This is a genomic window from Nonomuraea sp. bgisy101, from assembly GCF_057708945.1.
Genome location: NZ_JBYITD010000017.1, coordinates 1 through 113179, shown reverse-complemented (window position 1 = coordinate 113179; position 113179 = coordinate 1). Strand labels below are relative to the sequence as shown.

105 protein-coding genes and 2 pseudogenes are annotated in these 113179 nt (G+C 71.1%); 46 read left to right on the top strand and 61 right to left on the bottom strand.

Annotated features, from left to right (window positions below; translation table 11 throughout):
• Positions 1–50: 50 nt before the first annotated feature.
• Entirely contained in the window at positions 51–374 is a 324-nt protein-coding gene (locus tag AC3EO4_RS29805) for a Rossmann-fold NAD(P)-binding domain-containing protein (protein WP_431898725.1), read from the top strand.
• Between the two features lie 190 nt (positions 375–564).
• On the opposite strand, the gene AC3EO4_RS29800 is transcribed toward AC3EO4_RS29805, so the two are convergent.
• Complete coding sequence (locus tag AC3EO4_RS29800) at positions 565–1779, bottom strand: ABC transporter ATP-binding protein (protein ID WP_379574168.1); 1215 nt, start codon at positions 1777–1779, stop codon at positions 565–567.
• Positions 1780–1947: 168 nt separating this feature from the next.
• Here AC3EO4_RS29800 and AC3EO4_RS29795 point away from each other — a divergent pair, with 168 nt between their 5' ends.
• Positions 1948–2991 (top strand): LacI family DNA-binding transcriptional regulator, encoded by a 1044-nt coding sequence (locus AC3EO4_RS29795; RefSeq protein WP_379574167.1) that lies wholly within the window; start codon positions 1948–1950, stop codon positions 2989–2991.
• On the opposite strand, the gene AC3EO4_RS29790 is transcribed toward AC3EO4_RS29795, so the two are convergent.
• Both AC3EO4_RS29790 and AC3EO4_RS29785 read right to left on the bottom strand, forming a co-directional pair.
• Positions 2957–3355 (bottom strand): YchJ family protein, encoded by a 399-nt coding sequence (locus AC3EO4_RS29790; protein ID WP_431898724.1) that lies wholly within the window; start codon positions 3353–3355, stop codon positions 2957–2959. The genes AC3EO4_RS29795 and AC3EO4_RS29790 overlap by 35 nt on opposite strands.
• Positions 3352–3837 (bottom strand): glutathione peroxidase, encoded by a 486-nt coding sequence (locus AC3EO4_RS29785; protein WP_431898723.1) that lies wholly within the window; start codon positions 3835–3837, stop codon positions 3352–3354. Before AC3EO4_RS29785 ends, AC3EO4_RS29790 begins: the two co-directional genes overlap by 4 nt.
• Before the next feature lie 178 nt (positions 3838–4015).
• Between AC3EO4_RS29785 and AC3EO4_RS29780 the strand changes: the two genes are divergently transcribed.
• Both AC3EO4_RS29780 and AC3EO4_RS29775 read left to right on the top strand, forming a co-directional pair.
• The gene (locus AC3EO4_RS29780; protein WP_431898722.1) at positions 4016–4438 is read left to right on the top strand and encodes an aggregation-promoting factor C-terminal-like domain-containing protein; all 423 of its coding nucleotides are present in this window, start codon (positions 4016–4018) and stop codon (positions 4436–4438) included.
• Between the two features lie 302 nt (positions 4439–4740).
• The gene (locus AC3EO4_RS29775; RefSeq protein WP_431898721.1) at positions 4741–5277 is read left to right on the top strand and encodes an aggregation-promoting factor C-terminal-like domain-containing protein; all 537 of its coding nucleotides are present in this window, start codon (positions 4741–4743) and stop codon (positions 5275–5277) included.
• 47 nt (positions 5278–5324) lie between these two features.
• Here the strand turns inward: AC3EO4_RS29775 and AC3EO4_RS29770 are convergent, their stop codons facing one another.
• A complete protein-coding gene (locus AC3EO4_RS29770; protein ID WP_379574162.1) occupies positions 5325–5969 on the bottom strand; it encodes a TetR/AcrR family transcriptional regulator in 645 nt (214 codons plus the stop codon).
• Between the two features lie 81 nt (positions 5970–6050).
• Here AC3EO4_RS29770 and AC3EO4_RS29765 point away from each other — a divergent pair, with 81 nt between their 5' ends.
• Positions 6051–7166, top strand: a complete 1116-nt coding sequence (locus AC3EO4_RS29765; RefSeq protein WP_431898720.1) for a ferritin-like domain-containing protein — start codon at positions 6051–6053, stop codon at positions 7164–7166.
• Positions 7167–7235: 69 nt separating this feature from the next.
• Here the strand turns inward: AC3EO4_RS29765 and AC3EO4_RS29760 are convergent, their stop codons facing one another.
• Together AC3EO4_RS29760 and AC3EO4_RS29755 are read right to left on the bottom strand one after the other, a co-directional pair.
• Positions 7236–8657, bottom strand: coding sequence for a pyridoxal phosphate-dependent decarboxylase family protein (locus AC3EO4_RS29760; RefSeq protein ID WP_431898719.1), 1422 nt, complete (start codon positions 8655–8657; stop codon positions 7236–7238).
• A 21-nt stretch (positions 8658–8678) separates the two neighbouring features.
• Positions 8679–9974 carry a sensor histidine kinase gene (locus AC3EO4_RS29755; RefSeq protein ID WP_431898718.1) on the bottom strand — a complete coding sequence of 432 codons (1296 nt, stop codon included), beginning with the start codon at positions 9972–9974 and terminating at the stop codon, positions 8679–8681.
• A 143-nt stretch (positions 9975–10117) separates the two neighbouring features.
• Here AC3EO4_RS29755 and AC3EO4_RS29750 point away from each other — a divergent pair, with 143 nt between their 5' ends.
• The 5 genes from AC3EO4_RS29750 (at position 10118) to AC3EO4_RS29730 (ending at position 15446) form a co-directional block, all read left to right on the top strand.
• Positions 10118–10807, top strand: coding sequence for a response regulator transcription factor (locus AC3EO4_RS29750; protein ID WP_431898717.1), 690 nt, complete (start codon positions 10118–10120; stop codon positions 10805–10807).
• Between the two features lie 108 nt (positions 10808–10915).
• Positions 10916–11206, top strand: a complete 291-nt coding sequence (locus AC3EO4_RS29745; protein WP_379574157.1) for a hypothetical protein — start codon at positions 10916–10918, stop codon at positions 11204–11206.
• A 173-nt stretch (positions 11207–11379) separates the two neighbouring features.
• Entirely contained in the window at positions 11380–11838 is a 459-nt protein-coding gene (locus tag AC3EO4_RS29740; RefSeq protein WP_379574156.1) for an anthrone oxygenase family protein, read from the top strand.
• A gap of 24 nt (positions 11839–11862) precedes the next feature.
• A complete protein-coding gene (locus AC3EO4_RS29735; protein ID WP_379574155.1) occupies positions 11863–13629 on the top strand; it encodes an ABC transporter ATP-binding protein in 1767 nt (588 codons plus the stop codon).
• The gene (locus tag AC3EO4_RS29730; RefSeq protein WP_379574154.1) at positions 13626–15446 is read left to right on the top strand and encodes an ABC transporter ATP-binding protein; all 1821 of its coding nucleotides are present in this window, start codon (positions 13626–13628) and stop codon (positions 15444–15446) included. Before AC3EO4_RS29735 ends, AC3EO4_RS29730 begins: the two co-directional genes overlap by 4 nt.
• Positions 15447–15509: 63 nt before the next feature.
• Here AC3EO4_RS29730 and AC3EO4_RS29725 read toward each other — a convergent pair whose 3' ends face one another.
• Positions 15510–15821 carry a hypothetical protein gene (locus AC3EO4_RS29725; protein WP_379574153.1) on the bottom strand — a complete coding sequence of 104 codons (312 nt, stop codon included), beginning with the start codon at positions 15819–15821 and terminating at the stop codon, positions 15510–15512.
• Between the two features lie 132 nt (positions 15822–15953).
• Between AC3EO4_RS29725 and AC3EO4_RS29720 the strand changes: the two genes are divergently transcribed.
• Entirely contained in the window at positions 15954–16802 is an 849-nt protein-coding gene (locus tag AC3EO4_RS29720; RefSeq protein WP_379574152.1) for an SCO6745 family protein, read from the top strand.
• Here AC3EO4_RS29720 and AC3EO4_RS29715 read toward each other — a convergent pair.
• Both AC3EO4_RS29715 and AC3EO4_RS29710 read right to left on the bottom strand, forming a co-directional pair.
• The gene (locus AC3EO4_RS29715; RefSeq protein ID WP_379574151.1) at positions 16777–17118 is read right to left on the bottom strand and encodes a DUF202 domain-containing protein; all 342 of its coding nucleotides are present in this window, start codon (positions 17116–17118) and stop codon (positions 16777–16779) included. The genes AC3EO4_RS29720 and AC3EO4_RS29715 overlap by 26 nt on opposite strands.
• Positions 17119–17120: 2 nt before the next feature.
• Positions 17121–17453 carry a YidH family protein gene (locus tag AC3EO4_RS29710; RefSeq protein ID WP_379574150.1) on the bottom strand — a complete coding sequence of 111 codons (333 nt, stop codon included), beginning with the start codon at positions 17451–17453 and terminating at the stop codon, positions 17121–17123.
• A 67-nt stretch (positions 17454–17520) separates the two neighbouring features.
• On the opposite strand from AC3EO4_RS29710, the gene AC3EO4_RS29705 reads away from it, so the two are divergent.
• Positions 17521–18423 carry a DUF3500 domain-containing protein gene (locus AC3EO4_RS29705; RefSeq protein WP_431898716.1) on the top strand — a complete coding sequence of 301 codons (903 nt, stop codon included), beginning with the start codon at positions 17521–17523 and terminating at the stop codon, positions 18421–18423.
• Here the strand turns inward: AC3EO4_RS29705 and AC3EO4_RS29700 are convergent.
• From AC3EO4_RS29700 to AC3EO4_RS29670, 7 genes are read right to left on the bottom strand one after another with little or no spacing between them, the layout of a single operon-like run.
• Positions 18420–18806 (bottom strand): hypothetical protein, encoded by a 387-nt coding sequence (locus tag AC3EO4_RS29700; protein WP_379574148.1) that lies wholly within the window; start codon positions 18804–18806, stop codon positions 18420–18422. The two genes, AC3EO4_RS29705 and AC3EO4_RS29700, sit on opposite strands and share 4 nt — an antisense overlap.
• Positions 18807–18845: 39 nt before the next feature.
• On the bottom strand, positions 18846–20141 hold the full coding sequence (locus AC3EO4_RS29695) for an ABC transporter substrate-binding protein (protein WP_431898715.1): 1296 nt from the start codon (positions 20139–20141) through the stop codon (positions 18846–18848).
• A gap of 13 nt (positions 20142–20154) precedes the next feature.
• A complete protein-coding gene (locus AC3EO4_RS29690) occupies positions 20155–21339 on the bottom strand; it encodes a branched-chain amino acid ABC transporter permease (protein ID WP_431898714.1) in 1185 nt (394 codons plus the stop codon).
• Positions 21336–22223 carry a branched-chain amino acid ABC transporter permease gene (locus AC3EO4_RS29685; protein ID WP_379574145.1) on the bottom strand — a complete coding sequence of 296 codons (888 nt, stop codon included), beginning with the start codon at positions 22221–22223 and terminating at the stop codon, positions 21336–21338. Before AC3EO4_RS29685 ends, AC3EO4_RS29690 begins: the two co-directional genes overlap by 4 nt.
• Entirely contained in the window at positions 22220–24064 is a 1845-nt protein-coding gene (locus AC3EO4_RS29680) for an AMP-dependent synthetase/ligase (protein ID WP_431898713.1), read from the bottom strand. Before AC3EO4_RS29680 ends, AC3EO4_RS29685 begins: the two co-directional genes overlap by 4 nt.
• Complete coding sequence (locus AC3EO4_RS29675; RefSeq protein WP_431898712.1) at positions 24061–24942, bottom strand: ABC transporter ATP-binding protein; 882 nt, start codon at positions 24940–24942, stop codon at positions 24061–24063. The genes AC3EO4_RS29680 and AC3EO4_RS29675 overlap by 4 nt, the downstream gene beginning before the upstream one ends.
• Positions 24939–25715: an ABC transporter ATP-binding protein gene (locus tag AC3EO4_RS29670; protein WP_379574142.1), complete on the bottom strand. Its 777-nt coding sequence runs from the start codon at positions 25713–25715 to the stop codon at positions 24939–24941. Before AC3EO4_RS29670 ends, AC3EO4_RS29675 begins: the two co-directional genes overlap by 4 nt.
• A 112-nt stretch (positions 25716–25827) precedes the next feature.
• On the opposite strand from AC3EO4_RS29670, the gene AC3EO4_RS29665 reads away from it, so the two are divergent.
• Positions 25828–26085: a ubiquitin carboxyl-terminal hydrolase 14 gene (locus tag AC3EO4_RS29665; RefSeq protein WP_431898711.1), complete on the top strand. Its 258-nt coding sequence runs from the start codon at positions 25828–25830 to the stop codon at positions 26083–26085.
• Here the strand turns inward: AC3EO4_RS29665 and AC3EO4_RS29660 are convergent.
• Entirely contained in the window at positions 26082–27650 is a 1569-nt protein-coding gene (locus AC3EO4_RS29660; protein ID WP_431898710.1) for a Na+/H+ antiporter, read from the bottom strand. The genes AC3EO4_RS29665 and AC3EO4_RS29660 overlap by 4 nt on opposite strands.
• Positions 27651–27748: 98 nt before the next feature.
• The gene (locus tag AC3EO4_RS29655; RefSeq protein ID WP_431898709.1) at positions 27749–29038 is read right to left on the bottom strand and encodes a hypothetical protein; all 1290 of its coding nucleotides are present in this window, start codon (positions 29036–29038) and stop codon (positions 27749–27751) included.
• Positions 29039–29362: 324 nt separating this feature from the next.
• On the opposite strand from AC3EO4_RS29655, the gene AC3EO4_RS29650 reads away from it, so the two are divergent.
• Positions 29363–31336 carry an ATP-dependent DNA helicase gene (locus AC3EO4_RS29650; protein WP_379574138.1) on the top strand — a complete coding sequence of 658 codons (1974 nt, stop codon included), beginning with the start codon at positions 29363–29365 and terminating at the stop codon, positions 31334–31336.
• A gap of 31 nt (positions 31337–31367) precedes the next feature.
• On the opposite strand, the gene AC3EO4_RS29645 is transcribed toward AC3EO4_RS29650, so the two are convergent.
• Complete coding sequence (locus AC3EO4_RS29645) at positions 31368–32186, bottom strand: MOSC domain-containing protein (protein WP_431898708.1); 819 nt, start codon at positions 32184–32186, stop codon at positions 31368–31370.
• 105 nt (positions 32187–32291) lie between these two features.
• Here AC3EO4_RS29645 and AC3EO4_RS29640 point away from each other — a divergent pair, with 105 nt between their 5' ends.
• Positions 32292–35888 carry an AAA family ATPase gene (locus AC3EO4_RS29640; RefSeq protein WP_431898707.1) on the top strand — a complete coding sequence of 1199 codons (3597 nt, stop codon included), beginning with the start codon at positions 32292–32294 and terminating at the stop codon, positions 35886–35888.
• A gap of 271 nt (positions 35889–36159) precedes the next feature.
• Here AC3EO4_RS29640 and AC3EO4_RS29635 read toward each other — a convergent pair whose 3' ends face one another.
• The 3 genes from AC3EO4_RS29635 to AC3EO4_RS29625 are packed head-to-tail and all read right to left on the bottom strand — an operon-like array spanning position 36160 to position 38595.
• Positions 36160–36999: an ABC transporter permease gene (locus AC3EO4_RS29635; RefSeq protein ID WP_379574135.1), complete on the bottom strand. Its 840-nt coding sequence runs from the start codon at positions 36997–36999 to the stop codon at positions 36160–36162.
• On the bottom strand, positions 36996–37979 hold the full coding sequence (locus AC3EO4_RS29630; RefSeq protein WP_379574134.1) for an ATP-binding cassette domain-containing protein: 984 nt from the start codon (positions 37977–37979) through the stop codon (positions 36996–36998). The genes AC3EO4_RS29635 and AC3EO4_RS29630 overlap by 4 nt, the downstream gene beginning before the upstream one ends.
• A 40-nt stretch (positions 37980–38019) precedes the next feature.
• Entirely contained in the window at positions 38020–38595 is a 576-nt protein-coding gene (locus tag AC3EO4_RS29625; protein WP_379574133.1) for an NADPH-dependent FMN reductase, read from the bottom strand.
• Positions 38596–38731: 136 nt separating this feature from the next.
• Between AC3EO4_RS29625 and AC3EO4_RS29620 the strand changes: the two genes are divergently transcribed.
• Positions 38732–38878: a hypothetical protein gene (locus tag AC3EO4_RS29620; RefSeq protein WP_379574132.1), complete on the top strand. Its 147-nt coding sequence runs from the start codon at positions 38732–38734 to the stop codon at positions 38876–38878.
• A 225-nt stretch (positions 38879–39103) separates the two neighbouring features.
• Here AC3EO4_RS29620 and AC3EO4_RS29615 read toward each other — a convergent pair whose 3' ends face one another.
• The 7 genes from AC3EO4_RS29615 to AC3EO4_RS29585 all read right to left on the bottom strand — a co-directional run bounded on the left by AC3EO4_RS29615 (position 39104) and on the right by AC3EO4_RS29585 (position 44343).
• Entirely contained in the window at positions 39104–39868 is a 765-nt protein-coding gene (locus AC3EO4_RS29615; protein WP_379574131.1) for an SGNH/GDSL hydrolase family protein, read from the bottom strand.
• Between the two features lie 10 nt (positions 39869–39878).
• Positions 39879–40310, bottom strand: coding sequence for a type II 3-dehydroquinate dehydratase (gene aroQ, locus AC3EO4_RS29610; RefSeq protein WP_379574130.1), 432 nt, complete (start codon positions 40308–40310; stop codon positions 39879–39881).
• Complete coding sequence (gene aroB, locus AC3EO4_RS29605) at positions 40307–41377, bottom strand: 3-dehydroquinate synthase (protein ID WP_379574128.1); 1071 nt, start codon at positions 41375–41377, stop codon at positions 40307–40309. Before aroB ends, aroQ begins: the two co-directional genes overlap by 4 nt.
• The gene (locus tag AC3EO4_RS29600) at positions 41374–41874 is read right to left on the bottom strand and encodes a shikimate kinase (protein ID WP_379574127.1); all 501 of its coding nucleotides are present in this window, start codon (positions 41872–41874) and stop codon (positions 41374–41376) included. The genes aroB and AC3EO4_RS29600 overlap by 4 nt, the downstream gene beginning before the upstream one ends.
• Entirely contained in the window at positions 41871–43052 is a 1182-nt protein-coding gene (gene aroC / locus AC3EO4_RS29595; RefSeq protein ID WP_379574125.1) for a chorismate synthase, read from the bottom strand. The genes AC3EO4_RS29600 and aroC overlap by 4 nt, the downstream gene beginning before the upstream one ends.
• Before the next feature lie 43 nt (positions 43053–43095).
• The gene (locus AC3EO4_RS29590) at positions 43096–43728 is read right to left on the bottom strand and encodes a prepilin peptidase (RefSeq protein WP_379574124.1); all 633 of its coding nucleotides are present in this window, start codon (positions 43726–43728) and stop codon (positions 43096–43098) included.
• Between the two features lie 69 nt (positions 43729–43797).
• Positions 43798–44343 (bottom strand): SseB family protein, encoded by a 546-nt coding sequence (locus AC3EO4_RS29585; protein WP_431898706.1) that lies wholly within the window; start codon positions 44341–44343, stop codon positions 43798–43800.
• A 76-nt stretch (positions 44344–44419) separates the two neighbouring features.
• Here AC3EO4_RS29585 and AC3EO4_RS29580 point away from each other — a divergent pair, with 76 nt between their 5' ends.
• Complete coding sequence (locus tag AC3EO4_RS29580; protein WP_379574122.1) at positions 44420–45283, top strand: NAD(+)/NADH kinase; 864 nt, start codon at positions 44420–44422, stop codon at positions 45281–45283.
• A gap of 3 nt (positions 45284–45286) precedes the next feature.
• A complete protein-coding gene (locus AC3EO4_RS29575; protein WP_379574121.1) occupies positions 45287–45721 on the top strand; it encodes an RpiB/LacA/LacB family sugar-phosphate isomerase in 435 nt (144 codons plus the stop codon).
• A gap of 172 nt (positions 45722–45893) precedes the next feature.
• Here AC3EO4_RS29575 and bar read toward each other — a convergent pair whose 3' ends face one another.
• Both bar and AC3EO4_RS29565 read right to left on the bottom strand, forming a co-directional pair.
• Positions 45894–46985, bottom strand: a complete 1092-nt coding sequence (gene bar, locus AC3EO4_RS29570) for a barbiturase (RefSeq protein WP_379574120.1) — start codon at positions 46983–46985, stop codon at positions 45894–45896.
• Positions 46986–47885: a carbamate kinase gene (locus tag AC3EO4_RS29565; RefSeq protein WP_379574119.1), complete on the bottom strand. Its 900-nt coding sequence runs from the start codon at positions 47883–47885 to the stop codon at positions 46986–46988.
• 100 nt (positions 47886–47985) lie between these two features.
• Here AC3EO4_RS29565 and AC3EO4_RS29560 point away from each other — a divergent pair, with 100 nt between their 5' ends.
• Positions 47986–51126 carry an AfsR/SARP family transcriptional regulator gene (locus tag AC3EO4_RS29560; protein ID WP_431898705.1) on the top strand — a complete coding sequence of 1047 codons (3141 nt, stop codon included), beginning with the start codon at positions 47986–47988 and terminating at the stop codon, positions 51124–51126.
• Here the strand turns inward: AC3EO4_RS29560 and AC3EO4_RS29555 are convergent.
• A complete protein-coding gene (locus tag AC3EO4_RS29555) occupies positions 51090–51569 on the bottom strand; it encodes an SRPBCC family protein (RefSeq protein WP_379574117.1) in 480 nt (159 codons plus the stop codon). The two genes, AC3EO4_RS29560 and AC3EO4_RS29555, sit on opposite strands and share 37 nt — an antisense overlap.
• A gap of 393 nt (positions 51570–51962) precedes the next feature.
• On the opposite strand from AC3EO4_RS29555, the gene AC3EO4_RS29550 reads away from it, so the two are divergent.
• The 3 genes from AC3EO4_RS29550 to AC3EO4_RS29540 are packed head-to-tail and all read left to right on the top strand — an operon-like array spanning position 51963 to position 54564.
• Positions 51963–53207 carry an alpha-hydroxy acid oxidase gene (locus tag AC3EO4_RS29550; RefSeq protein WP_431898704.1) on the top strand — a complete coding sequence of 415 codons (1245 nt, stop codon included), beginning with the start codon at positions 51963–51965 and terminating at the stop codon, positions 53205–53207.
• Between the two features lie 10 nt (positions 53208–53217).
• Positions 53218–53865 (top strand): alpha/beta fold hydrolase, encoded by a 648-nt coding sequence (locus AC3EO4_RS29545; protein WP_431898703.1) that lies wholly within the window; start codon positions 53218–53220, stop codon positions 53863–53865.
• A gap of 36 nt (positions 53866–53901) precedes the next feature.
• Positions 53902–54564, top strand: a complete 663-nt coding sequence (locus tag AC3EO4_RS29540; protein ID WP_431898702.1) for a TMEM175 family protein — start codon at positions 53902–53904, stop codon at positions 54562–54564.
• 127 nt (positions 54565–54691) lie between these two features.
• Here AC3EO4_RS29540 and ahpD read toward each other — a convergent pair whose 3' ends face one another.
• Positions 54692–55228, bottom strand: coding sequence for an alkylhydroperoxidase, AhpD family (gene ahpD / locus AC3EO4_RS29535; protein ID WP_379574113.1), 537 nt, complete (start codon positions 55226–55228; stop codon positions 54692–54694).
• A gap of 64 nt (positions 55229–55292) precedes the next feature.
• A complete protein-coding gene (locus tag AC3EO4_RS29530; protein ID WP_379574112.1) occupies positions 55293–55844 on the bottom strand; it encodes a peroxiredoxin in 552 nt (183 codons plus the stop codon).
• A gap of 116 nt (positions 55845–55960) precedes the next feature.
• Between AC3EO4_RS29530 and AC3EO4_RS29525 the strand changes: the two genes are divergently transcribed.
• Entirely contained in the window at positions 55961–56884 is a 924-nt protein-coding gene (locus AC3EO4_RS29525; protein ID WP_379574111.1) for a LysR substrate-binding domain-containing protein, read from the top strand.
• Positions 56885–56962: 78 nt separating this feature from the next.
• On the opposite strand, the gene AC3EO4_RS29520 is transcribed toward AC3EO4_RS29525, so the two are convergent.
• Positions 56963–57649: an aspartate/glutamate racemase family protein gene (locus AC3EO4_RS29520; protein ID WP_379574110.1), complete on the bottom strand. Its 687-nt coding sequence runs from the start codon at positions 57647–57649 to the stop codon at positions 56963–56965.
• An 18-nt stretch (positions 57650–57667) separates the two neighbouring features.
• The gene (locus tag AC3EO4_RS29515) at positions 57668–58834 is read right to left on the bottom strand and encodes a pyridoxal phosphate-dependent aminotransferase (protein ID WP_379574109.1); all 1167 of its coding nucleotides are present in this window, start codon (positions 58832–58834) and stop codon (positions 57668–57670) included.
• Positions 58835–58860: 26 nt separating this feature from the next.
• Here AC3EO4_RS29515 and AC3EO4_RS29510 point away from each other — a divergent pair, with 26 nt between their 5' ends.
• The 3 genes from AC3EO4_RS29510 to AC3EO4_RS29500 are packed head-to-tail and all read left to right on the top strand — an operon-like array spanning position 58861 to position 62857.
• Complete coding sequence (locus tag AC3EO4_RS29510; protein WP_379574108.1) at positions 58861–60792, top strand: alpha/beta hydrolase; 1932 nt, start codon at positions 58861–58863, stop codon at positions 60790–60792.
• Complete coding sequence (locus AC3EO4_RS29505; protein ID WP_379574107.1) at positions 60789–61634, top strand: DUF418 domain-containing protein; 846 nt, start codon at positions 60789–60791, stop codon at positions 61632–61634. Before AC3EO4_RS29510 ends, AC3EO4_RS29505 begins: the two co-directional genes overlap by 4 nt.
• Positions 61631–62857: a M20 metallopeptidase family protein gene (locus AC3EO4_RS29500; RefSeq protein ID WP_379574106.1), complete on the top strand. Its 1227-nt coding sequence runs from the start codon at positions 61631–61633 to the stop codon at positions 62855–62857. Before AC3EO4_RS29505 ends, AC3EO4_RS29500 begins: the two co-directional genes overlap by 4 nt.
• Here the strand turns inward: AC3EO4_RS29500 and AC3EO4_RS29495 are convergent.
• Positions 62793–64727 carry a hypothetical protein gene (locus tag AC3EO4_RS29495; protein ID WP_431898701.1) on the bottom strand — a complete coding sequence of 645 codons (1935 nt, stop codon included), beginning with the start codon at positions 64725–64727 and terminating at the stop codon, positions 62793–62795. The genes AC3EO4_RS29500 and AC3EO4_RS29495 overlap by 65 nt on opposite strands.
• A 61-nt stretch (positions 64728–64788) precedes the next feature.
• Between AC3EO4_RS29495 and AC3EO4_RS29490 the strand changes: the two genes are divergently transcribed.
• The 8 genes from AC3EO4_RS29490 to AC3EO4_RS29455 all read left to right on the top strand — a co-directional run bounded on the left by AC3EO4_RS29490 (position 64789) and on the right by AC3EO4_RS29455 (position 71443).
• Positions 64789–66423 carry a RyR domain-containing protein gene (locus AC3EO4_RS29490; RefSeq protein ID WP_379574104.1) on the top strand — a complete coding sequence of 545 codons (1635 nt, stop codon included), beginning with the start codon at positions 64789–64791 and terminating at the stop codon, positions 66421–66423.
• On the top strand, positions 66420–66896 hold the full coding sequence (locus AC3EO4_RS29485; RefSeq protein ID WP_379574103.1) for a hypothetical protein: 477 nt from the start codon (positions 66420–66422) through the stop codon (positions 66894–66896). The genes AC3EO4_RS29490 and AC3EO4_RS29485 overlap by 4 nt, the downstream gene beginning before the upstream one ends.
• Before the next feature lie 10 nt (positions 66897–66906).
• Positions 66907–67701 (top strand): carbon-nitrogen hydrolase family protein, encoded by a 795-nt coding sequence (locus AC3EO4_RS29480; protein ID WP_431898700.1) that lies wholly within the window; start codon positions 66907–66909, stop codon positions 67699–67701.
• A gap of 66 nt (positions 67702–67767) precedes the next feature.
• Complete coding sequence (locus AC3EO4_RS29475) at positions 67768–68220, top strand: hypothetical protein (protein WP_379574101.1); 453 nt, start codon at positions 67768–67770, stop codon at positions 68218–68220.
• Positions 68217–68612, top strand: coding sequence for a hypothetical protein (locus tag AC3EO4_RS29470; RefSeq protein WP_431898699.1), 396 nt, complete (start codon positions 68217–68219; stop codon positions 68610–68612). Before AC3EO4_RS29475 ends, AC3EO4_RS29470 begins: the two co-directional genes overlap by 4 nt.
• Before the next feature lie 31 nt (positions 68613–68643).
• Entirely contained in the window at positions 68644–69120 is a 477-nt protein-coding gene (locus tag AC3EO4_RS29465) for a hypothetical protein (protein ID WP_379574099.1), read from the top strand.
• A gap of 14 nt (positions 69121–69134) precedes the next feature.
• Positions 69135–69605: a sigma-70 family RNA polymerase sigma factor gene (locus AC3EO4_RS29460; protein WP_379574098.1), complete on the top strand. Its 471-nt coding sequence runs from the start codon at positions 69135–69137 to the stop codon at positions 69603–69605.
• Positions 69602–71443 carry a hypothetical protein gene (locus tag AC3EO4_RS29455; RefSeq protein ID WP_431898698.1) on the top strand — a complete coding sequence of 614 codons (1842 nt, stop codon included), beginning with the start codon at positions 69602–69604 and terminating at the stop codon, positions 71441–71443. The genes AC3EO4_RS29460 and AC3EO4_RS29455 overlap by 4 nt, the downstream gene beginning before the upstream one ends.
• On the opposite strand, the gene AC3EO4_RS29450 is transcribed toward AC3EO4_RS29455, so the two are convergent.
• Both AC3EO4_RS29450 and AC3EO4_RS29445 read right to left on the bottom strand, forming a co-directional pair.
• Entirely contained in the window at positions 71440–72930 is a 1491-nt protein-coding gene (locus AC3EO4_RS29450; RefSeq protein ID WP_379574096.1) for a carboxyl transferase domain-containing protein, read from the bottom strand. The two genes, AC3EO4_RS29455 and AC3EO4_RS29450, sit on opposite strands and share 4 nt — an antisense overlap.
• A 43-nt stretch (positions 72931–72973) precedes the next feature.
• Positions 72974–74131 (bottom strand): CaiB/BaiF CoA transferase family protein, encoded by a 1158-nt coding sequence (locus tag AC3EO4_RS29445; RefSeq protein ID WP_379574095.1) that lies wholly within the window; start codon positions 74129–74131, stop codon positions 72974–72976.
• Positions 74132–74250: 119 nt separating this feature from the next.
• Here AC3EO4_RS29445 and AC3EO4_RS29440 point away from each other — a divergent pair, with 119 nt between their 5' ends.
• Positions 74251–74766: a uridine kinase family protein gene (locus AC3EO4_RS29440; protein WP_379574094.1), complete on the top strand. Its 516-nt coding sequence runs from the start codon at positions 74251–74253 to the stop codon at positions 74764–74766.
• Here AC3EO4_RS29440 and AC3EO4_RS29435 read toward each other — a convergent pair.
• Complete coding sequence (locus AC3EO4_RS29435; RefSeq protein WP_431898697.1) at positions 74763–75440, bottom strand: histidine phosphatase family protein; 678 nt, start codon at positions 75438–75440, stop codon at positions 74763–74765. The two genes, AC3EO4_RS29440 and AC3EO4_RS29435, sit on opposite strands and share 4 nt — an antisense overlap.
• A gap of 182 nt (positions 75441–75622) precedes the next feature.
• Between AC3EO4_RS29435 and AC3EO4_RS29430 the strand changes: the two genes are divergently transcribed.
• Positions 75623–77596 (top strand): ligand-binding sensor domain-containing protein, encoded by a 1974-nt coding sequence (locus AC3EO4_RS29430; RefSeq protein WP_431898696.1) that lies wholly within the window; start codon positions 75623–75625, stop codon positions 77594–77596.
• Between the two features lie 56 nt (positions 77597–77652).
• Here AC3EO4_RS29430 and AC3EO4_RS29425 read toward each other — a convergent pair whose 3' ends face one another.
• From AC3EO4_RS29425 to AC3EO4_RS29405, 5 genes are read right to left on the bottom strand one after another with little or no spacing between them, the layout of a single operon-like run.
• Positions 77653–79686, bottom strand: a complete 2034-nt coding sequence (locus AC3EO4_RS29425; protein WP_431898695.1) for an outer membrane protein assembly factor BamB family protein — start codon at positions 79684–79686, stop codon at positions 77653–77655.
• A gap of 52 nt (positions 79687–79738) precedes the next feature.
• Positions 79739–80887: a DegT/DnrJ/EryC1/StrS family aminotransferase gene (locus AC3EO4_RS29420; RefSeq protein WP_431898694.1), complete on the bottom strand. Its 1149-nt coding sequence runs from the start codon at positions 80885–80887 to the stop codon at positions 79739–79741.
• Positions 80884–81612, bottom strand: coding sequence for an amidohydrolase family protein (locus AC3EO4_RS29415; protein WP_431898693.1), 729 nt, complete (start codon positions 81610–81612; stop codon positions 80884–80886). Before AC3EO4_RS29415 ends, AC3EO4_RS29420 begins: the two co-directional genes overlap by 4 nt.
• A complete protein-coding gene (locus tag AC3EO4_RS29410; RefSeq protein WP_431898692.1) occupies positions 81609–82274 on the bottom strand; it encodes an amidohydrolase family protein in 666 nt (221 codons plus the stop codon). The genes AC3EO4_RS29415 and AC3EO4_RS29410 overlap by 4 nt, the downstream gene beginning before the upstream one ends.
• A 10-nt stretch (positions 82275–82284) precedes the next feature.
• A complete protein-coding gene (locus AC3EO4_RS29405) occupies positions 82285–84225 on the bottom strand; it encodes a PQQ-binding-like beta-propeller repeat protein (protein WP_431898691.1) in 1941 nt (646 codons plus the stop codon).
• Positions 84226–84474: 249 nt separating this feature from the next.
• On the opposite strand from AC3EO4_RS29405, the gene AC3EO4_RS29400 reads away from it, so the two are divergent.
• Genes AC3EO4_RS29400 through AC3EO4_RS29390 form a run of 3 tightly spaced genes read left to right on the top strand, consistent with a single transcriptional unit; the run spans position 84475 to position 87906 of the window.
• Positions 84475–85197: an amidohydrolase family protein gene (locus AC3EO4_RS29400; protein WP_431898690.1), complete on the top strand. Its 723-nt coding sequence runs from the start codon at positions 84475–84477 to the stop codon at positions 85195–85197.
• Positions 85194–85922 carry an amidohydrolase family protein gene (locus AC3EO4_RS29395; RefSeq protein WP_431898689.1) on the top strand — a complete coding sequence of 243 codons (729 nt, stop codon included), beginning with the start codon at positions 85194–85196 and terminating at the stop codon, positions 85920–85922. The genes AC3EO4_RS29400 and AC3EO4_RS29395 overlap by 4 nt, the downstream gene beginning before the upstream one ends.
• A gap of 43 nt (positions 85923–85965) precedes the next feature.
• Positions 85966–87906, top strand: coding sequence for a PQQ-binding-like beta-propeller repeat protein (locus AC3EO4_RS29390; protein ID WP_431898688.1), 1941 nt, complete (start codon positions 85966–85968; stop codon positions 87904–87906).
• A 316-nt stretch (positions 87907–88222) separates the two neighbouring features.
• On the opposite strand, the gene AC3EO4_RS29385 is transcribed toward AC3EO4_RS29390, so the two are convergent.
• Both AC3EO4_RS29385 and AC3EO4_RS29380 read right to left on the bottom strand, forming a co-directional pair.
• Positions 88223–89461, bottom strand: coding sequence for a dihydrodipicolinate synthase family protein (locus AC3EO4_RS29385; protein ID WP_431898687.1), 1239 nt, complete (start codon positions 89459–89461; stop codon positions 88223–88225).
• Positions 89462–89528: 67 nt separating this feature from the next.
• Positions 89529–90392, bottom strand: coding sequence for a carbohydrate ABC transporter permease (locus AC3EO4_RS29380; RefSeq protein ID WP_431898686.1), 864 nt, complete (start codon positions 90390–90392; stop codon positions 89529–89531).
• 125 nt (positions 90393–90517) lie between these two features.
• Between AC3EO4_RS29380 and AC3EO4_RS29375 the strand changes: the two are divergent.
• Positions 90518–91693, top strand: a pseudogene (locus tag AC3EO4_RS29375) (RNA-guided endonuclease InsQ/TnpB family protein); the annotation flags it as partial.
• Between the two features lie 50 nt (positions 91694–91743).
• Here the strand turns inward: AC3EO4_RS29375 and AC3EO4_RS29370 are convergent.
• The 3 genes from AC3EO4_RS29370 to AC3EO4_RS29360 all read right to left on the bottom strand — a co-directional run bounded on the left by AC3EO4_RS29370 (position 91744) and on the right by AC3EO4_RS29360 (position 95180).
• Positions 91744–92610, bottom strand: a complete 867-nt coding sequence (locus AC3EO4_RS29370) for a carbohydrate ABC transporter permease (protein ID WP_379574080.1) — start codon at positions 92608–92610, stop codon at positions 91744–91746.
• Positions 92611–92667: 57 nt separating this feature from the next.
• Positions 92668–93918, bottom strand: a complete 1251-nt coding sequence (locus tag AC3EO4_RS29365) for an ABC transporter substrate-binding protein (RefSeq protein ID WP_431898685.1) — start codon at positions 93916–93918, stop codon at positions 92668–92670.
• Between the two features lie 86 nt (positions 93919–94004).
• Positions 94005–95180 carry a DegT/DnrJ/EryC1/StrS family aminotransferase gene (locus AC3EO4_RS29360; RefSeq protein ID WP_431898684.1) on the bottom strand — a complete coding sequence of 392 codons (1176 nt, stop codon included), beginning with the start codon at positions 95178–95180 and terminating at the stop codon, positions 94005–94007.
• A gap of 68 nt (positions 95181–95248) precedes the next feature.
• Here AC3EO4_RS29360 and AC3EO4_RS29355 point away from each other — a divergent pair, with 68 nt between their 5' ends.
• The gene (locus AC3EO4_RS29355; RefSeq protein WP_379574077.1) at positions 95249–96454 is read left to right on the top strand and encodes a helix-turn-helix domain-containing protein; all 1206 of its coding nucleotides are present in this window, start codon (positions 95249–95251) and stop codon (positions 96452–96454) included.
• On the opposite strand, the gene AC3EO4_RS29350 is transcribed toward AC3EO4_RS29355, so the two are convergent.
• The 6 genes from AC3EO4_RS29350 to AC3EO4_RS29325 form a co-directional block, all read right to left on the bottom strand.
• A complete protein-coding gene (locus tag AC3EO4_RS29350) occupies positions 96451–97533 on the bottom strand; it encodes a dihydrodipicolinate synthase family protein (protein WP_431898683.1) in 1083 nt (360 codons plus the stop codon). The two genes, AC3EO4_RS29355 and AC3EO4_RS29350, sit on opposite strands and share 4 nt — an antisense overlap.
• A gap of 5 nt (positions 97534–97538) precedes the next feature.
• A complete protein-coding gene (locus tag AC3EO4_RS29345) occupies positions 97539–98546 on the bottom strand; it encodes an NAD-dependent epimerase/dehydratase family protein (RefSeq protein WP_431898682.1) in 1008 nt (335 codons plus the stop codon).
• A 72-nt stretch (positions 98547–98618) separates the two neighbouring features.
• Positions 98619–99509 (bottom strand): Gfo/Idh/MocA family protein, encoded by an 891-nt coding sequence (locus AC3EO4_RS29340; RefSeq protein ID WP_431898681.1) that lies wholly within the window; start codon positions 99507–99509, stop codon positions 98619–98621.
• A 120-nt stretch (positions 99510–99629) separates the two neighbouring features.
• Positions 99630–101432, bottom strand: a complete 1803-nt coding sequence (locus AC3EO4_RS29335; RefSeq protein WP_431898680.1) for a hydantoinase B/oxoprolinase family protein — start codon at positions 101430–101432, stop codon at positions 99630–99632.
• Positions 101429–103444 carry a hydantoinase/oxoprolinase family protein gene (locus AC3EO4_RS29330; protein WP_431898679.1) on the bottom strand — a complete coding sequence of 672 codons (2016 nt, stop codon included), beginning with the start codon at positions 103442–103444 and terminating at the stop codon, positions 101429–101431. Before AC3EO4_RS29330 ends, AC3EO4_RS29335 begins: the two co-directional genes overlap by 4 nt.
• Positions 103445–103800: 356 nt before the next feature.
• Complete coding sequence (locus AC3EO4_RS29325) at positions 103801–104187, bottom strand: hypothetical protein (RefSeq protein ID WP_379574071.1); 387 nt, start codon at positions 104185–104187, stop codon at positions 103801–103803.
• 55 nt (positions 104188–104242) lie between these two features.
• Here AC3EO4_RS29325 and AC3EO4_RS29320 point away from each other — a divergent pair, with 55 nt between their 5' ends.
• On the top strand, positions 104243–104893 hold the full coding sequence (locus AC3EO4_RS29320; protein WP_379574070.1) for a thymidine kinase: 651 nt from the start codon (positions 104243–104245) through the stop codon (positions 104891–104893).
• A 192-nt stretch (positions 104894–105085) separates the two neighbouring features.
• Positions 105086–105388, top strand: a complete 303-nt coding sequence (locus AC3EO4_RS29315; RefSeq protein ID WP_431898678.1) for an NERD domain-containing protein — start codon at positions 105086–105088, stop codon at positions 105386–105388.
• 351 nt (positions 105389–105739) lie between these two features.
• Here the strand turns inward: AC3EO4_RS29315 and AC3EO4_RS29310 are convergent.
• Both AC3EO4_RS29310 and AC3EO4_RS29305 read right to left on the bottom strand, forming a co-directional pair.
• A pseudogene (locus AC3EO4_RS29310) lies at positions 105740–106165 on the bottom strand (helix-turn-helix domain-containing protein); the annotation flags it as partial.
• Between the two features lie 99 nt (positions 106166–106264).
• Positions 106265–106969 (bottom strand): GntR family transcriptional regulator, encoded by a 705-nt coding sequence (locus AC3EO4_RS29305; protein WP_379574069.1) that lies wholly within the window; start codon positions 106967–106969, stop codon positions 106265–106267.
• A gap of 148 nt (positions 106970–107117) precedes the next feature.
• Here AC3EO4_RS29305 and AC3EO4_RS29300 point away from each other — a divergent pair, with 148 nt between their 5' ends.
• Together AC3EO4_RS29300 and AC3EO4_RS29295 are read left to right on the top strand one after the other, a co-directional pair.
• Positions 107118–107651 (top strand): YbhB/YbcL family Raf kinase inhibitor-like protein, encoded by a 534-nt coding sequence (locus AC3EO4_RS29300; protein ID WP_431898677.1) that lies wholly within the window; start codon positions 107118–107120, stop codon positions 107649–107651.
• Between the two features lie 943 nt (positions 107652–108594).
• Complete coding sequence (locus tag AC3EO4_RS29295; RefSeq protein ID WP_379574067.1) at positions 108595–108828, top strand: response regulator transcription factor; 234 nt, start codon at positions 108595–108597, stop codon at positions 108826–108828.
• 140 nt (positions 108829–108968) lie between these two features.
• Here the strand turns inward: AC3EO4_RS29295 and AC3EO4_RS29290 are convergent, their stop codons facing one another.
• The 3 genes from AC3EO4_RS29290 to AC3EO4_RS29280 are packed head-to-tail and all read right to left on the bottom strand — an operon-like array spanning position 108969 to position 112235.
• Entirely contained in the window at positions 108969–110489 is a 1521-nt protein-coding gene (locus AC3EO4_RS29290) for an alpha/beta hydrolase (protein WP_379574066.1), read from the bottom strand.
• Complete coding sequence (locus tag AC3EO4_RS29285) at positions 110486–111277, bottom strand: ABC transporter permease (protein WP_379574065.1); 792 nt, start codon at positions 111275–111277, stop codon at positions 110486–110488. Before AC3EO4_RS29285 ends, AC3EO4_RS29290 begins: the two co-directional genes overlap by 4 nt.
• 31 nt (positions 111278–111308) lie before the next feature.
• Entirely contained in the window at positions 111309–112235 is a 927-nt protein-coding gene (locus AC3EO4_RS29280; RefSeq protein ID WP_379574064.1) for an ABC transporter ATP-binding protein, read from the bottom strand.
• Between the two features lie 252 nt (positions 112236–112487).
• Here AC3EO4_RS29280 and AC3EO4_RS29275 point away from each other — a divergent pair, with 252 nt between their 5' ends.
• Positions 112488–113009 carry an AAA family ATPase gene (locus AC3EO4_RS29275; protein ID WP_379574062.1) on the top strand — a complete coding sequence of 174 codons (522 nt, stop codon included), beginning with the start codon at positions 112488–112490 and terminating at the stop codon, positions 113007–113009.
• Positions 113010–113179 lie beyond the last annotated feature (170 nt).

The window sequence follows — 113179 nt, the reverse complement described above, 5'->3', positions numbered from 1 at the left end:
ACGCCCCTGTCGCGCCGATCGATCCGCAGGACATCGCGACGGTGGCCGCCGTGGCGCTGCTGTCTCCCGGCCACGAGGGGCGCTCGTACGCGATGACCGGGCCCGAACGCACCACGCCCGCCGAGCAGACGCGGGTGCTCGGCGAGCTGCTCGGGCGGGAGCTGGCCTTCGAGGAGATATCCGAGGAGGAGGGCGTCCGGTCGATGATGGGCTTCGGGATCTCCAGACAGGAGGCCGAGCACAGCGTCGGATCGCTGCGCGGCGACGGCTCGAGCCCCTTCGCGACGCCCACGCCCCTGGTCGGGGAGCTCGTCGGGGGCCCGCTCCGCACCTTCCGCCAGTGGGCGGCGGGCCACCTCGACGCCTTCAGATGAGACCCGAGCCGGATGAGCCCCGGGCACGGCCTGCGTGATCGCCGGCCGTGCCCGGGAGTGTGAGGCCGGACGCCGTTCGGCCGACGGGGCTGGGAGCCGGCGGCCGAAGCGAAGCGGACGGGAAGGGGAGAGGAAAACCGATCCCCCCGCCGCGGGAGGGGGTCGCGGCGGGGGGACGAACGGGGCAGGCTTAGCGGTTGGCCTCGTGGCCGATCGCCAGGCCGCTGGTGGTGTCGAAGAAGTGCAGGTTGTGGGTGTCGACGACCAGGTCGATCGACTGGCCGGGACGCACGTGGCTGCGGGCGTTGACGCGGGCGGTCCACAGCGACTTGTCGCCGGACAGCGGCAGCGCGGCCTCCTCGTCGTCACCGGTGTCCTGGGCGGCGACGGTGTCCTTGTGCTCGACCGGCGGGGCGTCGATCAGGAACAGGACGTTGATCTCGGAGCCGAGCTCCTCGGTGACCTCGGCCTTGGCCGCCAGGGTGGCCCAGCCGTTGGCGTGGTTGCCGGCGGCGCTGGCGTCCTCGAAGTCGGAGGGGCGGATGCCGAGGATGAGCGACTTGCCGATGTACTGGTCGAGGCCCGGCTTGTCGCTGAAGGTGGACTCGGGGATCGCCAGCTTGAAGCCGGCGAAGGAGACGGCGGCGCCGTTCCCGTCGCGGACCAGCTCCGCGTTCACGAAGTTCATGGACGGCGAACCCATGAAGCCGGCCACGAAGAGGTTGACCGGCTTGTCGAACAGGTTCTGCGGGGTGTCGACCTGCTGGAGCAGGCCGTCGCGCAGCACGCAGACGCGGTCGCCGAGGGTCATGGCCTCGACCTGGTCGTGCGTGACGTAGACGGTGGTGACGCCGAGGCGCTCGTGCATCTGGTTGAGCGAGGCGCGCATGGAGACGCGGAGCTTGGCGTCCAGGTTCGACAGCGGCTCGTCCATGAGGAAGGCCTGCGGCTCGCGGACGATGGCGCGGCCCATGGCCACACGCTGGCGCTGGCCACCGGACAGGGCGGCGGGCTTGCGCTTGAGGTAGGTCTCGAGGCCGAGCATCTTGGCGGCCTCGTTGACGCGCTTCTGGATCTCCGGCTTGGGCATCTTGCGGAGCTTCAGACCGAAGGCGAGGTTCTCCTCGACGGTCATGTGGGGGTAGAGCGCGTAGTTCTGGAACACCATCGCGATGTCGCGGTCCTTCGGCGGCAGGTGGTTGACCACCTTGTCGCCGATGGAGATCTCGCCGCCGCTGATGTCCTCGAGTCCGGCGATCATCCGCAGCGCGGTCGACTTGCCGCAACCGGAGGGACCGACGAGCACCATGAACTCGCCATCCTTGATCTCAAGGTTGAGCCCGTTCACGGCCTTCACGCCACCGGCGTAGATCTTGTCGACGTTTGACAGAACGATGGATGCCATCACAGTCCTTCGCGCAACGGGCCGGAACCCGGACGTTCGTGGGGGTCGCCACTCACTGTGGATACGTTTTCATGCATCTCACCCGAAAGGGACATCCCTGTCAAGGGACCAGGCGATGTTATCCATTCGAGCTGGAAACCTTACGGAACACATGATGGAATCGTTTCCATGAAGCGCACCACCATCAAGGACGTGGCCGAGGCGGCCGGCGTTGGCGTCGCCACCGTCTCCCGGGTGCTGTCCGGTGGATCGGCCAGCCCCGAGACCCGCGAGAGGGTGCTCGCGGTGGCCGCGCATCTCGACTACCGCCCCAGCGCGCTGGGGCGCAACCTGCGCCAGCAGCGCACGGGCGGCATCGGCCTGCTCGTGCCCGACCTGACCGACACCCTGTACGGCAGGCTCGCCGAAGGCGTGCTCGCCTGCGCCCGCTCGGCGGGCGAGCCCGTCGTGGTCGGCTCGACGGGCGACGACCCCGAGCAGGAGGCCGAGCTCATCGGCATGCTGCTGGAGCAGAGCGTCGACAGGGTGATCGCGGTGCCCTCCGGCGACGCCGAGGTATGGGGCCCCGCCATGAGGGCCGGCATGACGGTCGTGTTCGTCGGCGAGCAGCCGGAGCAGGAGCCCGGCGACGACGACCCCCTCGACGAACTCCTGCTGCTCGACGGGGTCAGGAGCGCGCCCAGGCCCGACAGCGCCATCCCCACCGTGCTGGCCGACGACCGGTCGGGCGTCCGTACGGCGGTGCAGTACCTCAAGGGTCTGGGCCACCGCCGCATCGCCTACCTCGGCGGCCCAGGACATCCGCGCCGCGTGGCCGCCTTCAGGCAGGCGCTGGGCCCGCTGGCCGACGAGGACCTGATCGTGTTCGCGGGCGGCAGCCGCGACTCGGCCTACGCCGCGGCCTCCAGCCTCCTCCAGAGCCACCGCGACGTCACCGCGCTGCTGGCCGGCGGCAACCCGCTGGGCGAGGCGGCGGTGCTCGCCTCGCGCGAACTGGGCCTGCGCATCCCCGGCGACCTGTCGCTGGTGATGTACGACGACGTGCCGTGGGCCGAGCTGTGCTCGCCCCCGCTGACCGTCATCGCCCAGCCCGGCCAGGATCTCGGCTACCGAGCGGCCGAGCTGGTGCTCAGGGCGGGTGCCCGCCGCCCGCGCGGCGTGCTGCTGCCCACCGAGCTCATCGTGCGCGGGAGCTGCGGGCCTCGCCCATGAGGTAGACCCAGGCGCCCTCGTGCCTGGTGAACCTGCTGGTCTCGCGCATCTCCCCCGCCCTGCCCGCCTGGCTGTAGCGGGCGCGGAACTCGACGGTCCCCTCGGCGTCGCCCGCGCCGCCGCCGCTGGTGCTCACGATCGTCAGCTTCTTCCACCGCAGGAAGGGCTCGAAGGTGACCTCGGCAGGCCTGGTCGAGGGATGCCAGCTGCGGAGCAGGTAGGCGGCGTCACCCACGGCGAAGGCGCTGAACCGCGAGCGCATGAGCTGCTCGGCCGTCTCGGCCGCCGCCCGGCCGCTGTGCAGCCGCCCGCAGCACTCCTCGTAGGCCGCGGGCAGCCCGCACGGGCATGACCTTCCGCTCAAAGAAGCTTCTCGATCGCGGTGACGACGGCCGGGTCGGCGGGCTCGACGCCGGGCCTGAACCGGGCCACGACCGTCCCCTCGCGGTCGACGAGGAACTTCTCGAAGTTCCACTGGATGTCGCCGGCCGCGCCGTCGGCGTCGGGCGTGCCCGTCAGCTGATCGTAGAGCGGGTGGCGGGCCTCGCCGTTCACGTCGGTCTTCTCCAGCAGCGGGAAGTCGACGCCGTAAGTGGTGGCGCAGAACTCCTGGATCTCTTCCGCCGAGCCGGGCTCCTGGCCCATGAACTGGTTGCACGGCACGCCCACCACGCTGAAGCCGCGCGGGCCGTACTCCTGCTGGAGCTTGACCAGGCCGGTGTACTGCGGGGTCAGACCGCACCTGGAGGCGACGTTCACGATGAGCAGGGCCCGGTCGCCGGTGAGCTCGGCGAGCGTGGTCGGGGCGTCCGCGAGCGTGCGGACCGGGATGTCACGGAGATTCATGATCCGACCCTACCCCTCCACAAAATGTGACAGAGCCCACTTTTTACCGGCAAAAGACCTGAACAGCCATAGATCGCGATCTTTACCAACGATCTACCTTTTCATGGTCAATTGGCGACAAACGGCTCACCTGCGGCAGGGTGACGCAGTCCCCCGAACCCTTCGAAGGGAAAACCGCATGCCCACGCTTCGAGCCTTGCTCCTGACCACCACGCTCGTGGTGTCGGGAGCGGGAACAGCGACGGCCGCGCACGCGGACAGCAGCACCGCCGGAAACGCCGCCAGTGCCAGAAACGCCGCCAGTGCCAGGAACAAGGCCATCGCCAGGCCCATGGTGAGCGATCGCGGCTGGAGCAGGGCCCACTTCGCCTGCCTCGAGCGGCTGTGGGCCCGTGAGAGCGGCTGGAACCACAGGGCCGGCAACGGCTCGGGAGCCTACGGCATCCCGCAGGCGCTGCCCGGGCACAAGATGGCGAGCGCGGGCCGCGACTGGCGCACGAACCCCAAGACCCAGATCAAATGGGGCCTTTCCTATATCAAGCAGAGATACGGCTCGCCGTGCTCCGCCTGGGCTCACTTCCAGTCGCGCGGCTGGTACTGATCTCCTCATCCGCTGTTCGAATAGTCATGGTCACCTCGCCGCCGGGACGGCTCAAGGCGAGACCGCTCAGCGGCAAAGTCCTCTTCTTCCCCCGCCTGAGATCACTCACCTGTGGCGACATGGCGTATTAGAAACCGCCTAGAGACATCGTCGCGGTGCCTTCCGGGCCGTCCAGGTAGATGGGGCGGGAAAGGACTCGGAAGGCCGCGCGGGACCATCCTCGTCCGAGCCACGGGCGCGGGTCGGCAGGACCCCTGCTTCGCAGGAGCCCGCCCGCACGCGGCCGGACAGCAAGGATCAAGTTGGACAGCAAACGCGCTCTCGCCGTAATGATCGCCTCTGCCGCGTTCACTGGCGGGACATCCACGATCGCCCTGGCTGACACGGAGTCACCCGACAGGGTCCACCAGCGGACCTGGTCGCCAGGGGCGGTGGTCCACCAGCGGACCTGGACGGTGCAGGCCGTTCCTCACGTGATCCACCAGGCCACGTGGGAGACCAAGGCCCAGCCGAAGGTGCGGCCCATGCTGCCGGGCAAGAACACGAACAAGCGGATCGCGCTCGACCTCGTGGTGCAGAGGTCGTGGTCGTTCCGTGAGTTCCAGTGCCTGGACAGCCTCTGGACCAGGGAGAGCAACTGGAACCATCGGGCGCAGAACCCCAGCTCAGGGGCTTACGGCATCCCGCAGGCGCTGCCTGCGGGCAAGATGTCGGGCGCCGGACGCGACTGGCGGGACAATCCCACCACCCAGATCCAGTGGGGCCTGAAGTACATCGAGGGCCGTTACGGCAGGCCGTGCGGCGCCTGGGGCCACTTCAGGGCGCACAACTGGTACTAGGCAGCCGCCGAGGGGAAGTGGCGGCTGTCGTGGGAGGGCATCCGGGCTCAGCCCCGGGTGCCCTTCCTGTCCAGATGGACGGCGATGGCCTGGATGAGCAGTTCGAGACCGAAGTCGAACTCCTCCTCGTGGTCGCACGAGCCGAGCAGGGACGCGAGAGCGCTGACCTGAGGGAACAGCTCAGGGTCCACGTCGCTGACCGGAGGCGCGCCGGGGACGGGCGCGAAGGTCGGCGTGACGCCCACCTCGCGCAGCAGCGAGCCGATGACGTAGGCGATGAACAGGCGCAGCATGCGTACCGCGTCGGCGCCGTCGAAGCCCGCCTGGCGCAGCGTGGTCAGCGCCCGCTCGACGGGGAACAGCCCCGCGTTGGAGTGGAGCTGGCGGCTGACCACCAGCATGGTGGAGCGCGGATAGTGGTGGGCGATCTGCCGGAAGGCCCTGGCCTGCATCCGCACCCTGTCGGTCCAGTGGGCCTCGGGGTCGTCGGTGAACTCGATCTGCGACAGCACCGACTCGGCGACGCCGTCGAGCAGCGAGGCCTTGTTCGGCACGTGGTTGTAGAGCGACATGACGCCGACGCTCAGGTCGGAGGCGATCCTGCGCATGGACACCGCGTCCGCGCCCTCACGCTCGATGAGGTCGATCGCGGCGGCGACGATGCGCGCGCGGGAGAGCGGCTCGCTGGGCATAGCTCATTCTATTGACGCACGTACACCGTACGTGCAACTCTCGGAGGCATACGTACGGTGTACGTCCCCCCTGGAGGCCGCATGTCGACGCACGATCTCTACACGATCCCCGCAGAGCTCTCCACGTGGAACGTGGATATGGCCGGGTCCAGCCGCTTCACATGGGAGTACGACGACGGCAGGGACCGCATGCTCGCCCTGTACCAGAAGGGCAAGGACAAGCAGTGGGACTCCGTGAAGAGGATCGACTGGGGTCTCGAGGTCGATCCATACGACGTGCTCGGCATCCCCGACAACACCATCGCCATCTACGGCACGCCGCTGTGGGAGCGGATGGACGACAAGACCCGCGCGGAGGTCCGCAGGCACGGCGCCGCGTGGCAGTTCTCCCAGTTCCTCCATGGGGAGCAGGGCGCGATGATCTGCTCGGCCCGGATCGTGGAGTCGGTTCCCGACCTCGACTCCAAGTTCTACGCCGCCACCCAGACGATGGACGAGGCCAGGCACGCCGAGACCTACGCGCGGTTCCTGCAGGAGAAGGTGGGCCTGGCCTACCCGATCAACGAGCATCTGAAGTCGCTGCTCGACTCGACGCTGACCGACTCCAGGTGGGACATGCCGTACCTGGGGATGCAGGTGCTGATCGAGGGCCTCGCGCTGGCGGCCTTCGGCGTCATGCGCGACATCACCACCAAGCCTCTGCCCAAGCAGATCCTGGCCTACGTCATGCAGGACGAGGCCAGGCACGTCGCCTTCGGCCGGATGGCGCTGCGCGACTATTACAGGAACCTGTCGGAGAGCGAGCTGCGTGAACGCGAGGACTTCGTCATCGAGGGCTGTTACCTGATGCGCGACCGGCTGCGCGGCAGGGAGACCTGGGAGACGCTCGGCCTGTCGCAGGCCGAGGTCGCCGAGGCCATGGAGGCCGTCGACCAGTCGGAGTATCTGCGGCTGTTCAGGTCGCTGCTGTTCAGCAGGATCGTGCCGTGCGTCAAGGACATCGGCCTGTGGTCTCCGCGCCTGCAGCAGGCGTACGCGGACATGGGCGTGCTCGAGATGGCGGGGCAGTCGCTCGAGGCGCTCATGAAGCAGGACGAGGACATCGCCGACAAGCTCGACGCCGAGCGTTTCGCCGTCGAGGAGGCCGAGCGCCACGCCGAGGTCGCCGAGACCATCGCCATGGGCTCGACCTCCTGACGCCCCACCTTCTGACACTCCACGTGCCGGCCCTCCGCCGTCCGGCTACGGCTACGGCTACGGCTACGGCTACGAGCCAGGGTGGACGCGGGCGATGACCTCCCTCAGCACCTCCACCAGACCGTCGATGTCCTCCTCCGTCGTGCGCCAGTTGACGATCGCGGGGCGGAGGGCGGTCATCCCCCTGTAGGTGGTCGTGCCCGCGTAGTAGCGGCCGTCGGCGATCAACTCCTCGCCGATGCGGCGGTTCAGCTCGTTCAGTTCGCCCTCGGCCACGCCCCGCGGCGCGTACCTGAAGCACACCACGCAGAGCGTCACGGGCGCGAGCAGCTCCAGGTCGGGGGCCTTCTCCACGGCCTCGCCCAGGCGGAGCGCCAGGTCGTGGTGCCGGTCGACGAGCTGCGCGTATCCCTGCCTGCCGTACGCCCGCAGGGTCGCCCAGATGGGGAAGGCCCGCGCTCTGCGGGAGGACTCGGGACCGAGGTTGTTGTAGTTGACGTCGGCGGGCAGGTAGTGGGCGCCCCACGCGCCGAACGACCTGAACATCAGGTCCTGATCGTGGACGAAGGCGAAGCCGCTCTCGTAGGGGACGTTCAGCCACTTGTGGCCGTCGGCGGCGACGGAATGGGCGCGCTCGACGCCCGACACAAGGTGCCGCAGGCGCGGCGAGGCGGCCGCGAACAGCCCGAACGCGCCGTCCACGTGCAGCCACGCGCCGTACCGTTCGGCCAGGTCGGCCAGGTCGGCGATGGGGTCGAAGTCGCCCGCGTTGACCTCCCCCGCGTTCCCGACGATCACGGCGGGGCCGTCGAGCTCGGACAGCGTCCGCTCCATCGCCTCCAGGTCCACCCTGCCTGCGTCGTCGCGCGCGCACACCGTCACGCCGTCGCGGCCGACGCCGAGGATCTGCAGCGCCTTGCGGCTGCTGGGATGGATGTAGCCGCTCGCCACCACCGGCATCCGCGGCAGGCCCGCCAGGCCCTGCGAGGTGATGTCGGCGCCGTGACGCTCACCCCACCACTGCCGCGCGCACGTCAGGCCGGTCAGGTTGGCGAAGGTGGCGCTCGGCGTCAGCACTCCCCCGTACGGCTCGGGCAGCCCGCACAGGTCCTTCAGCCAGTCCAGCGCCACCTTCTCCGCCCTCGCGGCCAGCGGCGAGGTCAGGTGCAGGCCGCTGGCCTGGTCGAGCAGCGAGGTCACCCAGTCGCCCGCCTGCGCCGCAGGGGTGGCGCCGCCGACGATGAAGTGGAAGAAACGCGGGCCTGAGGTCTGGGTGGAGGCCCCGGTGCCCACGGCGAGCAACTCCTCGACGGCGGCCAGCGTGCCCTCGCCCTCCTCGGGGAGGGATCCGTCGAGGAGATCCATCAGATGGTCGGCGGCGTGATCGTGGACGGGCCGGTCGGTCAGCGAGCCGAGGAAGGGGGCCGCCGCGCGGGCGACGAGGTCCAGGGCGGCGGGAGCCGCGTCCCGTTCGAACAGTGGATCACTCATGTCCGGATTGTGCCTGACATGTCAGCTCAGAGGGAGGCGCAGGACCAGCCGGGCGCCCTTGGCGGGGGCGTCGGCCACCCTGAGCGTGCCGCCGTGGGCGGTGGCGATGTCGCGGGCGATGGGAAGGCCGAGGCCGGTCCCGCCGGTGTCGCGCGAGCGGGCGGTGTCGAGCCTGGTGAACCGCCGGAAGACCGCCTCGCGTTGGCCTGCGGGGATGCCGGGACCGTCGTCGACGACCTCGACGACGGCGTCGGAGCCGTCGCGCGCGACCGTGATCCGGACGGCGCTCTCGCCGTACCGGTCGGCGTTGGACAGCAGGTTCGTCAGCAGCCTGTCGAGGCGGAGCCTGTTGCCGCGCACCATGAGGCCCGGCTCGATCGAGGCGGTGAACGGCAGGCGGGACGGGCGCCTGTCGATCTCGTCGGCCACCAGCTTGCCGAGATCGAGGACCTCGTCGGGCGCTCGCACGCCCGCGTCGAGGCGCGCCATGAGCAGCAGGTCCTGGACGATCGCCGACAACCGCTGGGCGTCGCCGAGCGCCTCCCTCAGGGTCTCGCAGTCCTCTCCCTCGGGCCTGCCCTCCAGCCGCACCAGCATCGCGGTCAGCGGCGTGCGCAGCTCGTGGGAGGCGTCGGAGACGAAGCGGCGGTGACGGTCGACCGCGTCCTCCAGGCGGGCCAGAGTGTCGTTGACGGTGACGGCGAGCTGGGCCACCTCGTCACCGGTGTCGGGCACCGGCATGCGGTCGCTCAGGTCGGTGGCGCTGATCTGCTCCAGACCCGACCTGATGCGTTCGACGGGGGCCAGAACCCTGCCGACGCCGATCCACGTGGCCCACGCCATGAGCGCGAGCAGGAGCGCCGCGCCAAGGGAGAGGACCGTGGCCACGAGCGGCACGTGCAGCGCGATCGACTCCCTGACCGCGGCGTAGGCGATGACCGGTCCGTAGGGCGTCGACCTGTTGGTGGTGCCGACGACGATCAGGCAGTCCTCCGTGCCCTTGTCGCACACCCGCGTCTGCACCCTGGAGTCGCCGCGCTCGGGGCGCGCGGCGGTGAGCGGGGGCCTGCCCTTCAGGGCGGCGCTGGCGGCCACCACCTTGTCCTCCGCGTCCACGACCTGCAGGAGCCGTACGCCGTGCTGCGGCGGGATCGGCCCGTGCACCGGCTCGTCGTCGACGAGGAGGGTGACCTGCCTGCTGGCCTGGTCCGCGCGGTCGACCTGCTGGGCGCGAACCCAGCGCGGGAAGGTCAGGCAGAGGGCGAGGACCCCGATGAACAGGATGACGCCGAAGCCGACCACGGTGGCCGCCGTCATGCGCGCTCTGATCGATCGCGGACGCAACCTGCTGAACTCCACCTTTCCACCGTCACCGACGGGACCTCACGTGCGGGTCTCGGCGTGGCATGGACACCGTCGCGCTCGGGTCAAGGCCGCGAAAGCGCGGTTAGCGTGAGGTCGTGGTGCATGTTCTCCTCATCGAGGACGACGCGGCGATCAGGACGGCGCTGACCAGGGCCCTGACCGATCGCGGCCACGCGGTGTCCTCCAGCCCCACCGCCATGGGCGGGCTGAACGAGGTGATGGAGCGCCGTCCCGACGTCGTGGTCCTCGACCTCGGCCTGCCCGACGTGGACGGCTGCGAGATGCTCAGGATGCTGAGGGCGATCAGCGCGACCCCTGTGGTGGTGGCCTCGGCCAGGGACGCCGAGGCGGAGATCGTCAAGGCGCTCAACGCGGGCGCCGACGACTACGTCATCAAACCGTTCGGCGCCGAGCAGCTCGACGCCAGGATCAGGGCGGTGCTGCGCCGAGGGAGCGCGGCGCCGGAGGACGAGGCGGGCATCGAGGTGGGCGGGCTCAGAGTGAATCCGCAGGCGCGCGAGGCGACGCTGGACGGCGTGGCGCTGGAGCTGAGCCCGAGGGAGTTCGACCTGCTGCACTACCTGGCCGTCAGGAGAGGGAAGGTCGTCACCAAGAGGGAGCTGATGGTCGAGGTGTGGCAGCTGCCCTACGGCGGGGCGGACAGGACCGTCGACGTCCACCTGTCGTGGCTGCGCCGCAAGCTGGGGGAGACGGCCGACAGCCCCCGCTACCTGCACACGGTGCGCGGCGTGGGGGTGAAGCTGTCGGCGCCCGAGGTCCCGTGATCCCCGGGCCTTAGGACGGCCTTAACGTCACCATGACACCGCCCCTATGGCCGCCGACTGCATTCTCGGGGATGTCAGCAAGTAACGAGACACCGGGGGAATGTTCCCATGCGTAAGTACATCGCCGCCTCGACCGTGGCCCTGACGATCACCGCCGCCGCCGTGGCGGGAACCGCGCTCGCCGGCGCCGCCAGCGCCGACACCACCGCTGGACGCCATGGGGGCGGCTACGTCGTCACCAGTCCCGGCGGGGCGCCCGTCCGCGCGTGTCCCAGCAAGTCCTGCCCGGCGATCGACTGGATCCCGGCGGGCGGCCTCACCGGTGGCAAGGCCGAGGGCAACTGGTTGAAGATCCACAGTGGCGGCTATGCCTGGTTGGGCAAGCTCAGCCCCATGTGACGATCGGAGCCGCCGCGGGCCCTCCACACGCCTCGCCCGAGGCGCGTGGAGGGCCCGCCGCCGTGCGCGGTGACCTCCGTGAAGAGCCGATGGCACGCCGGTGATACGGCCGGACATGCGGGCGAGCGTCTCAGCGATGGTGACCGGCCCGTCCCCGCCGGTTGAATACGTGCATGCGCCTCATCCTGAGCCTCTCCGCACTCGCCACCGGTCTGGTCGCCGGCACCTACTACGGCTTCTCCATCGCGGTCATGCCGGGGCTCGCCGCCGTCGACGACCGCGCCTTCGTCAGCGTCATGAACCAGATCAACACCGCCATCATCAACCCCGCGTTCCTTGTTCCCTTCCTGGCCGCGGTGGTCCTGCCCATCTGGGCACTGGTCCGTCACCGCCGCGCCAGATCTGTTGTCCCGTGGATCCTGGCGGGATTGGCCCTTTACCTGATCGGTTTTGTGACCACCTCGGCGATCAACGTCCCGCTCAACGACGGCCTCGCCGCGGGGACCGTCACGAGAGAGCAGTTCGAGGGCCCGTGGGTGGCGTGGAACCTCGTCAGAGCCGTCCTGTCGACCGCCGCGACCGCCTGCCTCGTGGGCGCGATGGTCCGGTCTGCGGGCAAAAAAATGGATTGATCCCAAGGTTTAACCTAGAAGGTGATGCCTCCCGATACGAACGTTCCCAGCCGTCCCCTGCTCTCCTCCAACTCCCTGTGGCGTATGCGGTCCTACCTACGCCCCTACGTCGGCAAACTGGTGTTCATCTGGCTGGTGGCCATCCTCGGAATCGCCGCCAGCATCGCCTTCCCCTTGGTGGGCAAGGAAGTGATCGACGCCAAGCAGACCGTCGACCTGCTCCCTCTGGGCCTCCTGGCCGTGGGTGTCGGCGTCGCGGAAGCCCTGATGATCTTCCTCAGGCGATGGGTGCAGACCAAGCCCGTCCTCGGCCTCGAGACCGAGATCCGCGACGACCTCTACAGGCACCTGCAGCGCCTGCCCATGGCCTTCCACAACGAGTGGCAGTCCGGCCAGCTGCTCTCGCGGGCCACGACCGACCTGTCGACCATCCGGCGCTTCCTCGGCTTCGGCATGCTCTTCCTGGTCATGAACGTCATCCAGCTCACCACGGTGACGATCGTGCTGCTGAACATGTACTGGCCGCTCGGCCTGCTCGTGGCGGCCTCCGCCGTACCCATCGTCTGGGTGTCGCTGCGGTTCGAGAAGAGGTACATCAAGATCTCCCGCCAGGTCCAGGACGAGCAGGGCGACCTCGCCACGCTCGTCGAGGAGTCGGCGATCGGGATCCGCACGATCAAGGCGTTCGGCCGCCGGCACCACGTCTTCGACACCTTCGACGACTCCGCGCGGAAGGTGTACGCCACCTCCCTCGACAAGGTGGGGCTCTCGGCCCGCTTCTTCACCTTCCTCGAGGTGATCCCGAACCTCACGCTCGCCCTGGTCCTGCTGCTCGGCGCGCTGGCCGTGGGGTCGGGCTCGCTCTCGCAGGGCTCGCTCGTCGCCTTCACCACGCTGGTGCTGCAGCTGGTCTGGCCGATCGCGAGCCTTGGCTACATCCTGGCGATGGCGCAGGAGTCGATGACCTCCGCCGACCGCGTCATGGAGGTCATGGACACCGTCCCCTCCATCGAGGACGGCACGGAGACGATCGAGCACCCGCGCGGCCACCTGCGGCTGGAAGGCGTGGGCTTCCGCTTCCCCGGCGCCGACCGGCCGGTGCTCCACGACGTCTGGCTCGACGTACGGCCGGGCGAGACGGTGGCCGTCGTGGGCGCGACGGGTTCGGGCAAGACCACGCTGACCGCGCTCGTCCCCCGGCTGATCGACGTGACCTCGGGAAGGGTCACCATCGACGGCCACGACGTGCGCGACCTGAAGCTGAGCACGCTGAGGGAGGTGGTGGCCACCGCGTTCGAGGAGCCCACGCTGTTCTCGATGAGCGTGCGCGAGAACCTCACGCTCGGCCACCGCGACGCCTCCGACGACGACCTGCGCGAGGCGCTCGAGGTGGCGCAGGCGACGTTCGTCCACGACCTGCCGTGGGGCCTCGACACCCGCATCGGCGAGCAGGGCATGTCCCTGTCGGGCGGCCAGCGCCAGCGTCTGGCGCTGGCCAGGGCGGTCCTGTCCAAGCCGAAGATCCTCGTGCTCGACGACACGCTGTCGGCGCTGGACGTGGAGACCGAGGCGCTGGTCGAGGAGGCGCTGCGCCACGTGCTGCGCGACGCGACCGGCATCGTCGTCGCGCACCGCGCCTCCACCGTGCTGCTCGCCGACAAGGTGGCGCTGTTGCGTGACGGCACGATCACCCATGTCGGCAGGCACCAGGACCTGCTGGCCGAGGTGCCCGAGTACCGCGCGCTGCTGGCGCAGGACGCCGACCTGTCCGAGGAAGGAGCCCTGCGATGACGGCCACCACCGACTGGCGCGGCGTCGCCTCGGAGAACAAGGACGACCTGCCGGAGAAGGTCTCGCTGCTGCTGCGGACCCGCTCGCGCGGGCTGCTGACCGATCTGCTGAGGCCGCACCGCAGGGCGATCGCGCTGCTCACCGCGATCATCATCTGCTCCAGCGGCGCGGGGCTGGCCATCCCGTACCTGGTGAAGGTCGGCATCGACTCGGGCATCCCGCCGATGCTGCGCGGGCAGGGCCCCGTCACGCTGCTCACGGTGATCGCGGTCATCCTGGCCGCGGCCGTCACCCAGGCGCTGACCAGGCAGGCGTTCCTGAAGCTGTCGGGCAGGATCGGCCAGGACATCCTGCTGGAGCTGCGGCGCAGGGTCTTCGACCACTTCCAGCGGCTCTCGCTCGCCTTCCACGAGAAGTACACCTCGGGCCGGGTGATCTCGCGACTGACCTCCGACATCGAGGCGATCGCCGAGCTGCTGCAGTCGGGCTTCGACGGCCTGGTCACCGCGGTGCTGACGATGTTCGGGACAGCGGCGCTGCTGCTCATCCTCGACGTGCACCTCGGTCTGGTGGCGCTGGTCCCGCTGCCTGTCCTGCTGCTGTTCACCCGGTGGTTCCGCCGCCAGTCGGCGATCACCTATCGGCGCACCAGGGAGACGGTGGCCCTGGTCATCGTGCACTTCGTGGAGTCGATGACCGGCATCAAGGCCGTCCAGGCCTTCCGCCGCGAGCCCCGCAACCAGGAGATCTTCGGCCAGCTCAACGCCGACTACCGCGACGCCAACGCACGGGCGATGCAGCTGATCGCGATGTTCATGCCGGGCATCAAGCTCATCGGCAACCTCACGATCGCCGGCGTGCTGATCTACGGCGGCTGGCTGGCCTTCCACGACGAGGTCACGGTCGGCGTGCTGGCGGCGTTCCTGCTCTACCTGCGCCAGTTCTACGAGCCGATGCAGGAGATCAGCCAGTTCTACAACACGCTGCAGTCGGCGGGCGCGGCGCTCGAGAAGCTGTCGGGCGTGCTGGAGGAGGAGCCGTCGGTTCCCGAGCCGCCGCGGGGCGCGGAACTGGCGAGGGCGCGGGGTCAGGTCCGCTTCGAGGGCGCGGAGTTCTCCTACGTGCCCGAGATGCCGATCATGCCGCGTCTCGACCTGACCATCCCCGCCGGGCAGAGCGTGGCGCTGGTCGGCGCGACGGGCGCGGGCAAGACCACGCTGGCCAAGCTCATCTCCCGCTTCTACGACCCTACGGCGGGACGGGTGCTGCTCGACGGCGTCGACCTGCGCGACCTGGACGAGACGACGCTGCGCAAGGCCGTGGTGATGGTGACGCAGGAGAACTTCCTGTTCTCCGGCACGGTCACCGAGAACATCCGCTTCGGAAGGCCGGAGGCCTCCATCAAGGAGGTCGTGGACGCGGCCAAGGCCATCGGCGCGCACGAGTTCATCTCGGCGCTGCCCGAGGGTTACGACACCGAGGTCGGCAAGCGCGGCGGCCGGATGTCGGCGGGCCAGCGGCAGCTGGTCGCCTTCGCCCGCGCCTTCCTGGCCGACCCGGCGGTGCTGATCCTCGACGAGGCCACCTCGTCGCTCGACGTGCCGAGCGAGCGGCTGGTCCAGCGGGCGCTGCGCACGATCCTCGCCGACAGGACCGCGCTCATCATCGCGCACCGCCTGTCGACGGTGGAGATCGCCGACAGGGTCCTGGTGATGGAGCGCGGCACGATCGTCGAGGACGGGCCGCCCGAGGCGCTCATCACCGCGGCGGGACGGTTCGCCGGTCTGCACCAGGCCTGGCTGGACAGCCTGGCCTGACCTCCTCCCTCCCGGGCACGTGTCATCGGCCTGCGCCGCTGCCGCGCGCCCGGGACCGGGCGGTCACGTGATCGCCGCGCGCCAGGTGAACTTCAGCGCCGTCTCCTTGGTCACCTCACGAGGGGCGGGCACGGGCGGTTCCTGATCTCTGGCCATGTATCCGGCCGGGAAGGTCGTGATCTGGACCGCCCCGCACTTGGGGCAACTCCTGTCGGAGGTGGGCGGCTGGACGGCCACGCCGGACCGCATCCACACCTCGACCTCGTTGCCATGGCTGTCGGTGAGGTGCCTGACGAGGTACTCCTCCTGCCAGACGTGCCAGCAGCACTGGCACTCGAACGGCCATGTCTCGCGTGCGTCATAGCCCTCGTGCACGTGAATCACCTCCGAGCTGGTCTTCTTCGAGTGTCCGCCTCCCCCTGCCGCCCCCGCAAGCCGTTGACGAGGCGGGAAAGGCCCCGTAGGTTCCCATACCGACCGGTTGGTTCGGAGGCGAGGAGACAGTCGATGGTCGACACCCGCGAGGCAAGACGCGCATGGCGCCGCCTGGAGCCGGTGCACGGCATGATCTACTTCGTGCCGGAGGCACGGGAGCTGTACGCGGCCCTCGGCCTGCGGGGACGCGCGGGCTACTTCGCCTCCCGCGGCGCCGCCTTCGGCGCCGCGTCCGCCGAGGTGGTCATCGCGACGTTCTACAACTTCAACCCCGACCTCGTACGGCGCTCCCTCGCCGCGGCCTGGGAGAAGACGAGCCCCACCGAGGTCCTGGCGGCCAGGCTGGAGGCGGCCGGCACGGCGCTGCGCCGAGGTGGCGTCGACGGGGCCGGCGCGCTGGCCGAGACGCTCGCCCTGGCAAGGAGGGCGGCGGAGGCGGCGGCTGAGCACGTGCACGGCCGCCCGCTGTTCGCCGCCCACGCGGCTCTCCCCTGGCCGGGCGAGCCGCTGCTCGACCTGTTCCACGCGCAGACGCTGCTGCGGGAGTTCAGGGGCGACGGGCACGTGGCGCTGCTGGTCTCGGAGGGGCTGTCGCCGGTCGAGGCCCTGGTCCTGCATGCCGCGTCGAGGGAGGTGCCCGAGATCTTCCTCAAGACGTCGCGGGGCTGGCCCGAGGAGGCGTGGGGCGAGGCGGCGGACGCGCTCAAGGCACGCGGCCTGCTCGCCGACGGCCTGACCGAGGAGGGCGCCAGGCTGCGCGGCCACATCGAGAGCAGGACCGACGAGCTGGCCATGCCCGCCTACGCCGCGCTGGGCGAGGACGGCTGCTCGCGCCTGGCCGAGCTGGCCAGGCCCTTCGGACGCGCCGTGGTGGACGCGGGGCTGCTCCCGCTCTCTAGCCGTGGGCCAGGCTCGTCGTGACGACGAAACAGATCGAGCCGGCCACCACGCAGAGGGTGCCGACCCAGGCCAGCAGCGCGTCGGGCCTGCTGTCGAGCGGATCGCCGTTGTGCAGGGCGCGCTGGACGTGGCGGAAGCGGGAGGCGGTCCGCACGAGCAGGACCCCTCCGCAGAGCGCCGCCAGCGCGAACGCCGCCACGAACACCAGGCCTAGCCCCGCGCGGGCGGCCAGCCCCGCCGCGCCCAGGCCGCCCGTGGACAGGGCGACGGCGGTGCGCACCCACGCCAGGCGGGTGCGCTCGCTCTGCAGCCCGGGGTCCCAGATCTCGGCCGACATGCTCAGGCCATCAGGATGAGGACGAGAGCCACGACGGCGACGGCGGCCACGCCGTAGCCGAAGACGGCCGCCAGGGCGGGCGGCGGCAGCGGCGCCTGGTTGCGCAGCGCGCGCTGGATGTTGCGCCAGCGCGGGTAGGCCATGCCCGCGGCGAGCGCGGCGAGAAGGACCAGGATCAGGGCCATCACGGTGCGCACCCACGGCACGAAGATGTCGTCGGAGACCGCCGCCATCGCCACGCCGCCCGCGCACAGCGCCAGGGACGTGCTCAACCAGGTCAGGAAGGTCCTTTCGTTGGCGAGGGTGAAGCGGGGATCAGGCTCGGTGCCGTTCATGTGACCACGCTAAATCGACCCCATTTCCCCTAGAGAAGCCGGGATAGGAGATCCTGTTGTCATGCTCATGGCGCAGATCGCTACCCGGTTCCTCGACCGCCTGACGCCGGAGCAGCGGCAGGCCGCCGCCTACGAGTTCGGCGACCCGCTGCGGCGGCGCTGGACCTACGTGCCCGCGCCCAGACCAGGAGCCTCGCTGCTCGGGCTGAGCCGCGAGGCGCGCAAGGCGGCGCACCGGTTGCTGGCCACGGCGCTGTCGCGGCACGCGTTCGCCCAGGTGGTGACGATCATGGCGATGGAGGAGGTGCTCGACCTCGACGAGGGAGGGCGCAGGGGCCGCCACAGCGACGACTACCACGTGGCGATCTTCGGCACGCCGGGGACGGAGGCGTGGAGCTGGCGCTTCGAAGGCCACCACGTGTCGGTCACGGCGACGGTCGCGGGCGGGCGGGTCGAGGTGGCGCCGCTGTTCCTCGGCGCCCACCCGGCCGCCGTCCGGTACGGCGAGACGGCCGTGGTCAGGCCGCTACCGCTGGAGGAGGAGATGGCCAGGGCGCTGGTGGCCGACCTGTCCCCCGCGCTGCGCGCCCGGGCGGTGGTCGCGGACGTCGCGCCGCCCGACATCCTCACCGGCACGTCCGCGGTGGCCGCGGAGCTGGAACCGCGCGGCGTGCGGGGCGGCGAGCTGGCCTCCGCCCAGCGCGACCTGCTGGGCGGGCTGCTCGGTGTCTACCTGGACCGGCTGGCCCCCTCCTTGCGGGGCGCGCACGATCCGGCCGCCTTCTCCTTCGCGTGGGCCGGGCCCGTCGCGGCGGGCGCCGGTCACTACTACCGGATCCAGGGCCCTGGGCTGCTCGTCGAGTACGACAACACGCAGGACGCCGCCGATCACGCGCACACCGTGATCAGGAGGCCGGGCGCCGACTTCGGCGCCGGGCTGCTGGCCGCCCATCTGGCGGACGAGGCCTAGCTGCAGGCCTCCTTCAGCTTCGTCAGGTAGGCGGCGGTGTCGTTGCCGACCTTCTGTACGGCGTCGACCGCCTCGTTGGCGCTGTTGACGTCGAGCTTGCTCAGGCTGGCGGCCAGATCGTCGGTGGCCTCCTTCAGCGTGGTGTTGGACGCCTTGTCGGCCACCTCGCCCAGCTTCTTCGAGGCGGCGTCGAGCTCCTTCTCCATCGCGGCGGGGTCGTTGACCAGGCCGCTGATCTTGGCGACGGTCTCCGAGACTATCTTGGGGGCCTCCAGACAGGCCTGAGCCTTGTCGACCGTCGCGTTGATCTCGCTGCAGCCGCTGGCGAAGACGACAACGGCGAAGGCGGCAAGGGGCACGAACCTGCTGGCAACGAGTCGCATGTCCTCGACACTAGCCAACGGCCGCGCCCCTTGCGCTGATCATGACAGTTTGTTGAAGCAGGGGCCGTCCATCGTGTACCCCTGTGCGGTCGGGCCTGTGAAGAAGTCCTTGACGATCGCGACCCCGGTGGGCGCCGACTCGTCCACCTTGTTGATCAGCGTCTGGCGGAAGGTGGCGGTGTTGGCGTCGCCGGAGAAGTTGCCCGCCTCGGCGGGCAGCATGCCCTCGTAGTCGACGGTCGAGAGGGACTTCACCCCGGCCAGCAGGCCCTTACGGCTGACGTCGCCGCTCGCGACCATCTTGTCCAGCGCGGCCTTGAGCGGATAGGACCAGGCCCAGCCCGAGGTGTAGCCGTCGTTCGCCGTCACTCCAGGCAGCGCGTCGCGCATGGCCTTGTGGCCCGGGGTGTCCGATCCGTACGGCTTGCCCGGCGCCGACTGCTCGTACAGCGCCTTCAGCGCGGGCGCGGCGGGCGACTTGAGCAGGGCGGGATTCCACGTGGGCCCGGTGCCGATGAAGCGGCCCTTGTACCCGGCCGCCGCCGACTGGCCGATGATGGCCGCCGCGTCGGCGGGGCCTGTCGTGAGGATCACCAGGTCGGGCTTGTTCTTGGTGATCTCGGTGATCGCACGCCCCTGCTCGGTGGCCCCCGGCGGGGTCTCGACGGCGGTGAACTCCAGCTTGTTCCGCTCGGCGGCGATCTTCGCGCCCGCCGCCGCGTCGGCGCCGTAGTCGCCCGCCAGGTGCACGGCCATCACGCTCTTGGGCTTGTAGGCCTCCATCGCGTAGTCGACCGAGTTCATGGCCTCGATGCAGTAGTTGGACCCGGTCTCGACGATGACGTCCTCGAACTCCCACGCCGAGGTCCACGAGGCGGGCGCGGACACGACGCTGTTGGCCTTGAGGTCGTCCAGGATCGCGGCGGTCGTCGGCGAGCCGAGCGTCTGCGCCAGGCCGAGGACCTTGTCCTTGATCTCGTTGTAGACCTGCCGGTGGGTCTCGGGGTTGTACTTGTTGTCCCTGACGTAGGTCTCGACGTCGACCTCGTACTTGCCGCCGATGCCTCCCGCGGTGTTCACCCGCTTCCAGAAGGCCTTCTGCGCGTCGGTGATGGGGACGGCCAGCGCCGCGAAGGGGCCCTGGGTGAGGTCGGAGATCGTGCCGAGGTAGATGCATCCCTTGTTCTTGTCGACCGCCTTGGGACATGGCTCGCTGGTGACGCCCGTTGCCATGGCGCCGCCGCCCTTGCTGCCCTCGTCGTCCCCCCGGATGACGCCGCAAGCGGACAGAAGGGCCACTACCGCGACACCAGTCACGACATAGCGACTCTTCACAAAATTTCCCTTTCTAGTAGGAGAAGGGCCAGGCTTTCCAGTAGTTGCGCACGCGGACCCAGATGCCGAACAGGCCGCGCGGCTCGAAGACGAGGAACAGGATGATCAGCAGGCCGTACAGGACGGTCTCGACCTGGAAGACGTTGGGCGTCACGGTGGTGTCGCCGCTGACGAACGGCACCAGCGCGGGCAGCGACCTGGTCAGCGGCTGCAGCAGCGAGATGAACAGGGCCCCTGCGATCGCGCCCGACACCGTGGCGACGCCGCCGATCAGCACCATCGCGATGAACTGCACCGACAGCAGCAGGCTGAAGGAGCCTGGCTCGACGAAGCCGGTGATGCTGTAGAGCAGCGCTCCCGCGCACCCGGCGTAGAAGGAGGAGATGCCGAAGGCGAGCACCTTGTAGCGGGTGAGCGGCACGCCCATGACCTCGGCGGCGATGTCGCGGTCGCGGACGGCCATGAAGGCCCTGCCGATGCGGGAGCGGGCCAGGTTGCGCGCGGCCAGCGCGAAGAGCACGAGCGCGGCCAGCATCAGCAGGTAGAGGAGTTGCTCGCGGGTGCCGAGCGGGCCGTCCTGGTCCAGGCGGACGCCGAACAGCTGCGGCACCGCGGCCGAGCGGCCGACGCCTGGGCCGCCGGTGAGGGCGTCCCACTCCTTGAAGACGTGCTCGCCGAGGAAGACCAGGCCGAGCGTGACGACGGCGAGGTAGAGGCCGCGCAGCCGGGTTGCCAGGGGCGCGACGAGCACGCCCGCCAGGGCGGCGGCCAGGCCCGCGGCGGGCAGCCAGATCCAGATCTCGGCGAGGCCGAGCCCGATCGTCCTGCCGCCCGGCGGCGCCGACAGCGCGGCGCCCGTGTAGGCGCCGATCGCGACGAAGAAGGCGTGGCCCAGCGAGACCTGGCCCGCGTAGCCGGTGACGATGTTGAGCCCGATGGCGCCGATCGCCAGCACGTACGCGCCCGCCAGCACCTCGAGCGAGCGGTCGGCGAGCACCGCCGACAGGGCGAAGGCGGCCAGCACGAGCACCGCGGTCCACACCTTCTTGGCCCTGGTGTCGAGCAGCGCCATGTCCTGGGCGTAGGCGGTGTAGAGCGACGGCCGCCCGCGGGGACGTCGAGACCGTCCGGTCGGTATGTCGGAGATGCGGGGCCGCGACGCGCGCCGCTCCTTCGCCGGCGTGTCGAGCTCGCTCATACCCGCTCCACCTCTCTCGTGCCGAACAGGCCGTAGGGTCTGACCAGGAGCACGAGCAGCATCACGACGTACGGCGTGACCACCGCGAAGTTCTGCCCCAGCCACGGCGCGAACTCGCCCTGGTAGCTCTGGAACAGCGACTCGACCACGCCGATCGCCAGCCCGCCGACGACCGCGCCGCCGAGGGAGTCGAGGCCGCCCACGATGATCGCGGGCAGCGCCTTGAGCGCGATGATCCAGGTGAGCTGCTCCACGCCCTGGCCGGTCCCGACGAACATCCCCGCGATGGCCGCGAGGAAGCCCGCCAGCCCCCACGACAGCGCGAACACCATGCCGACGGACACACCCTGGGCGAGCGCGGTCTCCTGGTCGAAGGCGGCGGCCCGCATCGCCAGGCCGTACCTGGTGAAGCGGAAGAAGGCGAACAGCAGCCCCACGAGCACGGCCGTGACCGCGAGCATGGCCAGCCACCTGGTCTGCACGACCAGCGGGCCGAGCGAGACCTGCGTGAAGCCCCACGGGTCGCCCATCTGACGCACGTCCCTGCCGATGAACGCGTTGACGACCACCCGGACCACGACGTCGATGCCGAGCGTGATGATCGCGACGACGAAGACGGGCCTGCCGACCATCGGCCTGATCGCGATCCGTTCGATCGCCAGCGCGACCCCCGCGATCAGCAACGCGGCCAGCAGCACCGCGGGATAGAAGCCGGTGACCTCGGCCAGGTAGCTGACCGCGACCGCGCCCGCCAGCATCAGCGACGGCTGCGCGAAGCTGATCACCCGCGTCGCCTTGTAGATGATCACGAAGCCGAGGGCGAGCAGCGCGTACACCGATCCGTTGCCCAGGCCCCTGATGACCGACTCCAGCACGCCCTTCACCCGCGGTACATCCCTTCGACCTGCTCTTGGAAGAGCTTGGCTATCGCGCCGCGCTTGACCTTCTGGGTGGCGGTCAGCTCGCCGTCCTCGTGGTCGAGCTCCTTGGGCAGGAACGCGAACCGCCTGACCTGCTCGACTCTGGCGAACCTGGCGTTGACGTCGTCGACGATGCCCTGGACCAGCTCGCGCACCTCGGGCTTGTCCGACAGGTCGCGGTAGGTGGTGTAGGACAGGCCGCGCCTGCGCGCCCACTCCCCCACCGTGTCCAGCTCGATGCCGATCAGCGCGACCAGGTACGGCCGCCGGTCGCCGATCACCACCGCCTCCTTCAGGTACGGCGAGGCCTTCAGCGCGTTCTCCAGCTCGCTGGGCGCGATGTTCTTGCCGCCCGCGGTGATCAGGATGTCCTTCATCCTGTCGGTGATGCGCACGTGCGTGCCCTCGACCCACTCGCCGACGTCTCCGGTGTGCAGCCAGCCGTCCTCGTCCAGCACGTCCGCGGTCGCGCGGGGGTTGCCCCAGTATCCGGCGAACGTGCCCGGATGGCGGGTGAGGATCTCGCCCGTCGGCTCGTCGATCCGCAGCTCGGTGCCCGGCTGCGGCTCGCCGACGGTGCCGAGCCTGATCCGGCCCGGCCTGTTGCCCGTGGCGATCGCGGTGTTCTCGCTCATGCCGTACACCTCGTGCATGGCGACGCCGATGCCCATGTAGAACTTGAGCACCGCGGGCGCGATCGGCGCGGCGCCCGAGGCGGCGTAGCGGACGCGGCGCATCCCGAGGCGTTCGCGCAGCGAGCGGTAGCACATCAACCAGCCCAGGCCGTAGAGCAGCCGCGTGCCCGGGGTGTGGACGCCGCCGGTGCGCACCAGCGTGTCGCCGATGCGGTCGGCCACGCGCAGCCAGAACCGGGCGACGGCGCGCTTGAGCGGCGAGGCAGAATCGATCTTGATGTTGACCTGGGCCAGGACCTTCTCCCAGATGCGCGGCACGCCGAACAGGATCGTCGGCTGCACCTCGCGCAGGTTCGCCTGGACGGTGTCGATGGACTCGGCGAAGTTGACCTGCACGCCCGCGGCGGCGTTGAACCAGACGGTGAAGGCGCGCTCGGCGACGTGGCAGAGCGGCAGGTAGGAGACGACCAGATCGCGCTCGGACGGCGGTGGCGAGGTGAAGCCGCCGCCCTCGACCAGCGTCCTGACCGCGAACTCCACGTTGGCCACCGTGAGCATCACGCCCTTCGGCGGTCCCGTCGTGCCCGAGGTGTAGATGAGCGTCACGACGTCGCCCGGCTCGGCCGTCGCCATCCTGGCCTCCAGCGCGTCCGGGTGCAGCGCGCTGTGCTCGGCGCCCAGCTCCAGCAGCTCGGGCCACGACATCAGACGCGGATCCGTGTAGCGGCCCCTGATGCCCCGCGGCTCCAGGTAGACGATCCGCTCCAGCCCTGGACACTCGTCGAGGACGGCCAGGGCCTTGTCCACCTGCTCCTGGTCCTCGGCGATGAGGATCCTCGCCCCGGAGTTCGACAGCAGGTAGGCCACCTCGGCCGGCGGGTTGGTCGGGTAGAGGCCCACTGTGACGCCCCTGACCGCGACGATCCCGAGGTCGGCGTAGAGCCACTCGGGCCGGTTCTCCGAGTGGACCGCCACCCGGTCGCCCGGCTCGACGCCGAGCGCGAGCAGCGCGTGCGCGACCAGTTCCACGTTCGCCCAGTAGGCGCGCCAGCCGACCTCCTCCCAGACGCCGAAGTCCTTGTGGCGCATGGCGACGGCGTCAGGGCTCTCGCGCGCCCTGCGGCGGACCCTCGTGGCGATGGTCTCTGTTCTCGTGGCGGTGATTGTCATGCGGCGCCTCCCAGGTACGCCTCGATGACCTTCGGGTCCTGCTGCACCTGCGCGGGCGTCCCGAGCGCGACGGGGCGGCCGAAGTCGAGCACGAGCACCCGGTCGGCCAGGTCCATCACCAGGCCCATGTCGTGGTCGACGAGCACGATGGGGATGCCCAGCTCGTCGCGGATGTCCAGGACGAACCTGGCCATGTCCTCGGTCTCCTCCAGGTTCATCCCGGCGACCGGCTCGTCCAGGAGCAGCAGCCTCGGCTCCATCGCCAGCGCGCGCCCGAGCTCCACCCGCTTCTGGATCCCGTACGGCAGCAGCCGTACCGGGTGCCTGCGCCAGGCCTCCAGCTCGAGGAAGTCGATGATGTCCTCGATCCTGGCCCTGGCGGCCAGCTCCTCCCTGCGGGCCCTGCCGAACCAGACGATGGCCGGGAGCGCGCCGTAGCGGAAGTGGCAGTGGCGGCCGAGCATGAGGTTGTCGAGGACGGTCAGGTTGTGGAACAGCTCGACATTCTGGAAGGTGCGGGCCATGCCCATGGCGGCGATGTCGTGGGGGCGTCTGGTGAGCAGGTCCTCGCCCTGGAAGGTGACGGAGCCGCGCTGGGGGCGGTAGACGCCGGACAGGACGTTGAAGATGGAGGTCTTGCCCGCGCCGTTGGGGCCGATGACGGCGAACAGCTCCCCTGGCCTGACGTCGAACGAGACGCCGTCGATCGCCTTCACCCCGGCGAACGACAGCCGGATGTCGTGCACCTCCAGGACGTTCCCGCTGGATCCGCGGGCTTCCGGGGGATCGCCGGGCGGGCGCGCCTCGGTCGCGTTCGACGGGGTGGTGCCGGGATGGGCTCGAACGTCGTCCGGAGGGCTCGGGGTGGGGGCGGTCATGAGAGCCACCGCTTCCGTCTCTTGTAGTGCTTGACGTCCCTGAAGGACTTGGCGGCTCCCTCGGCGCCCAGCCCCAGGTAGAACTCCTTGATGTCCTCGTCGGCCAGCAGCTCCCCCGCCGGCTTGTCCATCACGATCTTGCCGGTCTCCATCACGTACCCGTGGGCCGCGATCGACAGCGCCATCGTCGCGTTCTGCTCGACCAGCAGGACCGTGGTCCCCTGCCGGTTGATCTCGAGGACCAGGTCGCGGATCTGCCCCACCAGCGCGGGCGCCAGCCCCAGGCTGGGCTCGTCGAGCAGCAGGTAGCGGGGGCCCGCCATCAGCGCCCTGCCGACCGCCAGCATCTGCTGCTCACCGCCGGACAGATAGCCGGACACGCTCTTGCGCCGCTCCTTCAGCACGGGGAACAGGGCGTAGACCCTGTCCAGGTGCGAGGTCGACGAGGTGTGGCCGCCCACCCTGAGGTTCTCCTCGACGGTGAGCTCGCCGAGGATGCGCCGCCCCTCCATGACCTGGCTGATGCCGAGCCGTACGATCTGGGCGGGTCTCATGGTGTGGATCGGCCGGCCGTCCAGCGTGACCGAACCCTTGGTGATCTCGCCGTCGTGCACGTCGAGCAGGCCCGACAGGGCGCGCAGGAGCGTGGTCTTGCCCGCGCCGTTCGCCCCGAGCAGCGCGACGATCGACCCGGGCGGCACGGCGAGGCTCACTCCGCGCAGCACGAGCATCACATCGTCGTACACGACCTCGAGATTGCGAACCTCAAGCACGCGGGCCTCCTAGGTGGGGACCCCCCGATGAGAGAAAGAGTCGCCCGCACCACCCGCCCGATCAATAGGTGCGACCAAATTGGAACTGTGTTCTGGTCCTAAGCTTCTTGCCATGGCAATTTGCGAGCATCTTCTCGAGGCAGACGACCCGGCACCGCGCACGCCTCAGGGCTGCGAGGAGTGTATGGCGATGGGGGCGCGGTGGGTGCACCTGCGCCGGTGCCTGGACTGTGGTCACATCGGCTGCTGTGACTCCTCACCGAACAAGCACGCCACCGCGCACTACCGTGCGGAGGGTCACCCTGTGATCCAGTCGTTCGAGCCCGGCGAGGACTGGAAGTGGTGTTTCGTGCACAACGCGATGGCCTAACGCTCCAGGATCGCCTCTTCGAAATCGAGCTCCGCCGTGACGCGGCGGAGCACCTCGTCATCGAGCCGGCGCTCGTCGCGGAGCCGTACGAACACCTCGCGCTCCGCGGCCAGCATCTCTCTGCGCAGCCGCCGGTAGAGGCGGCTCGGCGTCTCGACGCCGCCCTGCGCGGTCCCGCCGCCGAGCCGCTCCCACGCGTTGAGCGCCCTTCGCTCCGACTTGGCGCGCAGCATGTCGATGACCTCGGCGTGGACCTCGTCCGTCTCCTCCTCCCTGAGGATCTCCTCCAGCCTGGCCATGCCCGCCTCGACCGCCGCCTGCTGGGCCGCGGCCTCCGACAGGTTGTCCTCGTACTGCTCGCGCTCGCTCGTGACGCGCAGCTTCCTGATGAGCGTGGGGAAGGTCAGGCCCTGCACCAGCAGGGTGAGGATCACCGTGCTGAAGGTGAGGAACAGCAGAAGGTCGCGTTCGGGGAAGCCCTGGGGGATGGCGAAGGCAGCGGCCATCGACACCACGCCGCGCATGCCCGCCCAGCCGACGACCACGACGTTCTGCCAAGGCGGCTTCATCGAGGTCCTGCGCACCATCAGCGGCAGGTAGGTGGCGGGGAAGACCCAGACGAACCTCGCCAGGACGGTCGCCAGGAAGATGGCCAGGACGTAGCCGGCGACCTCCCACGGGCTGCGTCCCGCCAGCCCGCTCAGCACCGGCACCAACTGCAGGCCGATCAGCGCGAAGACGATCGACTCCAGCAGGAAGTCGGTGACCTTCCACACCGAGGTGAGCACCAGGCGGGTGCCGGCGCCGGTGCGGTGCATCCGGTGACCGAGGTAGAGGCCGACGATCACCACCGCGATCACGCCGGAGGCGTGGACGGACTCGGCGCCCAGGTAGGTGGCGAACGGGATCAGCAGCATGACGGTGTTCTCGACCAGCGCGTCGCGCGCCCGCTCCAGCAGCCACCCCGCCACCATGGCGACCGCGATGCCGATCACCACGCCGCCGACCGCGGTGTAGAGGAACTCGCCGGCGCCCTCGAGCAGGCTGATGCCGTGGCCGGCCGCGGCCCCGATCGCCACCCGGTAGGCGGTCAGCGCCGTCGCGTCGTTGAACAGGCTCTCGCCGATGAGGATCGTCAGCGATCTGCGCGGCAGTCCCAGTCTGCGTCCGACCGCGACCGCGGCGACGGCGTCCGGCGGGGCCACGATCGCGCCCAGCGCGAAGGCGGCGGCCAGCGGCAGGTCGGGCAGCATCAGGTGCACGACGCCGCCGATGACCAAGGTGGTGAACAGCACGAGGCCGACCGACAGCAGGCCGATCGCTCTCTTGTTCTCTCGCAGGGTGAGGTAGGAGCTGTCCAGCGCCGCCGAGTAGAGCAGCGGCGGCAGGAACACGTAGAGGATGAGCTCGGGCTGCAGCGCGACCATGGGCACGAACGGCGAGACCACCAGGCCGACGAGCACCAGGAGCAGCGGCGCGGGCCAGCCCCTTCGTCTGGCGACCCACGCGACGAAGATCGAGCCGCTGGCCACCAGAAGCCAGTACAGACCCGCTGACGCGTCCACGTGCCCCCCTGTTGCCGAGAAACGGGCGAATCCGACCGGTCTGACCCGGCGGCCAGTTTCTCACACGGACGACCTCCGCGGGCATCAGGGGCGGGCGGTCACCACTCTCTGCGTTCGATCCTGTCGTCGCGGTGCTGCTGCTCGGGGCGCAGGCGTTCGCCCGTGACATACATCTGGTCGGTCACGTAGGGGCGATGGATGGAGGGGTCGGACTGCTGGTGCTGGTAGGCGTCGGGGCCGAGGCCCAGCGGGTCCGAAGGGTTCATCGGCCCCTGCTGGTAGGAGGGCTGCCCGTACTGGTCCTGCTGGCCGTACTGGTCCTGCTGGCCGTACTGGTCCTGCTGGCCGTGCGGCTCGGGCTGGGGGTAGGGCTCGGGGGCCGTCCTGCGGCCCGCGCCGGGGATGCCGTGCATGGGCGTGCCGAGCCCGGCCGAGCCTGGGGCGCTCTGCGCCCGCTGCGGCGGCGCGAAGGGGTCGGTGTACGGCTGGGCGGGCGGCCGCCCCGGCTGGGTGTACGGGTCCTGGCCGTAGGGGTCCTGCGCGTAGGCGTCCTGCCTGGGCTGCGGCTGTCCCTGCGTCCCGAACGGGTCGGGCTGCGAGCTCGCGAACGGGTCGTGCTGGGCGCCCTGACCCGCGAAGGGGTCGGGCTGACCGCCCTGTCCCGCGAAGGGGTCGGGCTGACCGCCCTGTCCCGCGAAGGGGTCGGGCTGACCGCCCTGTCCCGGGAAGGAGCCGGGGTGAGCGTTCTGCGCGGCGAACGGCTCCGAGTGCGTCGCGTACGGCGTGGCCGACTGCCGGGGGAAGCCCAGCGGATCGGTGGACTGCGGCCCCCTGGCGCCTTCGCGCTCGGACGGCAGCTGGTAGTCGGGCATCGGGTAGCCGGGGCCCGCGGCGGCCATCGGCTCGGCGCTCACAGGAGGCTGCTCGGCCAGCCGGGGCCTGCCGTCGGCGGGGATGGGCGTTTCGCGCTGGTCACCGTAGGAGGCGACGAGCTTGTCCTGCTGGGCGGGCGCGCCGCGGGCCACGAGCACGTCGTTGGGCGACAGCGTCGCCGTCGGCCTGTCGTCGTGGGCGCGCTGCGGCTCGTGCTCGAAGGGCGGGGGGCGATGGTACTGGCCCGTGCCCGGGTACTCCACAGGATCGGCGACGGGCTGGACGACAGGGGCGGCGGGCTCCTCGCCCGCGGCCTCCGCGTAGCCGTCGTCGAGGGTGTCGAGCAGCCGCCCGACGTCGTCCATCGGCATCCGGAAACTGCCGGTGCACATCTCCCCTCGCCACAGGCTGAGCACCAGGGTTCCCTCGTGCCACGTGACCCGGAGACACCTCTCCTGACCTCGTGCATCGAAGAACACTTCGCCGAACGACGGCAACGGGACAACTTCCGACATGGCAGACATACTGCTTTAACCAGCCTTTATTCGTCCACTCAACCTTGAGAAACCCTACCTAAACGGGCTTTCCACACCCACTGCGAGCACCGGGGCGCCACGGCGGGAAGATCTTCTTTGACCTGGCGGGTTACGCCCGGCAAGTGTGCCACGCCGTACGCGCAAGGGTGCCTGGAACGCCAGGATGTGTTCACCTCCGTACGGAGAGGTGACCGGGGTTTTGCAACCCTTTGGGCGACTCTTGAGGATGCCTGCGGACGGCCGCGACGCGGCCCGATCGCAAGGCTGCCAAATCTGTCGCCGCGACCGGGTACGGTTTCTGCCGTGCCGGACTCCACACTCCCACCAGTCGAAGAGCTGCTGTCCATCGCCGTAGGCGCCCTGGGAGGGAGCGACAGGCCAGGGCAGATCACCATGGTCAAGGCCGTGCAGCGGGCCATCGACGACGAGGAGCACCTCGCGGTCCAGGCCGGCACGGGCACCGGCAAGTCGCTCGCCTACCTGGTGCCCTCGATCCGGCACGCGATGGAGTCCGACTCCCCCGTGATCGTCTCCACCGCCACGATCGCCCTCCAGCGGCAGCTCGTCGACCGTGACCTGCCGCGCCTGGCCGAGACCCTCGGCAAGGACCTGCCGCACGAGCCGACCTTCGCCATCCTCAAAGGGCGGCGCAACTATCTGTGCCGCTACAAGGTGACGGCCGGGTGGCCGGAGGAGGAGCAGGACCAGCTGTTCGACCCCCGCGAGGTCAGTGCCACGGGCCGGATGGTCCAGCGCATCCAGGAATGGGCCGAGGAGACCACGACGGGCGACCGCGACGAGCTCGTGCCCGGCGTCAACGAGCAGGCCTGGCGGCAGTATTCGGTGAGCGCCAAGGAGTGCCTGGGGGCGCAGCGCTGCCCGAGCGGCGCCGAGTGCTTCGCCGAGCTGGCCAAGGCGCGGGCCGGAGAGGTCGACGTGGTCGTCACCAACCACGCGCTGCTGGCCATCGACGCGATGGAGGGCATGTCGATCCTGCCCGAGCACGAGGTCGTGGTCGTCGACGAGGCGCACGAGCTGGTCGACAGGGTCACCTCGGTGGTGACCGACGAGCTGTCGGAGGCCTCGGTCTCGCTGGCCGTACGGCGGGTCGGGCGGCTCATCGAGCAGCCGATCGCCGACCAGCTGATGGAGGCGGGCGAGGACCTCAAGGCGCTGCTCGACGCCGCGCCGCCCGGCCGGATCGACGATCTGCCCGAAGTGCTGGGGCTGACGCTCGCGCTGGTTCGCGACAGCGCCGCCAGGTGCGTCACCGCGATGGGCCCGCGCGGGGCCAACAACTCCGCCGATCCCGACAACATGGACACTGTGGGCCAGCGCAAGGCGGCCTTCACCGCGCTCGACGAGGTGCACGACACGGCCGTGCGCATGCTGGAGGCCTACGGGCACGCCTCGGAGGTCGACAGAGCCGAGGTGGTGTGGCTCGACGGCGCCACCGACAGGCGGCCCGCGACGCTGCGCGTGGCGCCGCTGAGCGTGGGCGGGATGCTGCGCGACAAGCTGTTCGGCGAGCGGACGGTCGTGCTGACCTCGGCCACGCTCGCCCTCGGCGGCACCTTCGACGGGCTGGCCGCGCAGTGGGGGCTCGGTGACAAGGGTTGGACGGGCATCGACGTCGGCTCGCCCTTCGACCACCCGCGCTCCGGCATCCTCTACGTCGCCAAGCATCTGCCCCAGCCGGGGCGTGACGGGCTGCCGCAGGCCTACGTCGACGAGATCGCCGAGCTGATCGAGGCGGCGGGCGGGCGCACGCTCGGGTTGTTCTCCTCGATGCGGGCGGCCAAGGCGGCGACGGAGGCCTTGCGCGACCGGCTCGACGTGCCGCTGCTGTGCCAGGGTGACGACTCCACGATGCTGCTGGTCAAGCAGTTCGCCGAGGATGAGGCGACCTGCCTGTTCGGCACGCTGTCGCTGTGGCAGGGCGTCGACGTGCCCGGCCCCTCGCTGCGGCTGGTGATCATCGACAGGGTGCCGTTCCCCAGGCCGGACGACCCGCTGACCTCGGCGCGGCAGCGACACGTGATGGCCAAGGGCGGCAACGGGTTCATGGCGGTGGCGGCCAACCACGCGGCGCTGCTGCTGGCGCAGGGGGCCGGGCGGCTGCTGCGGGCGCAGGACGACAAGGGGGTGGTGGCGGTGCTCGACCCTCGGCTGGCCACGGCCCGCTACAGCGGGTTCCTGCTCAACTCGCTGCCTCCGTTCTGGCGGACCAGCGACCCTGCGGTGGTCAGGACCGCACTCAAGCGCCTGACGAGCTGACGGGCCGCCAGGGCGCTCGACGGCCCTGCGGTCAGCGGGCCGTCACCGGGTCGCCCACGTTGATCACGCCCAGGGTGCGCGGGACCAGACGGATGCCGAACCACGTCTTGCCGTCCCACCTGCGGTGCCTGGCGAGCGTCCGGAGCGGTTCCTTGCCCCTCAGCCGGGTGTCGGGGTCGATGATCGTCACCGCGCACCGGTCGCACAGCTCCGACACCCGGAAGTCGACGCCGCCGATCCGCACCTCCCGCCAGCCGTCCTCCTCGAACGGCACGAGCCCGTCGACGACCACGCTCGGCCTGAACCGCAGCGGCGACAGCGGCCCTGGCGACGGCTCGCCCCGCTCGCGTGCGCCCTCCTCGATCCATTCGTCGAGTCTGCGTGCGGAAGCGGCGGAGGTGAGCAGCAGCGGCGCGTCCCAGGCGAACGTCACCACCTCCCCCGGCAGCCCGCCATGGGCAGGGTCGATGGAACGGCGGGCCGGGTCGTCGAGCCACACCAGTCTGGCGGGCACGCCGAGCAGGTCGGTGAACCAGGAGTGGGCCTCGTCCGCGGCGAGCACGGCGCGGTCCAGCCCCGAGAATCCCACGGGAACGCTCTCCCCGCGCGCCGGTGGCACCTCGAGGTCCGGGAGTCCTTCCGCGGACAGCAGCAGGCCGCCGTCGGGGCGCTCCGCGGCGGTGACGGCCAGCAGCCGGGGATACTCGCCGAGCCAGAGATTGTCACCTTGGTGATCGACGACCGCCCACCGACGGTCTCCGTCCAGTCCCCAGGGGTGGACGTACGCGGTGTCCACTGCCCGTCCTGAAATGGATTTGATCGGATATATACGGATCTGCGTGATCAGCACGAGCTCACTCTACGACGCGAGAGAGCGCTCTCTCGCCTACCTGCCCGCCGTACCCTGAGGTCGGGCACGGATTTTGTCGGCACCAAGCGCTACCTTCTGAGCACGATGCGAACTCACGACGGCCAGGCGCTCATCGGCAGGGAGCACCCTGCCGAGCTGCTGCGTGCCGAGATCGGCAGGGTGACCGCCAGCCACGGCGGCCTGGTGCTGGTGACGGGCGAGGCGGGCATCGGCAAGACCACGCTGGTGACCAGCGCGGCCGAGCAGGCCAGGCGTGCGGGCGCGGTGGTGCTGAGCGGGTCCTGCTGGGATTCCGAGGCCGCGCCAGGCTACTGGCCGTGGGTGCAGGTCATCCGCGCGCTGCGCCGTACCGGCGAGTGGCCGGTCATCGAGGAGGCCGCGGGCGGGAGTCTGACCGCGCTGCTCGGCGACGGCGCCACAGGAGAGGCGGGCGACGCCTTCCAGGTCTATGACGCCGTCACCACCGCTCTGGTCACGCTGTCACAGACACGCCCCGTCGTGGTGGTGCTCGACGACCTCCACTGGGCCGACGGGGCTTCGCTGCGGCTGCTGGAGTTCGCGGCGCAGCACACCTGGTTCGAGCGGCTGCTGCTGCTCGGCACCTACCGCGACGTGGAGGTCGAGCAGGTCGAGCATCCGCTGCGCCCGCAGCTGACCTCGCTGTCGGCGCGCGCCACGATGATCACGCTCACCGGGCTCGACAGGGCGCAGGTGGCCGCGCTCATCGCCCGCACCATAGGCCACGAGCCCGGTGACGACGTGGTGGAGGAGATCCACCTGCGCACCGGAGGCAACCCCTTCTTCGTCGAGCAGACCGCTCGGCTGTGGCGCAGCAACGGCTCGATGGCGGCCATCCCGCCGAGTGTGCGCGACACACTGCGGCGGCGGCTGTCGCTGCTGCCCTCCAGCGTGGTCACCCTGCTGACCGACGCCGCGGTGCTCGGCAGGGAGTTCCATCGGCAGGTGCTCGCGGCCGTCGCCGCGTCCCCTGCCGCCCATGTCGACAGGCTGCTGGCCCAGGCCGCCGCCGCCAGGTTGGTCGTCCCCCGCGGCGGCGGCGTGTTCGCCTTCGCCCACGACCTGGTCAGGGAGACGCTCTACGACTCGCTCGACGAGGCGGACCTGCGCGCCAGGCACGTCGCGACCGTCCACGCGCTGCGGGCCGTGCCGGAGGCCCTGCCGGGGGATCTGGCGCGCCACGCCTACCTCGCGGGCGACGCCCTCGATCCCGTCCTCGCCTGCGAGCTGCTGGTGTCGGCGGCCAAGCAGGCGCTGCACCGGCTGGCCATGGAGGAGTCGCTGACCCACTGGCGCAGGGCGATGGAGCTGGCCGAGAAGGGACCGCCCGAGTCGTTGATCAAGGTCGGTCTGGCGTTCGGCCGGGAGCTGCACCGCGGCGGCGAGAGCGAGGAGTCCGCGCGGGTCTTCGACCGGGCCATCACCGCCGCCCGCCGGCTCGACGACCCCGCGCTGCTGGCCCGCGCGGCGCTCACCTACTACGGCACCTGCCGCAACGAGGACACCGCCACCAGCCTGGAGCTGCTCCGCGACGCGCACCGAAGGTTCGTCCCCGACGCGGGCGGCAGCGACCAGCCCTCCGCCGACCGGCTCGCGCAGGACCTCGCGGTGCGCATCAGCTTCGTCGCGCGCAACAGCGACGACGACGAGGCGCTGACGTTCGGCCTGTGGGCGCTCCACGACACGATCTGGGGGCCGGGCACCGCCAAGCAGCGGGTGGAGCTGACCGAGGAGCTGCGCGCGCTGGCCCGCCGCGGCAACGACGCCGAGATGGAACACTTCACCACCTCACTCCACTGGGTGGCGTTGCTGGAGCTCGGCGATCCCCGATTCCTCGACCAGTTCCACCACTACATCACGATGGGCAGGCGCAGCGACCACGCCCACGTCGGCCTGTCCACGTCGATCGACCTGAGCATCATCGAGCTCCTGTCCGGCGACTTCGCCACGGCGGAGTCGCTCCTGGACGAGGTCATCGAGGTCGCCGGCGGCCACGATCACACCCCTTTCGGCTACATGGTCGACCACCATCGCTGGGCGGTGCTGCTGGCACAGGGGCGCTTCGAGGAGCTGCGCTCCGTGCACGAACGGCTGCGCGCCGGCCGTCACCCCTACGCGGCCATGCTTGAGGCGCTGACCGACCTGCGGCGTGGGCGGGCCGAGCCCGCGCTGCCGCGAATCGGCGACGCGCCCTCCGACGAGTCGATCCGGCCGCTGTGGTTGCGCTACCTGGCCGAGGTGGCGGCGGCCTCCCGAGACCCCGAGCTGTGCGCGAGAGCGAGGGAGCTCCTGGCACCCCACCTGGACGAGTGGGCCGTCTCCCTCTACGGCTGGGACGTCAGCGGCCCCATGATCCTCTGGCAGGGCCTCGTGGAGGCGGCCGAGGAACGCTGGGACGCGGCGATCGAGGCCTTCACCGCCGCCAGGAGCTCGGCCGACCGGCTGCACGCGCGGCTGTGGTCGGTGGAGGCCCGCCTGCACCTGGCCGCCGCGCTGCTCGCCCGCGCCCACCCGGGCGACGCGCGGACCGCCGAGCGCTTGCTGGACGACCTGGCCGCCGAGGCGGCCACGCTGGACATGCGCCACATGCCCGACCGCCTTGACCGAATACGGCAGGCCCCTCGTGTCCGCGCCGCCGTACCGGCCGAAGGCGTGGAACGGCGCGCGAACGACGAGCCCACGTCATCGGACGAGCGCCAGGCCCGGCGCCCCGATCGCGCGCCGCACACCGAGCAGAGGAGCGGGCCGGCTCACCGATCCGATCACGCCCCGTTCGTCGGGCCGGGTGTGCGTGAGGCCGGCATGCCCGACGACGTCAGGACCGGCGCTCATGGCGAAGGGCCGGTGGACGGCGATCCGGCCGGGTCTGCCGGGAGTCGGACGGCGGCGAGCCTGCGTCGCGCCCAGAAGGCGCGCGGGAGTCGAGCACCGCAGGAAGACGGAGAGCGGATCCCCGGGTCGGACGTGGGAGGCCCACGGGAGTCGGGCGGCGGACAGTCCCTCGGAGAGCACTCCCCTGGGCCTCCGGGTGTCGACGGATCGTCTCGCGGGACGGCGAGCTCGTGGGGGGTGACGGACGGGCGGGAGGCGTTCGCGGAGGTCGGGGTGGCGGACGCCGGCCGCGAGTTCACCAGGCAGGGGTCGGTGTGGCCCCTGACGTTCGGTGGCCGCACCGCTCACGTTCCCGACGCCAAAGGGCTGCGGGACCTTCACCACCTGCTGAGCCGGCCCGGCACGGATCTGCCCGCCGTACAGCTCCTGGCTCCCGAGGGCGGCGAGGTGGTGGTCGCCGCGCGCCGACTGGGCGGCGACGCGGTCCTCGACGAGGAGGCCAAGGCGCGGTACCGCCACCACCTGGCCAGGCTCGACGAGGAGACCGACCGCGCGCTGGAGCTGGGCGACGACTCGCGGGCGGCGGCGCTCGACAGGGAGCGCGAGGCGCTGCTGGCCGAGCTGAGAGCCGCCGCGGGGCTCGGAGGGCGGGCGCGCAGACTCGGCGACGAGGCGGAACGAGCACGCAAGACGGTCACCGCGAGGATCCGCGACGTGCTGAGGAAGCTCGACACCCTCCACCCCGAGCTGGCCGCGCACCTGCGCGCCACCGTCTCGACGGGCACCACCTGCCGCTACGACCCCGACTCCGACCTCACGTGGCGCTTGTGACCACCGCCTCCGGCGAAGCGGATCCACAGCGGGGCATCCACGACCAGTGCGATCATGACGCCGCCGACGATGAACCAGGGCGCGAACCATCGACGGGCGCTCGTGACTGCCCGACTTGAGCTTGCCGCAAGGTTCACGCACAGGATTCGCACCCGCTTCAGCGCCGACGCAGCGGAGCGGGCGCGAAAGGCCGTGGATGCCTTCTTCGCGCCCGCCGCTGTGTCCTCAGAATGATCGTTATCGATGTTTCAGCTGGTACGACGGTGTGTCACTACTTGCGGTTGTACAGGCGCATGGTCAGGGCGCCGAACACCGCGACGAGGACGAGGCTCGCCGCCAGCACCCAGCCCAGCTCGCCGAAGTCGGCGTTCCCGCCCATCAGGGAGCGGACGGCGGCGACCAGGTGGCTGATCGGGTTGATGTGGACCACGAACACCTGTAGCCAGCCCGGCATCGTGTCGGGGTTGACGAAGACGTTGCTGAGGAACGTGAGCGGGAACAGCACCATCATGCTCCACCCCATCACCGACTTCTCGCTGCGCAGGAGCAGGCCGAGCATCGTCCAGAGCCACGAGAACGCGAACGAGAAGCCGACCAGCACCGCGATTCCCGCCACGGCGCCCGCGATGCCGCCGCCAGGGCGGAAGCCGAGGATCAGGCCGACGATGAGGATGACGGTCGAGGCCGTCACGTAGCGGAGCATGTCGCCCAGCAGGTAGCCGACCATGGGCGCGGGCCGCCACATGGGCAGGGTCCTGAAGCGGTCGAACACGCCTCGTTCGATGTCCTTGTTGACCTCGACGCCGGTGTACATCGTGATCATCACGACGCTCTGCACCATGATGCCGGGCAAGACGAACTGAAGGTACTGCCCCGGCGAGCCCGCGAGGGCACCGCCGAACAGGAACGTGAACATCAGCGTCATCATGATCGGGAACGCGGTGACGTCGAAGAGCTGCTCGGGCACGTGCTTGATCTTCAACATCGCCCGCCAGCCGAACGTCATCGACGACGACAGCGCACTCGGGCGTTGCGGCCGGGCGGACGGAGCGAGCACGGTGCCGAGCGTCTCGGCCACGGGAACGTAGGCGGTGGAGGTGTCGGTGCTCATGCTGCGATCTCCTTCTCGGAGGCGGGACGGTCGGTGAGGGCGAGGAAGACCTCGTCCAGGCTGGGCTGGCCGAGGGAGAAGTCGTCGACGACGATGCCGGCGCGGGCCAGCTCCGCCAGGGCGAGCGAGGCCTGCTCGGCGGCGACGCGCTCCCCGTTGTCGGCGCCTGCGACGCGGGCCGTCAGCGCGACCGGGTCGGCTTCGAGGTAGACGTGCGTGCCGAGCGCGGCGGACAGCAGCCGTTCGGCCTCGGGACGCTGGGCGGCGTCGCGCAGCCGCACGTGGACCGCGCCCGCGCCGATGGACGACTTCAGCCGGCCTGGCGTGCCCTCGGCGATGACCTTGCCGTGGTCGATGACCGCGATGCGGCCGGCCAGTCTGTCGGCCTCTTCGAGGTACTGGGTGGTCAGGAGCACGGTGGTGCCGTGGGCGACGACGATGCGGATGATGTCCCAGACCTGGTTACGGCTGCGCGGGTCGAGCCCGGTGGTCGGTTCGTCGAGGAAGAGCAGGTCGGGAGTGTTGAGGATGCTGGCGGCGATGTCGAGCCTGCGGCGCATGCCGCCCGAGTAGTTCTTGACCAGGCGGTCGGCCGCCTCGGTGAGGCCGAACGCCTCCAGCAGTTCCCGTGCCCTGTCGCGCGCGGCGGGCTTGCGGTGGCCGAGCAGCCGGGCGAGCAGGACGAGGTTCTCCATGCCGCTCAGATCCTCGTCCACCGAGGCGTACTGCCCGGTCAGGCTCACTCTGGCGCGTACGGCATCGGCCTCGCGCCTGACATCGTGGCCGAAGACCCTGGCCTGGCCGCCGTCGGGACGCAGGAGTGTGGCGAGCATGCGGACGGCGGTGGTCTTTCCGGCTCCGTTGGGGCCGAGCACGCCGTACACGATGCCGGCGGGGACGCTCAGGTCGAGCCCGTCGACGGCGCGGTTGTCGCCGAACGACTTGACCAGGCCTGATGTTTCGATGGCTAGTTCTGTCATGGTGACGTCGCTTTCTGTATGGAGTTCTTCAGGAGGTTCTTCAGGAGGCGAAGGGCCGGGCGGCGCGGGCGGCGCGCAGCGCGAGCCCCCACCACAGGAGCTGGTCGAGCATCGTGGTGACCGCCTGCTCGCGTTGGTCGGTGTCGTACGGCCTGCCGTCCTCGCCCACACCGCCGTCGAGCAGGTCGACCCCGACACCGTCACGCACGGTGACGGCATGCAGGCCGATGAACACGGTTCGCAGGTGCTCGATGGCGTAAAGGCCGCACGATCCGGACCCGTAGGAGACGAACCCGACCGGTTTGGCCTGCCACTCGTCGTAGGCGAAGTCGATCGCCTGCTTGAGGGAGGCGGGGAAGCTGCGGTTGTACTCGGGGGTGACCACGACGAAGGCCTCCGCCGCCGACACCGAGGCCGCGAACGCCCGCATGGCGGGTGTGGCCACGGAGGGGAAGGCCGGCGGAAAGGTGTAGTGGGCCAGGTCGAGGACGGAGACGTCGAGGTCGTCGCGGAGCCCGGCACGGGAGGCGAACCAGCGGCCGATGCTGTCACCGACCCTGCCCTCGCGCGTGCTGCCGATGATCACCGCCATCCGCAGCGGGCCCGAAGCCTTCATCCCGCACCTCCTTTCATGAAGGAGGCGCTAGATCATCGCTAGATCGGATCTAGCGGAGGGGCTCTCCCGGCCGGCGAAGGAGGTCCGATCCGGCGAGATCACGCCGAGACGAGCTCGAGCCGGCGAGCCTCACCCTGTGCGAGAAGAACCGGCCGTCCGCGACCCGTGCGGCCTGATCGTCGGCGAGACGCTGACCGTGGTGCTCGGCTGCGGTGAGGCGCTCAGTCACCCGCCGTTGCGGCCATCCGGGTCTCGCCCGCAGCCGGGAAGCACCAGGGCATGAGCGACCGCCATGCGGGCGGCGGGCCGGACAGGCCAGCACACCGGACAGGCCAGCACACCGGACAGGCCAGCACACCGGGCAGGCCAGCACACCGGGCAGGCCAGCACTCCGGAGGCCGTGAGTCGGGCGGGATGCGCGGGGCGGTGTCCGGCCAGGGCGTCGCCGGGTGGATCGCGGTGTGCGATCTCGTCGGCGATGAGCTGGGCGCCGCCCGACCGGCAGGTGCTAGTGGAGGTTCCAGCGCCTCAGGTCGGGGCGTTTGGGGTCGAGGCCGTCGCCGGAGGAGGTGCCGCGCAGGCGGCGGTTGACCCAGGGCACCAGGAACTCGCGCACCCAGCGGGCGTCCTCGCGCCGCTTGACCCTGGGGTCGACGACGCGGGCCGGCCAGTCCTTGTGCCACGAGTCGTCGCACGGCACGTCGAGCACGTCGAGCACCCTGGCGGCGACCAGCCGATGCCCGTCCTCGTTCAGGTGGAGCCGGTCGTCGCTCCATGCCCGCCAGTCGCGGATCGCCTGCATCGACCACTGGTCGACGACGCGGCAGCCGTACAGGTCGGCGATGGAGCGCAGGTGCAGGTAGAAGACGGCGAACTTGCCGCGCACGCGCCGCATGAGCGGCGTGTCGCGCGGGTCGACGCCGGTGAACAGCAGCACCTCGGCGCCGGTCGCGCGCAGCTCGGCGACGGCGGCGGCGAGCTTCTTGGCCATCCTGTCGGGGTCGCTGCCCGGCCTGAGCAGGTCGTTGCCGCCGGCGCAGAAGCTGACCAGGTCGGGCTTCATCGCCACGGCCACCGGGACCTGCTCGGCGACGATCTGGTCGATGAGCTTGCCGCGCACGGCGAGGTTCGCGTAGTGGAAGTCGGGCTCGAGCTGTGCCAGGCGTTCGGCGACCCGGTCGGCCCAGCCGCGGAAGCGGCCGTCGGGGCCGGGGTCGTTGAGCCCTTCGGTGAAGCTGTCGCCGAGCGCGACGTAGGAGCGGTACCGCGTCATCGTGGGGGCCCTACTCGTTGATCAGGTCCGCCATCGCCCTCAGCGCAAGGACGTAGGACTGGAGTCCGAACCCGGCGATGGTACCGGTGGCGACGGCGGCCACGACGGAGGTGTGCCTGAACTCCTCGCGCGCGGCCGGGTTGGAGATGTGCACCTCGATCAGTGGCGCGGTGCGCTGGGCGAGGGCGTCGCGCAGCGCGTAGGAGTAGTGGGTGAACGCCGCGGGGTTGAGCACGACGGGGATCTTGCCGTCGGCCGCCTCGTGGATCCAGCCGACGAGTTCGGCCTCGTCGTCGGTCTGCCGGACCTCGACGTGGAGGCCGAGCTCGCGCCCGGTGGCGACGCAGAGGGTGCGCAGGTCCTCGAAGGTCTCCGCGCCGTAGACGTCGGGCTCCCGGGTGCCGAGGCGCGACAGGTTGGGGCCGTTGAGCACGTAGATCATCGCGCCACCTCGCGGTAGGCGGCCTCCAGCAGCTCCTCGGCGGGGTCTTCCAACCGGCCCGGCTTGGCCAGGCCGTCGAGGACGACGAAGCGTTGCTTGGCGCCGCGGTTCTTCTTGTCGAGCCGCATGTGGTCGCGCAGCTCAGGCCACGCGTCCTTGCGGTAGGCGGTGGGCAGGCCCACCGAGGTGAGGATGGAGCGGGTCCGTTCGACCAGGTCGGCCCTGCCCGCCAGGCGGGACAGCTCGGCGGCGTAGACCATGCCGATGGCGACGGCCTCGCCGTGGCGGATCTGGTAGTGCTCGGCACGCTCGATGGCGTGGGCGAGGGTGTGGCCGTAGTTGAGGATCTCGCGCAGGCCCGCCTCGCGCAGGTCGGCGCCGACGACGTCGGCCTTGACCTGGATCTTGCGCTCGATCAGCTGGCGGGTGTGCTCACCCTCTGGCCTGGTGGCGCCCTCGGGGTCGTCCTCGACCAGCATGAGGATGGTCGGGTCGGCGATGAAACCGCCCTTGATGATCTCCGCGAGGCCTGCGACGTAGTCGTCGCGCGGCATGGACGGCAGCGTGGCCAGGTCGCAGAGCACGCCCGCGGGCGGCAGGAAGGTGCCGACGAGGTTCTTGCCCTCGGGGGTGTCGATGCCGTTCTTGCCGCCGACCGCCGCGTCGACCATGGCCAGCAGCGTGGTGGGGACCATGACGACCTTGACGCCGCGCAGCCAGGTGGCGGCGACGAAACCCGCCAGGTCGGTGGTGGCGCCGCCGCCCACGCCGACGACGGCGTCGGAGCGGCTGATGCCGTACCGGCCGAAAGCCGACCAGAGCTGGGCGGCGACCTCGACGGACTTGGCCGCCTCGCCGTCGGGGACCGGCAGCGGGATCACGTCGTAGCCCGCCTCCTCGAGCGCACCGCACACGGGCCTGGAGATCTCGGGCAGCGTCGAAGGGTGGACGACGGCCACGGTGCGGACGCCCTCGCCGAGCAGGCCTGGCAGCTCGCCCAGCACGCCGGTGCCGATGACGACGTCGTAGGGGCTGTCGCCGCGCACGGTGATGCGGGTGGCGCTCATGCCGGCAGCCCCTTCACGATCTCCTCGACGAGGTCCTCGGGGTCGCGCTTGTCGGTCACCACGGTCAGCACGGCGAGCCGCTCGTAGACGGGGCGGCGCTCGTCCATGAGCTTCTTCAGCTGGCTGCGCGGGTTGAGGACCAGCAGCGGGCGGGCCGAGCCGAGGCCGACGCGCTGGACGGCGTCGGCGAGGCCTACCTCGAGGTAGACGACGGCGTGCCCGTCGAGCAGCGCCTGGGTGCCCTCGTGCAGGATCGCGCCGCCGCCGAGCGCCAGGACGCCGTCGTGCTCGGCCAGGGCCACGCGGACGGCCTCGTGCTCGAGCTCGCGGAAGCGCGCCTCGCCGTCCTCGATGAAGATGTCGCTCACGGCCTTGCCCGCGACCGACTCGACGTCGGTGTCGGTGTCACGGAAGGCGACGCCGAGCCGCTGCGCGAGCAGGCGGCCGAGCGTGGTCTTGCCCGACCCTGGCGGGCCGATCAGCACGGCCTTGGTCATTTGATCACCATGGATGAGAGGTAGCCGGACAGGTTGCGGGCGACTTCCTCGACGGAGTCGCCGCCGAACTTCTCGAGGGCCGCGTCGGCCAGCACCAGCGCCACCATGGCCTCGGCCACGATGCCGGCGGCGGGCACCGCGCAGACGTCGGAACGCTCGTGGTGGGCCTTGGTGGCCTCGCCGGTCTTGACGTCGATCGTGGCCAGCGCCCTCGGGACGGTGGAGATCGGCTTCATCGCGGCGCTGACGCGCAGGACCTCGCCGTTGGTCATGCCGCCCTCGACGCCGCCCGCGCGGTTGGTGATGCGCTTGACGCCGTCGTCGGTGGTGTACTCGATCTCGTCGTGGGCCCTGGAGCCGGGACGCGCGGCGGTCTCGAAGCCGTCTCCCACGCCGACGCCCTTGATGGCCTGGATGCCCATGAGGGCGGCGGCTAGGCGGGCGTCGAGGCGGCGGTCCCAGTGCGTGTAGCTGCCGAGACCCGGCGGCAGGCCGTAGGCGAGAACCTCGACGACGCCGCCGAGCGTGTCGCCGTCCTTGTGGGCCTTGTCGATCTCGGCGATCATCGCGGCGCTGCCCTCGGGGTCGATGCAGCGCACGGGGTCGGCGTCGATGGCCGCGAGGTCGCCGGGGACGGGGAAGACGTTGCCGGGCGAACGGGCCGCGCCGATCGACACGACGTGGCTGAAGATCTCGACGCCGAGCGCCTGCTTGAGGAAGCGCTTGGCGACCTCGCCGAGCGCCACCCTGGCGGCGGTCTCGCGGGCGCTGGCCCTGTCGAGCACGGGGCGGGCGTCGTCGAAGCCGTACTTCTGCATGCCGGCCAGGTCGGCGTGGCCGGGCCTGGGGCGGGAGCGCGGCGCGTTGCGGGCCAGGCCCTCCAGCTCGGCGGGGTCGACAGGGTCGGCCGCCATGACCTTCTCCCACTTGGGCCACTCGGTGTTGCCGACGCGGATGGCGACAGGGCTGCCGAGGGTGCGACCGTGGCGCAGGCCGCCGACGATGGAGACCTTGTCCTCCTCGAACTTCATCCGCGCGCCGCGGCCGTAGCCGAGGCGGCGACGGCGCAGCGCCTCGTCGATGGCGGCCGTGGTCACCTCCACCCCCGCGGGCAGTCCTTCGAGGATGGCGACGAGTTCGGGGCCGTGGGACTCTCCGGCGGTCAACCAGCGCAACATGCTGACAAGTCTTCCATGTGCGGAGCGGTGGGATCGCCATGGCTCACCAGGCGAGACAGAGCGCTCCGACGATCATGAAGGGGCCAAACGGAAACTCCGTCGATTTATCCGCCTTTTTCGTGACAAGGAGGGTGGTTGCGTAGAGCGCGCCGAGCACCTGCCCCGCGAGCGCCGCGGCGATCCACGCGTTCCAGCTCACCGAGCAGGCGATCATGCCGATGAGCCCGGCGAGTTTGACGTCTCCCAGACCCATGGCGGCGGGCCTGACGAACCACAGCACGCCGTACAGGACGAACAGGGCGAGGCCGCCGAGCAGCGCCTCGGGCAACCGGCCCGTGGGGATGAGGAGGAGGGCCAGGATCGGGTAGGAGGGCAGGGTGATCACGTCGGGCAGGCGGCTGGTGCGCCAGTCGATCACGCAGAGCGCGGCGCCGGCCGTCGCGGCGTAGTAGAGCGCGGGCAGGTAGGCCGCGTCCATCCGCCAGGCGAGCAGCGCGAACACCGCCGCCGTCGGCAGCTCGATCGTAGGGACACCGAGCTCCGGCCTCCTGAGCAGGCCTTGGACGGCTCGCCGCGCCTCGGCGCGGGTGTCAGGAGGGTCGGTCGCGAAGCCCGCGGCGAGTGAGCGCACGAGGACGCCTGCGACGAACCCCGCCAGCGCGGCCCAGATCACCACTGGTCCATCTTGGCCGTGGGCGGCGGCCGCTGTCAGGCCTTTCCGTACGGCACGCGGGCGCAGGGCGGCTCAGGTGCGGCGCGACCAGGGAAAGCGACGGCGCCTGGGAGCGGGCTCCTCCGCGAAACGGGCCACGGTCACCGAAGGCCCCACGCTGTCGAGCGTCCCCGACTCCACGGCGGCCATCGCCTCCAGCACGCCGCCCTCGATCACGAACGGCACGGGCCCCGCGACGTCGACCACCACCGCCGCCGCGTTCTCGTGGACGGCCGCCTGGCAGACCTGCAGCGTCGTCGCCTGGATGGGCCGGGCGTCCGGCCGCCACCTGGTGAGCGCCTCGACGCCGGTGAAGGCGATCACCGCTTCCCTGCCGTCCTTGCCGACGAGCTTGGGCAGCGCCATCTCGCTCTCCTTCTCCTGCCTGAGCCCGTGCGCGCCGACCTCGGACTCGGTCAGCAGCGCCACCACGGGCACCAGCAGTCGGGAGCCGCTCAGCGCCGACAGGACGGCGGTGGCGTCGGCCGTACCAGCCGAGAAGGCGGCCAGCGCGGCGGCGACGGCGGCGTCGGCGCTGCCGTCGTCACCTGGGACCAGGGGCTGCGGAATGCTCGGCACAACGCACGAGACTACCGGCGTATCACGTGTGGTCTGGGTGGACGCCGGCTGAGCATGCCCGCGTACAGTGAAACGCATGGGCATGATCGGGACTGTTGGTCTGGTTCTGCACCCGCGACGCGACTCGCAGACCGCGATCGAGACGATTCTCTCGTGGGCCACCTCGCGGGGCGTGACGGTGCTCGGGCTGCCGGAGGAGGTGGACCGCATCCACTGCAGCGCGGTCGCGGTCGAGCCCGAGGAGCTGTGCAAGCGCTCCGACCTGCTGGTCAGCCTGGGCGGCGACGGCACGATGCTGCGCACGATGCGGCTGATCGCGGGGCTGCAGACCCCGATCCTCGGCGTCAACCTCGGCAAGCTCGGCTTCCTCGCCGAGATCGACGTGGACGAGCTGCCCGAGGCGCTGTCGGCCATCGACGAGCACCGCTACACCGTGGAGCCGCGCATGGCGGTGCGGACGACGCTGAAGGACGGCGACGAGGTCACCGCCTTCAACGACATCGCGCTGGTGCGGGTGCCTGGCGACGGGATCGCCGCGGTCGCGGTGGCCGTCGAGGGGCACTCGTTCGTGCGTTACGCGGCCGACGCGGTCATCCTGTCCACGTCGACGGGTTCGACCGCCTACAGCTTCTCGGCGGGAGGGCCGATCGTCTCGCCCCTGGTCGAGGGCTTCCTGGTGATCCCGGCGGCGGCGCACTCGGCGTTCAACAGGGCGGTGATGTTGTCGGCGAACGAGAAGGTCACCCTGGAGCTGCTGCCCACGAGCGGCACTCTGGCCGTGGAGGTCGACGGCGTGGTGATGGGCCACCTGGCCCCGGGCGACTGCGTGACCGCCGGCGCCGTCTCCGGCGCCGCGTGGGTGGTACGGCTCGGCACGACGACCTTCTACGAACGCGCCCGGCGGAAGCTCAGGGTCAACGGCAGCGCGGAAGTGGACTGAGCCATGCGGATCGCGGTGGCGGCCGACAGCCTCGACGGAGTGGCCGCGAAAGTGGTGCAGGAGCTGCGTGAGCGCGGCCACGAGGTGATCGCGCACGGCGCGCTCGACGACGCCGAGCGCGACGACTGGGCATGGGCCAGCGAGGCCGCGGCGCTCGACGTGGCGGAGGGCAGGGCCGAGCAGGCGGTGGTGTGCTGCTGGACGGGCACCGGCGCCTCGATCGCGGCCAACAAGGTGCGCGGGGTCAGGGCCGCTCTGTGCGCCGACGCCTACACCGCCGACGGCGCACGCAGGTGGAACGACGCCAACGTGCTGGCGCTGAGCCTGCGCGTGGTCTCCGAGCCGCTGCTGATCGAGATCCTCGACGCGTGGTTCGCGGGGACGCCCAGCGCGGACCCCGCCGACGTGGCCAACATCGGCCACCTCGAGGCGCGCTGACCGGTCCGGCCGCGGGGAAACCCGGCGGCCGGGCCGTACACGCATCAGGGCGGCCCGACGATCAGGACTGGCCGGGCCCTGATGCGGGCCCGGCCCTGATGCGGGCCGGGCCCTCATCAGGGCCGTGACCGGGACGGGCCCCTGTCAGGGCCGCGATCGGGACAGTCCGCGGTCAGGACAGGTCGGCGATCGCGGCGACAGGTCCGCCGCCCGACGGGCCCTGGTGCACGGCGGCGACGGAGACGAACACGGCCGGGTCGCCGGTGACGGAGGCCGCGACACCGCCGACCGTGGCCTTGATCTGGCGGTGCCAGTGCACGTCGGAGTCGTCGAGCATGATGTTGCGGCGTCCGCGCACCCGCCCCGAGGGGTCGGCCTCGCACTTCATGAAGACGTTGACGAGGCGGTCGCCCAGGTCGGAGGGATGCGGCCGGTCGGGCAGCGGGATGCCGGAGTCGCGGATGGCCTCCCAGATGCCGTCGGCGTCGAGCGCGTCCTTCATGACGCTGTGCCCGATGCGGTAGCGCCCGCCGATCCCGCGCACGTTGCCGACGACGACGATCTGCGCCCTGTCCAGCTCGACGCCGCTGGAGCAGGAGGCGACGCTGCTGTAGAGGGACAGGTCGCGGTGGATCTGGTCGGCGGCCGGCATCTCGATCTCACCGAGTGCGACGGCGATGCCGAGGGCGGTGGTGGAGTTCGACAGGTCCATGGAGGGGCCCGTCTCCTCGATGGCGGTGTCCTTGCCGCGGCTCTTGGCGTCGGTGATCGTGGCCAGCGTGAGCAGCGGGGTCTTGGTCTGCACGTAGTGGACGTCGCGCGGGTCGTCGATGCCGGCGACCTTCATGGCCTCCCGCACTCCGGCCGCGACCTTCTCGACCATGGCGGGGCGGCCGATGTCCTCGGGCAGGATGACGTCGCTCATGGCCACGCCGACCGACACCCTCGGCTCGTCCGTGGCGGGGGCGTCGGCGGTGGTGGCGAAGATCGTGGCGTGCGGGCTGAGCACGCCGTCGGTGCCACCCGACCACACCAGCGGGACGCTCTCCGGCGCCGGATGCCCCTTCCTGGCCAGCACCCCGCGGAAGGCCGTGTCGGCCAGGATGCGGGTGTAGTCGTTGACGCCGCCGTTGCCCTCGGTCTTGCCGATCACCGCGAGCACCCTGTGCGCCTCGATGACCCCGTCGTCGATGAGCTTCTCCAGCCCTGAGGCGTCGGTCACGCTCTCGATGGCGACCTTGCGCACTTCGATCGGTTCCGGCATCTATCTCTCCACTCTCGTACCGACATCGTCGTTCGCGATGTGCTCCAGCGAGGTGATCACGGCCTGCCTGCCCCCGCCTGCGACGAAGCGCAGAGCCGCTTCCACCTTCGGTCCCATGCTCCCCCCGGCGAAGTGCCCGGCGGCGTGCAGGACACGCAGCTCGTCCGCGGAGATCCGGCCGATGGGCCGCGGGTCGGGCCCGCCGTATCCGACGACGGCGTTCGGCACGTCGGTCGCGATGATCAGAACCTCCGCCCTGACGGCCTGCGCGAGCAGAGCCGCCGCGAGGTCCTTGTCGACGACCGCCTCGACGCCCGCCAACGACCCGTCGGCCTGCCGTACGACGGGTACTCCCCCGCCGCCCGCGGCCACGACCGTGAACCCGGCGGCGATGAGCGCCGTCGCGGCGTCCGCGTCGAGGATCTCCAGCGGCTCGGGCGAGGCGACCACGCGCCGCCAGCCGCGCTCGAAGCGCCGCCAGTTCTGCCCGAGCTTCTCGAACCTGCGCGCCTCCGCCTCGGTGAAGTAGCGCCCGATCGGCTTGACCGGGTCCTCGAAGGCGGGGTCGCGCGCGTCGACCAGGGTGCGGGTGACGACGGTGGCGGCCCGGCCGCCGAGCGCGTTCATGATGAGCGTGCCGATGGTGGCCTGGGTCTGCGCGCCGCACCAGTCGAGCGGCACGGGCGGCACGACCGAGGCGGCCAGCTGGTTCTTCAGCAGCAGGTTGCCGACCTGCGGGCCGTTGCCGTGGGTCAGCACCACGTCGCGGCCCGCGTCGATGAGTACCCTGACCTGCAGGATCGCCGCCTCGACCGCGGCCTGCTGGTCGCGTGGCGAGGCGCTGCCGTCGGGGGCCGTCATGGCGTTGCCGCCGAGCGCGATGAGTACCCTTTCACCCACGGTCGCGACGCTACCCAGGCCGCGGAGGCCGTTCATTGGCAACCTTTGCCCATGATGGGCCCCTCGGCATGGCGGGGGCCGTGCCTCTAGGGTCGGTCCCATGCGCTTTGGTGTGCTGGGCCCTGTGACGGTGTGGACCGACTCCGGCGAGGTCGTGCCGATCCCCGGGCTGAAGGTGCGCGCCCTGCTCGCCGACCTGCTCGCCCACGAGGGGCGGGTCGTGTCCGCCGACCGGCTCGTCGACGATCTGTGGGGCGACGAACCGCCCGCCAACGCCTCGGCGGCCCTGCAGGTGCGGGTCTCGCAACTGCGCCGCGCCCTCGAGGACGCCGAGCCCGGCGGGCGGGACCTGGTGGTCTCCCGCGCGCCCGGCTACGCACTGCTGGTCGACCCCGAGCGCGTGGACGCCACCCGCTTCGCACGGTTGGTGGACAAGGCGGAGCCGGCCGAGGCGCTGGAGCTGTGGCGTGGATCGGCCTACGCGGACTTCGCCGACGCGGAGTTCCTCCGCCCGGTGATCGCCCGCCTGGAGGAGGCGCGGCTGGCCGCGATCGAGGGGCTCTCGGAGGTACGGCTGGCGGCGGGCGAGCCGGTCGAGCTGGCCGCGCTCGTGGCCGAGCACCCGCTCAGGGAGCGGTTGCGCGCCGTCCACATGAAGGCGCTCTACCGAGCGGGACGGCAGAGCGAGGCGCTGGCCAGCTACGCCGAGTTGAGGGAGCGGCTGGCCGACGAGCTGGGCCTGGACCCCTCGCCCGAGCTGGCCCGGCTGTACGAGGGGATCCTGCGGCAGGACCCCGCGCTGAGCGGCAGGGCGGAGCGCCCCGCGACCAACCTGCCCGCCGCGGTCGGCGGCCTGATCGGGCGCGACGAGGCCGTGGCCGAGGTTCGCGCCCTGCTGGAGGACGGCGGCAGGCTCGTCACGCTCACCGGTTCGGGAGGCGTGGGGAAGACGAGCCTGGCTGTGGAGACCGCGCGCCGGCTGGTGGAAGCGCATCCCGACGGCGCGTGGCTGGTCGAGCTGGCGCCCTACGACCGGCGCACGCCGTCGCTGGCCGACGCCGTGCTCGCCGCGCTCGACATCAGGGCGGACTCGGCGGGCGCCATGGAACGCCTCGCCGAAGCGCTGCGGGACAGGCGGATGCTGCTGGTGCTCGACAACTGCGAGCACGTGATCGAGCAGGCGGCCCTGCTCGCCGGCACGCTGCTGCGTTCCGCGCCGGGGCTGCGGATCCTGGTGACCAGCCGCGAACCGTTGAACGTGGCGGGCGAGGTGCTGTGGAGCGTGCCCCCGCTGCGGCTGCCGGAGGGGTCGGAGCTGCTCACGGTGGCCAAGGCCGACGCCGTGCGACTGTTCATGGCCAGGGCGAGCGCGTCGGCTCGCGGGTTCGCGCTCGACGCCGGCAACGCCGAGGCGGTCGCGCAGCTCTGCCGGAGGCTCGACGGCCTCCCGCTTGCGCTCGAGCTGGCCGCCACCCGTGTCAGGTCGCTCGGCGTCCACGAGCTCGTGGCCAGGCTGGACGACAGGTTCAGGCTCCTGGCGGGCTTCCAGCGCGGGGCTCCTGCGCGGCAGCAGACGTTGATGGCGATGATCGACTGGAGCTGGACGCTGCTCACCGACTCCGAGCGCGTCGTGCTGCGCCGCCTGGCCGTCCACGCCGACGGGTGCACGCTGGACGCGGCGGAGACAGTCTGCGCCGAAGCGGGGATCGACGTGCTCGACACGCTGGCGCGGCTGGTCGACCGCTCGCTGGTGGTGCTCGTGGACGGGCCCGCGGGCGTCCGTTACCGGCTACTGGAGTCGGTGGCCGCCTACTGCCTGCACAGGCTGGACGACGCGGGCGAGACCGAGCGGGTACGGCAGGCGCACGCCGGCTACTACGTGGAGCTCGCCGTCCGCGCCGCGCCGTACCTGCGGGGGTCCGAGCAGGCGCGCTGGCTGCGGCTGCTGGACGCCGAGTCCGCGAACCTGCGGGCCGCCCTCGGCGCTGCCCCGCGGGCCGGAGCGCTGCGGTTGGCCAACGCCCTGGCGTGGTACTGGTTCCTGCGCGGCAGGCTGGGTGAGGGCCTGCGTGCCCTGGAGACCGCTCTGGCCGCCGCGCCTGCCGTGAGCGCCGCGCCTGCCGTGAGCGCGGAGCCCGACGGGGCCGCCGCTTCCGACACGAGCGCCGGGCCCTGCGCGTCTGACGGATCGGTGGCCGCCGACCTGGCCAGGGCGCGGGCCTGGCACGCGGGGTTCGCGCTGCTGCTCGGCGACGAGGTCGACTGGGAGCGGGCCCTCGACATCGCTGATCCCGGCGACCGTGCGATGGCGCAGTGGTTCGTCTCGCTGAGCCTGGCCGATCTGGCGTCCGCCCGGCCGCTGGTCGACCAGGCGCTCGCCACCTTCCGGGAGGTCGGTGACCGGTGGGGCGAGGCGGCCGCGCTGAGCAGGCACGCCCGCGACGCGTTCACCGTCCGCGACCTGGAGTCCCTGCAGCGCGACGGCGGCGAGAGCGAGAGGCTCTTCCGCGAGCTCGGCGACCGCTGGGGGCTGCTGCAGGCCACCGAGTGGCTCGGCGGCCTGGCCGAGATCCGCGGCGACAACGAGCAGGTCGTCCGGCTGTTCACCGAGGACCTGCGCATGGCCGAGGAACTCGGGCTGTGGCCCGAGGCGGTGCGGCGGCTGTCGTGGCTGGGCTGGTCGGCCATGAACACCGGCGACCACGCCACGGCCATGGAGCGCTGCGGTGAGGCGCTCCTGCTTGCCACGGGGCAGGGCTACAGGGAGGGGCAGATCTTCGCCAGGATGGGGTGCGGCTTCGCCGCCCGCCGCGCGGGCCTGCTCGATGTGGCGCTGGAGCACCTCGAGCACCTGCTGGACGGCGTCCCGAGGGACGGCGAGCCGCCGCTGTTCCTGCCCTCCACCCTGGCCGAGCTGGGCTTCGTGCATGAGCTGCGCGGCGATGCCGCAGGTGCGCGCGAGCTGTTCATGGAGGCGTTCGCCGCGGCCAGGCGGATCGGCGACCCCAGGACGGCGGCGTTCACGGTCGAGGGTCTGGCCGCCGCGTCGGCGCCCGAGGAGTGCGCCAGGCTGCTGGGGCTGGCCGCCGAGGCCAGGGTGTCGCACCGTACGCCTGCCAGTCCCTCGGAGGAGGAGGAGCTGCGGCGGATCACCGGCAGGGCCGTTGACGCGCTGGGCGAGGAGGCGTTCGCCGCCGCCTTCGCTCACGGCCGGGAGCTGACCTTCGACGACGTGGCCTGACCCGCGAGGTGCTCGGCCAGCCGGTCGAAGAACTCCAGCCAGCCCTGCTTGGCCTGTTCGGCGTGCTCCTCGTCGGTGTTGACCCCGAACTGGTGGAACCGCATCGCCGTGCCGCCCTCGTGCTCCTCCAGCGTGAGGGTGACCACCGAGGCGGGTCCCTCGCCGGGGTTGTCGGGGTCGCCGGTGGTGAAGACGAGCCGTCCAGGACCGGCGACCTCGCGGTAGACCCCGTGCAGCGTCACCTCGAAGCCCTCCTCGCCGACCAGCGTGGCCCGCCAGGCGCCGCCGGGGCGGACGTCCAGCACGATCCGGTCGGCCGGGGTGGTGAAGACGCGCGGGCCGAACCAGCGGGCGAAGCGCTCCGGGCGGGTCCAGGCGGCGTACACGTCCGCGGGGTGCGCGGCGAACCGGCGGATGATCTCGTACTCGGCGGTCTGCGTCATGGCTGCCCTCTCAGGGGTCGTGGATCGCTTTCGACGAGATCCACCGTGCCCTGCGGCCCTTACGGATGCCTTCTGGTGTCCTTAAGGCCGGATCCCGCGGGGTGAACAACCACCCCTAAAAGGGTAAAGATCCCGCTTTGGGGGTTTATTAGTGGATTCATCCCTTCCGTGCGGGAGCTCCGTACTGTAAACAGTCTTAAGAGATATCCGTCACTCGGTTGGGAGCCTTCATGATCGCCTGGATCGTGCTGATCCAAGCCTTGCTCGCCCTCGCGGGACTGTCCGCGATCTGCCTGCTGACGCGAAGGTCCCGTGACAACCGCCCTTTCGAAGGCCCAGGCCGGTAGCGACCAGGGCCACCCGAGGACGCGCCCGGCCGATGCGGAGGTGCCCATGACAAGCGCCGGCGGCGGCGCGTCGCGGCGGCTCCCACGCTGGTCCGAGATCCGGCCCCTGCTGCGGGGCAGGCCGTTCATCGCCGACGCGGTCGAGCGCCGGCTGTCCAGGGCCCACACGATCGCGGACCTGCGGGCCGTGGCCCGCCGGCGGGTGCCGCGCTCGGTCTTCGACTACGTCGACGGCGCGGCCGAGGACGAGATCGGCATCGGCCGCGCGAGGGACGCCTTCCGCGCCGTCGAGTTCCACCCGCGCGTCCTCAGGGACGTCGGCACGGTCGACCCGTCGGTCGGCGTCCTCGGCAGGCACAGCGCGCTTCCGCTGGTCCTCGCACCGACCGGCTTCACCCGGATGATGCACCACGAAGGCGAGATCGCCGTGGCCCGCGCCGCCGCCGACGCCGGCGTCCCCTACGTGCTGTCGACGATGGGCACGACGTCGATCGAGGACCTCGTGCGCGCGGTCCCCGCCGCTCGCACATGGTTCCAGCTCTATCTGTGGCGGGACAGGGACGCGAGCGCGCGGCTCGTCGAACGGGCGATCGCGGCGAACGTCGAGACGCTGATCCTGACGGTGGACACGCCCGTCGGCGGGGCCCGCATGCGAGACGTGCGCAACGGCCTGACGATCCCGCCCTCGCTGTCGCCGCGCACGCTGGCCGACATGTCTCTGCACCCGTCCTGGTGGTTCAACCTGCTGACGACCAGGCCGCTGGAGTTCGCCTCGATGGCGTCGTGGAACGGAACGGCCGAGGAACTCGCCCGGCGGATGTTCGACCCCGGGGTGACCATGAAGGACCTCGCATGGCTCAGGGAGACGTGGCCGGGAAAGCTGGTCGTCAAGGGAGTCCAGTGCGTCGAGGACGCCGTGGCGGTGGTCGAGCGCGGCGCGGACGCCGTCGTCGTGTCCAACCACGGCGGCCGCCAGCTCGACAGGGCGCCGGTCCCGCTCGAACTCCTGCCCCACGTCGTGGCGGCCGTCGGCGGGCGGGCCGAGGTGATGGTCGACACCGGCATCTGCTCGGGCGCCGACCTCGTGGCCGCGCGGGCGCTGGGCGCGTCGGCGGGGATGGTGGGGCGGGCCTACCTCTACGGCCTGATGGCCGGCGGCGAGCGAGGTGTACGGCGGGCCCTCGGCATCCTGCACCAGGAGGCCACGCGCACCCTGCGGCTTCTCGGCGTGCCGCGCATGGAGGACGTGGGCGGGGAGCACGCCTCCCTGCGCGCGTGGAACGGGCGGTAGCCTCACGGACGTGATTCGCACCGCACACGTCAACGGCATCGACCTCGCCTACCGGGAGGAGGGCGATCCCGCCTCGCCCACGATGGTCCTGCTGCACGGCCGTACCGCCGACCACAACCACTGGAACCTCTACACCCGCCGCTTCGCCGAGCGCTTCCACGTGGTCGCTCCCGACCTGCGCGGCCACGGCGCGAGCGGGCATCCGGCCACGTACGCGCTGCCCGACATGGCCGAGGACATCGTGGCGCTGCTCAGAGCGCTCGGCGTGGAGCAGGCGGTGCTGATCGGACACTCGCTCGGCGGCGCGGTGGCCTACCACCTGGCCATGAACCACCCCGACCTGGTCTCGGTCCTGATCCTGGAGGACCCTCCTGCGCCACTGCCGATCGACAGGCCGCCGCTGGAGGACGACTCCCCCATGATGGTCGAGACCGAACGCCAGATCGTCTCCCCCGATCCGGCGTGGGCGGAGGGTCTGAAGCGCGTCACAGCGCCCACGCTGGTGCTGTCGGGCGGTCCTTCCAGTCACGTCGACGCCGCGCCGCTCGCCGAGCTGATCCCGGGCGCGAAGCTCGTCACCATCGACGCGGGGCACCTGATCCACTCGGCGGCGCCGAAGGAGTTCACGGCGGCGGTCGAGGAGTTCCTCGAGGGCTGACAAACTATCTCCTCCCCCCTCAAGAGGAGATAGTTCATGACCGGTGACGACAAGCCGCGCCCCGGGCTGAGCGCGGAACGCGTCGGCGTGTTCACCGACGCGATCTTCGCCATCGCCATCACCTTGCTCGCTCTGGAGATCCCGCGACCCGAGGAACCGGAGCAACTCGCCGACCTCGGGCACTTCCTGAGCGAGCACGCCGGCGCCTTCGCCGGGTTCGCGCTGGCCTTCCTGATGCTGTGGTTCAACTGGCGTGCCCACCACACACTGTTCGACCAGCTCGCGCGGGTGTCGCAGGCGGTGCTGGCGGTGCACATCCCGCTGCTGCTGTTCTCGGCCTTCCTGCCGTACGCGACCGGTCTGTTCGCCCTGGAGGAGCTGCCGACGGACGCCAGGTCCATCGCGGTGGCGCTGTTCGGCGGCACCGAAGCGGTGCTCATGCTGTGCCAGGGCCTGCTCTACACGCTCACCCTGAGGCAGGGCCTGTACGCCGTCGGCGCCAGCACCACGCGCATGAGCACCGCGGCCGCGATCAACTGGGGCATCGGCGTCCTGTGGGCGGTCAGCGCGATGCTGGCCTTCCCGCTCGGCGACGGCGTCACCCTGCTGTGGCTGGCCACCCCGCTGCTGGCCCTGGCCATCCTGTACGGCATGCGCCTGCGGCGGGGCCGTGAAAGCCGAAGGGCGTCCCTCGGCTGAGGGACGCCCTTGCGCGCGGAAGGCGGATCACGCCCTGTGCAGCAAAGGCGGATCACGTCCTGTGCTGGGAAGGCGGGTCACGCCCTGTGCTGGGAAGGCGGGTCACGCCCTGTGCAGGGAAGGCGGGTCAGACCGTCACGAGGGCGGCCTCGGCCTCCAGGGTCGCGGCCGTCGCGTTGACGACGGCCGCGATCCGCAGCGCCTCCTGGATCTGCTCACGCGGCATGCCGGAGCCGCGCAGCACCTGCTCGTGCGACTCCAGGCAGCGCCCACAGCCGTTGATCGCGGAGACCGCCAGGCACCACAGCTCGAAGTCGACCTTGTCGACACCCGGGTTGCCGATGACGGTCATGCGCAGCCTGGCCGGCATCGTGCCGTACTGCTCGTCGCCGATCAGGTGGGTGGCGCGGTAGTAGACGTTGTTCATCGCCATGATCGAGGCGGCGGCCTTGGCCGCCTTGAACGCCTCGGCCGACAGGGCGGCGGCGGCCTCGCCCGCCACCTCGGCGATGACCCGGGCCGACCTGGTGGCCAGCGCGCACGCCAGGACCGCGCCCCACAGCTGCTGGTCGGTCAGCGACGACGTCGTCGTGACCGAGCCCAGGTTGAGCTTGGTGTCCTTGGCGTAGTCGGGCAGCGCGGCCTTCAGGTTGTCGATGCTCATGCCTGCTCCCTCGCCGCTCGCACGGTCATCGGCCGGCCGTGCTCCCCGCGCTCGGTTCGCTCGCTCATGCGCCCAGCAGGGCCTTCGCGTCGAGGCCCTTCTCGCCCTTGTTCCAGTTGCAGGGGCACAGCTCGTCGGACTGCAGGGCGTCGAGGACCCGCAGGACCTCCTTGACGTTGCGGCCGACCGAACCCGCCGTCACCATCGTGAACTGGATCTCGTTGTTCGGGTCCACGATGAAGGTGGCGCGCTGGGCGACGCCGTCCTCGCCGAGGATGCCGAGCTCCGACGACAGCTCGCGCTTGATGTCGCTCAGCATCGGGAACGGCAGGTCGCGCAGGTCCTCGTGGTCCTTGCGCCACGCGTGGTGGACGAACTCCGAGTCGACGGAGACGCCGAGCACCTGCGCGTCACGGTCGGCGAAGTCCTCGTTGAGCCGGCCGAACTCGGCGATCTCGGTGGGGCACACGAAGGTGAAGTCCTTCGGCCAGAAGAACACCACGCGCCACTTGCCCTCGTAGGTCTTGTGGTTGATCTCCGTGAACGCCTTCTCGGGGTCCAGGTCGACGCAGGCGGTGAGCTCGTACTCGGGGAACTTGTCACCAACGGTGAGCACGTGGATGTCTCCTTGTAGGACGTCGTTGTCAGTGCCTCCAGGTTGCCGCACCTACCATTGATCCGAGAAATCGAGCAGTCGGACCAATCTGAGAGGTGATTCCTATCAGTGAGCCCATGCCCACCCTCGCTCAACTGCGGGCATTCCTCGCTGTAGCCGACCATCTCCACTTCAGGGAGGCCGCCACCGCGCTCAGGATGAGCCAGCCCGCGCTGTCGGGGTCGGTCTCCGCGCTGGAGGAGATCCTCGACACACAGCTGCTCGAAAGGACCACCAGAAGAGTGCTGCTGACACCCGCGGGCGAGCGGGTGGCCGCGCACGCCACGCGGGTGCTGGCGGCGGTCGACGACCTGGTCGGCGAGGTGGCGCGCAACCGCGAGCCGTTCAGCGGGCCCGCGCACCTGGGCGTGATCCCGACGGTCGCGCCGTACGTGCTGCCCGCGCTGCTGCCGATGTTCGCCAGGCGCTTCCCGAAGCTGAAACTCACCGTGCACGAGGCCAAGACCGAGACGATCGTCGAGGAGGTGAGGGAGGGCAGGCTCGACCTGGTGCTGCTGGCCCTGCCGACCGAGACGAGCGGGCTGGTGGAGGAGCCGCTCTACGACGAGGAATTCCTGCTGGCCGTCCCCGAGGGCCATCCGCTGGCCGTCGAGGAGACGCCGCTGCGCAGGTCGGCGCTGAAGGGTCTCGACATCGTGCTGCTGAACCAGGGCCACTGCCTGCGGGAGCAGGCGATCGACGTGTGCAGGGAGGTGGGCGCGCGGGCCACCGCGACCACCTACGCCACCAGCCTGCCGACGCTGGTGCAGCTGGTGGCGGGCGGCCTCGGGGTGACGCTGCTGCCGGAGTCGGCGGTGCCGGTGGAGACGGGCAAGAGAGTACGGCTGGCGCTGCGCAGGTTCGCCGATCCGGCGCCTGGCAGGACGATCGGCATGGCCTACCGGGCCAGCTCGGCGCGGGCCGCGGAGTACGCGCAGCTCGCCAAGGCGGTGCGGAGCGCGGTGAGGCAGCGGAAGCTGCCGGTGAAGGTGGTCGCCTGACCTGGAGCCCGGCACCGGCTCGAACGGCACCGGCTGGGGGCACCACCTTGGACCGGCACCACCTTGGACCGGTACCGGTTAGGTGGTGAACGGCCAGCCGGTGACGGGCGGGCGCGGGGTCAATCCAGGGGCGAGGCCGAGCGCGCCCAGCGACTCGGCCATCTTGACGGCGGCGCTCACACCGTCCACGACGACCAGCCCGGTGGCCGCGGCGACGTCCGCCGCCATGCCCGCCATGCCGCCACAGCCCAGCACGACCACCTCGGTGGCCGCGCGTCGCGCGGTGTCGGCGACCGCTGTCACCGCCTCCTCGCGGTGGTCGACCAGGTCGGGCACGCCCAGGCCCGAGGCCAGGACGCCGGCGCAGGCCGCGTCGAGCCGCAGCGTCCGCAGGCGGTCCTCGACGATCGGCGCGGCCGCGGCGGTGGAGGTGACGATCGTGAACCGCGCGCCGAGCGTGCGGGCCAGCAGCGGCCCGCACTCGGTGATGTCGAGGACGGGCGCGGCGGTGAGCTCCTGCGCGGCCTCCTTGCCCGGCTCGCCGAACCCCGCCATCACCACCGCGTCGGCGGGCGTCTCCGCGATCAGTTCGAGGACGCCGACCGCGCTGAACAGCACCTCACAGTGCCCGGTCAGCTCGGCGGGCCCGCGGCGCGGCGCGAGCGTGGTGACGGTGGTGCCCGGCGCGGCGGCGGCGCGCGCGGCCTCGTGGATCAGCAGGGTGCAGCCGTCGACGCGGTTGGGGTTGACCACGAGGATCTCCATGCGCGCAACGGTATACCACTATTGTCCGAGCCGCTTGAGCCTGGTCACCGCCTCGTCGATGACCTCGTCCTTCTTGCAGAAGGCGAACCTGACGAAGTGCCGGCCCCTGTCGGGGTGGTCGTAGAAGACCTGCGTCGGGATCGCCACCACTCCGGCCAGTTCGGGCAGCCGCCTGGTCAGCTCCAGGCCGTCGGTGAAGCCCAGCGGCCTGATGTCGGTCTGCACGAAGTACGTCCCGGACGGCTTCAGCACCTCGAACCCCGCCGCCGCCAGCCCGCTCATCAGCCTGTCGCGCTTGCCCTCGAGGCCTTCGCGCAGGCCCGCGACCCAGTCCAGTTCCTCGCGCAGGCCGTACGCCACGGCGAGCTGCCACGGCCCGTTGGCCGTGAAGGTCAGGAACTGCTTGACGGTCTGAACGGCCCGCACCAGCTCGGGCGGAGCGCACACCCAGCCCGTCTTCCATCCCGTCACCGAGAACGTCTTGCCCGCCGAGGCGATCATCACGGTCCGCTCGCGCATGCCCGGCAGCGTGGCCATGGGGATGTGCGCGACGCCGTCGAAGGTCAGGTGCTCGTACACCTCGTCGGTGATCGCCACCAGGTCGCGCTCCTGGCACAGCTCGGCGATACAGGCCAGTTCCTCGGCGGTGAACACGGTGCCCGTCGGGTTGTGCGGCGAGTTGACCAGGATCGCCCTGGTGCGCGGCGTGACAGCGGCGCGCAGCTCGTCGGGGTCGAAGGTGAAGCGCCCCCGCTCGGGCCGCAGGGTGACCGCGACCAGCCTGGCCCCGGCCAGCGCGATGGAGGCGGCGTAGGAGTCGTAGTAGGGCTCGAAGGCGATCACCTCGTCGCCCGGCTCGCACAGTGCCAGCACCGAGGCCGCGATCGCCTCGGTGGCGCCCACGGTGACCAGCACCTCACCGTCGGGATCGTAGGCGAGGTCGTAGTGCCGCCGCCGGTGCTCGGCCACGGCCTGCCGCAGCTCGGGCACCCCCGGCCCCGGCGGGTACTGGTTGGCGCCCGACCTGATGGCCTCCACCGCGCGGTCGAGCATCGCGGGCGGGCCGTCGGTGTCGGGAAACCCCTGCCCCAGATTGATCGAACCGGTCCGTACGGCCAGCGCGCTCATCTCGGCGAAGATCGTGGTGCCGAACTGTCGCATTCGGGAAACAAGGGGATCGTTCACAGGACCACACTATTAGTCTCGAGGGCGTGATCACCCGGGTCGCTCTCGCCGTCGCGCTCGTGTCCGCTCCGAGCGCCCTCCCCACCGCCGGATGGGTCAACGAACCCGTCGTCGCCGCCCCCGCCGGTGCCGAGCTCGGGACCAGCGCCGGAGCCGAGCGCCGGACCGGTGTCGGGACCGGACCCGAGCGCCGGACCGGGACCAGCGTCGAGAGCTGGTCGACCGGGCCCGGGAACGGGACCGGACCCGGGAACGAGTCGGGGGTCGGGGCCGGGAACGAGTCGGGGGCCGGGAACGGGTCGGGGGTCGGGGCCGGTCCTGTCGAGGAGCGGGCGTGCCCCGTCCCCATGCCCCCAGGGACCAGGTGCGGCTTCCTGGTGGTACCCGAAAGGCGGGACGGCGACCGGGCAAAAACGATCAGAGTGGGCTTCGCCGTCCACCGGGCGAGGAACCCCGCGGGCGACCCCGTCGTCTACACGAGCGGTGGTCCCGCCTCGGCCTCGATCCAGCTCACCGGCTTCCTGGCGTCGATCTTCCCCGACCGCGACGTCGTCACGCTGGAACAGCGCGGCAGCAGGTACTCCAAGCCCACGCTCGGCTGCCCCGAGACCGTCTCGGCCATGCTCGACAGGCTGCGCGCCCCCAGGGCCGACGTCGCGAAGGGCGCGCTCGACTGCCGCAGGAGGCACGAGGAGCAGGGCGTCGACCTGCGCGGCTACACCACCAAGGAGATCGCGGCCGACGTCGTCGACCTGCGTAAGGCGCTCGGCTACGCCAGGTGGAACCTGTTCGGGGTCAGCTACTCCACCAGGGTGATGGTGGACGCCGCCGCGGCCGACCCCGAGGGTGTGAGCGCGGTGGTGCTCGACTCCTTCCTGCCGCAGGACGTCTCCTGGTACGGAGAGGCCGACCGGAACCTGGCCGACACCGTGGCCGCCCTGGGCGTCGGCGACAGGTTCGAGGCGATGGTGAAGCGGTTGAACGCGCGTCCCGCGCTGGTGCCCGCCACCGACCCGCTGACGGGCAGGGCGTTCACCGCCAGGCTGACCGGCGACGACGTGGCGACGGTGCTCGCCGAGGGCCTGCACGACGCGAGCGTGATCGCGGTGGCCCCCGCGCTGGTCGACGCCCTGGCCGAGGGGCACGACGAACTGCTGCGGCCGCTGGCCGACCAGGTGGGGCCCGGTCTCGCCTCCCACGAGTTCGGGCTCTACCACGCGGTCCAGTGCCAGGACGAGGCCGACTTCCCCGAACGGTCACGCCTGTTCACGGTGACCTCCGACAAGGAGGTGTGCGCGGCATGGAAGCTGCCGGCCTCCACGCCCACGAAGGCCACGACGAAGGCGCCCGTGCTCGTACTCGGCGGCCAGTACGATCCGACCACGCCCGCCCGCACCGCCAGACCGGCGGCGGAGAGGTTGCCCAACGCCCGCTTCGTGGAGTTCGCCGGAGTCGGCCACGCGGTGTTCCTGTCGACGGCGTGCGGCGCCCGCACCATCGCCGCGTTCGTCGCCGACCCTGTGGGCTGGAAGCAGCCGTGCGACCCTTCGCAGCGCGGCTTCACCTCCGTGCGACCCGGCGACCTTCACGTCACCGGCGCGCCGTACCAGGCGCTGACCTCCCCGTGGCTGGCCGTGCCGCTCGCGTTGTTCGCGCTGGCGAGCCTGGCTCAGCTCGTCGGCGGCGCGCTCAGAGGCAGGGCGCTGACCGCGTTCGCCGGGCTGGCCGGCGTGGCCTTCGTCGGCCTGGCGGCCGACGCGGTGTGGGGGCTGATGAAGGAGAACGAGACCGCGCTGGCCGTCGGGGTGCCGCACACGCTCGAGGCCTACGGCTGGGTCGCGGCCGGCTCGGCCGTTCTCACGGTGGCCGCTCTGCTACGAGCCCGTACAATCCCCAACATCCTGGCCACCGTGATCGCGGCCGGCCTCCTCGTGTGGTGGTGGTCCTGGTTCCTGTGACACGCATCAGAGAGCTCGACGCGCTCCGCGGTTTCGCGGTGTGCGGGATCATGCTGGTCAACACCTGGCAGCACGCTGAGGGGCCGGAGAGCGACTGGTGGGTCGAGACGTTCTTCCAGGGACGCTTCTACCCGATCTTCTCCCTGCTGTTCGGCATCAGCTTCGTGCTCGTGCTGCAGGGCGCCACCCGGTGGGTGCTGCTGCGCAGGCTGCTGTGGCTGCTGGTGTTCGGGCTGGTCCAGCACACCTGGTATCCGGGAGAGGTGCTGACCGACTACGCGCTGTTCGGAATCGGCGTGCTGCTGCCCGCCTCGTTCCTGTCCGGCGGCTGGCCGATCCTGGCGCTCGGGGTGGCGGCGATCGCGTGGGGCACCTGGATGGGCGGCGGCATCCTGATCATCCCCGGGCTCTTCCTGATCGGCATGGCCCTGATGGAGCTGCGGCTGGGACGCCGATGGCTGCTGCCGGGCTTCGTGGCGTCGGCGGCCGTCTCCGCGGTGCTCACCTGGGCCTACCCGCGAACCGAACAGTGGTGGATCTACGTGACGGCGGCCCTCGCGGGCGCCGCCGCCTACTCCACGCTGGTGCTGTACCTGCGGCCGCGGTGGCTGGAGCCGATGGGCAGGATGGCGCTGACCAACTACGTCTCGGGCACCGTCGTCATCGCGCTGACCGCCCCGATGCGGTGGCCCGTGCTCCCGGTGGTGGCCGTGACACTGGCCGCGCAGCTGCTGTTCAGCTGGTGGTGGCTGTCCAGGTTCAGGTACGGCCCGCTCGAATGGGCCTGGCGCGTGCTCACCTGGTGGAAACGCGTGGAGAACAAGCCCATACTCCGTTCGTGACGCCAAGCGCCTTGCTCCGCCTGCTGGACGACGAGCTGCCCGACGCGATCCGCCTCCGTCACCGGCTGCATGCCGTACCCGAACTGGGCGGCGCCGAGGCGGAGACCTGCGCGATCATCGCCGAGCATCTGCCGCTGCCGCACAGGGTCGTGGCGGGCACCGGGATGATCGTGAGGGTCGGCGCGGGCGGCGCGGGCGGCGCGGGCGGCGAGCCCGCGATCGGCGTCAGGGCCGAGCTGGACGGGCTGCCGATGACCGAGCGGACGGGGGCGGCGTACGCGTCGGCCAACGGCCACATGCACGCCTGCGGCCACGACGTCCATCTGGCCGCGCTCGTCGCGCTGGTGCGGGCGGCCCGCAAGACGGCGCTGCCTGCGCCGCTGGTGGCGATCTTCCAGCCGTGCGAGGAGCGGCATCCCTCGGGCGCGGTGGCGCTGCTGCGCGACGGCGAGCTGGAGGCGGAGGCGGTGGAGTCGGTGGTCGCCGTGCACGTCCACCCCGACCTGCCGTGGGGGTCGATCGGCGCCGATCCGGGCACGGTCAACGCGGCCGCCGACGCGATCAGGATCGATGTCGAAGGGCGCGGCGGGCACGCCGCCTACCCGCACCGCACGAGGGACCCGGTGCTGGCGCTCTCGCATCTCGTGGTGGCGCTGCACGGACTGGTGGGGCGGCGCGTCGACCCGGTTCACGGCGCGACGCTCACGGTCGGGGCCGTCCACGCGGGCACGGCCGAGAACGTCATCCCCGGCGCCGGCCACGCCCTGGTCACCGTTCGCGCGCTGGACGCGGCCGACCAGCGCGAGCTGCGGCTGGCCGTCAGGGAGTGCGCCGAGCACGTGGCCGCCGCGCACGGGTGCACGGCGCGGCTGACCTTCACCAAGAGCGAGCCGCCGCTGGTCAACGACCCGGCGCTGGCCGAGGCCGCCAGGCGCAGGGCCGCGGCGGCCGGGTTCGCCCTCGCGCCCGCCTGGCATTCCTGCGGCGGCGACGACTTCGCCCACTACGGCACCGCGCGGCCCACGCTGATGGCGTTCGTCGGGCTGAACGGCGCGCCCGGCTTCGCCCACGCCGGGCTGCACGATCCGCGCTTCCTGCCGCCCGACGAGGCGGTGGCCGCGTGCGCGCGTGCGCAGGCGCTGGCCTACGCCGCCGCGCTCAGCGTGCGGAGCGGAACACCAGCAGGCGGAACATCTGCGTGGAGCCGACCAGCTTCTCCTTGACCAGGCGCAGTCCGTGGCGCTCGGCGCCGGCCGCCAGGCGGGCGACGGAGACCGCGTTGACCATGTCCTGGTTGCCCGCCAGGTAGGCCTCCGCGTATCCCTCGGAGAGCCCGTTGTCGATCATCCAGGTGCGCCACGCGGTCACCGCCGCCTGCCGCTCCCTGTCCTCCTCGGGGGCGAAGCAGTCGGAGAAGACGAGGCTGCCGCCGGGTTCGAGGCGTTTGGCGCACTCGGCGAAGAAGCAGTCGACGGACTCCTCGGTGGGGCTCTGGCCGAGCAGGAAGTGGGTGACGAGCGAGCCGAAGATGACGTTGTAGGTGATGTGGTCCTCGACGTCGTCCCAGGCGGTCTTGTTCAGCAGGCGGACCCAGCGGTTGAGGTCGTCTCCGATCTTCCTGTGGGCGAGTTTGCGCATCTGCACCGCGCGGTCCATGGCACGGTAGCTGTCGACCGGGTAGAGCTGGCCGAGTTGCTCGAACGGCTCGCACAGGGTGCGGATCCACGGGACGATCGCCGCGGTGAGGCTGCCGGTGCCGTATCCGATCTCCAGCACGGAGACCGACATGTCGATCTCCTGGAAGATGCGCAGGATCTCGCTGGCGACGGTGGCCGAGCAGTCCTGGATCAGGTCGTCGTACATCGGGATCCAGGTGCGGATGTGCTGGTCGTAGCGGTCGAAGTAGGCCGGCGAGCGGTGCTCGGTGCGCAGCGTCCAGTGCTCGTCCCACCTGCCGATCTCCAGCTTGCGCAGCCATTCGCGCTTGAGCGTGTGGAAGTCGTGGTTGGGGTCGAAGCGCACCGCCCGCGCCTTGACCGCCTCGTAGTAGCGGGTGGCCAGGTTGAAGCGGTGGCGGTCGCGCTCGATGTGGAGCATGCGGCGCTCGCCGAAGTCGCTCTCCAGCCTGCGCCGGTAGCCGCCGATGCAGTCGGGGTTGAGCAGCAGCAGGTGGGCGCCGACGGCGGTGTCGCCGAACGGGTGGCGCACGCCGAGCCCCACGTCGTCGACGGCGGCCACGTAGATCTCGTAGCCGCTGCCCGACAGGCTGCCGATGTGGTCGCGCCACATGGACATGTGCCGTGACAGCTCGGCCTCGCCCTGGAAGAACAGCCGCCAGTCGATGAGGAAGATCCGTTCGGTGACCTGGGAACTCATCAGCTCGGGGTGCTCGAGGTCGGTCTGCCAGAACGTCTCGGTGTTGTCGGTCAGGTCGGCGATGGCCCTGATCGGCCCGTCGTTCCAGTCGCGCAGCTCGGCGAAGCAGTGGGAGTAGTAGTCGGCGTCGGTGACGAGGTTGGAAGGGCCCGAGTTGCGCACCTCGGAGGCCAGCGCCTCCAGCCAGCCGCTGCGCAGGTGGAGCTGCGGGTGGTCGGAGTCGTGGTTGCCGAGCACGGACTGCAGGCCGCCGTGCAGCTGGGTCAGCTTGCGGCGCAGCGCGCGGTGGCCAGGGCTGAGCGACTCCATCTCCAGCCGGTCGAGCAACCTGCCGAAATCGGTCTCGAATTTCCCGAATCCCGCGTCGCTGCCGGCACTCGGATAGTTGAGGTATCGGGGAGCGCCGAAGTCTTCCGGCAGTTCGTGGGTGCCCTCCTGCTTGATGACGACGACAGGCAAATCCAGCGCCCGCGCAAATCCGACTTCAAATGCCAGATTGGGGCGAACCGTACTTCCTTCCAGGATGAGAATGTCCGACCTGCGGATCTGCTCCTGGATCTCGATGCCGATGTTGCGGCTGTGGGGCTGCTCGCTCCAGTCGTAGACGTCGTAGTGGCGCTCGGCCAGCTGTCCCTTCACCGACTGGACCGCCCTGATGACGGATTCGGATCCCTCAGCCTCGGTGGACCAGGCGAGAAATGCATTGACGGGGTCCATGCAGACATGAATACACGACAGACGACTGGACTTTCAAAGAGGGCGAAAATATCGTGACGGAATGGCATTGCGGCTGTCTTTTGCCGTACTGGTGGTCGCGTCTTTCGTTCTCGGCCTGGTGGGTTTCGCCGCCTACCTCCAGCCGGGTGCCTCCGCCTTCGACCTGGTCTACTACTCCCTCCAGTTGTTCGTCCTGGACCCCGCGCCTTTCGACGTCGACCACGAGCCGTTGGGGTGGGCGCTGGAGGTGGCCCGCTTCACCGCCCCCGCCGCCACGATCTACGCCCTGGTCGCCGGTCTGCTGCTGCTGTTCTCGACCGAGATCCGCCGCCTGCGCGCCCGCGGCTCGCGCGGCCACGCGGTCGTCTGCGGCACGGGGCCGATCGCGGGCGTGCTGACCAGGCGCCTGCGTACGGCCGGCCGCGGCGTGGTGCAGATCGCCCCCACGCCCAACGCCGACCGGGGAGTCCTGCACGTCGAGGGCGACCCGCGCGATCCCTCCGTGCTGCGCGCCGCAGGCATCGAGCGCGCGGCCGTCCTGTACGCCTGCGAGAGCGACAGCGCGACCAACACCGCGATCGCGCTGGCCGCGCACGCCATGCCGAGGCCGAAGACCCGCCCGCTTGCCGCCTACGGGCTCATCTCCGACCCCGACATGTGCGCGGCGCTGCGCGCCAGGCGACTGGGGCTGACCAGGCCGACGGGGCTGCACCTGGACTTCTTCAACCCCGACACGCTCGCGGCCCGCGTGCTGCTGCAGAACGACCCGCCCACCACGGCCGACCCCGTCATGCTCATCGGCCTCGGCACCTTCGGCAGGACACTGCTGCTGGAACTGGCCAGGCACTGGCGCCTGCACGCGCCGGACTCCGGCCCCCTTCCTGTCACCGTCGTCGACGCGGCCGCGACGAGCACCGTGGCGGCCCTGTGCGCCAGGCACGACCTGCTGCTGACGGCCTGCGATCTCGAGGCGATCGACCTGGAGCCGGAGCAGGTGAGCCTGCCCGAGATGCTGCCGCAGGCCTCGCGCCGCGTCTACGTCTGCTACCCCGACCAGGACCTCGCGCTGAAGGTGGCGCTCACGTCGCTGCGCCTGTGGGGCGGCGGCCCAGGCTCGCTGGTCGTCCGCGTCGACCACGCGGCGGCCTTCGACTCCAGCCTGCTGGAGGGGCTGGACGGCGCGCTCAGGGTCTTCCCCGTCACGGATGCGGCCGGTGATCCCGCGCTGATCTCCGAGGACCTGGTGGAGACCCTCGCCAAGGCGGCCCACAACCACTATCTGGCCGACCAGCGCGGCAGGGGCGCGCGGTTCGCGCTCAACCCTTCGCTGGTGCCCTGGGAGGAACTGGAGGAGAGCAAGCGCGAGTCCAACAGGCTGCTGGCCGAGGACATCGGCAGGAAGCTGAAGGAGGTCGGTTGCGCGCTCGGCCCGCGTGTCGACCCCGACCTCGGCTTCGCCTTCACCGAGGGGGAGATCGAGCTCCTCGCGGAGATGGAGCACGTGCGCTGGGTACGGATGATGGTGAGCCGCGGCTGGTCCCACGGACCGTTGAGGGATGATGAGAACAAGACGCATCCCGACATAGGAGATTGGTCCACTTTGTCAGCATCGGCGAAGGAGAAGGACCGGGACACGGTCAGGAACCTTCCCGGCATCCTGGCACTGGCCGGTTTCCAGGTGGTGAGGACCCGATGACGAGGTTCGCCGTGACAGGGCACCGCGAGCTGACGCCGCACACCGTGGAGCTGGTCAGCCAGGCGCTGCGCGAGGCGCTGGCGGACGCCGGCCCCGACCTGGTCGGCGTGTCGTGCCTGGCCGAGGGAACCGATCAGATCTTCGCCGCCGAGACGATCGCGGCCGGCGGCGAGCTGCGCGCCGTCCTGCCCGCCCACCACTACAGGGAGAGCCTGCCCGCCGACGCCCGCCACACCTACGACATGCTGCTCGGCAAGGCCGCGCACGTCCTCGAACTGCCCTTCGACGAGGCCGGGGTGCCCGCCTACCTCGCCGCGGCCGAAGCCATGCTGGCCGAGGCCGACGAGCTCGTCGCGGTGTGGGACGGCGCGGTGCCACGCGGGCGCGGCGGCACCGCCGAGGTGGTGGCCATGGCCGTCCGGGCGGGGATGCCCGTGCGGGTGATCTGGCCGCCGGGTTCCAGCCGGGCATAGGCTCGAGGGCGTGACGAGAATCGCGCTCTGCCAGCTGCCCGTCTCCCCCGACCCCGTGGTCAACCTCAAGCGGGCCAGGGAGGCCATCGCCAAGGCCGAGGGCGCCGACCTCGCGATCTTCCCCGAAGCCACCCTCACCAGGTACGGCAAGCGGATCACCGACCTGGCTGAGCCGCTGGACGGCCCGTTCGTCACAGGCCTGGCCGAGGCGGCCCGCGAGCACGGCGTCGCGGTGATCGCCGGCGTCTTCGAGCCGGGAGACGGCCGCGTCCACAACACCGCGGTGGCGCTCGACGCCTCGGGCGCCGTCCTGGCCGCCTACCGGAAGATCCACCTGTTCGACTCCTTCGGGTCGCGCGAGTCGGAGCTCGTCGCGCCCGGCTCAGAACCGACCGTGGTCGAGGTCGCGGGGCTGCGCGTCGGCCTGGTCACCTGCTACGACCTGCGCTTCCCCGAGCTGGCCAGAGCGCTCGTCGACAGGGGCGCCGACATGTTCGCCGTCATCGCGGCATGGGGCTCGGGACCGCTCAAGGAGGACCACTGGATCACTCTCGTGCGGGCCAGGGCGCTGGAGAACACGATGTGGACCGCCGCCGTCGGTCAGGCGCCCAACCCCGCCGAGTCCGGCGACGGGTTCGGGGTCGGGCGCAGCATGCTGGTCGACCCGCTGGGCGTGGTCCGCGCCGATCTGGGTAGCGCACCGGTGGTGCAGGTGGTCGACCTCGACCCCGAGCTGACCGCCTCCGCCCGCGCCACGCTGCCGTGCCTGGAGCACAGGGTGCTGGGCGTGGCGAGACTGCCGTGACCTGGGAGTCGCTCCGATTGGCGGGGTTCCTCAATCGGAGTGGCCAAGAGATCGTAAAGTGGTGCCGTGAACGAGCGTAGGACACAGATGCAGAAGGTGGTGCCGCCTCGGCTGCTCGTGCCCTACCTCTCGGGAAAGCGCACGGTCATCTCCGGCTACGTCTACCGCGTGCAGGACTGCGTGCGGCTGACCACGCCGCGCGCGTTATTCCTGGGGCTCGACCTGTCCTTCGAGGGATCGGAGCTGAGCGCGGAGGTGCCCGAGCTGTACGTCATGCGGTGGTACGCGCGTGACGTCGACACCTACGCGGTGCCGTACGGGCCGCACATGGGCGGCGACTGGAGCGACGCGCCGCCGTTCGCCGGCAACGGGTTCACCACCTCCCGCGAGCACGTGGTGCCGCAGTTCCACACCACCCCGATGCCCATCCCCGCGGGAGCCGAGATCGTGCACGTGGGCGACAGGGGCGAGCGGCCCTTCGCCGCCTACGACGGGCTGACCTGGCGGCCGTCCACATGAACGACGCGATCGTTCCCGTGGCGTCGGGGTTCGTCGCCCGTCACAGGGGCCGCACCCATCCGGCGGCGATCGGGCCTGACAGCGACGAGGTCGTCCTGTTCAGCGAGGAGGAGCTGGAGGGCTTCGAGGCGGGCTCGGGCTACTGGCGCCGCACCGTGGAGCGCTCCGAACTGGAGTGGCTGGTGCTCGTGCGCACGGTCGGCGCGTTCGGCGGCGAGCCCTGCGTCGTCCTCGACGAGGACGACGACGGCCTCCACATCGCCTACACGGGACACAGCGGCATGAAAGCGGAGGCGCTCGGCTACTGGATGGTCGACCATGGGGCCTACGAAGTGGTCGTGCCGCGCGAGGAGGTCTTCTCGATCCGGGTGGAGCGCCTTCCCGTCGACTGACCCTGTCACCCTGGGCCGGGTCGAAGGTGTCTTGAACAACATGCGATGGATGCTCGCCCTCGTGCCGCTCGCCCTCGTGGCGTGCGGCGGGGCGTCCGAGACCTCCGAGATCTACCAGCGGGTCATGCAGGGAAAGGCGCCGATCGGCGAGGTGCTGTCCGTGTCGGACCCGCCGGTGCGGCTGTGGTTCGCCCGCACCACCGACGAGGACGGCGACGTGCGGCTGTGCGGGCCCGCCTCCTGCGGCCACGACCTGTCCGACCGCCCCGAGCCCGCGTGGGCCGAGGCCCGCGAGGACGACCTGTACTACGGCGCCGCGAGGAGCGGAGTCGCGGGCGTGCGCGCGGTGACGGCCGAAGGAATCAGGGTCGACGGCACCGTCCACCGGCCGGAGGGGGCGCCCCTGGCCATCTGGACGGTGACCGTCCACGGCGCGACCGTGCGCGCCTTCGAATTCGTCGACGGATCCGGTCAACCCGTCGCCACCGCGAGTGTCTCTGGTATGTGATGGAAACACCCACCATGGCGCCCACCGCTCCGACCTTCGCGGAGTTGTTCGCCGCCCAGTACCAGTCCCTGGTACGGCTGGCGGGTCTGCTGGGCGCGGACGACCCCGAGGACATCGCGCAGGAGGCGTTCGCCAGGCTGCACTCCCGCCGCCTGCGGGACGACGCGGCAGCGCTCGGCTACCTGCGCGCGACCGTCTGCAACCTGACCCGCAACCGGCTGCGGCACCTGCGCATCACCCGGCTACGCCGTCCCGACCCTCCCGAGCACGCCCGCAGCAGCGAGCACGCCGTCATCGTCGCCGAGGAGCACCGCGAGCTGCTGGCCGCCCTCGACACGTTGCCGCGCCGCCAGCGGGAGGCGCTGATCCTGCGCTACTGGCTCGACCTGTCCGAACGAGAGATCGCCGATGCCATGGGCGTGTCGCCCGGTTCGGTCAAGACACACGCCAGCAGGGGCATGGCGGCGCTGAGGGGGATGCTGTGAACGACCTGGAAGAGCGGCTGCGCGCCGCACTCGACGCCCGCGCGGCCACCTACGAGGCAAGCCCGACGGCCTGGATGAAGGTCCAGCAGCGGGCCGGACGCCGCCGGTGGGCCTGGCCCGTCATCCTGGCGGCCCTGCCGGTCGCCCTGGTGGCCGTGCTCGTGCCCGTCCTGCTCAACGGGGGCCTGGACAGGCAGACGGTCACCGGTCCGCCGCCGAATCCGGTCCCGGTGGGCCGGGAGCTGGTCATCGACAACCCGGCCGAGAACCGGCCGATGCGGCTGTGGTACGCCACCGATCACAGGGGCCTGGTCGTCTTCTGCCATGCCGTGCAGTACGCGGGCGACGCCACCCAGACCAGCTGCGGCGGCAACGTCGGGGCCCAGGCGATGAAGAGCGCCGGCTGGTTCGAGGGGACGACACAGTCCGTCCCGCCGCGCGAGAGCGTGCTCGACTACGGCGGCGCACGCCCGGACGTGGCCACGGTGACGGCGGTGACCAAGAAGGGGACGCGCGTCACCGGAGCCGTTCGCCGGCCTGCCGGCGCGCCCTTCAAGATCTGGACGGTCGTCTTCCCTGCCACGGACCAGGTCACCGCCTACGAGTTCGCCGCCGCCGACGGCAGGCTCCTGTCGCGGGTCGCCAGAACCGTCGCGATGCCGCCCGAGGCCGAGCAGGGCAGGCCCGCGGGCGCCGCGACGGATCTCGCCGACCTGAGCGTGCGGCCCTACAGCACGCCCGACAGGACGCTCATCTGGACCCTCGACGGTCGCGAGCTGGGGCTGAACCTGGTCAGGGCCAAGGACCTGATGCGCGACATGGGCGGAAAGCCGATGGACGTCGAGCTGCGGGTCAACGGCGGTCGCTGGTTCGGCATCGCCCGCCCGGCCACCGCGAAGGTGGAACTGGTCCGCAAGGACGGCAAGGTGCTCAGGGCGGCGGTCAAGCAGGACCCGTGGAAGATCGGTGTGCGGCTGTTCGCCGGTGAGGAGCCCGTCTCCGGCGACCTCTACCTGGAGGGCTTCGCCCTCGTCGGCTACGACTCCTCGGGCAAGGAGCTGTGGCGCGAGGACCACCCCGCCGACAAGCCGGCCTGGGACCCGCACCCGCCGATCGGCGAGGTCGTCACCATCGGCGAGGCGAAGGTGTGGTTCAGCAAGGTGACGCTCGCCGACGGCAGGACCTGGGACGGGCTGTGCCGCTCGGTCGCGGGCGAGAAGACCACCTGCGACGCCTTCCAGCCGGTCGCGGCCGGAGACGCCGAGCGCCTGCCCGATCTCGGCAAGAGCGCGATCGGCGTGGCGGGATCCGAGGTCACCCAGGTGGAGGCGGTGACGTCCGGCACTCGCGGCTCGGTGTACGCGCCCTCGGGGGCGCCGCTGAAGATCTGGGTCGTCCCCAACCGCAGCGGGTCGGAGAGGTTCGCCCTGCGGAACGCCGAGCAGGACACGGTCGCCACGGTCGGCGGCAGCGCGCCTGACAAGTGCTCGGTCTCCCCGCCCGTCGGACAGGCCGCCGCGCTGGGGACCTGGGCCACCTTGACCCACCAGGACGGCTGCCTGATCATCTGGACGGACAACGGGCGCTTCATCACCGAGAAGCACAAGATCGACGATGCCACCTACGAGTTCAGGAGCGGCTTCCTCGCCGGATACGCGGTCGTGAAGACGGCCAAGGTCGAGTTGGTCTACGACGACGGCTCCCGTGTGACCGCGACCCTGACGGCCGACCCGTGGGGTCTCGGTCTCACCCTGTTCTCCGCACGCTCGACGAACTCCAACCCGGACGCCGACGTCGTCGGCTACGACGCCGCCGGCAAGGAGATCTGGCGGCGCTAGATCCCGAGAGAGCGGTAGCGCGCCAGGCGGGCAGGCAACCTGTCCGCCTGGGGCGTTTCCAGCAGCCCCGCGATCTCGAACTCCAGCGCCCGAGCCACCCGTTCGCAGAAGGCCCTCGGCTCGTAGGCGGCGTCGGGCCGCTCGGGGATGACCCGGTCCACGATCCCGTCGCGACGCAGGTCGGTGGCGCGCACGCCCTGCGCCTGGGCGATCTCGGGCGCGAAGTCGACGCTGCGGTACAGGATCGCCGACGCGCCCTCGGGCGGCAGCGGCGACAGCCAGGCATGCTGGGCCGCAAGCACCCTGTCGGCGGGCAGCAGGGCCAGCGCGCCGCCGCCCGCCCCCTCGCCGAGCAGCAGGCACACGGTCGGCGCGTCGAGCATGACCAGATCGGTTAGCGAGCGGGCGATCTCGGCGGCCAGCCCGCCTTCCTCGGCCGCCTTGGACAGGGCGGCGCCGGCCGTGTCGATCACGGTGACCAGCGGCAGGCCGAGCTCGGCGGCCAGGCGCATGCCCCGCCTGGCCACGCGCAGCCCCGCCGGCCCGAACGGCCCCGTCGCGCGCTGCGTGCGCCGGTCCTGGCCGAGGACGACGGCAGGGGCGCTGCCGAACCTGGCCAGGGCCAGCAGCAGGCCGGGATCGGCCTCGCCCTCGCCGGTGCCGTTCAGCGGGGTGACATCGGTGGCGGCCAGCTTGAGCAGGGTGCGGATGCCGGGACGATCGTCGCGGCGCGAGCGGGTGATGGCGTCCCACGCCTCGACGGGGCGCAGGTCCTCCTCCGGCGCCGTCCCCTTCACCAGCCCGCCGCGGCCCGCGGTGAGGACGGTCAGCGCCCTGATCGCGATGGCGCGCGCCTCCTGCGCCGTGACGACGGCGTCGACCAGGCCGTGCGTGAACAGGTTCTCGGCCACCTGGACGCCCTCGGGGAAGGCGTAGCCGTGCAGCGACTCGAACACCCTGGGCCCGAGGAAGCCGATGAGCGCCCCCGGCTCGGCCGCGGTCACGTGCCCGAGCGAGCCCCAGCTGGCGAAGACGCCGCCGGTGGTCGGGTGACGCAGGTAGACGATGTACGGCAGGCCCGCCTCGCGGTGCAGCTGCACCGCCGCCGTGATCTTGACCATCTGGGTGAAGGCGAGCGCGCCCTCCTGCATGCGGGTGCCGCCGGAGGCGGGCGAGGCGAGCAGTGGCAGCCCCTCCCTGGTGGCCCGCTCGACCGCCAGCACGAGCCGCTCGGCCGCGGCCACCCCGATGGAGCCCGCCATGAAGGAGAACTCGCAGGCCACGATGGCCACCCTGTGCCCGTCGACGGACCCCTCACCGGTGATCACCGACTCGTCGTAGCCGCTCTTGGCGCGGGCGGCGGCCAGCTCCTCGGCGTAGGAGGAGCCGGGCTGGGCAGGGTCGGCGGGCGGCGTGTCCCACGACTTCCACGATCCCCGGTCGAGGACCGTCTCGATGAGAGTGCGCGCGTCCGGCCGGCTCACCACTGCTCCCCTGCTGTCGTCGAGTGCTGCAATGTTGACGCGCCGGTCACCGTTCCCGTTCCGCCAACCAGGAAAGTACGGCTTCGCCGTCCTGTCCGAGGGCGGGCGGCGGGCTGTGCTCGAAGGGCTCGGCGCCGTCGAAGCGCAGCGGAGGCCCCGGCAGCTCGATAGGGCCGAGCACGGGATGGTCCACCTCGACCACCAGCCCCTGGGAGCGGGTCTGCTCCCATGCGTAGACCTCGTCGAGTGTGCGGATGGCGCCGGCGGGTACGCCGAGCTCGGCCAGCGCGGCCAGCCAGTGCGCCCGGTCGTGGCGGGCCAGTGCCTTCTCCATCTCGCCGATCAGCTCATCCCTGTGCGCGAACCTCTGCCTGTTCGTCGCATACTTCGCGTCATCGGGGTCGATGTCCAGCAAGGCGGCCACCTTGCGCCACTGGACGTCGTTGGCGGCGGCGATCTGGAGCATCCCGTCGGCGCAGTGGAAGGCGCCGTAGGGCGCGATGGAGGCGTGGTGGTTGCCGCCCGCGACGGGCACCTGCCCGCCGACCGTCCACGCGGTGCCGTGGTAGGAGTGCACGCCCGTCACCGCGGCCAGCAGCGAGGTGCGCACCACCTCGCCCTTTCCGGTGCGCTCACGCTCGTAGAGGGCGGCGACCACGCCGTAGGCGCCGTGGATGCCTGCCAGCAGGTCGGCGATGGAGGCGCCCACCCGGTACGGCGCGTCGGGCGAGGGGCCGGTCAGCGACATGAGGCCCGCCTCGCCCTGGGCGATCTGGTCGTAGCCCGGCCTGCCGCCCTCCGGGCCGTCGTGGCCGAAGCCCGTGATGGACAGCACCACCAGGCGGGGGTTGAGCTCGTGCAGGCGCTCGACGGGGAAGCCGAGCCTGTCGAGCACGCCGGTGCGGAAGTTCTCGATCAGGACGTCGCTCTGCCGGACGAGGCGCTCGATGAGCCGCCTGCCCTCCTCGGACTTCAGGTCGACCGCGATGGACTGCTTGTTGCGGTTGGCCGCCAGGAAGTAGGTGGAGATGTCGTGGTCGGGGCCGGCGAACGGCGGCCCCCAGCCGCGTGACTCGTCGCCGCCCTCGGGATGCTCGACCTTGATCACCTTGGCGCCGAGGTCACCGAGCATCTGGGCGGCGTGCGGGCCCGCCAGAGCCCGCGAGAGGTCGAGGACGACGATGTCGCCAAGGGGTCCGCGCAAGATCAACCTCCAGTGGTGGTCGCCGAGCTTATGGCCTTACCAGCCTTTCAGGCGAGAGCCGACGCTCGACAGTCAGGTCCCTGTTCCACCATGACAGGATCGGAGGAATGGATCACCTGGTGAAACGCATCATGGAGCGCCCGCCTTCCTGCGGTCTCACCCGTGTCGTCGCGGTGGACGGGCCCGCGGGGTCGGGCAAGACGACGCTGGCCGGGCGGCTGGGTCCCGCGCTCGGCGCGCAGGTGGTGCACAGCGACGACTTCCCCGTGCCGTGGGAGCAGGGTCCTGGACCGTGGTTCGCCGCCCTGGAGGAGCGGGTGCTGCGCCCGCTCGGCGAGGGCAGGCCGGGCGCCTTCCGCCGCTACGACTGGGCGCGCGGCGTCTACGCCGAGGAGGTGACGGTGCCCGTCGCACCCGTGCTGGTCATCGAGGGCGTCGGTACGGCGCGCCGTACCGCGCCCGTGTCCTTCAGGGTGTGGGTGGAGGCCCCGAGGGACGTGCGCATGGCCAGGGTGCTGGAGCGCGACGGGCCCGAGCTCGAGGCGCGATGGGTGGAGTGGTTTGCCGCGGAGGAGCGGTGGTTCGCCGAGGACGGCACCAGGGGGCGGGCCGACGCCGTCCTCGCTCTCGCCTAGTCCAGGTGCCCCACCTCGTTGAACGCCAGCAGTTCGAGCCGTCCGTCCCTCGACTCCCACGTCGAGACGGAGGCGTTCATGATCGGCGCGTGGACGCCGACGGCGGCCAGTTCGGTGTCGGGCGACTCCTCGAGCACGTGGCGCAGGATGAGCACCACCGAGTCGTGCGCGACGATCAGCACCCGCCGCCCCTCCGCCCACGCGCGCAGGTCGCCGAGGAAACGTCTGAGCCGGATCGCCACGTCGCCGAACGACTCGCCGCCCGGCGGGCGGTAGCCGTACTCGCCCTCGGCCAGCAGCCGCGCCGCCTCCTCGGGGAAGCGCTGCCGCATGGCGGCCTGGTTGTAGTGGCGCAGCTCGCCCCACTCCCTGTCGCGCAGCCGCGCGTCGACTCTGACGGGCAGCGGCCCCACTCCCCACGCCTGGTGGGCGAGGCTCCAGGTGTCCATCGCCCTCAGGTAGGGCGAGCACCAGACGATCTCGGGCGCCTCCTGCCAGGGGAGCGACTTGAGGAACACGCCCAGCGCCGCCGCCTGTAACCGGCCCAGGTCGGTGAGGGTGATCTCGTGGTCCTCGCGCTCGTAGACGAGGGGGACACCGGCGGCCTGCCGGTAGGCCAGGTTCGCCTCGCTCTGGCCGTGCCGTACCGCGATGATGCGCTGGGGGTCGCTCATGCCGATCATTGTGCAGTGATCACCGGCCCGTGCGTGCGGAACGTGACGAGATCGGCACACCCGCCGGGCCTGACGGTGCGGGATCGAGCCGGAAAGGCGGGCGATGGCATGAAGGATCACGACATGGTCGGCGGACGGCGGCGCCCTTCCCCTGAAAGGGGGCAACTGCCAGAATTACGGCCATGACCGTATCCTGGCGGGCTCTGGCGACAGCCCTCTTAGTAGCCCTCCCCCTTGCGACTCCGGTCCAGGCCGAATCCGCCGCACCTCCGAGCGGGTGCGGGTTCAAGAACCTGGGCACGCTCCCTCTCACCGGCGCGACCACCGCGGGCACCGCCATGGACGCCTCCCATCCCGACGGCCCCCGCGTCTACTCGGTGACCTCCAGCGCGTCCGGCCCCGCCGTCCTCGGCATCAGGAACGCCGAGGACGGCACACTGATCGCCGAACGCCCCCTGCCTCTCGCCCTCGGCTCGTGGGCGGTCACCCTTGCCCCCGACCACTCGGTCTACGTCGGCAGCTACAACGCCACCGCGGGTGCCATGGGCAGGCTGTTCCGCTACGAACCGGCCGCCGACAAGGTCAGCGAGCTGGGCGTGGCCGCCCCTGGGGAGTCCTTCGTGTGGACGGTCGCCGCCAGCCCTGACGGCACATCCGTGTACGCGGGGACCTCTCCCCACGGCAAGCTCGTCCGCTACGACACCGCCGCCGGCCAGATCACCGACCTGGGCAGCCCGGTCCCCGGCGAGCAGTACGTCAGGGACCTGGCCGTCGACGAGGACGGCACGATCTACGCGGGCGTCGGCGCCCAGACCATGAAGGTCGCGGTCGTCGGCCGCGACGGGCGGACCAAGGAGGTCATCGACCCGCCCATCGAGGGCCACGGCTACGCCTACGACCTGGACGTGGTCGGCCGGTACCTGCTCGTCAGGTTCGCCACCTCCACGAACACCAACCCGATGGGCGTCTACGACCTCGAGCGCCGCACGTGGAAGGACGTGGTCGAGGACGTCGACAGCCTGACCGTCGGCGGCGGCAGGCACGGCCACACCCTCTACGTCTTCCAGGACGAACGGCTCGTCACCTACGACCTCAAGTCCGAGAAGATCACCAAGACCGACTTCACCGACTTCGGCGGCGGCGCGGCCAGACCCCTCGGCTGGGTCGGCCACACGCTGGTCGGCACCGGTTCGACCGGCCGCATCTGGCACTTCGACCGCAAGACGGGCCAGGGCAGGCTGCTCGACGGCACCCTCACAGGACAGCCGGTCAGCATCCGCTCGATGAGCGTGGGCCCCGACGGCCGCGTGTACGCCGGCGGCTTCTTCACCGGCGGGCTGGCCGCCTACGACCACACCACGGGCGAGTCGCAGTTCTGGCCCAACGTCGGGCAGAGCGAAGGCATGGTCACCCACCAGGGCAAGCTCTACCTGGGCGTCTACCCGTGGGCCAGGATCTACGAGTGGACGGGCAGCGAGCCCAGGCTCCTGTTCGACCTGGCCGACCAGGAGCAGGACCGCCCGTTCGCGATGATCTCCGCGGGCGACTGGCTGGCCTTCGGCACCGTGCCCAAGGTCGGCACCGTCGGCGGCGCGCTCGGCCTCTACAACCCCTCGACCGGCAAGACCGTCATCAGGCGCAACCTCATCCCCGGGCACAGCATCATCGCTCTCGCCTACCGCGACGGCGTCGTCTACGGCACCACCTCGGCCTTCGGCGGCATCAGCACCCCGCAGGACGACGCGGCGGTGGCCTTCGCCTACGACGTGGCGACAGACTCGCTGAAGTGGCAGACCAAGCCGGTCGCCGGCGACCTGGCGCTCGGCTCGATCACCTTCGACGACCAGGGCAAGCTGTGGGGCCTGAGCCCTGACGCGCTGTTCGAGCTCGACCCTGCCACCGGCCGGACCCTGCGCGTCACCAAGCACCAGGCCTACCCGTGGGCCACCGCCACCCAGGTGCTGCTCGACACCAACATCGAGCTCGGCTCGGACGGCAAGCTGTACGGCAAGGTCCAGGGCAAGGCCTACAGGATCGACAGGGCGACCATGGCCCTGACGCTCCTCGTCAGGCCCGTCTCGCTCCTGCTGAAGGGATCCGACGGGCACATGTACCTGTCCCGCTTCGAGAACTTCTACACCTACCGCCTCTGCTGAGCGCAGACGACGGGGCCCCCGTCCCACCGCGGGACGGGAGGCCTCGTCGTCCAGGGTCAACCGGTTCGCTTCGCCTCCAGCTTGAACAGCCTCGGCCCCTCGGCGAAGTACACCTCGCCCGAACGGTGGACCGCCAGCTGGTGCACGGCCCCCTGCCTCAGCACGCCGTGCGTCCGTCTGCGCGGGTCGAGCCAGAACACCTCCGCGCCGGCGTGCGCGCCGTACAGCAGCCGGTCGGCGCTGTTGAACGCGAGCTGCCCGCCGGCGCTCTTGCTGCCGGACAGCGTGACCGTCGTGACGACCTTGCGCTCCCCGGTGTCCACGCCGAACACCGTGCCGCCCGCGATGCCCCACAGCCTGCCGCGGTCGTCGAAGGTCAGCGCGGGGATCGCCGGCTTGCCGGGCGCGGGGGTGATCTCCCACAGCAGCCTGTTCCGCGCCACCGACCAGGCGAAGAGCTTGGCCTCGGGCTGGGTCGGCGGGGTCGCCGACTGGCCGCTGTAGATGGAGGTGCCGCCGTAGACGATGCCGTCACGGTAGGCCAGCGAGACGATCGACTGGTCGGTGACCACGTTGCGCTGGGCGTGCTCCAGCTTGCCCTCGGCGGGGTCCCAGATGGCCAGCACGCCGCCGAGGTGGCCGAGGTCGGGCATGGTGCCGACGGCCAGGTAGCGCCCCGCGGAGACCATCGCGCGCGGGCGGATCTGCTTGTCGGCGGCGAAGTCGAAGAGTCTGGCGGGGTTGGGGACGGGCCCCGGCTCGGGGCTCGGGGAGTACTCGGTGCTGTTCCACGGCAGCTCGGGGTCGTAGGCGTAGACCCTGGCCTCGGGATAGGCGCCGACGTAGAGCTTGCCGGCGTGGGTGACCATGTCCTCGCTCTGCGAGAAGGTGTGGAACTCCTCCCGCCGCCCCGTGGCCGGGTCGAGCGCGGCGAAACCGCCGTTGAGGAAGCCGCCGGTGTAGACGCGGCCGTCGGGGCCCTCGGAGATCGCGGTGATGTCGATGGGCTCGCCCCGGACGGCGGTCTGCACGAACGCGCGCGCGCCGGTCTGGGGGTTGTAGCGGAACATCAGCCCGCGCCACAGCAGGCCGACGACGCTCTTGCCCGGGTAGTCGGGCAGGCCGAGCTCGGCCCATCCGATGCCCCGCGTGTTGGCGACCCTGCCGGTGAACGGCATGCCGGTCGGGGTGACGGCCTTCGTACGAGGGTCGTAGCGGACCAGCTCGCCCGCCTTTACAAAGTAGACCCCGCCCTGCTCGTCCGGCGGGGAGGCGTCGAGGCCGTGAGCCTGCTCGAGCGCGTCGGTCCAGGTCCTGGCGGCGATGTCCCACACGTGCAGCGGGCCGGGGGCGGCGGCGCCGTACCTGACGTAGAGGTGGCCGCCCGCGGCGTTGACGTCGTAGGCCCACTTGCCGGCGGGGTCGAGCCCGGGCGGGGTGGGCAACGCGGTGGCCGCGCCGGTGGCGGCGTCCACCTCGAAGACGGCGGCGGGCGCCTCGGTGCCCGCGAAGATCTTCCCGCCCGCGTAGGAGACGCTGCGGACGTAGGCGTGCGCGGCCGACAGCCTGCCGTAGTCGCGGAAGCCGGTGGCGGGGTCGTAGCCGAACAGCCGGCCGCCGGGAGAGGTGCCGCCGTAGACGGTCGCCCCCTCCCCCGCGGCCACCGACCAGATGAAGTTGTCGGAGGCGACGGGGCGGCCCAGGTCCTTCACGCCGCCCTGCTCGCTCCAGCGGTAGAGGCGGCCGTCGCCGTACGTTCCGACGTAGACGCTGCCGTCGGGCGCGGCGTCGACCGCCCACGATCCCGCGGCGCCCTCCAGGTCCACGCGGGCGACCTCGGCGCCGGTCGCGGGGTCGACGGCGTTGAGGTGGGCGGGGGCACCGGAGGAGGCGCCCCAGAGCACGGTGCCGCCGCCGGGCCCCGCGGCGACGGTGCCGCCGATGAGCAGGACGTCCTGGAGCGGGACTCCCAGGTCCTGGACGCGGTCGCCGGGCCCGGCCGTGGAGGAGGCGGACGTGGGGGGAGGCGCCCCCGTCAGCGCCGTCGTCAGCGCCAGGCCGGCGGCGAGCAGTTTGGGGATAACGGTCATGACCGAAATTTAAAACGACGAGAACGTTCCGGTAAAGACCGAAATTAGAAGGTCAGGCACTCAGGACCTTGGCGAGGGCCTCGGCGATGTCGACGGCACGCGCGGGGTCGTCCATGAGCATCGACTGGCGCACCCACACGACGCTCTCGGCCGCGGCCTGCGTGGCGGGGCACGGCTCCGCGCGGGCACCCGCCTCCGTGAGCGCGCTCATCGTGCCCAGCGGCGGGTAGCCCGCCTCCAGCGGCACGCCCTCGGCCGCCATCGCCGCCAGCAGGAACGCGCGGTCGACCGGTTGCTCGAAGCGGAGCATCAGCAGATGCCGCGAGTCGCGGGTGGTGCCCTCGGGCTGCGGCACGGCACGCACGGGCAGGTCTCCGAGGTCGAGCGCGGCGCAGAAGGCCTCCCGCCGGTCGATCTCGGCGTCCAGCCGGTCCAGCCACGGGATCAGCAGGGCCGCCTGGATCTCGGTCAGGCGCAGGTTCCAGCCGAGATTCGGGTGGCCGTACCACTGGCCGCCGAGCTTGCGGCCGAGATTGCACACCGACCAGATCGCCTCGTAGACCGACTCCTCGCGGCAGACGATCAGGCCCCCCTCCCCCGCGGTCATCGCCTTGCTCGCCTGGAAGCTGTAGACGCCCGCGTCGCCGAGACCGCCGATCGGGCGTCCACGGTAGGCGGCGCCGTGCGCCTGGGCCGCGTCCTCCACGACGACCAGGCCGTAACGCGCCGCCAGCTCGTTGAACGGGTCCATGTCGGCGGGGCTGCCCGCCAGGTGGACCGGCATGACCGCCACGGTCTTCGAGGTGATCGCCGCCTCCGCGGCCGTCGCGGACAGGTGCAGGTCCACCGGGTCGACGTCGACGATGACCGGGGTCGCGCCGGCGAGCATGACCGAGGTGGCCGAGGCGACGAAGGTGTAGGCGGGCACGATCACCTCGTCGCCCGGCCCGACGCCGAGGCCGCGCAGCGCGGCGAACAGGCCCAGCGTGGCGTTGCCCACCGCCACGCCGTACGGCACGCCGGAGCGGCCGGCGAAGGCCGCGGTCAGGTCGGAGACGGCCGAGCCGCCCTGGGTGGCGCCCCACAGGCCGCTCTCCAGCACGTCGGTGACGAGCTTGCGCTGCGCGTCGTCCATGGACGGTGGCCACGAGGGCCACGGGGTGGAGCGGACGGGGGTGCCGCCGTGCAGGGCGAGGGTCACGGGAATCCTCCGGATGATCGGGCGAGTACGCGGGCCAGGTTGCCGCCCTGGATGAGCGCCCTGTCGGCGTCGGCGAGCGGCGCGAGGGCGACGCGGCCGTATCCGGCGCGCAGGTCGAGGAAGCAGGAGTCGGAGCCGAACATGACCCGGTCCGCGCCGGCGAGCTCGGCCAGCCTGGCGATCCAGCGGCCGGTCATCTTCGAGCCGCAGGTCTCCAGGTAGAGGTTCGGGTGGTCGGCCGCCAGGCGGGCGGCGCGGGCGAAGCCGTACGGCCAGAGCCCGGTGTGCCCCATGAGCAGCGGCACGTCGGGATGGCGGCCCGCCACGACCGCGAACCGGGCGGGGTCGCTCCACGGGGAGTCGGTCTGCCCGTGGGCCAGGACCGGCAGGCCGAGCTCCCACACGGGCGCGTAGCGCGGGTCGTCCAGCGGGCACTGGTGCACGTCGGGATGGATCTTGACGCCCCACACGCCCTCGGTGACGAGCGGAGTGCGGTGGTGGGGGTTGTAGACCTGCCAGACGCCGAACCTGCCCGGGTGGCGCGCGGCGATCTCGAAGGCCAGGCGGTTGCCCTCGACGGCGCCGGGTCCGACGCCGAGCAGGTGGCTGATGCCCATGGCGTCGATGCCGAGCCTGTCCATGAGGCTGACCAGGCCCTCGGCGGTGGGGTCGGGGATGAGGAAGTCGGGCCAGGTGCCGACGTGACCGTGCGCGTCGAGGATCACAGCAGGTCGCCTCCCGTCGCGATGAGCTCGACGTCCTTGTCGGGCAGCTCCAGGTGGTCCAGCAGGAAGCGGGGGCCGCAGTCGTCGAGGATCGGCGCGCCGGTGCCGAAGACCAGGCGGCGCGCGCCGAAGCGCTCGGCCAGCCATTCGACGGCGCGCTGAGTGTTGACCGTGCCCATCTCCAGCCACACGGTGGGCGCCTCCGACATCAGCTCGGCGATCGCGCGCAGCCTGCGGTAGCCCGGGTTGAGCAGGAGGATCCGCTGGCCGGGCAGCCGCCTGGTGAGGGCGAGCAGCTGGGCGGGCGAGGTCTCCTCCAGGTCGATCGCCATGATCGTGTCGAGCTCAGCCAGCCAGCGCAGGGCGACGGGCCCTGTCAGGTCGAACCTGTGCCGTTCGGGGCAGAGCCGCACCATCGGGACCGGCCATCGGGGGATGTCCGCGAACGCCTCGGGGACGACGACGGGGACGGGGATCAACCGGGGGTCGTCGAGCTCGAAGAGTGCCTGGTTGCCCGCCCGGGCGTCGGAGTACAGGCTCAGCGTGTGGGTCACGTAGGCCTGCTCGATGCCCAGGCGGTCCATCTCGGGCCGCGGGTCCTCCGGCAGGTCGTCGAAGGGCACGGGCCCGATGAGGCGGTGCGCGTCCGTCAATTTCGGCACAGACCGAAACCTAGCTCGACGGGCACCTGGGGTCAAGCCTGATCCTGGCCAGCTCCCTGCCCGACAGCGCCCAAGCGCGCCACGAGCCCGGCTCGAAGTGCAGCTGAGGATTGGTGTACCACTCGTCGCCCAGTCCCGTGGCCAGGAGCTTGGCCTCCGTCCCGAGCACGTAGGCGTTGCCGCCGCCGAAGAAGGTGGAGGCGAAGACCCTGCCCCTGTGCACGGTCAGCTCGCCGTAGCCCGACAGCGTGCCCTGGTACTTGATCGTCCGGGTCGCGAGGTCGAGGGCGATCCAGGCGCCGGAGTTGCGCTTGTAGACGCCGTAGAGCAGGCCGTCGTGGACCTTGACGTCCTGGAAGGTGCGGTAGCCGGCGACCGGGTCCACCTGCCATCGCACCGTACGGGTCCGCAGGTCGAAGGCCGCCACCGAGGCCGAGGCCTTCGTCGGCGGGGTGCCGCCGCCGCCCAGCACGTCGCCGCCCAGGTACACCACGCCCCCGTCCGGGTCGAGCGACAGGCTCATCAGGCTCTGGTCGGGGATGACACCCTCGTAGACGTCGATCTCGCCGGAGTCGGGGTCGACGATCGACAGCGCGCCGTTGAGCCTGGCGCCCAGCGGAGCGGAGGCGACCAGGAGCTTGTCGGTACGCGGGTCGTACTCGATGTCCCACGGGCGCTGCTGGCCGTGGCCGAGGAAGCCGAGGCTGGCGACCTTGTCGGTCCTGATGTCGATGGAGACGATCTCCCCGCTGGGGTAGACGGCGGCGTAGATCTTGTCGCCGCGCCGCACCAGGTCCTTGGGTTCACCAGGGACACGGAAGCGGCGGTGCTCGCCCGTGCGCAGGTCGCGCACGTCCATCGAGAAGTGGCCGCCGATGTAGACGGCTCTGTTGGGCACCACGAGCATGCTCTGCGGGCGCTCGGCGCCGCCGGGCAGCCCCGCCTCGATCAGGTCGACGAACTCGGAGGTCGCCGAGGCCAGGTCGAGGGACCACATGCCGCCGCTGCCCGAGAAGCCGACCAGCGTGCCCGCGCCGGTGAGCTCGAGGCGCCTGGTCTCGTCGCCCGGCGAGGGCGCGTCGGCGACCTTGGTGAGGGCGGTGTCACCCGTGCGGTACCGGTAGACGGTGCCGTCGGGCCTGCTGGTGCCGTAGACGGTGCCGTCGGGGGTCGACACGAGCGCGTCGAGGCCGGCCCCCGTCTCGACCTTCCTGACGTCGGCGCCGTCCTTGTGGACGTCGATCAGCGTCGTGCCGCTGACGGCCAGGATCCTGTCGCCGTGCGGGGCGACCACGCCGATGCCGGTGGGCCCCTGCGCCAGCTCGCGCACCGCTCCGCTGCCGCGGTCGATCGACATGAGCTTGCCCTTGTCGAGCAGGCCGGCGTAGACGTGGTCGGCGTCGGCCGCGACCGACCTGACGTAGCGCTCGCCCGCCGCGAGGACGCCGAAGTTGCGAACGGCGCCGGTGTCGGGCCTGTACTCCCACACCCTGCCGTCGGGATAGGTGCCCGCGTAGATCGTGCCGTCAGGGGAGGCGGCCAGGCTCCAGACGAAGCCGCCGTTCCTGCCGAAGGAGTGCAGGTGCTTCACCTCACCTGTGGCGAGGTCGAAGCTGTAGAGGTCGGGAACGGGATAGGTGCCCGCGTAGACCTTGCCACCCGAGACCACGGTGGCCCACGCGCCTTCGGGCTCGCCCGTGGCGGGCGCGTCAGGCAGCGTGGCGCTCCTGACGACCTTGCGGGTGGCCAGGTCGAACTCGGCCAGCACGGGCGGCTTCTGGCCTCGGGTCACCAGGTAGGCCTTGCCCTCGTGGACGGAGGCGCCGACGATGGCGCCCGTCACGGAGGCGGGGCCGAACTTCTCCACCGTCGGGGGTTGGCAGGTGGCCGCCTCCGCTGGGGAGGCGGCGGTGAGGAGCGCGGCGACCAGCGCCACGACGAGAGTTTTCACGGCGTCACTTTCGGGCGTCGGGGTGGGGGCGTGCTCTTCGCCGCGCATGGGCGGCGGCGGAGGTGGGCGACGCGGGGCCGTACCGTGTCACGGCGGGCGCGCAGGTGGCGGCGCGTACGGGAGCCGGGAGGAGGAGCGACGGGACGAGCGGGGAGCTCAGAGCGGTCTCGGCACACGGCGCCTCCTCCTGTTGCTCGATTTTGGCCCAGACCGTAATGTTTTGAGCGCGAATAGTCAATGGAGGCGATGGTGACGGCGTTCGACACGCGCGAGTTGATCGGCGAGCTCACGGTGACGCTCGATGTGGACGTGCTGGTCGGCGCCTACGCCGACAGGGAAGGACCGCCCGGCACGCCGGCGGCGGTCATGGAACGGCTGGCCGAGCACCGGATCCAGGCCGGGGCCGTGGCCTCGCTGCGGGCGGCGCTGTTCGACATGCGCTCGGGCAACGACGAGGCCCTCGCCGTCCGGGGCGCCGTCCCCGTGGGCGCGCTCGACCTGCGCGACCCCATCGGCTCGGTGCGCGAGATGGAGCGGCTGGCCGCCCTCGGGGTGAAGGCGGTCAGGCTCTTCCCCGACGAGCAGGGCGTCGAGGCGGGCTTCCCCTCCGTACGGCACGTCGCCAGGCGGGCGGCCGCGCTCGATCTCGTGGTGCTGACCGGCGGGGACGTACGGCGCTTCTGGCAACCGTTCTCGGGACTCGGCGCCAAGGTCGTCTTCCTCGACACGCACTTCTACCACCTCGGCGACTTCCTGGTGGCCGCCGCCGACGAGCCGGGCTTCCACACCTCGACGCGGCTGCTCAACTCCCCGGACGCGCTGGAGGCCGTGCCCGCCGACCGGCTGCTGTACGGCTCCCGCACCCCCCACTACGAACCGCTGGTCCCCCTGCTGCGGCTGGCGACCAGCGGCCTGAAGCCCGATGAGATCGCCGCCGTGGTGGGCGGCAACGCAGAGAGGCTGTTCAGATGATCGTCGACGTGCACGCGCACTGGGGCCCGTGGTTCTTCACCATGGACGTGGCCGAGGCCAACAGGGCGACCATGGACCGCTTCGGCATCGACGTGTCGATCGTGTCGGCCACCGAGGCGGTCATCTACGACGCGGCGTCGGGCAACAGGGCGCTGGACGCCTGGCTGGCCGGTACCGACCGGCACTACGGGTACGTCACGGTCAACCCGCGCCGGCCGGCCGACGCCGAGCGGGATCTCGACGAGTACCTGCCCACGGGGCGCTTCGTCGGGGTGAAGATCCACACCGACTACACGGGCTCCCCCGTCACCTCGCCGCAACTGCGCGAGGCGCTGGCACTGGTGGCCTCCCGCGGGGTGCCCGCGCTCGTCCACACGTGGGGCCCCTCGGTGCTCGACCTGGCGCAGGTCTGCCTCGACACACCCGGCCTGCGGGTGATCGCGGGGCACATGGGGGCCGACGGTTTCCGCTACGCCATCGAGGCCGCCGCCGCCTGCGACCGGCTCTATCTCGAACCGTGCTACTCCCACGCACCGGCCGGCCGGATCGCCGCCGTGGTCGCGGGCGTCGAGCAGGACCGGCTGCTGTTCGGCACCGACTCCACGCTCATCGATCCCGCCTCGGCCTTCGGCGCCGTCGCGGCGGCGAACCTGTCGCCCGAGGCCGCCGAGGCGATCGCGTGGCGCAACGCCGTACGACTTTTCAGCCTGGACATTACGGCCTAGGCCGTTATAGCGTGCGGCGAAAACTTCACAAGGGAGCCAGCGCATGATCCCGCGCCGCCGATTCCTCCAAGCCGCCGCCGCCTCCGCGGCGGCGGCGACCCTTCCGGCCACCCCCGCTCTCGCCGCGGCCCGCGAGCCCGAAGGCACGCTCACCGACCTCGGCCCCGCCAGCGTCGCCAGCCCCCTGGGCAACGCCGAATTCGTCGGCGACGTGCTCTACATGGGCTCGCGGGGCCTGTCGCCCAACGTCGTGGGCGCATGGGACCTCGGCACCGACAAGATCACCACGCACTACGAGATCCCCACGGGCGTGGGCATCTGGGCCATGTGCAAGGTCGGCACCGACGTCTACGTCGGCACCCACTCCAGGTCCGACCTCTACCGGATCGACACGCTGACCGGGACGACGACCAAGCTCGCCGAGTACCCCGACCACTTCATCTGGACGATGGCCTCCTCGCCCGACGGCAAGATCTACATGGGCATGTCGGAGCCCGGCAGAGTGGTCGAGTACGACCCCGCCACCGGCGCCAGCCGCGACCTCGGTCAGCCCGTGCCCGGCGAGTCGTACGTGCGCAGCATCCAGGCCGACGCCGACCACGTCTACGCCGGCATCGGCACCAACGCCCACCTCATCGCGATCGACAGGAAGACCGGCGAGAAGCGCGACCTGCTGCCCGCCGAGCTGGCCGACCGCGACTGGGTGTCGAGCATGGCGAGCTCGGACACGCACGTGGCGGGCGGCGTCCTGTCGCTGGCCGAGCTGCTCGTGGTCGAGAAGGCCGACCCGGCCAACTACAAGATCGTCAAGGCGACCGCGCCGGGCGAGAAGTACGTCGTCTCCGTGCTCGTCCACGACGGCTGGGTCTACTTCGCAGGACGGCCGTCCGGCACCTTCTACCGCTACCACATCGCCACCGACAAGCTCGACGTCCTCGGCGTGCCGTTCTTCGAGGCGGCCACGAGCAGAATCCTGGAGCACGAGGGGCGCATCTACGGCATCCAGGACACCGGCGTCTTCGTCTACGACCCGGCGACCAACAAGATCGACTACCTCAGCCACGTGCAGCGCGGCTTCCGGGCCGCCGCCGAGGCGCCCATGTCCGTGCACTCGGACGGGAAGTACGTCTACGTCGGCGGCAAGAGCGGCGCCGACATCCACGAACTGGCCACCCGCGAGGTCACCAGGCTGCCCGTCCCCGGCGAGCCGAAGACCATGATCACCGTTGAGGGCACCACGTACCTCGGCGTCTACACCCAGGCCGCCCTCTACTCCCACCGCATCGGCGACCCCGAGGCCAGGCTGCTGTTCCGCACAGGACACAACCAGGACCGGCCGCGCGACCTCGCCTACGACAGGCGTACCGGGCTGATCATCATGCCCACCCAGTCGGAGCCGGGACATCCCAACGGCGCGCTCGACGTCTACGACCCGCGCAGCGGCGAGGTCGACACCTACCGGCCCGTCGTGGAGCGCCAGACCGTCGCCTCGGTGACCGCGCTGCGCGGCGTCGTCTACCTCGGCACCAGCACCCAGGAGGGGCTCGGCGCGCCACCGGTGACGCCCACGGCCCGCCTGGCCGCCTTCGACCTGCGCACGCGCGAGAAGCTGTGGGAGATCGAGCCGCTGCCGGGCATCGGGACGATCACCGGGCTCAAGCACACCCCCCTGGCCGTCTACGGGATCACCAACACGGGTGTGCTGTTCGAGTACGACCTGCTGCGCAAGAAGATCAGCAGGACGCTCAAGGTCAACGGCAGGGGAGGCGACCTGCTCATCGCCGGCTTCACCGCCTACACCAGCGACGTGGACGCCGTCTACAGGATCAACCTGCTGTCGTGGACGTCGAAGACGATCGTGACGGGGCTGGCGAGCGACTGGTTCGGCGGCGGGTCGAAGCTCAACATCGACCCCTCCCACCGGGCGCTCTACGGCATCAAGGGCCGCAACCTCGTCCGCATCGCCATCTCCCCGTACAGCTGACCGCCCCCGGCCCCGCCCGCGCGGCGGGGCCGCCCTCGCTACAGCTCTCCTCCCGTGCGGCCCGCCCCCCGCGGCTCGCCTCCCGCACGTCTTTCTCTTCACGGCACGCACGGGAGCCACCCTGGGCACGTGGCCCGGCTCCGTCCAGGGGCACGCTTCTCGTGCGCGCGGGGCCTGCCACCGTCACGGCACCGCCCCGCCCGACACCCCCGTCACCTCACGCCGGCCCCGGCGGGCGAAGTCCCGGGCGGGGAGTCTCAGGGCCAGAATGGCTCCCGGGTCGGCCGCACCAGACCCAGACCGACGGCGGTGCGGTTCAGGAGGACGCGGCGATGACCGCGGCGCGCTCTCCCTCGGGCAGTTCAGGGCCGAACGGATCGTGGGCGTGGGACTCGGGGATCAGCCCCTCGGCCGCTGCCAGCCAGAGCATGCGCTGGACGTATCCCTCCATCGGCGCGGTGAACGTGGCCGCGGCGAGCCGGTCGAGCCGTGCCGACGCCTTCTCGAAGGCGCGCAGATCGTCGCCCTCGAACGCGCGCAGTACCGCGGCCGTCGCCTCCACCGAGGCCGCCGCGATCCCGACCAGCGCGGCCTCGGCCCCCCACAGCAGGGAGGCGCCGAACATGCGGTCCTCACCTGTCAGCGCCAGCCTGCCTGCCTCCCGCGTCAGGGCGATGGTCTCCTGGCAGCCCATGGCGTCCGACAGCAGGGCCGTCTTGAGGCCCGCGACGCCGGGGTGGCGCAGGATCTCGGCCAGGACGGCGGGCGGGCAAGGGGCGGTGTAGAGGTCGAACGCGATCATCGGCAGGCCGGTGGCCTGCCACACGGCGTCGTGCTCGGCCACCCTGTCGCCCGCCGAGGGGAACACCAGCACACCGTCGGCGCCGAGTTCGGCCGCCATCCGCGCGTCCGCCACGGTCCCGCGGACCGGGTCGTCCCCGAGCGCCGCCTCGCTCCCCCGCACACCGCGCCCCGCCTCACCGTCTCCGCCATCACCGTGCCCGCGCTCGGTCGTGCCGCGACCGATCTCCCCGTGCGCGCCACCACCGGGTGCGGGAGCGCCGTGCCCGCCATCACCGGGCTCGCGCGTGCCGGGATCGTGTGCGGCGGTGGCTGTCTCGGCGGGGGGCATCGCGATCGAGAACGCCCCTGTGCTCGCCCGCTCGTCGTCGCGGGAGGGCGTGCCGGAGTCCTTCGCGGGTGGCGAGGCGGTCGCGGGGTCTGTCGCACGGGCGGCGCGCGGGCGCGCAGCCGTACCGGGAGGCCCGGTCTGATCCGAGGAGCCGCCGACGCCCACGATGACGGGAACGCCGGCGGTCCTGGCGCGCAGGATCAGCTCGCGCCGGAGCTCGGCGGGAAGGAAGGGTCCGCGGCCGGTGTGGGCGAGGACGGCGAGGGCGTCGGCGCCCGTGGCGACGAGCTGGTGGAAGTAGCTCTCGGCGAGGTCGAGGTCCACCTCGCCCGAGCGGGTCATCGGGGTCGCGGCGGCGGCCACCAGCGCGCCGCGCAGGCGGTCGCGCAGGCCGGCGGCGCGCGTGTCGATTGCCGTGCTCATGATCGCTCCCTCACCGGACGTTTCGGGCGTCCAGATTAGGCCGTTCCCGACCGAAGCGGTGAGCCGGCTACTTCATGCCGGTCATCGCGATGCTGTTGACCAGGTATCGCTGCAGCAGGAAGAACACCAGCAGGCAGGGCACGGCCGAGACGGCCGCCGAGGACATGATCATCGACCACTGCAGTTCCTCGGTCCGCAGGACCGTGAGGCCGACCGTCAGCGTCCTGGTCGCGTCGCTCTGCGACATCACCAGCGGCCACAGGAAGTCGTTCCAGTGCCACAGGAACACGAACACGCCCAGCGTGGCCATGATCGGCTTGGTTAGCGGCACCACGATCGTCCAGTACACGCGCAGCTCGGAGGCGCCGTCCACCTTGGCCGCGTCGAACAGCTCGTCGGGCAGTCCGAGGATGAACTGGCGCATCAGGAAGACGGCCTGCGAGTTGGCCAGGGTCGGCACGATCAGGCCCCAGAAGGTGTCGACGCCGCCCAGGTCGGAGATGAGCACGAACACGGGGATCAGCGTCGCCTGGAAGGGCACCATCATCGTGGCGAGGAACGTCCAGAGCATGGCGTCGCGACCGGGGAAGCGCTTCTTGGCGAAGGCGTACCCGGCCATCGAGGCGGTGACCAGGATGACCACCACGGACACCGCCGAGTAGATCAGCGAGTTGAGCGTCCACTGGGCGAACCCGGAGGCCGACAGCACCTGCGTGACGTTGTCGAAGGTCAGCGAGTCGGGCCACTGCGTGGGGACCGTGGGCTTGCCCTTGGGGCTGAGCGCCACGATGATCATCGCGATGAACGGCGTGACCGTCAGCAGCGACATGACGGCGAGCAGGGCGTACAGCGCCCACCTGCCGCGTGGCCGGCTGGGCTTCACCCTGGCGGGGGCGGTGGTGGCGGCGGGGCGGGTGGCGGTGAGCGTCATCCGAACTCCTGAAGCGTGGAGACCCCGGGCTTCTGCCCTGGGGAGGAAACGCGGCACGGCGCCGCACGAGTTTTGATCTCGAATACCCGTCCGCACCCAGCTGATCGTGCGGTAGAACCTGTGGCGTGGCACAGAGCGTGAAGCGGGCGTTCAAGTACCGCTTCTATCCGACCCCCGGACAGGCCGAAGAGCTGGCCCGGACGTTCGGCTGCGTCCGCCTCGTCTACAACAAGGCGTTGGAGGAGCGCGCTCGCGCCTACTCCACGGAAGGGCGGCGGATCTCCTATGTGGAGTCGTCGGCCGCGCTGACCGAGTGGAAACGCACCGACGAGCTCGCGTTCCTGAACACGGTGTCCTCGGTCCCGCTCCAGCAGGCGCTGCGTCACCTGCAGGCCGCCTTCGCCAACTTCTTCGCCAAGCGGGCCAGGTACCCGGCGTTCAAGTCCCGCAAGAAGTCGCGGCTGTCGGCCGAGTACACCCGCTCTGCGTTCACCTTCCGCGATGGGCGGCTCACCCTGGCCAAGATGGACGGGCCGCTGGCCATCGTGTGGTCGCGTCCGCTTCCCGAGGGCGTCGAGCCGTCCACGGTGACGGTGTCGAAGGACGCGGCCGGACGCTGGTTCGTGTCCATCCTCTGCGAGGACGCGATCCTGCCGCTCGATCCCGTGGCGCGGTCGGTCGGCGTGGACGCGGGTATCACCGCCCTGGTGACGCTGTCGACCGGAGAGAAGATCGTCAACCCGAAGCATGAGCGGGCCGACCGGCGCAAGCTGGCCAGGATGCAACGGGAGTTGGCCCGCAAGGAGCAAGGCTCGCTCAACCGGCGGAAGGCGAAGCTGAAGGTGGCCCGGGTGTATGCCCGGATCGCCGACAGACGCCGTGATCACCTGCACAAAGTGACTACTCGACTCGTCCGTGAGAACCAAACGGTCGTGATCGAGGACCTCGCCGTGCGCAACATGGTCAAAAACCGCCGCCTGGCGCGCGCCATCTCGGATGCGAGTTGGCGGGAACTGCGCGGCATGCTGGAGTACAAGACAAGCTGGTACGGGCGGAAGTTGGTCGTGATCGACCGCTGGTTTCCCTCCTCCAAGCTGTGCTCGGCGTGCGGCGCTGTGCAAGACACGATGCCGCTGCATGTCCGGACGTGGGAGTGTGCCTGTGGCACGTCCCATGACCGGGATGTGAACGCGGCCAAGAACATCCTCGCGGTCGGGCTGGCCGAGAGGTGAAACGCCTGTGGAGCCGGCGTGAGACCCAAGCGGCGCAAGCTGGGCGGGCGGCCGGCGGTGAAGCAGGAAACCCGACCCGCGAGGGTTGGAGTCCCCTGGCTTCAGCCGTGGGGAGGAGGTCAAGTGTTCCCCCTGCCGAGGAAGCGGCGCTGGATGAGCGAGACGGCCAGCACGATGGCGAACAGCACCATGCCCCACGTGGCCGCGTAGCCGAATTCGAAGAACCTGAAGCCGCGCTCGTAGATGCCGTAGATGAGCGTGTAGCTGGCCTTGGCGGGGCCGCCGCCAGTCATGACGTAGATGGTGTCGAAGACCTGGAACGAGCTGATCGTCTCGATCACCACCACGAAGAACAGGGCGGGCTTGAGCAGCGGCAGCGTGATGCTGCGGAAGCGCTGCCACGCGCTGGCGCCGTCGACTCGGGCGGCCTCCATGTAGGAGCCGGGGATGGCCTTCAGCCCCGCCAGCAGGATCAGCATCGAGTAGCCGAAGCCCTTCCAGCAGGAGACGATCGCCAGCGCGGGCAGCACCAGAGCCGAGTCCTCCAGGACCTGGAGGGGGCCGAGGTCCATCTTGACGAGCAGGCCGTTGAGCAGCCCGTCGAACTCGTAGATCCAGCGCCAGATGATGCCCGCGAACACGAAGCTGGTCACGTAGGGCAGGAAGAGCATGCTGCGGAAAAGGCCCCGCATGAAGATCACCGCGTTGAGGAGCAGCGCGGTGCCGAGCGAGACGAGCACCGTCAGCGGCACGAAGATCGCCGCGTACACCAGGGTGACGCGCAGGCTGGCCCAGAAGTTCGCGTCGTTCCACAGCCGGACGTAGTTGTCGGCGCCGATGACGTCCCATTCCCCGCCGATGTTCCAGTTGGTCAGGCTCATGCCTGCCGCGCCCAGCGTGGGGAAGATCCGGAAGATCAGGAAGAGGACGAGCACGGGCAGGACGAACAGCAGTCCCGTGACCGGGTCACGCAGGCGATGACGCACCGGGTTTCACACCTTTCCAGAAAAGCAGGGCCTTCCCGAAAGAAGGCCCTCATCGTGTCAGCTGCCGCTGGACAGCAGCTCGTTGGCCTCCTTAGCCGCCGCGTCGAGGGCGGTCTTGGCGTCCTCCTTGCCCAGCAGCGCCGCCTGGATGTGCGACGCGATCATGGCCATCACCTGGCGGGCCTTCGGGTGGGTGTCACCGGGGAAGGCGAACTCCAGCGACTTGGCGAACTCCTTGGACGCCTCGCTCTGTCCGGGGATCGTCACGTCGGTCCGCGCGGTGAAGAAGCCGGACTCCTTGGCCAGTTCGGCGCCCACCGCGGGGGAGGAGATGTAGGCGGCGAGCTTCTTCGCGGCGTCCTTGCTCTTGGAGTGCTTGGCCACGACGAGTCCGCCGGGGATGCCGAACGCGACCCGCTTCCTGCCTTCGAGAGGCAGGCCGACGCCGACGTTCTCCTGGCCGATGGCGGCGGCGAGCTGCTCGACCATGCCCGCGGTGGCCGCGTGGTACATCGCGGTCTTGCCGCCGGCCAGCGGGCCGCCCTCGATGTCGTTGCCCTTGCTCGCGGTGTTCTCGGGCAGGCCGCCCGCGGCCTTCAGGTCCAGCAGGAACTGCAGGCTCTCCACGCCCTCGGGGCCGTTGAAGGCGACGGTCTTGCCGTCGGGGGCGAAGACGGTGCCGCCGTTGGCCCAGAGGATCGGGTAGAAGCTCTGGTTGAGCGACACCTCGGGCTTGCCGGGGTAGTCGAGAACGGCGACCTTCTTGGCGGCCAGCTTCGGCGCTGCCGCCTTCAGCTCTTCCAGAGTGTCGGGGACCTCGGTGACGCCCGCCTCGGTGAAGAGCTTCTTGTTGAAGATCGGGGCGGTGATCGTCTGGTAGATCGGGACACCGTAGAGCTTGCCGTCGACCGTCAGCGCGGTGAGCGCGTTGGGCAGGTAGGCGGCCTTGTCCTTGGCGATCACGTCGTCCACCGGCTCGAGGGTGCCCTGCTGGGCGTACTGCGGAATCTGGTCGGGTCCGAGCACGACCAGGTCGAAGCCCGTCTTCGAGGCCAGGGCCGTCGTGATCTTCTCCTGGCGGCCGTCCCACGGCTGCTGGTCGATCTTGACGTCGACCGTCGGGTTGGCGGCCTCGAAGTCCTTCTCGACCTTGCCCCAGAACGCCTGGTTCTTGGCCTGGTCCGCGATCACGGGGTACATCCAGAGAGTGACCGTGCTCTTGTCCGACGCGCCTGAGCCACCGGACCCGCACCCGGCGATCACGACCGTCATGGCGGCCGCGATTCCGGCTGCCGCTACCTTCCTCATCGGCGGCTTCCTTTCATGAATACCGGTCCTGACCGAAACCTAATGAGCGGGGAGACCAACGGTCAATGCCCGATACACGAACGTGACTACGACCAGTCCCTGACCCGCTCGGCGACGAGCTCGACGTGCTCGTCGGTGTAGTGCTCGTTCCAGTCGATGACCAGCAGCGTCTCAGCCACCAGTCGTTCGGCCTCGGGGCAGGCGTCGGGCGCATAACCCTCCAGCGGGTACGGCGAGGAGCCGTAGATGGGCCCGTTCCACACCGGCGCCCTGTTCAGGGGCTCGCCGAGGTAACCGGCCCGCGCCGGAATCCCGGCGGCCCGCAGGTGCTCGGCCAGCGCCGAGGCCTTCCCGTCGGGCAGGACGAGAGGGAACAGCCACCAGGCGTGCCCCTCGGGCCGCGGCAGCCGTATCCCCGGCACGCCCTCCAGCGCCGCGATGAGCCGCACGGCGGTGCGCCGCCTGGCCTCGAGGACTCCCGGCAGTTTGGCCAGCTGGGCACGGGCCACCGCCGCCTGGAGCTCGGTCATGCGGTAGTTGAGGCCGAGGCTGGCATGCGAGCGGCCGGCCGCGCGGTCCCAGCCCTTGTCGGAGAACAGGCGCATCCTGTGGGCCATGACGTCGTCCTGGGTGATGACCAGGCCGCCGTCGCCGCAGGTGATGTGCTTCCACTGCTGGAGGCTGAACGTGCCGACCTGCCCGACGGTGCCCGCGAGCCTGCCTCCGCCGGACCGGCCGACGAGACCCGGGTGGCCTGCGAGCACCGGCTCCTCTGGGAGTTCGGTGAGCCAGGCCTGGGCGCAGTCCTCGATCAGGGTCAGGCCATGCTCGTCGGCCAGCGCCCGCAGCTCGTCGACCCTCGCGGGCGCGCCGAACAGGTGGACCGCCATGATGGCCCTGGTACGCGGCCCGATCAGCCTCGCCACCGCGCCGGGATCGAGATTGCCGTCAGCGGGGTCCACGTCGGCGAAGACAGGGACCGCGTTCTGCGCCAAGATGGGGGCCACGGTCCCGAAATCCGTGATCGGCGTCGTGATGATCTCGTCCCCGGGATCAGGAGCCGCCGCCACGACCGACAGATGGAGGGCCGCGGTGCCGGAGCTGCACGCGATCGCGTGGCGGGAGCCGTACAGCTCCGCCATCTCGCGTTCCAGCGCCCGGCCCTCGGTCCCCCAGACGGAGTTGAGCATGCCCGAGCGGATCACCCGCTCGAGCGCGGCCACCTCCTCGTCGCCGAGCGTGCGGCCCTCGGGATCTGCCATGGTTGGAAACTTCGGGGTCACGAGTTAACCTTTCGGTCTTGACCGTAATAATGCAGAGGGAGGCGTGGGTGGGTATCGTCATCGGGGTCGTCGGCCCGCACGATCTGGTCGACGACGTCGCGGCCACCTGCGAGGAGCAGCCGGGTGTGACCGCGCTGCGGCTCGACTACGACCACGAGTCGCAGGCCCCCGCGATCGTCGAGGCGCACTCGGCCACGGTGGAGGGCTGGCTTTTCACCGGCATCGTGCCATACATGCTGGCCCGCGACGCCGACGTCCTCACCCGGCCCGCGGCGTTCGTCGACTACTCCGGGGCGACGCTGCTGACCGCCCTGGTACGGCTCCAGCACGAGGGACAGGACATCACGCGCCTGTCCATCGACACCATCTCGGCCGCCGACGTCATCGCCACGTTCGAGGAGGCGGGGCTGCCCACCGAGCAGGTGCGCACGCTCCCCTACCGGCCGGAGATGACCTCCAAGAAGGCGGTCTCCTTCCACCGGCGCGGCGGCGACCACGCGGTGATCACCTGCCTGAGTTCGGTGCACGAGGCGCTGCGCGACGACATGCACGTGCTGCGCCTGGCGCCGTCGGTGCACTCGGTGCGGGTGGCGCTGCGCCAGCTCCTGCTGACCGCGGAGGGGCAGGCGCAGGAGGACGCGCAGATCGCGCTCGGGCTGATCGAGGTGGAGAGGGAGGAGGGGCTGCTGCGCGAGGCCGCGGCCCTCGGCGGCACGCTGGCCGCCTTCAGGGGCGGCACCCACCTGCTCGTCACCACGCGGGGGCCGCTGGCCGACGCGACGGGCAACTTCACCGGGCTGCCGATGCTGTCGCGCCTGGCCGTGCCCAGCCAGGTCGTCAGGGTCGGCTTCGGGCTGGGGCGCAGCGCCGCCGAGGCGGAGAGCCTGGCGCGCAGGGCGCTGGCCCGCGCCCGCCGCATCGGCGACGTCGCGGCCGTGCTGTCGCTGCGCGCCGACACCGACATCGTGCTGGAGTCGGTCAGCGCGACCCCCGCGGGCGAGCAGAACCTGTCGGTGATCGCGCGCAGGGTCGGCCTGTCGGTGCCGACGCTGGAGAAGCTGCTCGAGGCCCGCGAGGCGGCCGGCGGCGAGCCGCTGACCACCAGGGAGATCGCCGAACGGCTCGCGGTGCAGCAGCGGACCGCGCGCCGCATGCTGCACCGGCTGGAGCTGGCCGGGCTCGCCGAACGCACCGGCAACCTGACCAGCGGGACCAGCGGCCGCCCGCTGACCCTGTACCGGCTGACGCTCTAGGCGAGCCACCGGTCGAGGCCCTCGGCCACGAAGTCGTCGTCGCGCAGCCAGGGGTAGGCGGACCACACGCGATCGATCTCGGCGAGCTGTCCAGGCGACAGCTCCTCGGCGGGGTCGAGGCACCAGCGGCCCGCCAGCAGCCCCTGGCGGCGCAGGATCTCGTGGATGCCGGGGATGCAGCCGTGGAAGCCGTTGGCGGAGTCGAAGATGGCGGCGTTGGCGTCGGTCAGGTGGCCGTCGAGGCCGAGCAGCCTGCGCACGGCGGCGTCGTCGCCCGCGCGGGCGAGCTTGGCCTCGTCGAGCAGTTCGACCGCCTTCTTCACCCAGACCGCCCACTGGCCGAGCAGCCCGCCGACGAACTCGACCTCCACCTGACGGCCGTCGACGACGACGCGGTGCGTGGTGATGAGGTCGGCCAGGATGTGGTCGTCGTTGCCCGTGTAGAGCGCCACCTCCTCGGCCCTGCCCGCCCTGACCACGCCGTGCAGCACGTCCAGCGTGCGGTAGCGGTCGAACGGCGCCACCTTGATGCCGACGACCGACTCGACGGCGGCCAGCCTGGTCCAGAAGTCGCGCGACAGCGTGCGGCCGCCGACCGCGGGCTGCAGGTAGAAGCCGATGACCGGCAGCACCTCGCCGACCGCGCGGGCGCGCTCGATCAGCCCGTCCTCGTCCAGCTCCTTGTGCGGGCTGAGCAGCACCATGTGGTAGCCGAGCGACCTGGCCAGCTCGGCCTCCGCCACCGCCTGAGAGGTCGGGCCCGTCGCGCCCGCCACCAGCACGATCTCGCGGCCCGCCTCGCGGGCGGTCTCGGCCGCCAGCTCCAGGACGGGCGGCAGCAGTTCGGTGCCGTGGATGGCGAACTGCGTGGTGTGCACGCCTACCGCCAGCCCGCCCGCTCCCGCGTCCACGTAGTAGCGGGTCAGCGCCCGCTGGCGGCGCTCGTCCAGCCTGCGGTCGGCGTCGAGCGCGAGCGGGTGCGCGGGAATGACCAGCCCGCGCCTGAACAGGTCCCGCACGGACGTCTGTGCCTCTGGAGCCGTGCTGAGCACGTCGCTTCCCCCTTGATCGATGAGCATGCTGGTCAGAACCGGCCGTCGCGGCGCTCGAACTTCGTCGGCTTGCCGAGCAGCGGGCCGCCCTCGGCGATCCACGAGGCCGTGAGCTCGACCAGTTCGGCGGGCGTCAGCTCGGGATAGCCGAACAGCCGGTGGCACTTGGCGGCGTTGGACAGCAGCGCGGTCGGCGCCTCCTCACCGGCGAACGCGGGTTCCTTGCCCAGCGCCCTGCCGAGGTCGAGCGCGGCCTGCCGTACCGAGATCAGCTCGGGTCCCGTCAGGTTGAGGACGAACGGCGGCGCGGACGCGTGCAGCAGCGAGCGCAGCGTGACCTCGTTGGCGTAGCCCTGCCACACGACGTTGGCCATGCCCGTGGACACGTCGACGGGCTCTCCCGCGTGCACCTTCTGGGCCAGGTCGACGAGCACGCCGTAGCGCATCTCGACGGCGTAGTTGAGGCGGATGAGGGACAGGCGGGTGCCGTACTTCTCGCTGAAGTGCGACATCACCCGCTCCCTTCCGAGGCAGCTCATCGCGTACTCGCCCACGGGGTCCGGCGGCGTCTCCTCGGTGGCGCCGCCGCTGGTCACCGGGACCAGCGGATAGACGTTGCCTGTCGACAGCGCCGCGATCCTGCTGTCCCTGAACCGGTCGGCGACCCGGCCCGGCAGGTAGGAGTTGGTGAACCACGTGGCGTGCTCGGCGCCCTGCGTGCCGAACTTGGCCCCGACCAGGAACACCACGTTCTCCACCTCGGGCAGGTCGCGCAGTGCCCGCTCGTCGGCGACGTCGGCGCTCACGACCGTGGCGCCCTCCGCCGTGAGCGCGTCGGCCAGGCCCGGCTCGGAGAACCTGGACACGGCCGTGATCCGCTTGCCGCCCTTGGCGGCGTTGAGCGCCAGCCTCACCAGGCTGGGGCCGAGCTTCCCTCCCGCTCCAAGGATCATGATGTCGCCGTCGAGTCTGGCCAGGTCAGCGACAAGTCCTTCGCTGGGCCGCGCCAGTCGCTCCTCGAGCTCCACTACCGTCCGCACCCCGAACTCCTCTCATTTACGGTCCAGACCGTAACTTCGCGAGTCTTGCCCTGTCAATGGGGGAAGGGCTTGTCAGGCCGGTACCGCCTCGCGGGCCGTGACGAGCACGTCGAGGATGGCCCTGGTCTGGGCCCACGGCACGGGGCTCGGCGCGCCGCCGACCATCGCGAGGAACGCCTCGACGGTGCCCTCGTAGCCGAGACCCTTCAGGACGTCGTCGCCGCCCTCGATGACGATCTCCGAGGAGCCTTCGCGGGTGTGCACGGTCACCGTGTACGCCTCGGACTCCGAGACGCCGATGATCTCCACGGTGCCGGTGACGCCGCTGTCCCAGCGCAGCGCCATCACGCCGGTGTCCTCCGAGCGCAGGCCGTCGTAGTGCCTGATGGCGCCCGCCGCGCCGGCCAGGCGCACCTGGGGGCCGAGCAGCGCGACGAGCAACTCGACGCCGTGGACGCCCATCGTGACCATCGTGCCGCCGCCTTCGCTCGGAGTGTCCTGCCACGGGTTGTATCCGGTGGCCCAGATGCCGACGTCGTGCCTGACGGTGGCGCGCACGGAGAGCACGGCCTCGGGATCGATCTTGGCCGCGGTGAAGGCGGGGGCGAAACGCAGCACCGAGCTGGACAGCACCCTGTCGGTGATCTCCAGCCGGTCGAGCGCCTCCAGCTGGGCGCGGCTGGCGGCGGCGGGCTTGTTCATGAACACGGGAGCGCCGGTCTCCAGGACCGCTTCCAGCGCCTGCGGGGCCTGCGGGTTCGGCACGGTCAGCACGACGCCGTCGGGGGCGGTCGCGAGCAGGCCGGCCAGGCTCGAGGCCACCTCGGCGCCGGGGTGCTCGTCGGTGAAGCGTCGCAGCCTGTCGGGGTCCTGCTCCCACACGACGAGCTCGGCGTGGCGGGCCAGGGTACGGGCGTCGGTGTAGGGGTGACTGGTGGCCAGGCCGGCCAGGGCGATACGCACATCGTCCTCCAAATCGGAATGTGCGCCATCATGGCACCCCCGCGCCGCCACTCCCCTGGCCCTGCCCCCGCCCCTCCCCGCGGCCCTGCTCCCGCTCACGGCGTCCCGAGGGTGCCGCGGCTAGGGTTCGTCCACCTCCGCGTGGGTGCGGCCGTCGGCCAGCGCGGGGTAGCCGGGGCCCCGGTCGAAGAAGCGGGCCGGCCGGGCGCGCAGCCTCGCACGCAGGTCCGACGTCGCCAGGTCGTCCACCACGCCGTCCGACAGGACCACGCCGTAGTCCTCCCGCGCCCCCTCCACCGACACCTTGCCGTCGCGGACGTCGGCAGCCACCGTCAGCGGGTCTCGGTCGTAGGGGGAGCCCCAGCCACCGCCGCCCGTGGTGCGGATGCGGATGATCTCACCGGCCCTCACGGGGTGGTCGTCGACCAGACCCTCCATCTCCTGCCCCGCCACCGAGACCGTGAAGGGCCGCCCCGCCAGGCCCCCGTTGACCCCCCAGCACGACAGGATCGACCGGTCCGCGATCGACATGTAGGAGGCGTCGCGCAGCATCCTGATGTGCTTGTCGTACCCGAGCCCGCCCCTGAACAGCCCTGGCCCGCCCGAGTCGACCGCGAGCCCGAGCCGCTCCACCCTGAACGGCCAGCGCGCCTCGGCGAACTCCACGGGGATGTTGCGCGAGTCGGGCACGACGTGGATCGTGTCCTCCCCGTCGGCGTACCACCGGCCGCCCGAGCCGCCGCCCAGCACCTCCCTCATCAGGTACGGCATGCCGTCCGCGTCGTCGCCGTACACGCCGGTGTACCTGATCGTCTCCTGGTCGGCGGGCATCCGGCCGCCCGTGGCCTTGGCCAGCACCCCTGCCAGCACCCCCAGCAGGCGCAGGATGACGAACGTCCTGGCGTTGGTGGGCGCCGGGAAGATCGGCGTGAGCAGCGTCCCCTTGTCGGGGAACCGCATCTCGATGAGCGGGACGACCCCCTCGTTGACGTCCAGCTCGGCCATCCGGGCGGGCGTGTCGGCGAGGTTGCGCAGGATCGGGGCCAGCCACTTCTTCAGGAACACCCCGTCGGCGTAGTCGCCCGCGTGGTTGATCGGCCCCTTGGCCTGCGGCGAGGTGCCGGTGAAGTCGATCACCAGGCGGTCCTCGAGCCTGGTGAGCGTGATCCGCTGGGTGTGCAGGCGCGGCTCGTCGACGCCGTCGTGCTCGGCGTAGTCCTCCCAGACGTAGGTGCCGAGCGGGATCTTCGACAGCAGTTCCCTGCGGAACGTCTGCGTGGTGTTGTCGATGATCGCGTCGAAGCACTGCTCGACGGCCGCTCTGCCGTACCTGTCGAACAGCTCGCCAAGCCGGCGCGCGCCCATCAGGCACGCCGAGCACTCGGCGTCGAGGTCGCCGGCCAGGGAGTCGGGCATGCGGGAGTTGCGCGTCATGATCCGCAGCGCGGCCTCGTTGGGGACGCCGCGGTCCCACAGCCTGATCGGCGGGACCATCAGCCCCTCCTCGAAGACCGAACGCGCGTGGGAGGGCATGCTCCCAGGTACGGCGCCGCCGATGTCGTCATGGTGGCCGAAGGCCTGCACGAACGCCACCACCTCGCCGCCGTGGAAGACGGGGACGGTGACGCAGAGATCGGGCAGGTGGCCGATGCCGCCCTCGGACAGGTAGACGTCGTTGTGGAAGAAGACGTCGCCGGGGTTCATGGTCTCGACGGGGAAGTCGCGGACGATCGGCTGGACGAGCGCCGAGTAGGAGCGCCCGGTGAGTTTGCGCAGCCTGACGTCGTGGATGCCGGCGCGGAAGTCGTGGGCGTCGCGGATCATCGGGGAGCGGGCGGTGCGCGCGATTGCGGTCTCGACCTCCATCTCCACGGAGGCGAGGGTGCCCTCGACGATCTCGACGAGGACCGGGTCGACGGTCACTGGAGGGTCCCTTCCTTGCGGACGATCAGGTTTCCGTGGGCGTCGCACTCGGCGGTGAAGCCGGGGTGGAGCGGCAGCGTCGAGCCGTACTCCTCGATGACGGCCGGGCCGGTGATCACGTCGCCCGCGCGGAGCGTGGCGCGCGCGTGGACGGGACACGACGACCAGCCGTCGTCGTCGAAGGAGACGCGGCGGGCGCCGGGCTCGGCCATGGGCCCGCTGCGCGCGGGCCGCACCGGGATCGAGGGTCGGGTGATGGGTCCGATACCGGACACCCGCAGGTTGACCCACTCGACCGCGTGCCGGGGATCGCCGCGGTAGCCGTACCCGTAGAGCTTCTCGTGCGCCTCGTGGAAGCGGGCGACCACCTCGGCCTGCCACTCGCCGTCCGGTGGCCCCGGGGGCGCGGCCACGCGCACCTCGTAGGCCTGGCCGTAGTAGCGCAGGTCGGCGCTGCGCTGGCAGACGGGCGCGGTGAAGCCCTCCCTGTCGAGCGCCAGCACGGCGTGCCCCTCCAACTCGGCGAAGACGTCGGCCAGCACGTCCGCCGAGGGCTCGCGGGTGACGTAGGTACGGACGTAGTCGTTCTTGACGTCCACGGTGAGCAGCCCGAACGCCGAGACGTTGCCGGGGTCGGGCGGCACGACCACCGCGGGCATGCCGAGGATGTCGATGAGGCGGCAGGCCAGCAGCGGACCCGAGCCGCCGAACGTCACGAGCGGGAAGTCACGCACGTCGAGTCCGCGCTTGACGGTGATCTGGCGGATCGCGTTGCATTGGTTGAACGCGCTGATCTCCAGGATGCCGGTCGCGGTGCGTTCGGGGGTCAGGCCGAGCTTGCCCGCCAGCGCCTCGATGCCCTGCCTCGCGGCCTCGCGGTCGAGCGGGATCTCCCCGCCGAGCAGGTGCGGGGGGATCCTGCCGAGGAAGACGTGCGCGTCGGTGACCGTGACGTCGCCGCCGCCCTTGCCGTAGCAGAGCGGCCCTGGGTCGGCGCCCGCCGACTTGGGTCCCACCTTCAACGTGCCCTCGGGCGAGATCCACGCGATGGACCCGCCACCGGCGCCGACGGTCACGATGTCGATCATGGGGATCTTGCACGGGTAGCGCCCGATCGACCCCTCGGTGGTCAGCGAGGGCTCCCCCTCCACGACCACCGCGACGTCGGTCGAGGTGCCGCCGCCGTCCAGCGTGATCACCGACGGCCGCCCCGCGGTGGAGGCGATCAGCGCCGCGCCCAGCGCTCCCGCGGCGGGTCCCGACAGCACGGTGGTGATCGGCTGGTGCACCACCTCGGCGGCGCTCAGGACGCCCCCGTTCGACTTCATCACCGAGAACGGCAGGCCGAGCCGTTCGGACAGGTTGGCGATGTAACGCCGCATCGTCGGCTTGACGGCCGCGTCGACCAGCGTGGTCACCGACCGCTCGTACTCCCTGTACTCGCGCAGCACGTCGCTCGAGAGCGACACCACCGCCTCGGGATGCTCCCGCTCGAGCACCTCCCGCATGCGCCGTTCATGGGCGGGGTTGGCGTAGGAGTGCAGGAAGCACACGCCGATCGCGGTGATCCCCTGCTCCCTGAACCACCGGGCGACCAGCGCCGCCTCCTCCTCGTCGAACGGCCTGACCTCCTCGCCCAGGTGGTCGAGCCGGCCGCCGACGGTCTTCACCCTGTGCACGGGAACGATCCTGGGCGGTTTGACCCAGAAGTAGGAGTTGCCGTAGCCGTCGGGCACGCTCTGCCTGGCGATCTCCAGGATGAACTCGAACCCCTCGGTCGTCACGAAGCCCAGGTCGGCGATCCGGTCCTCGAGCAGTTGGTTGGTCGCCACGGTCGTGCCGTGGACGAGCCCTGTGACCGGGCCGCCGCCCACCTTCGCGATGCCCGCCATGAAGCCGTCGGCCGGGTTGGCGGGCGTCGAGGGTGTCTTGGTCGTGAAGATCTCGCCGGTTCGCTCGTCGACCGCGACGACGTCGGTGAACGTGCCGCCGGTGTCCACTCCGATACGCATGGGTTCAGTGTCTACCTGGGGGCTCACCCCCAGGGATCAGCGAAACCTGCCGAACAACGGGCGATTCTTCAGCGTTATCTTGCGAGGCAGCCGGGCTCTGGGCGAGGCCGCCGTTCGTCTGTCGCGTGTGTGCGACGCGATCGCCCAAGCGACCGGAGCCCCAGCGGGTCACCCTGCATCGGCCCGGCCAGGAACCTTCGCCTGTACGTCGTGCGGCTTCGCCGGGCACGCCGACGGCAACGCGGCCCGCCACATCGCCTCACATGGTGTGACGGGCTGGGCAGTGAGTCACGCTGCCGGCGACGCGGCCTGAACCGTCGACTCCATCGACGGCGAGGAGCCGCAAGCTCGGTCGTTCACGGCCGAGAAGCTGACCGTCTCCTGCTGCCGAGGACGTCGTCGATCACCTTGGGGGCGTGCTCGGTGCCGACGTAGGCGGCCAGCCGTACGGCGAGCTCGTGGGCCCTGTGCAGCTCCATCTCCACCCGCGCCTTGCCCGACTGCCCTGCCTGGATGCCGAAGTAGGCGCCGATGATGGTGCCGATCACGCCGCACACGCCGGCGAACATCGTCGCGAACTCCTTGGTGGCGAACACCGCGGCGCCGAAGGCGACGAGGATCACGATGATGCCGGTCAGCACGACGAAGAAGCCGTAGCGCCAGCGCGCGGCGTCGGCCTGGGCCGCGGTCAGGTCGTCGGGGGTCATCAGTGCCTCCAGCGCGGCCGGGTTGTCCGTGGCCAAGGTCGCCTCCAGTGACAGATGGGAGCAGTAGTGATGACCAGTAAGCTAGCGGCCTGTGACCGAATTGTCCGCGCTCTCTCCCGTCCCCTCCGCCGCCCGCGACGCGGTGCTGAAGTTCTACTTCGGCCCGATGGACTGCGGGAAGTCCACGCTGGCGCTGCAGATGAACTACAACCACGGACGGCAGGGCAGGCGCGGGCTCGTGCTGACCAAGCACGACAGGTCGGGTGGGGCGAAGGTCACCAGCAGGATAGGGCTCGGCCTCGACGCGATCGAGGTGGACGACGCGCTCGACCTGGTCACGCTCGTCGGCGCGCACGACAGGATCGACTATCTGATCTGCGACGAGGCCTGCTTCTACACCGTCGAGCAGATCGAGCAGCTGGCAGACCTGGTCGACGAGCACGGCGTGGACGTCTACGCCTTCGGCCTGGCCTCTGACTTCAGGTCGCAGATGTTCCCCGCCGCGCAGCGCCTGTTCGAACTGGCCGACGAGGTGTGCAGGCTGCAGGTGGAGGTGCTGTGCTGGTGCGGGCGTCCAGGGCTGCTGAACGCCCGCGTGGTCGGCGGTGCCATGGCGCGCAGCGGCGAGCAGGTGGTGATCGGCGACACCGACGCCTCGCCCGTCCGCTACCAGGTGCTCTGCCGCAGGCACCACCGCTCTGGGCAGCTGGCGATGCCCGTGCCCAGCCTTACGGCCTCCTGACCGCCCTACACGCCCGCCAGAGCGCGGTAGCCCCCGCCCCGCCCCGGTCCAGGGGCGCGCCGACTGGACGGACGGGTACCTGGGCACGCCGCCCTGATCGCCGCCGCGCTCGCCGCGGCCGCCGATGCCTTCCACCGTCGGCGCGCGCCCACTCCGCCGTCACGGCCTGGCGCAAGGGCGCCGCCGGCGAGCGTGCCGCTGCACGGCTGCCGCGTCCTCTGGAAACGGATCGGCTACGCCGTGCTGCACGACCGGCGCCCGCCCTATGACCGGGCCAACGTCGACCGCCTGGTGATCGGGCCGTCCGGAATCTCCTGCGTCGGCTCCAAGCGGTGGGACCGCCGGACCCAGATCCACGGCCGCCGCGGCGAGCTGTTCGTCGGCCGCCGGCCCGCTACCAGGGTGGTGCGGCCACGGCAGGCTGCCGGCGTGGCCACGCCGGCAGCCGCTTGCGACCGAGCGCTGCCTCCCTACGTTGCCCCAGAGGGCTCGTGAGCACCACGGCTTATGACTCGCTTATGACATGCCTGTTGAAGGCTGCGGTGGACGAAACGTGACTGCACCGACAGTCACCGACCAGAGGGGATCAAAGGTGCAACCAAATCGCTCAACCGCGTGGGTCTACGCCGCTTTCCGACCGGCGGGCCGCTACCTGCTGCCCGTGCTGGCCGCCGTGCCTTTGTTCGCTCTCCCGGCCGGCCAGGCCGGCGCGAGCGCACTCCGTGCGGCTGACCCCGCCGGATGCCAGCACTCCAACGACGGGCGGTTCGCGCACTTCAAGTGCACGAAGCCAGGCACGTACAAGTACTGGGTGGACTGCCAGAGCGTCGTCTGGGGGAAGATCACCTACAGCGTCCACGGGACCAAGACCCTCAGGGCGCCCGCGAAGCCAGGAGGGGGGCAGCCAAAGCCGCTGACCTGGACAGTCTCATGCGGTCGCACATGGGAAGCGCACAACGCGGAAGTGTGGAAGTAACTCGCCGAGAGGACGGGGAACACGGTGGAGTGGGTTACCGCCAGGCCCCGACAGGGGCGGGGCAGCAGGCTGCCGGCGCTCCTGCTGCCCACCGGTACGCCTCCGAGGGCCGGGGCGGTGGCGGCGTCGGGTGCCGGGCCTCGTGACGCGCGACCCTGGCAAGCGCCGGTGATTGAGCGGTCGATGCGGTCGGTGAGCGCCTCGACTTCACCACGCAGGACGGTGCCCGATTCCGTGAGATCCCCCGCCTCGCCCAGCAAGCCGCGCTCGCACAGCCGGTCGCGGGCGGCGGCCCACTGCTCTGGGGATCAGCCACGGGGCTACATGAGCAGCGCCGACGTCGGTGCCTTGCCGGTGGCGTTGTGGCGGTGGGCGGGGCGGATCGGTGAGGCGCGTCAGGCTTCCTGCGCGGGTTCGTGGTGGGTGCAGCCGGTCAGTTCGGCCGCGGTGAGGGTGAGGTGCCGGGCGAGTGCTTCGGCCGCGGTGTCGGCGTCGCGGGCCAGTGCCGCCTCCTCCAGCCTGCGGTGTTCGGCGACGCCGTCCCGGTCGGGGTTGCGGTGTGCCGACCAGCGGCGGGCCAGCTCGCTCATGGTCCACATCCGGTCGAAGGTCTCCAGCAGGACGGGGTTGCCGCAGCCTTCCAGCAGGGTGCGGTGGAAGACCCGGTGGGCTTCGGCCCAGGCGTCGCTGTAGTACTCGCCCTCCTCAGGCACGTGCGTCGGGGTGCGGGCCAGACGATGGTGGGCGGCTCGTACGCGGGCCTCCCAGTCGAGGTCGCCGCGCTCGATGGACATGCGCAGCATGACCGGCTCGATGCTCCGGCGGGCCTCGGCGATCTGTTGCCAGCGGCGGTCGGAGAAGGCCGGAACGGCGAAACCGCGGTTGGGCAGCCGCTCGGCGAGGCCCTCGCCGACCACCCGCACGAGCGCCTCGCGGACGACGGCCAGGCTCACGCCCTGCTCCTTCGCCAGATCCTGGGGCTTGAGGGCGGCACCGGGAGCGTAGTTCCCGTGCATGATCGCGTTCCGCAGGTGCGCGTAGATCTGCTCGGAGAGCATCTGCTTCCCCGACGAGGCTGAGGAGTGGATCGACTGACTCATGCCACCATCATAGACGATCTGACAAATAATCGATTATTGGTGTTATGGTCGATATGCAGGCGGACGGGAGACGGCAGCGGTGCGAGCCCTCCGTCGACCGCATCACCGCCCACCACCCCACGACACGACCTGAAAGGAACGATGCGACATGAGCGCCAACGACCCCTTCGCCCGGCTCCCCGAGGCAGCGTCCTTCGCCGTGACCAGTACCACCGTCGCCGACGGCGCCGCCTGGTCGCCCGAGCAATGGTCCTCCGGTGTCCCCGGCGGTAAGAACGTCTCCCCCCAACTGTCCTGGAGCGGTGCGCCGGACGGCACCAAGAGCTACGCCGTCACCGTCTACGACCCCGACGCCCCCACGGGGTCGGGGTTCTGGCACTGGGCGGTCGCCGACATCCCGGCCACTGTCACCGAGTTGCCCGAGGGCGCCGGCGACGACACCGGCTCGGGCCTGCCCGAGGGTGCCTTCCAACTGCCCAACGACGCCCGCGCAGCCCGCTTCATCGGTGCCGCACCGCCGGCCGGGCACGGGCCGCACCGCTACTTCGTCGTGGTGCATGCCCTCGACGTCGCCTCCATCGGCGTCCCGGCCGACGCCACCCCGGCCTTGCTCGGCTTCACCATGGCCGGTCACGTCCTCGGCCGCGCGGTCCTGACCGCCACCGCCGAAACCCCCGCCTGACGAACGGCAAACGGGGATCCTCGGGGGCGAGGAACCTGCGGACAGTCGTCGGCGCTGAGATCGATCTTGGGTTGGGGCGGGGTCAGCGGCGGGCGCTTCGCCATCCCCCGCATCATCCACGCACACGGAAATCCACCCGCCGCAGGCGGCGGTGAGGTGGATGTACCAGCCAGGCTGGATGTCCAGCTCCATAGGATCGCATACATCGGATGTATTTCCGGATCACAACGAGTGAATGTCGCGTTGACCAAGGCAGGTCACGTTGTGATCCGATCTTTACAAGCAGTCCCACAAGGAGTCAGCTAGACTTGAAGTGACCGGCACGATGGTGGACGCCGGCGGTGCGGTGGTGGCCGTGTCCAACTCCCCGTTGTGTGCCACCACCGTCCCCGTGTCCGGACCCTGTATCCCTTCGGCCGGCAGGCGCCTCCTCCGACACCGTCGCGGCACGCGGGACGCACCGGGGCCCACCTACCACCGCGCCCCCTCCCCCGCCTGCCGCTGCACCCCGCTCGCACCCCCCTGCCTGGCGCCGCACCCGACGGGTTCGCAACAGCCGACCGTGGCGGCGGACAGCCGCCGTCGACCCATTGCCGCAGGCCGGTCGACCCCGGCCGCCCGCCATCCAGCGCGCACCGCGACGAGGCGCGAGCACCGACGAGGGTCCGGTCGGTTCGCCGGCCGAGGAGATCATCGGCCGGCGACGCTTCCACGGTGGCCGCCCCGTGCCGCGCGTGATGTCAGGCGACAGCAAGCCAGTCGAAAGCGACTTACAACCAGCAACGGCTACAAAACTCGCTTAACAGCACAAATCGGAAGATTGGCGCTCCCGAGCCGGGTTCCCTTCCGTCACGGGCGATCGGGGCACAGCCGCCGGAAGCCCGCGGCCCCCACGCGGGCCGTACGGTCTCGACAGTTACCCGAGAGCACCGAAAGCGACCAGATGCTCCCGTTCGTTCCGCACGGCGACGAGGAAGAGCTCGCCGAACCCGCCCTCGCCCCTCGCGAGGCGGAGACCTTGCGCCACATAGCCGCCGGGTGCACCTACTCCCAGGCCGCCCGGCGCATGGGGGTCAGCCTGCACACCATCGACACCTACCTGCGCAGGGTACGGCTCAAGTTCGGGATCACCAGCAAGGCGGAGCTCACCCGGCTGGCCGTCGCGCTCGGCCTGTGATCTCGGGGACGGTCGCACGGGTGACCGTCCCCGAGGCCGCGCCCCGGTGGGCCGGCCGACACCGACGCCGACCGACACCGAGGCCGGGCGATGCAGAGGCCGGTCGACGCAGAGGCCGGTCGACACGGACGCCGGTGACCTCAACGGCACCACGCTCCCTTGAGCGGCGGACGGCCGTCGATGAGATAGGTGTCGACCGCGTCGTTGACGCACGCGCTGCCACGCTTGTCGTAGGCGCCGTGACCGTCGCCGTCGTAGGTGAGCAGCACGCCGGAGGACAGCTGGCCGGCCAGCCCCTGAGCCCACGCGTACGGCGTGGCCGGATCCCTGACGGCGCCCACGACCAGGATCGGGGCCGCGCCACTCGCGTGGATGGCACGCGGCGTGTCGACCGGTGCGACCGGCCAGTACGCGCATCTGAGCTCCGCCCATGCCATCATCTCCCCGAAGACGGGCGCGGCCTGGCGGAAGGCGGGCAGCCGTGCCTCGACCTGGCGTGCCGAGGTCTGTGCCGGCGGGCCGTCAAGGCAGACGATCGCCGCCATGGCCTCGGCGAAGTTGTCGTCGCCCCCGCCCACGGAGCCGCCGCCCAGTTCCAGCAGTCCCTCCCCGTCGCCCCGCAGGGCCCGCTGGAAGGCCGTTCGTATGAGCGGCCACGCATGCTCGCTGTACAGGGCTCCGCCGATGAGCTGGACGGCCGTCTCCTTGTCGACGACCTGCGCGCCCTTGCCGGGCAGCGGCCTGCGGTCGATACGCTCCAGCAGGCCGGCGACGCGCCGCCTGGCCGCCTTGGCGTCGGTGCCGAGCGGGCAGCCCGCGCGCCTGGCGCAGTCGGCGAGGAAGGAGTCGAGTGCCACCTCGAATCCGCGGGCCTGTGTGATCGCCGCGCTCGTCGGCCATGCCCTGGGATCGACGGCGGCGTCGAGGACCAGCCTGCCGACCCTGCCGGGGAAGCGCTCGGCGTAGACGGCCCCGAGGTAGGTGCCGTACGAGATGCCGAGATAGTTCAGCTTGGCATCGCCGAGCACGCCGCGCAGCACGTCCATGTCCCTGGCCGCTTCGACGGTCGAGACGTGGGCGAGCAGCTTGCCTGACCGGGCCTGGCAGCCGGCCCCGAACCGCTTGAGCTGGTCGGCGAGGTCGCCGGCCGTGGCGCGGACGCGCCTTCGCGGGTTCACCTCGGGGCCGAAGGTGCCGGTGCCCACCTCGGGCGCGCAGCGGATCGCCGTGCTCTCTCCGACGCCTCTGGGGTCGAACCCGACGACGTCGTAGCGGGCGCGCAGCCGCTCGGTGAGGATCTCACCGGAGACGAGGCCGAACCTCACCCCTGAACCGCCCGGCCCGCCCGGGTTCAGCAGGAGGGAGCCGATCCGCCGTTTCCGGTCGGCTGCCGGCTTGCGGATGACGGCCAGCGTGATCGTGTCCCCCGCGGGGTCGGCGTAGTCGAGCGGGACCTGGAGGCGGCCGCATTCGAATCCGTCGTCGCACTCGTTCCAGGTGATCCGCTGCTCGTAGAAGGAACGCAGCGCCCCGGCGTCCGCGGGGACGGAGGGCGGCCGGTCGTCGGCCCTCCCCGTGGCGCACCCGGCGGCCAGCAGCCCCAGCAGGACGGTGCCGACGGCGAGCAGGCCCAGCCGGACGCGCTCTCTCGGCGCCGTCACGCGTCCCTCCGCCGCATCAGGAGGACGGCGAGGCCGAACATCGCGGCCGTCCACGCGCAGTAGACGGCGAACCAGCCCCACGGAGCGGTCGAGGTCATGTCGGCGATCTGCATTCCCGCCACGTACGGCATGGCCCTGGCCACCGCCTGGGTCCCCGGCACGAGGCTCAGGACGCTCGGCATGACGTAGAACACGCCGATCATGGTGAGAATGGCGCCTGCCGTGTGGCGGATGATCGCGCCGACGGCCATCGCGAAGACGGCCAGCACCGTGAGATAGGCGGACAGGCCCAGCAGGGATCGCAGCACCTCGGGGTCGGTGAGGCCGCCGAGCACCTCCCCAGAGAAGAGCTGGACGGCGAGCGAGATCGCCGTCACGGCCAGCGAGACCACCAGGGTCGCCGCCGCGACCACCACCGTCTTGGCCATCAGCATGCGCCCGCGCCACGGCACGCTCATCAGCGAGGTTCTGATCATCCCCGAGCGGTACTCGCCGCTGATCGCCAGGATGCCCAGTACCAGGATGGCGATCTCGCCGAGCGCGTTCCCCGCCATGACCACGGCCACCACCTGGCCCATGGTCCTCGTCTCACCGCCGAACGGCGACACGGCCGACACGGCCGCGACGATGGCGCTGGTGCCGACGGCGAGCATCGCGAAGATCGCCAGACACCAGCGGACCGATCGCACCGAACGGAACTTGGTCCATTCGGCGCGGAGTACGTTGCCGAACCCGCCTCTCGCCGGTGCCAGGCCGGCCGCGGGCACCGCCAGAGTGGTTGCCACCATGATTCTCCCCCGTCAGATCGCTTCGTGCCGGTCAGGCGCCGGCCATGGTCATGGGCGCATCGGCCCGGAATTCGACGTGCTCCCGCGTCAGCCTCATGAACACCGATTCGAGAGAGTCGTTGCGCGTCCAGAGCTCGTGCACCGCCACTCCCGCTGTCAGCGCGAGATCGCCGACGCGCGATGTGGAGAGTCCGATGACGGTGAGTGAGCCGTCGGATTCCTTCCTGACCTGCCCTCCCGCGGCCTCCAGGACGGACTGCAGGACCATCGGGTGCGGGGCGCGCACGTGCACGGTCGCGAGCGAGTTGCCTGCCACGAACGCCGCCATGGCCTCGTCGGCGATGAGCCGCCCCTGGCCGATGACGATGACGTGGTCGGCGGTGCCCTGCATCTCGTTCATGAGATGGCTGGAGACGAAGACGGCCCTGCCCTGGGCGGCGAACGACCGCATGAGCGTGCGGACCCACAGGATGCCCTCGGGGTCGAGGCCGTTCATCGGCTCGTCGAGCACCAGGATCTCCGGGTCCCCGAGCAGCGCGGCCCCGATGCCCAGCCGCTGCTTCATGCCGAGCGAGAACCTGCCGACGCGCCTGCCCGCCACTGCCGAGAGCCCGACCAGGTCGAGCACGTCCGCCACTCTGGCGCGGCTGATGCCGTTGCTGTGCGCGAGGCACAGCAGGTGGTCGTGGGCGGACCTGCCCGGGTGCGCGGCCTCGGCGTCCAGCAGCGCGCCGATCTCTCTGAGCGGGTATCGCAGCCTGTGATACGGCCGGCCGTTGACGGTGGCGTTGCCCGACGTGGGGCGATCCAACCCCATGATCATGCGCATGGTCGTCGACTTGCCCGAGCCGTTGGGTCCGAGGAAGCCGGTGATGGCGCCCGGTCTCACCGTGACGGACAGGTCGTTCACCGCCAGGGTTCCCCCGAACCGCTTGGTCAGCCCCCGTGTTTCGATCATCTGGATGTCTCCGCGGTCTCGTGTCCTGCCGCCTCCTGCCCGTCGTGCGCGGGAGCGGAGTCGCGGCTCTTCAGCGGGTCATGCCGTTCTCACCCGCGTGGAGGCCCGCGTTCCTCTGTGCCGGGCCCTGCGTTCCAGTAAGCAGGACAGTCCATCGCGCGTCATGTCACTGAATTTCGCGGCTTGACAGAAGAGAGAGATCTTGATAATTCGGGAGGCCGGATCGCCTGGTGGAGCGCTACGATCGGGCGGATGCACGCACCCCTGTCCCTCCTCATGGGCGCGCCGGGCGCCGGCAAGACGACCCTGCTGCCGCACCTGCTGCGGTCCGCCGGTGGGCTGGTCGTGATGGAGATGGATGAGCTGCTCGAGGACGGCACGCTGATCGGTGTGACCATCGCCGACCCGGAGGCCGCGCCGATCTGGCCCGCCTACGACCGGCTGTGGCAGCGCGTCGTCACCATGGTCAGGCGGGCGGGGCATCCGGTGCTCCTGCTGTGCCCTGTGCCCGACCCCGAGGAACTCGCCCCGGACGGCCGCTGGGCGGCCCCGGTCCGCTGGGCGCTCCTCGACTGCCCGGACGAGGTGCGCCTGCACCGGCTGTGGGAGCGCGGCTGGGCCCAGGACTGGATCGAGGACGCGATGGCCGACGCCGCCCAGGGCCGCGCCCTCGCCCCTGCGGTCTTCCACAGCGACGACGACGTCGCCGGGCTGGCGGCACGAGTCCTCGCATGGGCGCGTGACGGCGCGCCCCAGCGCGTCGCCCGGGCCTGAGCGACCGCCTCACGCGACCCCGCCCCCGAGCGCCCGCCTCACGCGACCCCACCGCCCGAGCGGCCGCCTCACGCGACACCACCGCCCGAGCGCCCGGTGCCGGTGTCCCTCGGTCGCCCGGGAGAACCGGCCCGGGGGGGCGCCCGTTCTGTCCGCGGGCCGTCCGCTCG

Coding starts and splice junctions, on each gene's coding strand:
- AC3EO4_RS29285 (WP_379574065.1), bottom strand. CDS start 111,277: ATGGTGGCAACCACTCTGGCGGTGCCCGCGGCCGGCCTGGCACCGGCG.
- AC3EO4_RS29485 (WP_379574103.1), top strand. CDS start 66,420: ATGACGAGGTTCGCCGTGACAGGGCACCGCGAGCTGACGCCGCACACC.
- AC3EO4_RS29385 (WP_431898687.1), bottom strand. CDS start 89,461: ATGAGCACGGCAATCGACACGCGCGCCGCCGGCCTGCGCGACCGCCTG.
- AC3EO4_RS29425 (WP_431898695.1), bottom strand. CDS start 79,686: ATGACCGTTATCCCCAAACTGCTCGCCGCCGGCCTGGCGCTGACGACG.
- AC3EO4_RS29395 (WP_431898689.1), top strand. CDS start 85,194: ATGATCGTCGACGTGCACGCGCACTGGGGCCCGTGGTTCTTCACCATG.
- AC3EO4_RS29720 (WP_379574152.1), top strand. CDS start 15,954: ATGGTCGACACCCGCGAGGCAAGACGCGCATGGCGCCGCCTGGAGCCG.
- ahpD (WP_379574113.1), bottom strand. CDS start 55,228: ATGAGCATCGACAACCTGAAGGCCGCGCTGCCCGACTACGCCAAGGAC.
- AC3EO4_RS29575 (WP_379574121.1), top strand. CDS start 45,287: ATGCGGATCGCGGTGGCGGCCGACAGCCTCGACGGAGTGGCCGCGAAA.
- AC3EO4_RS29350 (WP_431898683.1), bottom strand. CDS start 97,533: ATGCTCATCGATCAAGGGGGAAGCGACGTGCTCAGCACGGCTCCAGAG.
- AC3EO4_RS29435 (WP_431898697.1), bottom strand. CDS start 75,440: ATGAGCGACCCCCAGCGCATCATCGCGGTACGGCACGGCCAGAGCGAG.
- AC3EO4_RS29550 (WP_431898704.1), top strand. CDS start 51,963: ATGACAAGCGCCGGCGGCGGCGCGTCGCGGCGGCTCCCACGCTGGTCC.
- aroC (WP_379574125.1), bottom strand. CDS start 43,052: ATGTTGCGCTGGTTGACCGCCGGAGAGTCCCACGGCCCCGAACTCGTC.
- AC3EO4_RS29710 (WP_379574150.1), bottom strand. CDS start 17,453: ATGAACGGCACCGAGCCTGATCCCCGCTTCACCCTCGCCAACGAAAGG.
- AC3EO4_RS29765 (WP_431898720.1), top strand. CDS start 6,051: ATGTCGACGCACGATCTCTACACGATCCCCGCAGAGCTCTCCACGTGG.
- AC3EO4_RS29755 (WP_431898718.1), bottom strand. CDS start 9,974: ATGACGGCGGCCACCGTGGTCGGCTTCGGCGTCATCCTGTTCATCGGG.
- AC3EO4_RS29430 (WP_431898696.1), top strand. CDS start 75,623: ATGACCGTATCCTGGCGGGCTCTGGCGACAGCCCTCTTAGTAGCCCTC.
- AC3EO4_RS29600 (WP_379574127.1), bottom strand. CDS start 41,874: ATGACCAAGGCCGTGCTGATCGGCCCGCCAGGGTCGGGCAAGACCACG.
- AC3EO4_RS29760 (WP_431898719.1), bottom strand. CDS start 8,657: ATGAGTGATCCACTGTTCGAACGGGACGCGGCTCCCGCCGCCCTGGAC.
- AC3EO4_RS29380 (WP_431898686.1), bottom strand. CDS start 90,392: ATGACGCTCACCGCCACCCGCCCCGCCGCCACCACCGCCCCCGCCAGG.
- AC3EO4_RS29520 (WP_379574110.1), bottom strand. CDS start 57,649: ATGGAGATCCTCGTGGTCAACCCCAACCGCGTCGACGGCTGCACCCTG.
- AC3EO4_RS29555 (WP_379574117.1), bottom strand. CDS start 51,569: ATGACGCAGACCGCCGAGTACGAGATCATCCGCCGGTTCGCCGCGCAC.
- AC3EO4_RS29740 (WP_379574156.1), top strand. CDS start 11,380: ATGCGCCTCATCCTGAGCCTCTCCGCACTCGCCACCGGTCTGGTCGCC.
- AC3EO4_RS29540 (WP_431898702.1), top strand. CDS start 53,902: ATGACCGGTGACGACAAGCCGCGCCCCGGGCTGAGCGCGGAACGCGTC.
- AC3EO4_RS29625 (WP_379574133.1), bottom strand. CDS start 38,595: ATGAAGGCTTCGGGCCCGCTGCGGATGGCGGTGATCATCGGCAGCACG.
- AC3EO4_RS29735 (WP_379574155.1), top strand. CDS start 11,863: ATGCCTCCCGATACGAACGTTCCCAGCCGTCCCCTGCTCTCCTCCAAC.
- bar (WP_379574120.1), bottom strand. CDS start 46,985: ATGCCGGAACCGATCGAAGTGCGCAAGGTCGCCATCGAGAGCGTGACC.
- AC3EO4_RS29745 (WP_379574157.1), top strand. CDS start 10,916: ATGCGTAAGTACATCGCCGCCTCGACCGTGGCCCTGACGATCACCGCC.
- AC3EO4_RS29365 (WP_431898685.1), bottom strand. CDS start 93,918: ATGAGGAAGGTAGCGGCAGCCGGAATCGCGGCCGCCATGACGGTCGTG.
- AC3EO4_RS29525 (WP_379574111.1), top strand. CDS start 55,961: ATGCCCACCCTCGCTCAACTGCGGGCATTCCTCGCTGTAGCCGACCAT.
- AC3EO4_RS29770 (WP_379574162.1), bottom strand. CDS start 5,969: ATGCCCAGCGAGCCGCTCTCCCGCGCGCGCATCGTCGCCGCCGCGATC.
- AC3EO4_RS29630 (WP_379574134.1), bottom strand. CDS start 37,979: ATGACAGAACTAGCCATCGAAACATCAGGCCTGGTCAAGTCGTTCGGC.
- AC3EO4_RS29675 (WP_431898712.1), bottom strand. CDS start 24,942: ATGACCGCCCCCACCCCGAGCCCTCCGGACGACGTTCGAGCCCATCCC.
- AC3EO4_RS29495 (WP_431898701.1), bottom strand. CDS start 64,727: ATGGACCCCGTCAATGCATTTCTCGCCTGGTCCACCGAGGCTGAGGGA.
- AC3EO4_RS29665 (WP_431898711.1), top strand. CDS start 25,828: ATGGCAATTTGCGAGCATCTTCTCGAGGCAGACGACCCGGCACCGCGC.
- AC3EO4_RS29680 (WP_431898713.1), bottom strand. CDS start 24,064: ATGACAATCACCGCCACGAGAACAGAGACCATCGCCACGAGGGTCCGC.
- AC3EO4_RS29560 (WP_431898705.1), top strand. CDS start 47,986: ATGCGCTTTGGTGTGCTGGGCCCTGTGACGGTGTGGACCGACTCCGGC.
- AC3EO4_RS29690 (WP_431898714.1), bottom strand. CDS start 21,339: ATGAGCGAGCTCGACACGCCGGCGAAGGAGCGGCGCGCGTCGCGGCCC.
- AC3EO4_RS29640 (WP_431898707.1), top strand. CDS start 32,292: ATGCGAACTCACGACGGCCAGGCGCTCATCGGCAGGGAGCACCCTGCC.
- AC3EO4_RS29580 (WP_379574122.1), top strand. CDS start 44,420: ATGGGCATGATCGGGACTGTTGGTCTGGTTCTGCACCCGCGACGCGAC.
- AC3EO4_RS29490 (WP_379574104.1), top strand. CDS start 64,789: ATGGCATTGCGGCTGTCTTTTGCCGTACTGGTGGTCGCGTCTTTCGTT.
- AC3EO4_RS29715 (WP_379574151.1), bottom strand. CDS start 17,118: ATGTCGGCCGAGATCTGGGACCCCGGGCTGCAGAGCGAGCGCACCCGC.
- AC3EO4_RS29280 (WP_379574064.1), bottom strand. CDS start 112,235: ATGATCGAAACACGGGGGCTGACCAAGCGGTTCGGGGGAACCCTGGCG.
- AC3EO4_RS29615 (WP_379574131.1), bottom strand. CDS start 39,868: ATGACGCGGTACCGCTCCTACGTCGCGCTCGGCGACAGCTTCACCGAA.
- AC3EO4_RS29295 (WP_379574067.1), top strand. CDS start 108,595: ATGCTCCCGTTCGTTCCGCACGGCGACGAGGAAGAGCTCGCCGAACCC.
- AC3EO4_RS29390 (WP_431898688.1), top strand. CDS start 85,966: ATGATCCCGCGCCGCCGATTCCTCCAAGCCGCCGCCGCCTCCGCGGCG.
- AC3EO4_RS29705 (WP_431898716.1), top strand. CDS start 17,521: ATGGCGCAGATCGCTACCCGGTTCCTCGACCGCCTGACGCCGGAGCAG.
- AC3EO4_RS29730 (WP_379574154.1), top strand. CDS start 13,626: ATGACGGCCACCACCGACTGGCGCGGCGTCGCCTCGGAGAACAAGGAC.
- aroB (WP_379574128.1), bottom strand. CDS start 41,377: ATGAGCGCCACCCGCATCACCGTGCGCGGCGACAGCCCCTACGACGTC.
- AC3EO4_RS29700 (WP_379574148.1), bottom strand. CDS start 18,806: ATGCGACTCGTTGCCAGCAGGTTCGTGCCCCTTGCCGCCTTCGCCGTT.
- AC3EO4_RS29360 (WP_431898684.1), bottom strand. CDS start 95,180: ATGGCAGATCCCGAGGGCCGCACGCTCGGCGACGAGGAGGTGGCCGCG.
- AC3EO4_RS29300 (WP_431898677.1), top strand. CDS start 107,118: ATGAGCGCCAACGACCCCTTCGCCCGGCTCCCCGAGGCAGCGTCCTTC.
- AC3EO4_RS29800 (WP_379574168.1), bottom strand. CDS start 1,779: ATGGCATCCATCGTTCTGTCAAACGTCGACAAGATCTACGCCGGTGGC.
- AC3EO4_RS29635 (WP_379574135.1), bottom strand. CDS start 36,999: ATGAGCACCGACACCTCCACCGCCTACGTTCCCGTGGCCGAGACGCTC.
- AC3EO4_RS29655 (WP_431898709.1), bottom strand. CDS start 29,038: ATGTCGGAAGTTGTCCCGTTGCCGTCGTTCGGCGAAGTGTTCTTCGAT.
- AC3EO4_RS29330 (WP_431898679.1), bottom strand. CDS start 103,444: ATGCGTATCGGAGTGGACACCGGCGGCACGTTCACCGACGTCGTCGCG.
- AC3EO4_RS29275 (WP_379574062.1), top strand. CDS start 112,488: ATGCACGCACCCCTGTCCCTCCTCATGGGCGCGCCGGGCGCCGGCAAG.
- AC3EO4_RS29460 (WP_379574098.1), top strand. CDS start 69,135: ATGGCGCCCACCGCTCCGACCTTCGCGGAGTTGTTCGCCGCCCAGTAC.
- AC3EO4_RS29785 (WP_431898723.1), bottom strand. CDS start 3,837: ATGAATCTCCGTGACATCCCGGTCCGCACGCTCGCGGACGCCCCGACC.
- AC3EO4_RS29780 (WP_431898722.1), top strand. CDS start 4,016: ATGCCCACGCTTCGAGCCTTGCTCCTGACCACCACGCTCGTGGTGTCG.
- aroQ (WP_379574130.1), bottom strand. CDS start 40,310: ATGATCTACGTGCTCAACGGCCCCAACCTGTCGCGCCTCGGCACCCGG.
- AC3EO4_RS29470 (WP_431898699.1), top strand. CDS start 68,217: ATGAACGACGCGATCGTTCCCGTGGCGTCGGGGTTCGTCGCCCGTCAC.
- AC3EO4_RS29305 (WP_379574069.1), bottom strand. CDS start 106,969: ATGAGTCAGTCGATCCACTCCTCAGCCTCGTCGGGGAAGCAGATGCTC.
- AC3EO4_RS29795 (WP_379574167.1), top strand. CDS start 1,948: ATGAAGCGCACCACCATCAAGGACGTGGCCGAGGCGGCCGGCGTTGGC.